The organism is Evansella vedderi (assembly GCF_030813435.1).
GTDB classification, from domain to species: domain Bacteria; phylum Bacillota; class Bacilli; order Bacillales; family Salisediminibacteriaceae; genus Evansella; species Evansella vedderi.
Genome location: NZ_JAUSUG010000009.1, coordinates 1 through 115,343 on the forward strand (window position 1 = coordinate 1; position 115,343 = coordinate 115,343).

Genomic DNA, 115,343 nt, shown 5'->3' on the forward strand with positions numbered 1-115,343 from the left:
TTATTGAAAAATATAAAAGTGTTTAAAATTTCACATAAAAAACAACACTCCTTAGTGTTGTTTAAAAGGTAGAATATATCCTTTATTAATTTCACTTACTCCCATCGTACTAAATCCTTAGAAAGATTATTTAAAGAAACAGGCTGTTTTTGCAGGATGACAGGGCAAAGCTTATTGTATTTTTTTATATTTTTATTAATTGCTTTAACACGGTTTTGGGCTTCTTTTTCTGTAATGAAGTCTTTATTGATATATTCTAGGAGTTGTTCAATTTCGTCCCTTACTTTTTGACGCTGTTTCACCCATTCAGGTAAGTAATTTGCATTTTTTAAAACACTATATAAGGGATCTGCCTTTAATACCTCATCAGGAAGGGGCTTTCCCATCCCCTTTAGTTTTTCAAAACCACCTTTTTTCTCATAGTCTTTATAAATATCACCTATTAAATCCCTACTATTTTCATCCGCCACTGATAGCACGCCCCTCCCCGGAATTTGTTTACCATCATTCTAACATTAATACGAACATAATTTAATTATTTGAGAATTTATTTTCTAATAAATTGTTGCTATTTGATCAACTTAGATTATTGTTCGAATCCGTTACAGGCGGACGCTTTCCACGGGCAACGCATCAACCCCCTTCGTTCGCAAAACCACGCTCACTTGGTGTCTTGCCGTTGCTCTTCCCGTTGGAGTCGCCGCCTTTCACTCCTTCGAATTACCGTAAAACTAGTTTCTATCCGAAAAAAGCCATTTGGAATGATTTGGTCCTTTTCTTTTAGGGATTTTTGCCTTATAATTTCCAGTTGGGGAAAGGAGGAATAATATTGGCTAATCCAAAACAATTTATCTTCTTTGACTTTGAAATGCTATGCTCCAACAAGGGAATGTCTTTTGCTAATATGGAAGCCATTCGACTAGGTGCCGTAAAGTACGACCTGGAAACGGAGACAATTCAACGGTTTGATCGTTTCATTAAACCAAAAAACCGAAAACCATTATCTAATTTCTGTAAGCAGTTAACTGGTATAAATGATACTGACTTAAAGGATGCAGAAGATTTTAAAACTGTATTTGAGGAATTTTTAACATGGGTTGGAGGAATAAAGAAATCCCGTTTCTTTTCATGGTCCACTAGCGATCTAACTCGATTAAAAATTGACGCAGCAAAGCATGGTGTATCCGAAACAACTATTAAGAAGATTGAAAAACGTTATGTTGATTTCCAGGCTATTTTTACAAAGCGTGTTTCAAAAAATAATCCTTCCGTAGAAAATGCACTAGCTTTTTATGACTTAACATTCATAGGGGAAAAACATAATCCTATGTACGATGCACTAAATACGTTGCGAGTCTATTTAAGCTTCTTAAATAAACCTAAACAATCCGATTTAATCATGGTAAAGCAATTTATTCTTGAGGATGTACCAAAGGATAAAGGGAAGTTAAATAAAGAGCTTGTTCAGAAATTAACGGAAGATATTCGAGTATATTCAACCCATTTAGACGAGATGTACCGAATGAAGGACGCATCAAAATTGTTAAAGAAGACAAGACAGTTAGTAGAAAAATACGAAAATATTCTTATCAATCGATCTGGATTATTTTCAAAGGAACTTGTTTCACTGATTTCACAGTTAGTAGAATATTATTACGAACTTATTCTCTGCTATGAAGATCATATAAACCATTCATCGAAAGTAATGATTTTAGATGAATCTATTTTTTATCCAATTAAAGAACTTCAACAGAAGCGAGGATGATCCCATCTTCCTTCGTACATAAAAAGACCATTTGGCAACACATGTCCAAAGGAAAAAGGCCAGTACTTCACTGACCCTAATTCATAACCTATTAATTTAATTCATCCGGATCTGGTCCCATTCTCTGATCCTGGTTAAGACTATCGATCTCCTTCATTTCCTCTTCTGATAGTTCAAAATCGAACACATCTGCATTTAATTCAATTCTTTCCGGTGTTACAGACTTCGGAATAGTTACAACCTCGTTTGTATATACCAACGTAAAATTATTTGAGCAGTGGTTTTTTGTGGTTCTTCGCGATTTTCTCTAATGTAGGATCATTCAAAATGCCTCCCTGCCCTCAATGGTGACCAAGCTTCTAGCTGGATATTATGTTGATGCTTACGTTATAGTTCTACTTCAATCAGGCTCTCCTTAATCCATAGAAAACTCACCAAAAAAATAGTAAAAATTCACAAAAATATTTTTCAAAAAACCAGTTCCCATTTTCATTTTTTTACTGTAATATACGTTAAGTGATTCTTTTTCAAAAAGAAAACTAAATACAACTTAACTTAAATAGTCATTGGCTAATTGTTGATTATTTATGGGAAGGCAAATGGTGCGCCACCAGGTTTCTGGTTCTAGTGGGTTCGATTCCCACCCCGAAATTTTTGTACTACTAAAAAATTTCGAGGGGGATTCGAGTGCGCTACGAATCTGTCCTCATTTCGGAGGGATTGTAATGCTAAAAAAACGTGATCTTCAAGATTGCCTGGCTCTCTATGAATTGATGGTGCACCCTGATGTCTTCCCTTTTGTGCGTTATAAAGCCTATTCATATGAAGAATTTTTATTTTTGACAAAACAAACGATAGAAATGGAAGAACGTGGGGAACTAATTTCACGAACTATTTTAGATGAATGGGGATCCCCTATAGGGACAATTAATTTGTTTGATATACAAGATAACGCTGGTTTTTTGGGAACATGGTTAGGGAAGCCGCATCATGGTAAGGGATACAATACTATTGCAAAAGAAGCTTTTTTCAATGAATTATTTTACGAGCTTTCTATTGAAACCATCTTTATGCGTATTCGAAAGCATAATATAAGATCTAATAAAGCTGCAGAAAAATTACCTTATGTTCTCCTAGCAAACGAAACTCGCCAGCTTTTACTCAATGAAATTAATGAAGGTGAAGACCGATATAACTTGTTTGAAATAAATAAGGATTTGTATTCCCTTCATACGATGAGAACTACTGTTACTGTAAAGGAAGAGCAGTTAAAAGAAGCTTAATAGAAAATAGCTTTTATTAAATAGCTCCCTAAGCTTCCATCGCAATTTCTAAACCAGGAAGGAAACCAGACATTAGTGTCTGGTTTTTTTGATTGCTTAAAAGACAACTTTAATGACTCTTTTTTGCATAAATTTCCTGTAAATCTCCAAACTAATGTTAGATTTTCGAGTGGAGGTCGTTAGCTTGGGACTAATGAAAATGTTGTTTAAGAAGATGCAACAATCTAAACAACAAAAAAAGCAAGTGCAGCAACAAAAAAAGCTACAACAAATCGAACATTCCTCCAATGAGGAAAACATTAGTAAAGAAATTTCTATGGATTTAAATGAAAATATTAAGAATATAAAAGCTAGCTTTAATGACAGCTCTGATATTTTATATCGTAATTTCTTTATTGGAGAACAAAAAGCTTGTATTGTCTATATTTCTGGACTGACTAACGAAGATCGAATATATGAAAATGTACTAAGTCCACTTATGGAGGAAAAGGGAGAATTTACTTCCTTGCAGGATTTAGTGGAAAACAAAATCACTGTTAGTGAAATTAAACAATTAGGTACATTTAAAGAGTTAATCAAAGACTTAGCCACTGGTTTTCAAATCATTCTCGTTGAAAATCAGCAAGATGCCATCTCTACAGGACTTCCTAAATGGGAAAAAAGATCTATTGAAGAACCGCAAGCAGAACATGTGGTTCGTGGTCCACGTGAAGGTTTTACAGAAACGATTGATGACAATATTTCTTTGCTGCGAAGACGCGTTCGTAGCCCAAAACTTACAGTAAAAGGAAGGTCCATTGGAGATATAACTCAAACAGAAGTATCTGTCGTTTACATCAATGGGATTGCCGATAAAACTTTAATTGAAGAAGTTAATAAGAGGTTAGACCGAATCAAAATAGACGGCATACTAGATACTAGCTACATAGTGGAATTAATAGAAGATAATCCTTACTCACCTTTTCCACAAACGCTTAATACAGAACGTCCAGATGTAGTTACCGCATATTTACTGGAAGGTCATGTTGCAGTATTAGTAGATGGATCACCATTCACAATCGTAGCTCCAGCAACGATCTATTCACTTTTACAAGCGTCGGAAGATTACTATGAGAGATACATTATTGGAAGTGCAATCAGGTGGCTGCGATACTTTTTTGTCGTTATTGCCCTCTTGCTGCCATCCATGTATATTGCAATTCTAACCTACCATCAAGAAATGGTTCCCACAACATTAATTATCAGTATTGCTGCATCAAGGGAAATGGTACCGTTTCCTGCGCTAATCGAAGCCTTTTTGATGGAGATAATGTTTGAAATCCTCCGAGAAGCAGGACTCCGCTTACCGAAGCAAGTAGGACCAGCCGTAGGTATCGTCGGTGCGTTAATTATCGGGGAAGCAGCTGTGCAAGCTGGTATTGTTTCGGCACCAATGGTTATTGTTGTAGCCGTAACTGGTATCGCCTCCTTTGCAATCCCCCGCTATAATGCAGGGATATCAATCCGTATGCTACGCTTCCCTATTATGATATTAGCAGGAAGTATCGGCCTTCTCGGAATTATGTTAGGGTGTATTGCCATCGTCATTCATTTATGTTCTTTAAGATCTTTTGGTACTCCATACCTAGCACCGCTTGCACCAATGCAATTTAAAGACATTAAAGATGTACTTATGCGTGCACCAATTTGGAAGATGAATACTAGACCACATTTAACAGGGTATGGAAATCGAAACAGGCAAGGAACAAATCAGCAACCTAGCTCTGATCAAGGGAGTGATTAGTTTGATAGAAAAAGGGCGGATATCTTCATTCCAAATGGCGGTATTCTTATATCCTACCATTATCGCAACAGCTATCTTGATTGTACCTGCAATCACCGCTGCTTCCGCAGGACGAGATATGTGGTTATCTCCCATATGGGAGCTTAGTACTGGTATTGCTACCATTATTATTATAGAAAGGTTAAATACACTCTACCCAAAAGAATCGATTATGGAATTTACCCCACACATAATTGGGAAAATACCAGCGAAACTCATTGGGGGACTTTATATATTTTTTCTATTTCACGTCACCGGTGTGATTATTAGAGAGTACACTGATTTCATTGTTGGGATTTTTATGCTTCAAACACCGCCGATTGTTGTATCAGCAGGAATGGTCTTTGTTTCTGCTTTTGCAGTAAAGGCTGGAATAGAAGTGGTAGCAAGGACCAGTGAATTTTTTGTGCCAATTGTTATTTTTATTATATTTTTTATCTTCGTATTACTTATCCCTGAATTAGACTTCAATAGGGTTCAGCCTGTATTAGAGGATGGATTAATGCCGTCTATCAAAGGAGCTGCCTCCATTCAAGCCTGGTACAGCGAGGTTTTTTTAATCACCTTTTTCCTTCCATTATTAAGTGACCGATCAAAAGCATTAAAATATAGTTTTTTGTCACTCCTGTTAATGGCAATTACTTTACTTTTTACTAATTTATCTACTTTTTTATTGTTTGGCATGATAACAGAAGAGCAGTCGTATCCACTTATCAGTGCTACACGCTACGTAAGTATTGCTGATTTCTTTGAAAATATTGAGTCCGTTGTCATGGCATTATGGGTTGCTGGAGCTTATGTTAAAATAACAGTCTTTTATTATGCATTTGTTTTAGGAACTGCACAATATTTTAAATTATCTAAATTCCAGCCTATTGTCTTCCCACTTGCTATATTATTAATAATTTCTAGCTTGTGGGCTTCTCAAAGCTTTACAGAAGTGAAAGACGCCCTTGGAAAGGCTGTACCCTTTTATTTACCGTTGTTTGGAACAGTTATTCCATTTCTATTACTAATGATGGCAAAAATAAAAAATAAAATAGTGAATTCATTAGAAAATAATCAACAAGCTTAGCTGATTACTTCTATATTTGAGGTGGGATTTGCTTTGAACAACAAAGGGAGAGCAGTAAAAATAGCCTTTATTATCTTCTGTTATTTAAATATTGTCTTATTATTAACAGGCTGTTGGGATCGTAAGGAGGTTAATGATCTTGCTTTAGTCATGGGAACTGGAATCGACTATATAGATGAAAATACAATTGAGCTTTCTGTAGAAATGAAGCTTCCTGGAACAGGAGCCGGAGGGGGCACAGATATGGGAGGCATAGAAGAAACAACCTTTGTTCAATCTGCTACTGGCCGAACGATGGCTGAAGCCATTGCAAATTTACAAATGAGATTCCCACGCAGACTTTTCTGGGGACATAATCGTGTGATTTTATTTAATGAAGAATATGTACGAAAAATTGGGGTGAAAGATGAGCTGGAATTTTTTATACGTTCTCCACAAGCAAGAGTTCGAGATAGAGTTTTTGTTACTAACCTAAAAGCAAAAGACATTTTGGCTACTCATCAGCATTTAGAAGATAGTACTGCAGAAAACTTAAGAGAGCTAGGCGCTACCAATATAGGGTTAGATATTTCTGTACGAGATGTTAAGTTAGGGTTAAAAAATGATGAAAATGAAGTTGCCATCCCGATGATAACCATTTCTCAAGATAAAGAAGGAGCTATAGAGGGGTTTCAAGAGGTTGAATTGTTTGGAACGGCTATTTTTCGAGATGACAAAATGTATGACCTAATAGATATGGAGCTCACTAGGGGCTTACTATGGTTTAGAAATGAAATCGATCTTGCTACTGTAACTATTGAGCCTGAGGAATCTGACGGTTTTATTTCAACGATTATGATTGACGCAAAATCAAAATTAATCCCGGAAATTAATAATGGACAATGGAAAATTACCATTGAAGCAGTTTCGGAAGATGATGTTATTCAAAACACAACCAATTTAGATTTAACAGACTTAGACACACTCCACTCGGTTGAAAAACAGTTGGAACAAATCATAATAGAACGTATGGAGGATACAGTGCAAAAGGTTCAAAAAGAAATAGGAACGGATGTTTTAGGGTTTAATGAAGCATTCCACCGAAAATACCCTGACCAATGGGACCAGCATAAAGATAATTGGAATGAATTTTTTCAAACTATTGAGGTGGAATATGATGTAAAGGTATACATTCGAAGATTAGGTTTATCTACTGGTAAAAAAGATTAGGAGGTAAAAAAATTGGAGCATGCTCAAGTTTTATCCCTCGGGATAGTAATTTTACTCATGGTTTGGTTTGAATTATCACAATTACAGAAGCATGAAAAAAAAGAAAAAGTCGTTTTCCTTGGTATTACTGTCTTTACTTATGGTTTAGCCATCTTTCTAATCTATAATCCGGATATATATGGTCCTACCCAGTTAATCTCGGATATATTCTCACCTTTAGCACCTCTGTTAAAATAAATAACCCGGTAAGGTACTGGCTACTGAAAAAGGTAAAAAAGATGTCCTTTTTCAGTAGCCATAGTTACGTTCCTGGATTTTTTATCACTGACATTATTGCCTTTTCAATTTCCTCGTAACCTGTACATCTGCATATATTTGACTCTAGCCATTCTTTTATCTTTTCATCGTCTGCATTAGGGTGTGCTTGTATTAATGCTTGTGAATTCATAATAAATCCTGGTGTACAGTACCCACATTGAAAGGCAAAGTTTTCCACAAAAGCCTGTTGAATGGGAGTACCTTTTAATCCTTCAATTGTAGTAATCTCTGTACCCTCCCCTTCGACACCTAACATTAGACAGGATTTCATAGTCCTTTGATTAACCATTACTGTACACGCACCACAATCACCATTTAAACATCCTGGTTTTGACCCAGTTAAACCTAATTTTTCTCTAAGAATTTCTAAAAGTGTATCTGCTGGGCGAACGATTACCGTCCGATCTTCTCCGTTAATGTTTAACATAAGGGAAGTAAGCTTCATGTTACATATTCCCCCTCTCTAACTCCGTTAAACAATCTAGCAGTGTGTTTTTTAAAACAAACAATCTATATTCACTAGATCCTTCCGTATCTGATAAAATCGGGTCAGGAATATGTTTAACTGCTAAGTCTATCCTTTCTTTAATAGAATAATTACTATTATTTAAATATGTCTCCATTTGTTCTGAGCGGAACGGAAAAGGACAAAGTCCGCTAATTGCTACATTTATATTTTCATCTATTTTCAATACAGCTACAGTAATTAATGGATAACCAGTGTCCCCCTGTTTACGCTTCTTAACTGTAACGTATGGTACACCTAAATATTTTCTTTCCGTACAAATTTGAATAAGAAACTCTCCCTCTTTCAATTGAAGCTTCTTATCAAAAATACGCATTATTGGTTCGGCCTTGATACCTTCAGGTCCTCCAATAAACACCTGACTATCGGAAATTAGTAAAGGAAGTACTGCTTCCCGATAAAATATGTTAGCACAAATATTACCTCCGAGTGTTATTTTATTTCTTGCGGTATGATCAGCAATTTCCTTTGATGTTGCCGTTAGGAGTGGAAAATAGTTGGCATCTTCTATTTCTGTTAGTGATCTTCCAGCTCCCAAATATAAATAATGCTCATCAAACTCCATCACTTTACAAGCCGGAATGTCTCTAATATCAATGACCGCCTCCGTATAAAGGTGATTTATTCTTCCTAAAGTAATTATTTCTGTTCCCCCCGAGAAAAACACTGGGTGTTTCCCTTCTTCCGTTAATGTTTGAAATAAGTCTACCGATTCTTGGATCGTCTTAGGTTTGTAATACTCAAAATCAAAAGGAATCACTTTGTTATTTCCCCTCCTTCGTTCTCCAGATTAACTCAGGAATTAGGGGTAATTGGTTTAATGATACATTTGCAGCTGTGGACAGTCCGTTTCCTAATGCTGCCGGTATACCTAATAGCCCTTGTTCTCCTACACCTCTTGCGCCAAATGGGGCATCGATATGGGGAGTTTCTACAAATTCTACAATATATTCTGGATGCTCCTTATAATGAATTGGTCGATATGTTCTTAGTTGAGGGTTTAATACTCTTCCTAAATCATCAAATAGAAACGTTTCCCTGCTGGCAAATGCTAGACCCATACTTGCAGCTCCAGTTACCTGGCCCCTTGCCGCCATAAAATTTAATACCTTTCCAACATCCAATACCGTATATAGCTTGACTACACGATACGTATAATCTCGACGGTCAAATTCTACCTCCACTACTTGAGCCCCTACAGACCATTCAGGTCCAGGATTCCCTCTGCCTGTTTCTTGGTCCAGATAGGTCATTCGTTGTAATATATAATTTCCTCTTCCGATAATTTGACCTCCGATGGAGTTACCGTTTGGGTACGTATATCCGTGGGCAATTTCCTTAAAATGCAGTCCAATAGAAGGATCTTCTTTTAGAAAAACCCTTTGATCTCCTATATCCAAGTCATCTACTCTACTACGTAAAACAGTGGCTGTAATCTCCTTAAGTTGACAGATAACATCGTTAGCCGCCTCTAAGAGAGCTCTCCCAGCCATGAAGGTACCTCGACTAGCCACCGTTTTCCAATGCTCCGGTGTTGTCTGCGTATCAACCTTCATCCGAACATGGATTTGATCTATGTCCATTTTTAATCGTTCCGCTAGCATTTGGGCTAGCACCGTTTTCGTTCCTGTGCCAATTTCCACAACACCTGATATCAGATTGATACTTCCATCTTCATTAAAGGTTAAAATTGCTCCTGAAACGGAATCGGGCGGAATTGTTGAGTTTTTCCAAAGGCATGCAGCACCTTTTACCCTGATGATTCGTTCATTTATTTCTTCGATTTTCCCTTCATCCCACTTACTTAATTCCTTTACTCTATCAATACATTCTACTACGTTCCCAACATTACTTCGGTTCAACCGTACTTGTGTTGGAGTTAAATCTCCTGGACCAATGGCATTAATTCTCCTTAAATGGAGCGGATCCATATTTAGCTCTTGAGCTAAAATATCCATCGCCCTTTCAAAGGCAAATAAAACCTCAGAATGGCTGAAGCCCCTATATGGAGAAGCAAATGGATGATTCGTATAGACAGCATAGGAATCGCACCAAATATGTTCAATTTCATATGGTCCTGTACAATCCACTCCTCCTGCCCTGCTCAGATGAACCGCTTTGTCGGAATATGCCCCTCCATCAAATAGATATTGTATTCTAGCAGCCTTTAACTTACCATTTCTCGTAGCACCCAGCTTTATTTGGGCATCTAAACCAACATGGCATGGAGTAGTAATCATATCCTCTTCCCGAGAATGTAGAACCTTAACTGCTCTACCCCCAACTGCTTTCGATGCAATATAGGCTAGAATTTCTTGAAAAACAGAGGCCTTCCCCCCATACCCACCTCCAACTAATGGAGTATCAACAACGATTTTCCCGACCTCTATATCAAAGTACGCAGAAATTAATTTTTTGACCATAAAGGGGGCTTGTGATGATGTTTCTATATGAACGTAACCATCTGCCTTAATTTCACATACAGCACATCTTGTTTCCATTGCCGTATGATCGGAAGGGGAAAAGGAAAAGTTGGACTCGATGGTAACTTCAGATAAACTCCACCCCTGTTCCATATTTCCTTTCCTAATTTTCATTTGATTGGAGATGTTAGATCGGGGAATTGGGTGTATATCTTCATCCCTATCGTATTCCTCCACATTCTCATGAACCAAGGGTGCACCTTCCTGTACTGCTTCTGTTGGTGAATTAACGACTGGAAGTAGATCATATTCCACATTTATATAGCTTACTGCCCTTTTTGCTATAACTGGATCATCTGCGACAACGAGAGCCACAACTTCCCCATGGTAACGAACTTTATCTACAGCAATGGGTGGTCTGTCCCTGATCTCCTCTCCTGTAAGGGGTAAACCCTCACCGGTAATAATTGCTCTAACCCCTCGTACCTTCCATGCTTCTTCTGTATTTACTGATTTTATCCTTGCATGGGCATAAGGACTAGTTAATAATCTGCCATGAAGAACCTTTAAATCTCCAGCATATTTATCATCGGTGTATTTTGCCTTTCCTGTTACTTTATCTTCCGCTTCTTTTCGAATGACACTCTTTCCTATTGTTTTCATTCTATCCCCCCATGTTTCCAGAGTAAAAGGAAGCTATAAAATAACGGATAGAGCGATAATAGTAACGGATAAATAAAATAAAATTTCTAACCAATCTTTCGAGCGACTATTTATTAAATTAAAAAAACGTATACCGCATCTCACACCAACAAATAACCATGCTATGGTAAGGATAATACTTGGCATTAACGATTCCTCCTTTTTAATCAAAAATAAACCTCATTATAAAATCTTTATTTTCACTTTCAAGATAATATGTGTTTTCTTAACGAATATAGGAAGAAAGCGTTTTGTTTTACTTGAATTTTACATAATTAGCTGTGGTTTTCCTAACAATAAGTGAAGTATGAAAAAGTGAGGGAAAAAGATGAAAACCACATCTAATGAACAAAAGGAGAAGCCATTAAAGTGGTGGCAGTTATCTTTGTTAGGGGTTGCCTGTACGATAGGTACAGGTTTCTTTCTTGGGTCAAGTATTGCCATTTCCATGGCAGGTCCATCGGTTCTTTTATCCTTTGCCCTAGCAGCTATTGGGACATATTTTGTTTATGAAGCGCTGGCAAAAATGACGATTGAAGATCCTCAGAAGGGCTCCTTTCGATCCTATGCTAAAAAAGCTTATGGAAGATGGGCAGGGTTCAGTAGTGGATGGGTTTACTGGGCCTCTGAAATGCTAATTATGGGAAGTCAAATGACAGCATTGTCTATTTTCACACGGTTTTGGTTTCCAGATGTACCTTTATGGGTATTTGCCTGCGGCTACGCTACACTAGGGATTATCGTCATTTTTACAGGAACAAAAGGATTTGATCGAATTGAAAACTTACTTGCAGTTTTAAAAATAGCGGCAATTGTTATGTTTATCATCGTTGCTGCACTGGGGCTTTTTGGTGTTTTAGGTGGTACAAATGAGATAGCAACTATTCCCCGGACCTATGGTGGTATTTTTCCAAATGGAATAACGGGATTTTTACCCTCCCTTATTTTTGGTTTTTATGGATTTGCAGGTATAGAAATAATCGGTCTCCTTGCCATTCGTTTGAACAAAATGGAAGAAGCAACAAAATCAGGTAAAGTAATGCTTCTAATTCTTGCCATTATTTATATCACTTCCATTGGATTAGCCATAACAATGGTTCCTTGGGATAACTTTTCCACGGAAAAAAGTCCCTTTGTAACTGCTTTGAATCGTTATGCAATACCTTTTGTTCCTCACATATTCAACGGGGTTTTTATAATTGCCGGCTTCTCAACAATGGTAGCGTCTTTGTTTGCAGTAATTCGTATTTTAGTTACCTTGGCAGAGGATAATGACGCCCCTTCCTTTTTAGCAAAAAGGATAAAAAATAAAATTGCTTTACCTGCGATTGGATTGACAACAATTGGTGTTGCCTTTTCCATCGTTTTGTCATTACTTATGCCAGGGAATATATACGAATATTTTACAACAGCAGCAGGATTAATGCTTTTATATAATTGGTTCTTTATTTTAGGTTCTTATGGAAAGCTCCATGAGCTAACAACAGGTGACAATCTAAAGCGAATTCTTGGGTTTTCCATTGTCCTTTTAGCAATCGTCGGTACAGTATTCCATACTACTAGTCGACCAGGATTTTTTGTAAGTATTTTATTTATTGTCTGCATCGCAATTGTAACCCTAATTATGAGACATTTTTGGAAGAAGGATCCTAAGGAGCCTCAAGATCCAGAGCCAGGTTCTCTTTTTACGAAAATAAAACAGTAGCAGCCTGAATGCCAAAATAAACACCAAATCCAATTAGGGATAGCCCTGAGATAACAGAAATCACTGTCAATAGACGGTTAGTTAGAAATCTTCGCAATGTGCTTGATAAAGCAGCCATTGTCACATCCCAGAGAGTTATCCCTACAAAAATGGCAATTATGTATATGGTTACTTGACCTGTTCCATAGGAGGTCATTGTTTTTGCCAAGATAGACCCAAAAATCCCTAACCAAAATAAAATCGTAATGGGATTAAAGAGAGACATGAAAAAGCCTGCTAAAAAAGATTTAATATAAGACTCTCCATTGGAGCCCATATCATTTAAAGCAATTTGACCAGCACTGTTTAAGCTTTCAATCCCTGTATACACTAACACAAAAAAACCAAATAACCACAAAAAGGATTGTACAAATGGTATTTCAATTAAATGATAAACTCCTAAAAACACAAGGAGCATATAGATTCCATCTGCCACAGTGGCTCCAAGTCCAACAAGCCATGCATGAAAAAAACCGTTTTTTATCCCTCGATCAAGCTGGGCAGCGTTCACTGGCCCGATTGGAGCCGCCAAAGATAACCCTAGAAAAACATAAGTAAGAATCATACTCATACAATCATCCTCCAGTAGTAGAACATACGCTTGTACATTCTATTCAGGCAAGTCCAACAATACCACTGTGAATGATTTATTTTTATAAGAAAATGGAAAAGCCGTCTCAATCGACCCCATTGAGACGGCTTTGTTTTAATTAGCAATCACGGTTGTTACGATTATTTCGGTTATTTAAATCTTGTGCGGCATTTTCTTCAGCGAATTCTGTATTGTAGTTATCAGCATTATAATCTGCAGCATTGTTTGCATTATTATGGTTACGATTATTTCGCTGAGCTTGTGCATAACGATTGTTGTTTCGATTCTTATTGTTTGCCATCCCGAAATACCCCCATGAAATAAATTTGGTGTTGCGGTATTACTTTTATAGTATGTCACCATAACTACTCTTCATAAGAGGTAGTTACTTGTTCTACTTCCTCTTTCCTTCCAAACGACTCATAATTCCCCATACTCCTTAATACAAATCAAATAGGCGGACAAGTATAGCCTGCAAAAACGTCCGCCCTGCATATCCAAGTCAACTATTTTCTCCTATAAACAAGCTTTTAAAAAACAGCCTAAAAAAGGAATATGAGGGAGACAATCGTGAAAAATACAATGAATTCATACATATTAATAACATGCGGTGGGATCATCCAAGGAATGGGGATGGCACTATTCCTTTTTCCAAATAAAATTCCCTCAGGTGGTGCTGGTGGACTAGCAGTACTTTTAAATTTTTGGTTTAACATTCCTTTAAGCTTTGCACTATGGCTAGTGAATTTTTCTATGCTTGTTGTAGCCATTCACTGGCTTGGAAATGCCAGTGCAATCGGTACAATGTACGGAATTACGGTAACATCAATAAGTATCCATTTTTTCGACTATTATATATATATTCCTCCTTCGATTATTTGGGTAGATTTAGTAATCGGTTCCGCTATATTAGGACTAGGGGTTGGTATATTATTAAGGCAAAATGTGTCTAATGGGGGAATGGGGGTATTGGCCTTAATCATCGCTCAATTAAAGGACATTCCCCCGGGAAAACCATTATTACTTATCAATGGTTCCATCTTTGTCCTGACAGCCTCTATAATAGCATGGGAGATCATTTTTTTAGCCATTATATCCCAATGGCTTTCTACACGGATAGTAGATCTGGTTTATAAAGTAAAAATAACAAAGGAAGTAACCCCAGTAATGGCATGGCGTAAAAAATAATTAATTTCTTCGTAGACAACATTACATTATATAGCCCTTTGCATAGTATTTTTATGAATAAATGATAAAGGGGTGATAACTATATGATGAAGAAGAAATTTTTCACGTTACCTTTTCTCCTCTCCATGCTGATGTTAATTTTTGTGTCAGGCTGTTCGTCTGAGGCCTCAACGAATAATTTTCCAAATAAAAGCATCCAGCTTGTAGTTGCTTTTTCACCTGGAGCAGCTACTGATACCCAAGCGAGAATTATTGCTAAGTATGCAAGTGAATACTTAGGACAAGAATTAGTAATTGTTAATAAACCCGGAGGTGGCGGTCAGGTTGGTTGGAATGACTTTGCTACAGTTGAACCTGATGGATATACTTTAGTCGCTTACAACCTCCCACATGTTATTACTCAACCGCTAGTAAATGATACATCTTTTAGTGTTGACACATTTGAACCACTAGTTAACTGGGGCGGTGATCCAACGGTTTTTGCTGTACGTCATGATAGTGACATTCGTAGCCTAGAGGATCTTATCTCTATAGCGGAAGCATCCCCTGGATCCATAACTATTGGAAACGCAGGTCAATTTGTCGGGCAGCATTTAGCCATTTTATTACTTGAACAATCGGCGGGAATTGAAGTGGAAGATGTTCCATTCCAAGGGGCAGCTGATGCTATTGCAGCTCTGTTAGGTGGTCATATTGATGTTGTTTCAGGAAATCTATCTGATATATATCGTTTAGGAGACGAAGTCATCCCATTAGCTATTGCAACAGAGGACAGACATTCCTTCTCTCCAGATATTCCAACATTTATGGAACTAGGCTATCCAGAAGTCATTATGAGTACTGATCGAGGAATTGCGGCACGGGAAGGTACCCCTATAGAAATTATTGAAAAGCTAGAAGAAGCATTTTTGGGTATTCTCCAAGATGAAGAATTTTTAGCTGAAATGGAACGAGCCGGAGCGGATATGCTGATCTTAAATCGTGAAGAGGTAATCGAAGACTTTGAACGACGAACAGAAGCATACACAGAACTATTACGATCTATTGGTAAGATTGAATAGTTATTATTGGAATCCCCCAGTGAAGATTCGATGGGGGATTTATTATATATATGTCTGGAACAAAAATCAGCAGGCGGAACCATGATTCCGCCTACTTAATCAAAATAGCCCCGGTAATGGAACCTTCAATAATATAGTAAAGATCACATACAACATAAGAGTAAAGGAACATCCAATAATGAAAATGTTTTTTAGCTTTATTCCGTTCCAATTCTTATAATAAACCAACAATGGTACTGCTAACATTAAAATGAGAACTTGTGTATAGAACCCAATCACATTGGTTAACAAACTAACAACAGTAACAAATATCATCAAAAGGAACACGGAAAGATTAAAGGTGAATTTTTCGTACTCTTCTTTTACTCCTTTTAGTCCCTTCATTAACTCAATTAATACAAAAATCATAAAAAATAATAAAGTAACTTGTGGGAAAATACGCTGTTGGAATGGCAGATCAAATAACATATAAATAGACACAACATTGACCATACCTATAAACATCCATATAACAGCTTTTTTTGATAGAAAATTCTCCCATTTAAAAGTATTTAAACCCATGTTGGAATCTTTCCGTTTTTCACGTCTCTTTTTCCATACTGTATAGATGGAAATAAGTATGGTTAATGCTGTTAAACTAGATAACAGTATGTTCCAGGTCCCTGAAAAAAAGTAAACAAGTGCTGACCCTTGTGCACCACCTAATTGTAAGCCTTGTAAAAATCCTTCTTCCGCAATAGAGCCTAATATAAACCCAAGGGCAATTGGTGCAGGAGCAAAATTATATTTTTGCAACCAAAACATAAATATTCCTAAAATAACGACCGTGTATATATCAAAAACATTATTCTGTGTGGCATAGGCTCCAATGATGGAAAACGCAATGATTACTGGTGCCATTATATAGATGGGAATATGCGTTAACCTTGTCATATATTTGATGAGCCCTAAGCCGAGAAATAATAACAGTATTTGCGCTGCTACCATACTAAATAAAAACGTATAAGCAACATCCGCATTGTCCACAAACAAGTTTCTGCCTGGCCATATTCCATGTATTAACAATCCACCTAAAAATATTGCAGCTGTAGGGGACCCTGGAATTCCTAATGTTAATAACGGAATTAAAGATCCCCCTACCATGGCATTATTTGCACTTTCGGAAACTATGACTCCGTCCTTTTCCCCTTTTCCAAATTTACTTTTATCTTTGGAAAAGCGTTTTGCTTCATTATAGGCAAGAATACTTGCGATATTTCCACCTGCCCCTGGTATCATACCAATGAATGCACCTAAACCACTTCCAATGGACACTGCTTTAGGACGCTTTAATACATCTCCAAAAGATTCCCGTATAGAAGATTTCTTTGTTTGATGAACGGGAGAACTAACTTTTTCCCTTAATGGGAGTCTTTCCATTAATCGAAATGCTTGTGGCAAAGCAAATAAACCAATCAATACTGCTACAATATGTAGCCCTCCAATTAAGCTGTCCATACCAAAGGTAAATCGGGCTGTCCCCGTGACCGTACTAATACCTATAAAGGATAATAAAATCCCGATACATCCCCCAATTAGGTTTTTAGAAGTAGATCCTTCAGAAATTGCAGCTATAACTGTAATACCAAAAATGGCAATCCAGAAGGTTTGAACCGGGCCGAATTGTAATGAAAAGTTTGAAAAAACAGGGGCAAAAAATAACAAAAGGAAGATACCAAATAAGCCCCCTACAACAGAAGCTATTGTTGCAAGCTCTAATGCTTTTCTTCCTTCCCCTTTTTGAGTCATGGGATAACCATCGAATGTTGTAGCTACCGATGCGGGAGCACCTGGTACATTAAATAAAATCGCAGGAATGGAACCCCCAAAAACGCTTCCGCAGTAAATTCCCCCTAAAATGATTAACCCTTCTGTAGGTCCTAACGAAAAAGTAAAGGGGATCATTAAGGCTACGCCCATTGTCGGTGTTAGTCCAGGAAGAGCTCCCACTAAAATTCCAAGAAACAATCCTAGGGCTAATACAAATAGGTGGTGAAACTCAAAAATGTGCCATAAATATTCCATATCCCAGCCTCCATTGAATGAAATCTAGGATATGATATTCACCTAATTTTGGAATGGTGTTATTCTTTTTCTACCTCAATCTCCACTTTTTTACCCCCTACCGAAAGGTACATTAACACCTCGAGCTCTGGCTTAACCTTCGTCAGGCCCTGTAAATATGGTTTGACTAAATCTTTAAAATCCTCCGTGACTCCATCTTCCTGTAAGTGACCATACACATACATTTTCTTGTCTTCCGTCAAGAATGCCATGTATCCTACAGGCTTGTTATCATCTGTTACAATGTTTAACACTTGAGATTCTGCTGTAAAGAACTCCGGCGAAAAATATATTTGCAACGCTCAACACTCCCATTTCTATTCTATAGTTAATCAGAATTTCTTATAAAAACGAACTTCATTTTCTTTAAATTCTTTCCTATTTTACTTCCGGTTATGTAAGATAGTGTAGTCAAAAGTCATTCCACACACCTTATGTTAATTGCTCCACACCATTTTACTTGGAGTCGCTCCCCGATTGAACAATAATCATTTATTAAGATGCAATGTAATACCAAAAGCATACATAGTAAATTTTACGTAGCACTGGAGGAAAACGGTGTATCTAGAGCGTAAAAAAACTCCCTTTGCCATTTACATGACCCAGAGAGATAGTATATAAATTATCTTTTAAACCAAACAGTAGCGATTTTATCATCAATTACTTCATAAATAGCCATCGCGTAAACCTCTTTGCCATTTGCTCTTCCAGTAACATGTTCGTGATCAACAACAACATTATCTTGAACGATCCTTGCTAATAACTTAGCATGTTGATTTGGGTTTTCATTAAATAACTTAGAATATCTTTCACGCATTTTGTCAATTCCAGTATAAACCACTTCGTTTGAAGGGAAATCCTTTACTTGAACATCATTGCTATAGTTTTCTAAAAAGGCTTCAATATCCCCATTGTTATAGGCATCTAGTTGCTTTTACGCTAGTTCTTCAGCTATATTTCCCATTCTCTTCACTCCTCATTTAGTCTATCGTTGGCAGTAATATTTCAATTGTCGTTCCTTTGTTTTCTTCACTCTTGATATTTAATTGCCCATTATGGGATTCAATAATTTGTTTTGTAACAAGTAATCCTAATCCTGTCCCTTCCTCTTTTGTGGTGAAGAAAGGATTTCCGATTTTTTCTAATACTTTCTCTGGAATTCCAACACCAGTATCTTTAATACTAATAATAAGCTCGTCGTGTGTTATTGGACTAACTTGAATAGAGATAGTACCTCCATTTGAAGGCATTGCTTCAATGGCATTTTTAATAGTATTCACAAAAACCTGCTTTAATTGATTCGGGTCTAAATAGCAGTCTGGAATTTCTCCTTGAAATTCTGTGACACATTGAACGCCCTGCTGCTGGAGTTGGGATTCAAATAATATAGTAACCTCTTTAATAATATTCCTTATATCTATTCTTTGAAAATGGACGGCTTGCGGTTTACCTAGAAACAGCAATTCACTAATGATGAGATCAATACGGTTTAATTCCGATAACATGACCTTAGAATATCTGCTATTTCTTTCATTATCTTTTCCAATAATTTGTATATATCCAGAAATAACAGCTAATGGATTTCGAATCTCATGGGCTAACCCTGCTGCTATCTGACCCAGAGTGGAAAGTTTTTCTGTATTTACTAACTTTTCTTCTGTTATTTTCTTTTCTGTTACATCCCTTAGTATCCCAGTAAGGGCCACTATTTTTCCTTCCATGTCTTTAATTGGAGAAATGGAAACCTCTACATTTTTTATAGATCCGTTTTTACATACATGCTTTGTTTCCAGTGATTGAATAACCTCACCAGATAACACCTGTTTCCACCTTTGATTTGCTTCGCTGACAAATTCTTTAGGAATAATCGGAATTGGTTGTCCCACTACTTCTGCCTTTTTCCAACCATAGAGATTTTCAAAGGCTGGATTTATATCAAGTACCTTTCCATTGAGGTCTCCAACTATAATTGCCTCGGCTGTTTGATTAAAAAATGAATGAAGATGCTCTTGAGTGGAATGTAGCTTATGGTCTGTTGACTTTTGCTTCTCTTCCACCTGTCTCCACAAAGAATTCATAAAACGTATCTGATAAATGAAAAAGATCACCATCAATACAGCAAATAATATAAAATAAGCGATGTCAAAAGAATCCACTTGAAAAAAGATGGTATCAAAGTGATATGTAAAAAAGTAGAGCAATAGGATTAAGGACAAGCTTCCACTCAAGACGATTGCACGATAGCTTTGATATAAACTGCTTAAAATAATACCAAAGAAAATAAAAATATAGTTCACAAGATAAGGATACTGAAAATTTATATAAAACAGATAGACGAAATAACCTACAATAATGGCATACATGGTAATAGATGGTTTTTTGGAAAAATATAATATACTAACGAGACTTAAAGAAACAACTAGTCCAACAGGGGGCCAAATGGTTGAAAAAGCAGGATCTAATCCAAAATAAACGATAGTCATTAATAGATAAAAGACAAATAAAAGGCGAATTAATAGAACATTTCGCCTGTGAATCAAGAAATCTCTGTTACTCATACTGCGGAAGTCCTTTCAACATTGTTGTTATACGTTTGATGTGGGCACATTATGTACTTTATCAAACATTTTGAGAAAAAAATAGTATGCTAGGAAAGTTCCCATTAAAGTTCCGTTCTCAAATCCCACAATTCTGGAAAAAACCTTTGGTCTAATACCTTCTTTAAATAATTTACCCCTGAAGATCCACCCGTTCCCATCTTAAAACCAATAATACGTTCCACCGTTTTTATATGGCGAAAACGCCATTGCTGCAGCCAATCCTCAATATCTACTAACTTTTCTGCAAGTTGATATAAATCCCAATAATCACCAGTGTCCTTGTATACCTTAAGCCAAGCATTACGAACCGTTTCATCAGCCGTATATGGAGTGGAGTAATCCCTTTTTAAGATTTTAGGATTAATTGAAAAACCTGCTGTTGCTAAAGTCTGAATGGAAACATCATAAAGGCTCGGTGCGTAAAAAGCGGATTCTAATTTTTCATGAAGTACTGGATCTTTCTCATAAATCTTTAATACATGATTTGTTTTATACCCTAAGGAAAATTCGATCATTCTGTACTGATAAGATTGAAAACCGGAAGCTTGACCTAATGAATCCCTAAATTCCAAGTATTCCGCAGGAGTTAACGTAGAAAGGACATCCCAGGATGGATAATTTGTGATTGAACCTTTGTTACCCTCGCCAACATTTTAAAAGCTGTTTGAAGATCCCCTTCTTCAATAGAATCAATTGCTGCTCTTATTTCATGAATGATTAGTTTCATCCATAATTCACTTACCTGATGGATGATAATAAATAACATTTCGTCATGATGGTCTGACATCCTTTTTTGACTGTTAAGTATATGATCTAATTGCAAATAGTCCCCATATGTCATGTTATCCTTAAAATCTGTATGGATATTTTTTTCCGATTCATAAGCATAACGATCTTTTTTCCCACCTTGATTATTATCCATAAAAATCATCCCTTCCTCCACTAAGCTTATCCTTAATCTACAATACTATTATAATACTTATCTCTTTATTTCATTAACAAATTTGTGGTAATGGATTACTCAAACAGGAGTAATGTTATAGAAAACAACTAAAATAAAAAGGGTGCTTACAATGGTGAAAAAACCATTCAAGCACCTTCCTTTTTACTTAAACTCCATTTTCCCCATGCTTTCATTCCATATTAACGCAGCATCGAAGGTCTTATCGTTCTTTTGAAACCCCTTAATTACCTTTGTTTTTCCTTCTTCCAACAGTTCTTTAATACTAGACAAAGGGAGACTTTTTCCTAAAAGCTTTTTAGAAATAGTAAAATCACATTTGTTCGCTCTGTAATTAGAGCAGCCGTAAAAGGTTCCCTTATCCACAACTTTCCCATCACATTTTTTACAATTCCCGACGGAAACTGTTCGAGTCTTTTTTCCGAAACCTTTTCCCCTTCTTGGTGCTGCCAATTTAACGCTATCCACATCAATTCCATCAAAGACCCACGTTTTAGATTCTTCCACTGCATCCTTAATAAGTTTGGAAGAAAGCTTTTTCACCTGCTCCATAAACACTGCTGGTGATGCTTCTCCCTCCCCAATCGCACTTAATCGCTGTTCCCATTTAGCTGTCATTTCGGGAGAGGCTAAAATACTTTTGCCAAGAGCTCGAATAAGAAGTTTACCCTTTTCCGTTGCAAAAACACGATTTTTTTGTACAAAAATATATTTTCTATCCTTTAAGACACCGATGATACCAGCCCGCGTCGCTTCGGTTCCTAGACCTTCTGTTCTATTTAAAACCTTCACTAGTTCATCATCTTCAACATGCTTTCCTGCGGTTTTCATAAGAGTAATAAGCTCCCCCTCTGTAAAACGTTTTGGAGCCTGGGTTTTCCCTGCCTTCACATCCACTTTCGGAATTTGGAGTTCATCTCCCTCTTGTAATGAAGGCAATTCTTGATCATCATTAGAAGCAGACTTCTGGTTTTGATTTTCAAATATAACCTTCCTCCACCCCTCCTGTACCGTTTCTTTTCCTTTTGAAATGAAAGTAGCTCTCTTATCTACCAAGCTATGGACCGTTGTATAATCAACAATGGCGTTTTCATAATGGGCAGCAATCAACCGTTTAATAATTAAATCATAGATCTTACTTTCATCACTAGAAAGTTTTTTGGGATCCCTTACTTGCTCTGTTGGAATTATGGCATAGTGGTCCTTTACCTTTTTTTCGTTTACAAACCGCTTATTATTTTCAATGGACTCTACTGGAAGGGGAAAGAATGCTTCATAGGCTTCTACCTCACTTATTTTCTGAATAATATCAGGAAGCATTTTTGCCTCTTCTTTCGTAATAAAACTAGAATCAGATCGTGGATAAGATATGATCCCTTTCAAATAGAGCTTCTGTGCAATATCTAATGTTTCCTGAGGAGAATATTTATAAAGCTTATTAGCTGTAGCTTGTAAAGAAGATAAGTTAAATAAATATGGTGGTTGATAAGACTTCCTTTCCTTTTCTATGGACGATATTTCTCCCATTTTACCTTTACAAAATTCAGCAATCCGACCTGCCATTTCCTTGTCCTTTATGCGGGTTTCTCCGTCCTTATTCCATTTCCCTTGAAAAAGGGAATCATCCTTTTGGAAAGTAGCAACAACCTCCCAGAATGGCTCCGATTTAAAATTATTGATTTCTTCTTCACGCTTAACAATGAGAGCTAAAGTTGGAGTTTGGACACGGCCAGTGGAAAAAACATCTGAGAAACCTTGCTGTTGTAGAAGAAGTGTATAGGCACGGGAGGCATTAATACCAACAAGCCAATCTGCACAGGATCTGCTGATTGCTTCATAATATATATTCCTTGTATCCTTTTCATCTAGTAATTGATTAAAGCCTTGAGTAACTGCGTTTGGAGTAAGGGATGAAATCCACAAGCGTTTCGTAGGCTTATTGTTTTTACATAATCCTAAAATAATCCTTACAATCGCTTCACCCTCACGCCCTGCATCACTTGCTATAATTACCTCATTTACGTTTCTACGGTGCAGTAAGTCCTTAATAATATTATATTGCTTCCATTTAGACTTCATTACTTGGTGCTGGAAGCGGTCAGGTACGATTGGTAAAGTATTCATAGACCATTTTTTCCATTTAGATTCATATTGCTCTGGTGGCACTAGTTCACACAAATGCCCAACGGCCCACGTTAAATAGGCCCCTTCTGGAAATAGATTACAAGGTTTTATTTCTATGTAACCAGTTTTCTTTTGACTGTTAAAAGGAGCTGCTAGTTTAGCCCCTTGATCAGGTTTCTCAGCTATGATTAATTTCATAACCATCCCGCCCTCTATTTTCTATTAACGAACATTCGTTTCCATTATAATGTATTGCAGAACAAAAGCGCAAGCGCCTTGTCCACGAGCGACCAGCAAATGCATCTGCCCGATAAAAAGTGCTTTTTACTTTTAATCGGGCAGATCATTTGACCTCGAGCGAGTAGGCGCTGAAGCTAGACGTTATTAATAATAAATAAACTTTTCCACAAGAGTGAAAAATATAATTTTCTAAACCATAAAAAAATGCATCCAATATATAGATGCATTCTTGAAATTATAATGGCCTTACTACCGCCCGAACAGGACTTCCATCCCCCTCTTTTATTGCTAGGGGAAGAGCAATTAATTCATAGTCGCCGATACTCAAACTATCAAGGACGACATTTTCTAATATACTCAACTTTCGCACATAGAAAAAGTTGATAGTATTAATTGGCTCTAAAGCTAGAAGTCGTTCAAGTATGGTCATTGACAGGAAAATTATGCATGAAAAAACACCCCATCGTTTGGTATAGTTGATTTGACTAGAATCACACATACCATACAGAAGAGGTGTCTCCTATATGATAGCGAATAATGACCAAAATAAGCAACTACCAAATGAACTTAAATCGACTTTTAAAGAATTACATGTTTTAAAACATCTTCGAAAAGCTGGTATTACAAAGTCTTTTGGCTTTTCTTGTTCTTACCTATTTCAATTAATTTTTTGTTTGATCTTTGAAAACAAGAACTGGTTTCGAACTTTAGAAAGTATGAAATCTGCCGATTTACCAGCAAAAGATACCGTTTACCGTTTCTTAAATCAATCTACTTTTTCGTGGAGACGCTTCTTAACATTCCTTAGTGCTCACACAATTGGAAAGGTTACAAAGCTTACGGATCACAATCGCCCTAAAGTATTGGTTTTAGACGATTCTTCCTATGATCGAAATCGTAGTAAGTCAGTTGAATTATTAGCACGTTGTTTTGATCATGCTTCTCAAAAAATGCGCTTTTATAAAGGCTTTCGTATGCTTACTCTCGGATGGACAGATGGTGCAACCTTTATTCCTGTTGATTTTTCTTTATTAAGCTCTACGAAAAGTAAAATTAACGGAATTTCAACTAAAGTCGATAAGCGTAGTTGCGGGTACAAACGACGACTTGAAGCTCTACAAACTGCACCAGAGCAAATACCTGATATGATCCAACGTGCCATGAATGCTGGAATAGATGCTTCCTATGTTTTAATGGACACATGGTTTACCCACCAACCATTAATTAAAGACATAAAAGAACAAGGTCTTGATGTCATTGGTATGGTTAAGAATTTAAAACAACGCTATCTTGTAAATGGCAAACGAGTGAGTCTGAAAGAACTCTATTGTCTAGCTACACCTGTCGAAGGGAAGAAGGGATTACTTCGTTCCATTCATACTACTCAAGCTAATGATGTTCCTGTCAAAGTTATCTTTGTTCGTAATCGCAATAAAAAAAGCGAGTGGTTAGCCATTTTAAGTACAGATTGCACATTGAGTGATCAAGACATCATCCGTATATACGGAATGCGTTGGGACATTGAGGTTTTCTTTAAAACCACTAAGTCCTTATTAAAACTCCAGAAGGAGTTTCAAAGTCGTTCATACGACTCCTTAATTAGTCATACAACCATTGTCTTCGCACGATACATTGTGCTATCTTGGCAAAACCGCTGCAGCACGGACCAAAGAACATTAGGTGGCATGTTTTATGAGCTTTGTGATGAAATCAGTGAGCTCGATTGGGCTATTGCATTACAGCAATTAATCGAGCTTCTTGAAGATACCCTAAAAGCGACTAATAAAAAAATACAAAAGTTAATCAAAAGTCAATTACAACAATGGATCGCAGGCTTACCTAATTATATCAAGGCATACCTGCCTATTTCAGTCTGCGAAAGTTGAGTAATATATAAATTCCGTTTTCATATAAAGCATGGTGTCCTTCTAAATCTTTACTATCTAAAGGGTCTACAGATGGAACGTTAACACCAATTAATTTAATCCCTTGTTCCTTTAAAAACTCAGCACCATCCCTCGTCACATAAGGAATATCCTTTGGAAAGACAGTTGGATTATTTTTAATAGACGTTCTAATTAAAAGGCGTGCAATACCATCCAAATTAAATTGGGAAAGGACTTCCCTATTCATTTCCTTAGCATCTCCAATGTCAATTAGACGACTCGCTCCTATGTATATATTTAAATCTATGTCTAAAACTCTTTGACCATCATTTTTAAAATGAAAGGGAGCATCAATATGGGTGCCAATGTGGGTGCTCGTGGTTATTTGACCGATATTCACAGAACCTGTCTCCTCTTTGGGATAGGCAACCTCATATGAAAATGGTGTATCTCCTGGCCAGTGAGCAATATCCTTAGATAAAGGCTGTGAAATATCGATCCACTGATTTTCTTGTTGATTCTGATTGAACATCCTACGCAATCACTCCCCGTATATTTTCAAATTGCTTATATTGTTCCTCTTCCATAATTCCCTTTAGCTTTTGTACAGTCAACCATACCTCTTCAAATGTGTTATACAAGGCAACAGGGGCAATTCTTATTCCATTTGGGGATCGAAAATCAGGTATGACATTGTTCGCCTTAAGTGCTTTACAAATTCTTGCTGCTTCAGGATGTTCCAAAAAGAGATGTCCACCGCGCTTCTCATCTTCTTTTGGACTTCTAATGACAAAGTTATATGGAGCTAGTTCTTCTTTTATTAGCTCCTGCATATAAGAGGTGAGCATTAAAGACTTCTTACGTATATTATCTATCCCTGCTTCATTAAACATGGATAGGGAACCGATTATCGGGGCTAGGCTTAATATATGGGGTGTACCCATTTGAAAGGCTCCTGCATTTTTTTCTGGGGTTAATTGATGTTCCATATCAAATTGTTTATCTTTCTTAGAACTGAACCAGCCCGCAAGTCCAGGTTTGGTACCGAAATGTTGTTTATTTACATACAGTCCTGCAACGGAACCAGGCCCTCCATTTAAATGCTTATAGTTGCACCAGAAAGCGAAATCCACGCCCCAAGCACTAAGCTCATGGGAAATAGCTCCTATGGAATGGCATAAATCAAACCCAATGATAATATTTCGCTTATGGGCTTCCTTTGTTAATCTCTTCATATCTAAAATTTGACCGCTTCTATATAAAATACTAGGTAGAACAATAAGGGCTATCTCTTCTGTCATTTCTTTAATAATATCTTCTTCCTTTAAAAAGTGACCGTCCGTACTTATAGCCTTTAGTAGATGTGTTCGGTGGTTGTAGCCCTTAATCTCAAGCTGACTTTGTAAAGCGTATATATCGGTAGGAAAAGCCAATTCATCTGCTAAGATTTTTGTTTTATTACCATTAGGCATATAAAAAGAAGCAACTAATTGATGAAGGTTGCTTGTAGTTGATCCTGTAACAACCACCTCTTCTTTACCTGCACCAACCAAAGACGCCATTTTTTCCCCTAAATTTTCCGATAAGTAGAACCAAGGATTATCTCCCTCTGTCCATCCATCTATTCCGTTATCTCTCCAAGACTGGAGAACATTAAGGAGGGATGCTTCTGCACGTTTGGATAATAGACCAAGAGAGTTTCCGTCCAAATAAATTTGTCCTTCTTTTATGTAAAATTCCTTGCGATATTTACTTAGATTATCCTGCTTATCCATCTCCTTAGCATATTCTCGAGTGAACATTCATAAGACCCCCTTGTATTATTGTTGAGGCCACTGAAAAAGGACGTTTTTTCCCTTTTTCAGTGGTCTCGAAGCAATCAGCGAAGCCGTTGCAAGTTTTTAAAGCCTGCTATGAGTGGTTTTTTCATAGCAGGCGCGCAACGCGCGGAGCGATTGCTATTTTCTCAGCGAAAAATATATGACTTTTTCAGTGGCTTCATTATTGTTTCATACTAGTCTCTGTTATTGATTAAGCCAGCGAATTAGACTTCCCCATTGATTTTTTGCATCATTATAGCCTAAGTGATATAAATCTAGTAGTCGTTTTTCGTTCCTTTCTATGGGACTCATTGGGAGGGGAATACTTGGTTGAATGATAAAGAGATTCCCTTTTTCTTCCTCTGTTTTTATATATGCCAATGTATCATTATAAATCATGTGGCGTTTTCTTAAAATAGTAGCTATTTTTGGGTACTTGTTATAAACAACCTTTGCTAAATAGTTTAATTTATTGGGCTTATCTGTAAACCCAGGGCTATTAGTCATAATTATTACATTTTTTTTATGTCCATCCTGTTGTGCTTTTTTTAGTGGAATCGGATCAACTAGTCCGCCATCCAAGAGCTTTTTCCCTTTAAAATCTACAATGGGAGCTATGAAAGGAAGTGAACTAGATGCACGAATTACCTTTAATGTATCGAACCCAATCTCATGTTTATTATAATAAACCGCTTCTCCCGAATGACAATCCGTAGTTCCAATGTAGAATTTTTCTTCCCCTGCCAAAAAAGTCTCAAAATCGAAAGGGATAATTTTATTAGGGATTTCATCAAAGAGAAAATCCATTCCAAATAATTGCCGTTTAAGTAGTATGTTTCTATAGGAAAGATAACGGGGGTCTTTAACGAGCCCTATATTCACCCGTTTGTTTCTCCCCTTTTGTTTAGATAAATAAGATCCTGCCATACATGCACCAGCAGAAACACCAATAACATAAGGGAAAAACAAGTTTTGTTCCAAAAAAAATTCTAATACTCCGGCAGTATATAATCCTTTCATACCACCGCCCTCTAATACAAGTCCACATTTATGCATAATCCAAACCTCAATTTTAATGTTAAGTCTATTATAAACGAACAAAGGATTGTATACTATTAGTTAAACTGAACAGGCTTACTTATATGCTGAAATTTGGAAAGGAGCAGCACTATAATGGATATTCTCCTTTTGTTTCAACAATTTTTCAACCCTTCTGCCTATCGGGATTATGCATTATTCTTATCACAAGCACATCTCTCTGTGTTATTATTCTTCCTTTTGACTCTTGTATGGTTATACGTCTATCGCAATAAACCTTACATGAGTAAAGTTAGGTGGATACTCTTTGGTGTGTTAGTCTTCACAGAAATAGCCTTAATCACATGGACAATTACCAATGGATTTTGGGACATCCGATACAATCTTCCACTTCATTTATGTACAATTAGTCTATTTTTAAGTGCTTATATGTTATTAACGAAAAACTACCGGATCTTTGAGGTTCTCTATTTTTTTGGCTTAGGTGGGGCAATTCAGGCAATGCTTACTCCTGATTTAACTTACACCTTTCCCCACTTTCGTTTTTTTCATTTTTTTATTGCCCATATAGCAATTATACTTGCGGTTCTTTATATGGTTTGGATCTTTAAGTATACTGTCACCATCGGTTCTTTAATCAAGTCATTTATTGTCCTAAATGGACTTGCTTTAATAGCTTTTTCAGTGAACCAATTAACAGGTGCAAACTACATGTTCTTAGCTAGAAAACCACAAGGACCAAGTATGCTAGACTGGTTAGGGCCTTACCCTTGGTATATTCTGTCCCTTCAGTTGATTGTTCTGGTCATCTTTTTCTTACTCTATTTACCATTCCGGCAGAAAAAAACATCCTCCTAGGCGGAATGATGTTTTTTTGTTTCCTGTAATTTTTTATTCCCTTGTCTATCCTTTCGTTTCATATCCATATAACCTGTACCTAGAATAACCCCTGTTACAATAAGAATAAATCCAATTACTTGTGTAAACAGAATTTGTTCACCCAGGAAGAAAAATGCTCCGATTAAAGAAAAGAATGGTACCAAATTATTAAAAATGGCTGTTTGTCCTGCACCAATTTCCTGAATGGCAGCATTATAAAAAATATGCCCTAATCCAGTCGCAAGAACGGCAGATATAACTATAATGCTCCAAACAAAAGCTGTTCCTTCTTGTAATTGACTATACCCTTGAGGTTCAAACAATAGACTTGCACTAAAGAGGAATAAGGATCCAAGCAATAAAATGACAGCGGTCATTTGTTTCGAGGATAAGGTAGCTGTAACTTTTTTTATGACAATAAAGCTTAAGGCTTGTAGTACCATGGAAATAAAAACAAACAAATCACCTCTGGAAATCCCCGCAACACTTCCATTACCTTGAACAACAACAATAGTTACTCCAACAAACCCTAGTGTAATCCCGAGGGAACGGAGCCATGTTAGACGCTCTTTAAAAAAAATCATTGTTAAAATAACAGTGGTAAGTGGAATTAACCCTAAAATTAATGATGCATTAGATGCAGTCGTTTCCATGATTCCTACAGCCAAAAGGGCATGATGGCCTAATTGTCCTAAAAGGGCCGCAAACGTAATATACGCCCACTCTTGTTTTGTTAATTTACGCAAGTCCCTTAAAAAATATAAAACGATGATTGCTGCCATACCAGCGATAAAAATTCTCATGCTTTGCATAGCAATGGGTGGCACATGCTCCACTAGAAATTTAACAGCAACGACATTTAATCCCCACAATATCATTACAATAACTAATAAACTATAGGTAATTGGCCGTGACAGTGTTAACCCTTCTTCCTTTTTTAATTACTCAGCATAATAAGTACCTTACTTTTATTCTGTACTTTATGAAAACATAGAAGGAACTTTTAGTCAACTAAAATAAGGGGCAATCATTTGCATTGAACAAATACTAGTTAGCCCCTTAGAAACTATTATTCTTTTAATCATCACTCTGCTCTTGACTTTCCTTTCTTTCATCTCCTCTCATCTGAACCCGGACTAAAATTTCCTCTAACTCTTCCTTTGAAAAGGAATTAACAACCTCATCCTTTAATATGAGATTTTCCCTTTGCTCCTTTGACGAAAAAATAGCTTTGATACCTGCAACATTTACCTTTTTATCAATAAGAGCCTTAATTTCCGATAGTCGCTCTATATCATTTAACGAAAAAATTCGTTGATTTCCCTTATTCCTAACAGGATGGAGTAGACCTTGTTCTTCGTAATAACGTATTTGCCTTCCAGATAAATTCGTTACTTCCTCTACAAAGCTTATTGGGAATATGGCTAAATGACGAGGAATCTTATTAATCACGACATCCCCTCCTTACGATTGTTCCTTGCCCCGTTTTATAGAAAGTAAACTTTGAAAATACAAATCATGGTTGACGTTTGCTACTAGAGACAAGATTATACCATTTTCATCTTCTTTGGTTCGAATCTTTATTTGTATAGGGCTACCTCAAAGATGCTATGTGAGTGTAGACATCTTTAAGATTCTCATAACCTAGTTTTGTTATAGCTCGAATATTCGCTGCCCATAACTCAGCAGTAGCATGTGCATCGTGTAAAGCATGATGTCGTTGCTTTATTTCAATACCGAAGTGGATACAGCATTCATCAAGGGTAATCAGGTTAATTTCCGGAACCACAATTTGTGTAAGAAATTTCGTATCAACAATCCGTTGCTCAAATCTAGTTTTTAACACAGACCAAGTCACATGCTGCATAAAGTTCCTTTCATGATTCGCATGATGAGCCACAAGGGTGCTCCCTTTAATAAATTGAAAAAATTGGATGAGCACACTTTCAATTAAAGGTGCTTCTTTAAGATCTATCGCCTTTATTCCCGTCAGCTCTTCTATTTCCTTTGATGGCCCTTGATCACTTTGAATAAGGGTATAAAAAGTTTCCCCTTCTAAAACCTTATCTCCTATAACCTTTATCGCTCCTATTGAAAGAACTCGATCTCCCTTGTTGGGGTAAAAACCCGTTGTTTCTATATCAAATACAACCACTTTTAACTGAGAAAGAGGAACTTCAAGAACATTTTCTTTTTTTAATTCCCTTTGGAGCTGTCTAATATAAGCCACCTGCCCCGCATCCCTTTGACTCAAGACGGACGTATACAAGTTGGGGCCAATTTTCCCTGATAGCTGTTTAATAAAGTGAATCATTGGATTCATGATATATCTTAAACCCCTTTATCTATTAGAGCTTTCGTTTCTTCGTAAAGCCGATATCCATTCTTAGCAATTCTCTTTAGTTCGTGTTTTTCCTTCGTTGTTAGATTACTTATTTTAATAAAATGTACTTCATCGTAATTCTTGCAGTCCAATAATAAACATAAACGATTATTTAATAGATTAATAAAATCTTTCTCGTAAATTTTGAGGGTACTAAATTTTTCCGGAAGTTGGTGAAAACGAGAAAGTGTAGAGGACTTCGTCATTTGCTCTTGGATGGCGATAAGTCTTAAAGCATTAACATATGGAAAAAAAATTGTCTCCTTTAAATGAATAGTTCCCGCCTTTTCCCCATATTGTTTTGGTAAAAACTGCCCAAATAAACCAATAGCTTTTTTTACATTTCCAATATTTTGTTTGAAGCGTGTGATTAAATGAGGTGATTTATCAATTTGAGAAAAGCTCAATTCCTTTAGCTTTAACAGAAGTGATTTATCCCCTACTAAAACTCTGGAATCAAAGAATATGGAATAGTTCCGAATGGAATTCCAGGTTGCCTTTTCAAGCCACTGGATAAGTTGCTCTTCCCACTTTTTTAAAGATTTACACCAAAGGGGATTAGATGACATGACATTGCCTTCACACAGCTCATAGCCACATAAGGATAAACCTTCCGTTATTTTCGTTCCTAATTGTAGATAGTAATCTTGATGTTCCTCTAAACCATCATAAATAATCCCATGGTCTTGATCACTCCAAATTGTTTGTTCAAATCTCCCTGCACTGCCCATAAGAAAGAAAGCAAAGTGAGCAGGGGGAGGTCCCCACTCACTTTCTACCTTCTTTAATGCCGTGTGAACAATTCCTTTCATCAACTCATCGTGAAATTCATTTAAAAGCTGATGGCTAGTAGAAACCTTCACTATTTGTTGTTGGCGATATTGTCGTAATTGTTCGAAACTCTTCATTATCATCAGTCTCTTCTTAATTAGAATGGAAGATACGTATTAACTATGCGCTTTGTGAACCATTTGTTTTTGGCATGTTTTCAGGATAACCATAGCTTCCGTGCTCACTTAAGTCAAGCCCAACAAGCTCTTCTTCTTCAGAAACACGAATGCCACCCATAACCTTGACCATAACCTTAAGAATAATAAAGGAAAGAACGAATGCGAAAATACCAGAAGATACAACACCTATCGTTTGAACTCCCAATTGTGTTAATCCACCACCATAGAATAATCCAGCCTGACCTCCATTCATCGCCGCAAGCTCAGGTGTAGCAAAGAAACCAGTTGAGATTGTCCCCCAGATACCTGCAGTACCGTGAACAGACAGAGCAAAGATCGGATCGTCAATTTGTTTTTTCTCAAAGAATCTCATACTTCCATAAACGATAAGCCCAGCGATGATACCAATTAGAACGGAAGCCCAGGGAGCTACGAATGCACATGATGCAGTGATAGCAACTAGACCTGCTAAAGCACCATTTAACATTGTAGGAACGTCTGCTTTTCCTGCTACTGCCCATACAATTAACATTGCTGCGATGGCACCAGCCGCTGCGGCTAATTGCGTGTTAAGTGCTACATATCCGAAGAATGCATCGTCTACTCCTAATGTACTACCAGCGTTAAATCCAAACCAACCAACCCAAAGTAGAAGTACACCTAGTGCTGTATAAACTTGGTTGTGACCTGCTAATTCGTTAGCTGAGCCGTCTTTGTTGTATTTACCAATGCGTGGTTTAAGAATGATTGTTGCAGCTAATGCTGCCGCAGCTCCAGTTAAGTGAACGACTGTGGAACCAGCGAAATCTTGTTTTCCAAGAGCCCCTAACCAACCATCACCCCAGATCCAGTGAGCAACAACTGGGTAAACGATAGCGGAGAACGCAACAGCAAATACTAGATAAGCAGTTAATTTAGCTCGCTCTGCGAAACCACCAAAGGCAATGGTCAATGCGATTGCAGCGAATGCTAATTGGAAGATAAAATCTACGGATCCTGCTAATCCGTCAACTACTGAAGTAAAGTCACCATAGAAGAAATCAGATAAACCTATAAAAGCATTTCCTTCTCCATAAATAAATCCATAACCTACTGCCCAGAAAACTAGGGAAACAATCCCGACTGAAAAGATCGTTTTACCCGCAATATGTCCCGCATTCTTCATTCTTGTGGAACCAGCCTCTAACAGGATAAATCCACCTTGCATAAGTAGAACTAGTGTGAAACAGATGATAATCCATACATTGTTCATTAAATAAATTGGATCCATAATAACCTCTCCCTTTTTGTGTAAGTGTTGTTAACATCTGGTGTTAACTCCTTTGTTAATTGTAATTATACTTTTTAAATTTTCTGACACAACAAAGTTGAGAGGTTATCTGACAAGGTATTTGGAAGAAAACGGTTACAACATTGGAATAGTAGGAAACGTTGATTTTACAAGGTTTTGGTGGAAAGTTAAGTTGGAAGGGTAGAGTTTTGGTTGTTGAATTGCCAGGAGGGGGAGGTCAGCGTAATGAGGCTCTTATGATGACCTTTTGCTTGATGTTACACTCGATTCGAGCTCCATAAAGGGAAAAACATATTTCACAACTCCGCCCCCACAGAAAAACTCATAATCTATTTCACCAATTCCTCCACCATGTTTTTCAAAACATGTATAGTTGCTACACAGTCATTAAGGGACGACCATTCCTTCGGATTATGACTCACCCCATCCTTACTTCTAGTAAACAGCATTGCTGCAGGGACCTTCCTTCCAACAATCATAGCATCATGTCCTGCTCCGCTTGGCAGGTAATACGGCCGATAACCCAGTTTCTCCACTGCTGCCTTCCCTTTCCGCTGCATTTCCTCTGAAACTGGCACCGGCATGATTCGAGTTTTTTCATTCATTTCCACGGAGACTCCTCTTTCAGCTGCAACCTGTTCCCCTAACAGGACAATTTTTTCCACAAGCTCATCTCTCGTCTCTTCATGAATGTCCCGGATATCTACTGTCAAGGTTACCTTTCCTGGAATAACATTGACCCCATTAGGATAAACGTGTAACCTACCTACCGTAGCTACGGCAGATGGACTGACAACAGATGGCAATTCCTCCACTTTACTCACAAAGCGACTAGCCGCGATCAAGGCGTCAGCTCGATCGTCCATCGGTGTATTGCCTGCATGTCCTGCCTCTCCAATAAAGGAGATTTCCATCCAGCATGGCCCAGCAATTCCTGTGACTATCCCAACAGGCAGATCTTCCTTTTCCAGGCGCTTCCCTTGCTCAATATGGACCTCCACAAATGCTGCAACCTCCGAAAGAACCCTCTCCGATGTAAAAAAATGATCCACTGATAAGCCATACTCCGTTAATACCTGCTCAAATGAGTTGCCGTAGACATCCACAAGCTTCAACATATGTTCACGGTCAATTTCTCCAATCATAGCCTCACTTCCTAATAATCCTCCATTAAAACGGGATCCTTCTTCATCCGTAAAGATAACAACTTCATAAGGTTTATTCGGAACAAAACCTGTTTCCCGCCAAGCTTCCACCACTTCTAATGCGGCCAAAACTCCCAATGGACCATCAAAATGACCTCCGTTTGGAACGCTGTCTACATGAGACCCGGATAGGACAGCTGCCTCGCCCTTAACCTTCCCTTCAAGCCTTCCAAACACATTTCCAGCCCCATCTTCCCTTACCGAAAGGCCAGCCTCCTTCATCCAAGATTTCACCAGTTCTTTCGCTTCCCGCTCTTCCTTTGAGAAACCCATTCGGCTGGACCCACCTTCTGGAGTTAAACCAATCCTTGAAAGCTCCGCTAAACGATTGGCCACCCTGTGACCGTCTATTCCAGAATGGCTATACTGTTGGTGATCGTACTCACCCATCAATTTTTTAAAAAATTGGTTGGCAAACTCTTCCGTTTCCATACATTACTCCCTCCTCCATTATTTTACAATAAACTTCTTCGCATGCTCTACTAACTCCTTGCTGGAAATCAAAGCTTCCCCTCCACCTTGAGCAAAGGCAGGGGTTCCTCCCCCTCTCCCATTTATTAATGGAAGAAGTTCTCCAATCAGTTCTTTCATATTTATATCGGCACCATTCCCTCTGCCGCACACCAACTGAAGCTGCTCCCCATTTTCACTCACTAGGACAACAACCCCTTGTCCATCCTTTTCGACTACTAGCTTTGCAAACTTTTGGAGCTCCTTCATGGATCGATCCTTAAACTCCTCAAAAACCAGTTTTTGCCCATTCCATTCTATACTTTTTCTTAACAGGGCATCTCCTTCAACATCCATTAAGATTCTCTGATTATTTTGAAGCTCCTTCTCCAACTCTTTATTTGTGGCTAACAACCGATGAACGGCTTCACCAGCCTTTTCAGGTGGGGTGCTTAATAATTGGCTAATTTCCATTAACACTTTATTTTTTTCATGGAGGTGCTGGAGAACGCGGCTTCCACAAACGAAATGAATTCGGACCTTCTTATTTTGTCTTTCCCATTGAAAAATTTTTAAAGCAACTACCTCTCCTGTTGATGTAGGATGAGTGCCTCCGCATGCGTTGTAATCATAGTCAGGTATAATAACAAGGCGAATATTATCCCTTACAGTAGGTGCTTTTCTAAGGGGATATTCATTCACTTCACTTTCCCTTATCCATTTTGTCTCGATGGACCGATTCTCTAAAATAATTTCATTCGCCCTTTCTTCTGCTTTACGCAATTCATCTTCTGTAACCTCAGAAGTATCAATATCAATGGTTGACGTTTCTGTTCCTAGGTGAAAAGATAAAGTCTGGAACTGAAAAAGCTCCACGAATGCTGCCGAAAGTATATGCTGGCCCGTATGCTGCTGCATATGGTCAAAGCGACGTTCCCAGTTGATCTTGCCGGTAACATCTTCCCCTTCCACAATAGTTTCATTTATGTAATGACGTACCTCTCCATCCACATCTTCTACATTCGTTACTACATAACCGTTCAATGACCCCGTATCATTTGGTTGTCCACCCCCAGTGGGATAAAAGGCAGTCTCTTGTAAAACCACATACGTCCCATTACTATCCTCTTCACACCTTAGTACCTTTGTTTGAAACTCCTTTATGTATGGATCTAAGTAATATAATTTGTTTTCCAAAATCCTTTTCCTCCTTCATCATAAACCTATCCTCTCTCCCAAACACGATGTAGTGTATTTACAAATAAAGTGTCTAATTTTATATCACTATTTACTTTTCGCCCTGAGGGAATGGATTTTACAACTCCATCCAATCTGTTAAGCTCTTCTTCTACAAAGAGCTGGAATTCCTCCACAATTCCCCTATCTAATGCTGTATCCTCTGTAAGTGCTTTTACCAAATGATGACTACCATTATACATTTTTTTTGGTAAAACTTCTTCTGCAAGCTTTTGAAAGCTTATGGGTGCAATGGAGACATGTTGTTCCACCCATTTACAAATCAATATTGGTCTTAATACCCTAAATAGTTTTTTCATAGAGCTGGCACTACCCTTAAGATAATCCTTATAATTTCCCCTAGCCATACTCACATAATGGTGCATATACGCCAAGGGTGAGAATAATTCCGAAGCAGTGTTCTTTATATGTTCCATTACTAGTAATTCCTCATAATAAACAATACCGCTAGTTAACCATTCTAGTAAAGAAGGATTGGATTTTCGTAGAAGTCTAAGGGTTTTTCTTAAATCCCATCCATGAAGATCTAACGCCGAGCTAAAAGGGACTTCTATAACATCTCTTTTTTCATCAATAGATAAATACCATTCTAGGGGATGAATATAGATAAACCGCACATCATAATCACTCTTTTCAGTTGAAAGACCATATGCCCTGCTTCCTGCTTCACAGGCATAAAGAATTTTAACATGATGTTTTGTTTCAACCTTTTTTAGACTATCGTTGATTAACTGTTCCATCCCTTTTTCTCTCCCTGTTAAAAACTTTGGCTCTTTTGTATAGATTGCTCCTGCGCCACTTCGTTTGCTCGTCGCAGGGAAATTAGTGCTCCTGCGCCACTTCGTTTGCTCGTCGCAGGGAAATTAGTGCTCCTGCGCCACTTCGTTTGCTCGTCGCATAAGACCATGTTGTTTTTAAATATATATTTTGGGTTTGGATACACTACAGGCGGTTCAATTACACCTAAGGGCAGCCCACGTCCTGCGTCTGCGATTACTCGACGCAAACTACTCGAGGAAGCGTCTCAGGTCCCGCTTGTGGGCAACGGCGTAATGTCGCCATCTTGGCTCCCGCGGGCAACGCTTCAGCCTCCTCAGGCCGTGTCTCTTCCTCTGCGAGTATCGCTTTGGAGCTGCATCCAAGAGTCATCGTAAACGATGACGCTCCGAGACAACTCGAAGCGTATTCGTGAAGTAACGCTCGTCCCTGCGGTGTCTTCAGCCATTGCTTTTCCCGCTGGAGTCGCACCCTTTCGCTCCTCCAAGCCTTTAAAAAAAGCAACAAAGTTTGCAAAAAAATAGTCAAATATTATTATGTTATTTTTACCTAGTAAAAAAACTCCATTAATCTAAAATGGAGTTTTTTCTTTACTCTAATTACCCTGTTTCGTTACCTTTTCTTTTACTTTAATAGTCCAACCGTAAGGATCTGCAAGTTTTCCAGTCTGTATACCAGTAATGTTGTTATATAATTTCTTTGCTAGATCACCTGTTTCTCTATTATTAATGATAATTGTCTTTTCCTTCCATTGTAACTCGCCTACTGGAGAAATAACTGCAGCGGTTCCTGTTCCAAAAACCTCCTCCAGTTCACCTTTATCGTAAGCAGCAAAAACCTCGTCAATGGAGATTTTTCTTTCCACTACAGTATGACCCCAATCTTTTAACATTTCGATAATGGACATCCTAGTAATTCCCTCTAAAATACTTCCGCTTAATGCTGGAGTAATTACTTCCCCATTGATTTTAAAGAAAACATTCATACTGCCAACCTCTTCAATATATTTCTTTTCAAGCGCATCAAGCCATAATACTTGAGATTGACCGTTTCCACTTGCCTTTTCTTGAGCATTATACGATGCGGAATAGTTTCCACCTGTTTTTGCTGTACCAGTTCCTCCCCTTACCGCTCTTGTAAACTCATCCTCCACATAAATCCCCACAGGATGAATTCCCTCAGGATAATAGGAGCCAACAGGAGATAGAATTATCAAAAATTTATAGGAATGGGCAGGTGCGACCCGTAAATTCCGCTCTGTAGCAATAATAAATGGCCTAATATAAAGGGAAGTTCCCTCTGAATTTGGAACCCAATCCCTTTCTAAATCAATGAGTTCAATTAAATAATCCAGTACTTGTTCTTCATCAATTGCAGGAATACTTAATCGATCATTGGAGCGGTTCATCCTCTCCATATTCTTGTCAGGTCTAAATAATAAAATTTCATCATCTTCTGTCCTGTATGCCTTTAACCCTTCAAAAACTGATTGACCATAATGAAAAATCATGGAAGCAGGATCTAATGTGATAGGTTGATAGGGCGTAATTCGTGGATTATACCACCCTTTATCAACTTCATAATCCATGACAAACATATGATCAGTAAAATATTTTCCAAACCCTAACTTATCAGGTTCAGGCTTCTGTTTTAAATTATTAGCTCTCACCGTTTGCAGCTTCTTTTCCACAAATACCTCTCCTCACTACAGTTGCATTATTTTAAAGCGTTAAAATTTTCTTATTTTTCCTATTGTAAAAACTTATGCGGAATATTACAAGAGGAAAAAATAAAAATTACACGAAAGCCTATTTAACACCACCCGACATCTTTTTACTAACAATTGAGTCTTTTCTACAGAATATATAAATTAACATGGCTCTTTTCGTATAGATTGCTCCTGCGATTACTCGTCGCTGTAGTCGCGCCTTTTGCTTCTCCAAGCTTTTTTTAAAAGCAACAAAGCTTGCCAAAACAGCCATTGACATATACTATATAAATATCAGATAATTAGTAAAAATAAAGCGAAGCAATGAAAGGGATTAGTAAACTGAATGTTGATCGTCAGAGAGTGGAATTCACCGGCTGAAAGATTCCATCGTTCCAACCCAGTTGAACCTGCCCTCGAGCTGTTAGAAAACTAACCGTCCAACCAGCGTTAATGGTTTTTAAGTGGGTATATTTAATATACCAACAAAGGTGGTACCGCGGATAACATGTAACTCCGTCCTTTTTTGGACGGAGTTTTTTAATTATATTTGGACTTGAAAATGAGGGGTTTGAGATGAGCAAAAAACGTATTGTAGTAAAGATCGGCAGTAGTTCTTTAACAAATGAAAATGGTGGATTAAGCCACGAAAAATTAATTGAACATACGAACGCCATTGCAGAGCTAAAGAAAAATGGCCATGAAGTTATTCTCATATCTTCTGGAGCTGTTGCAGCAGGATTTAAGTTATTAGGATACCCAAGTCGTCCAGTAAAAATTGCCGGGAAGCAAGCAGCTGCTGCTGTAGGACAAGGATTACTTATTCAAGGTTATACAGATGCCTTTCGAGAACATAATTTAGTTGCAGCACAGTTGCTTCTTACCCGTAATGACTTTAAAAGCCAAGAGCAATATCAAAATGCCTATTCTACCCTTTCTGAGTTGTTAAAAAGAAACATTATACCAATTATTAATGAAAATGATTCCACGTCCATTGCTGAATTAACTTTTGGAGATAATGATATGCTTTCAGCTTTAGTAAGTGGTCTCGTGCACGCTAATTATCTCATTATCTTAACGGATATAAACGGGCTTTATGATGAAGATCCAAGGGCAAATACTAATGCCAAAAAATATCACTATATACCGGAAATAACAGATAATCTATTAAAAAATGCAAAAGATACTGGATCTAAGCTGGGTACTGGCGGTATGCGTTCCAAGGTAGAAGCAGCAAAGACTGCCAATTCCCTAGGTGTAAATCATATTTTTATAGGAACTGGAATTGGTAAAAGAAAGCTGATTGACATCATTGATGGTAAAGGTGATGGAACATATATAGGTAAACCGGATCAAAAAATTGTAAAAAATAAAAAACAATGGATTGCCTTTCACTCCGCAATAAAAGGGAAAATCTTTATTGACCCTGGTGCTAAAAATGCTGTCCTCCTTCAAGGAAAAAGCTTGTTACCTGTTGGAATTAAAGAGATTCATGGCACATTTCAAGCAGGAGATGTGGTTGAAGTTCTGAGTATGGATGGAAAGCTTCTGGGAAAGGGCCAGGTAAACTATTCCTCTAATCAGCTTGAGTCTATTAAAGGGAAAGGCAGTAAAGAGGCAAAACGAACCACAAACAGTGATTTCGTAGAGGCAATTCATAGGGATCATCTAATAACTTACTAAGGAGGAGAAATAAATGGAAGAGTTAATTCAAAAAGCAAGTTTGTTAAAAAATTTAACTAGTGAGCTAGGTGCTTTATCTACTACTGATAAGAACGAAGCACTCCTGCTAATCGCTGATGAATTGGAAAATGAAATTGAATTTGTATTAGAAGAAAACAAAAGTGACGTACTTAAAGGAGAAGAAAAGGGTTTATCCCCATCGTTAATTGACCGTTTAACTCTAACGGAATCACGAATAAAAGATATGGCTCAAGCCCTACGGCTTTTAGTAGAGCTGAAGGATCCAATTAAAGAAGTCATCTCTGAAACTACACGACCTAACGGATTAATTCTTAAAAAAATTCGGGTACCATTAGGGGTTATTGGGATGATTTATGAAGCCCGTCCAAACGTAACAATAGATGCAGCAAGTCTTTGTTTAAAAACTGGGAATGCTGTTTTACTAAGGGGAAGCTCTTCTGCTCTGCACTCCAACAAAGCACTTGTTTCTGTTATTCACAAGGCGTTAGGGAAAAGTAACATTCCAAAAGATGCCGTTCAATTATTGGAGGATACTAGCCGGGACACAGCAGAAAAAATGTTCACATTAAATGACTATTTGGATGTGTTAATTCCACGTGGAGGGGCTTCTCTCATTCAAACAGTTGTAGAGAAGTCATCCGTTCCTGTATTAGAAACGGGTGTTGGAAATTGTCATATTTATATAGATGATAGCGCTGATAAACAAATGGCCATTGATATTACTGTCAATGCAAAAACACAGAGGCCATCCGTTTGTAATGCTGCTGAAACTGTGTTAATTCATGAAAAATGGGCAGTGGAGCACTTTAAAGAGCTTGTTGAGAAGTTAGCTGAAAAGGGCGTTGAGCTTCGCGGAGATCAAAGGGCATTACAGTTGGATAATCGACTAGTAGCTGCATCAGAAGAAGATTGGGATACAGAACATTTGGATCTTATTTTATCTATAAAGGTAGTGTCATCAATAGAAGAGGCAATGGAGCATATTCAAATCTACGGAACCAAACACTCAGAAGCCATCATTTCTGAAACGAAAGATAATGTGGAGAAATTCTTTACCTATGTAGATGCTGCAGCATTATATCATAACGCCTCTACCCGTTTTACAGATGGATTTGAATTCGGATTTGGTGCAGAAATTGGTATTAGTACACAAAAACTTCATGCACGGGGTCCAATGGGACTAGAAGCCATGACATCCACAAAATATATAATTTTGGGAACAGGCCAAATCCGATCTTAACCTTTCGTACACAATGTTAAAAAATGAATCCAAAAATCCGCACCCTTCTACTATAAGGATGCGGATTTTAACTTAATATACTCTTTCCACGATGGAACAATCAATATCTTTTACGGACGTTTTTCCTGTTAAGGCTAAACTTGTGTCCAAATCGGCAACCAAGTTTTGTAGTACTTCACGAACCCCGTTTTCCCCATCCACTAATCCATAAACAAATGGACGGCCAATGAGGACCGCGTCTGCGCCTAATGCCAGTGCTTTAATGATATCCGTTCCTCGTCTAACTCCACTGTCAAACAAAACTGAAATCCTACCATTAATCACCTCGACAATAGAAGGCAATGCTGCAAGGGTACTTCTAACACCGTCTAACTGACGACCACCATGATTGGAAACGATTATTCCGTCTATTCCGTGTTCTATGGCCAATTGAGCATCGTCTTTATGCAAAATACCCTTCAATATAATAGGTAATCTTGTTTGCTGCTTAAGCCAACCAAGTTTTTCCCAAGTTATGCTTTGGTTTAATAAGATTTTTCTAATGGCATTGATTAATTCATTCGTATCTAGCAATCCGTCTCTGTTATATTTCTCTTGAAAGACAGGGTCATTAACAAAATTTGCAATTCCTGCTCCAGTTTGCATTGGAAAATATTGATTTTGCAAATCCCTTTCTCTCCATCCTAGGACCGTTGTATCCACTGTTACCACAATTGCATCATAGCCAGCTGCTTCAGCTCGTTTTACAAAGCTTGTAGCTACCTCGTCATCATTAGGCCAATATAACTGGAAATACCGTGGTGAACCAACGGAAGCTTCACCAATTTCCTCTAGGGAAAAGGAGGATACAGTGCTTGCTATATAAGGAACAGACAAAGAGGAAGCAGCTCTTGCAGAAGCTAATTCCCCTTCCGGGTGAACTACCGTTTGAAAGCCTACTGGTGCAAGGAAAAATGGGACAGCAAGCTTCTTCTCAAATAGGGAAGTTGTTAAATCCCTTGTTTCCACATTCGTAAGTACCCTAGGAATAATATCCCATTCCTTGAAGGCTTGTACATTTTTTTGTAATGTTTCCTCACCACCAGAACCACTTTGAACGTAATCAAAGGCACCTTTACCTAACTTATTCTTTGCTGTTTCTTCCCATTTTTCAAAAATAATCGTCTTGGAGTCATTAACGGGTAAAGCTGTACTCAAGTCCAACTCCCCCTAATCCTTTTTCATTTTCGCAGCGAGCCTGTTTCCGATAGATTGAATCCCTTGTATAATGATAATTAATATAACAATAGTGACATACATCACTTCCGGTTCAAAACGCAAATGACCGAATCGGTAAGCGACGTCACCTAAACCACCTGCACCAACTAAACCGGCCATTGCTGTTGCCCCAATTAAACCAATGATAGCAATCGTTATTCCAAGTATAATAGATGGCCTTGCTTCTCGGACCATAACATGCCAGATAATATGTCTTGTTTTAATTCCCATCGCCTCATAGGCTTCCAAAATCCCTTTATTAACTTCTAACAATGCTGATTCCATTAATCTAGCAATGTATGGTGCTGTGTAAACAACTAAAGGAACAATTACCCCTTTAACTCCCATGGATGTCCCAACAAGAAAGCGGGTGAATGGTAGTAAAAAGAAAAGCAAAATAATAAATGGAATAGAACGAGTAATATTTATGAAAACATTCAATGTTTGATAAACATATTTGTTTTCCAAGCTTTTGTTAGGACGCGTTAATACAAGTAAAACACCTAATGGGAGACCAATAATCACGGAGATAGCTAAAGAGATAGACACCATTTGGAAGGTCTCAAGAGTGGCCTTCCAAATCATACCGCCCCAGCGATCATAAAATTCTACAATACTATAGTTCATCAATATTCACCTCATCTACTCGGACGCCTTCTTCTCTTAAGTATTCCATTACTTTATCTGTTTCAGCTTTTTCACCTTGGATATGGGCTACCAACCTTCCATATGGTTGTGTTTTTAATTGAATGATGTTACCAGATAAAATGTTAGTGTGTACATCAAACTTCTTGGAAACCATGGAAAGTGACGGCCTCCCAGCAGATTCTCCAACAAAAGTAAGGGTTACAATCGGGCCTTGTTGTTTCATAACATTTAGTCCCGCTTCAGGTATATCGTGTGGGAATAAACTATTTACAAATTTCTTTGTCGTTTCCTTCTTAGGATCAGAATAAAGTTCCATAACTGTACCCTGTTCAATAATCTCACCATTTTCCATCACCGCAACATGATCACAAACCTTTTGGATAACATGCATTTCATGGGTGATTAGTAGAATGGTTATTCCAAATTCCTTATTGATTTTTAATAAGAGGGCAAGAATAGATTCCGTTGTTTCAGGGTCTAAAGCACTCGTTGCTTCATCACTTAATAGTACCTCCGGTTCGTGAGAAAGGGCTCTCGCAATGGCCACCCGCTGCTTTTGTCCCCCTGAAAGCTGACTAGGATAGGATTCTTTCTTATCTTGAAGTCCAACAACCTCCAAATACTTATCCACTCTTTTTGCAATTTCATCTTTTGAAACACCTGTTAATTTTAAAGGAATTGCAATATTTTCGTATACCGTTGCCGTTTGTAATAAGTTAAAGCCTTGGAAAATCATCCCGATTTTCTTCCTAGCTTCCCTTAGTTTTGCAGGAGACAATGAATTCATCTTTTGACCATTAACATATACGTCACCAGAACTAGGCTTCTCTAAAAGATTTACACAACGAATAAGTGTACTTTTACCAGCACCACTATATCCAATAACTCCATAGATTTCTCCTTTTTTTACTTCGAGGGAAACATCCTTTAATGCTTCTACTTCTTTATTCTTTGAATAAAACGTTTTTGATATATTTTTTAACTGAATCATTTTTAGTACCCCTTATGAGAGTTTGTCGTCAATAAACTTGATAATAGAAAATGAATGCCCCAAAAATTTGAGGCATTCCCTATTCTATTACTATTCTTTACCAAGAAGGAACAACGGAACCTTCAAAAGTTTCCTCAATAAATTGTTTTACTTCTTCTGATTGATAAATTTCGATTAGCTTTTGAACAACTGCATCGTCCTTGTTTTCTGTACGTACAGCTATTACATTTACCCAAGGAGAATCACTTGGTTCAATAAAAATGGAATCTTCTGTCGGTACATAGCCATGTTCAATAGCAAAGTTTGTATTAATTGTAGCAGCAGCTAACTCGTCCAATTGACGAGGAAGTTGAGACGCTTCTAATTCGATAAATTCTAGGTTTAAAGGATTTTCAACAATATCTAAAACAGTTGCTGCAACTCCTGCATCTGGGTCTAATGTGATTAATCCTGCTGCTTCAAATAGAATGAGTGCACGTGCACCGTTTGTTGGATCATTAGGAAGACCTACTCTATCACCTTCTTGGAGCTCAGATACATCAGATAAGCTTGCAGAGTAAATTCCCATTGGGAAGTTAACTGTTGTAGCAACTTCAATTAAGTCTAAGTTACGGTCTTCTTTGAAGTTATCTAAGTAAGGAACGTGTTGGAAGCTGTTTACATCAAGTTCCCCTTCAGCTAAAGCAATATTAGGCATTACATATTCAGTAAACACTTCAACATCAATAGTTAACCCTTGTTCAGCCGCTAACTCTGCTACCTTTTCCATAATTTGCTCGTGAGGGCCAGCTGTTACACCAACGGAGATTCTTTCTTCAGAAAGTGCTCCTGATTCATTTCCACCGCCACAAGCGGCTAGGACAACCAATAATAATGAAACTACTAAAAGTGATAATACTTTTTTCATGTTTATTTCTCTCCCTTTTTTATCATGTATTTTTGACGTTAACAATAAAGGTATTCATTTTAATAAAATAATAAAAGACCTCATCAAATAAGAAGAGGTCTAGTTAATAGTTTCACTATTCTCTCCTTATCTTTCAAGCTAACACGCTTGCTGGAGTTGGCACAATAACTTTTAAAGTCTGTTGCCGAGGTTTCACAGGGCCAGTCCCTCCACCTCTCTTGATAAGAATCAAAAATTATTTATTTGATTATCGTTAACATGGTTATTAATTTACACGGTTAAAGTATAAAAGTCAATCATTTTTTATCAAAAAAAGGCTATTGGAAAAATTATATATTATGATAACGTTTCCAATCCGCATTTTTATTAAAAGGACCTAATTTCCCCTAATTAATGGAGTCTTTTACTTAATCTTGTTAAAATAAGGAGAAGATATATTGTCATCAGAGGAGGCATCATCAATTTGAATAAATTAAAGGTACTTATTGCAGATGACGATGCAAATGTATGTGAAATACTTTCATTGTACTTAAAAGAAAATCACTATGATGTTGTGGAGGCAAACAATGGACAAGATGCCATTAATCTATTTAAAACCACTAATCCAGACATTATTTTATTAGATATTATGATGCCTGATATTGATGGATATGAGGTATGTAAAGAAATTAGGAAAACAGCAACAGTGCCAATCATCATGCTTACCGCCAAGGATGAAGAGTTTGACAAGATCCTTGGTTTAGAAATTGGCGCTGATGATTATGTAACAAAACCCTTCAGTCCACGGGAGGTTATTGCAAGAATAAAGGCCATTTTTAGAAGAATGCCCGCTCCACCAGAAGTACTTGAATTGAATAATGATAAGTATGAATTTGAGAATTTTACTGTTTATGTGAAACAGAGAGAAGTACAAGTGGGTGGAAAAAAACTCTTTTTCCGGCCGAAGGAATTTGATCTTCTTTTATATTTAATAAGAAACCCAAATATAGTGCATACAAGGGATCAATTATTAGAAAAAGTTTGGGGTTATGATTTTGTTGGGGATATCCGTACGGTAGACGTTCACGTTAAGAGAATTCGTGATGAGTTTGCAGCACATAATATTGATGCCATCCACACTGTTTGGGGAGTGGGCTACCAATTTCAGCCTAATGGTAAGGGGTGATCTTCCACCTATGAGATGGATAAATCAAAGCTTGTTTCGCCGGTTATTAATCAGCTATCTATTTATTTTTATTATTGGATTTGGGCTCATTGGAGTAATGATCGCCACTTCTTCACAGGATTATATTACAGAAGCAAAAAGACAAGAAATGCTCCAGCAAGCAACTAGCATTAACGCCGCTATAATGGATTTTAACAAAGTAACTCCAGAAGTGGAAAATGTTCTTCAACAAATCGGCCAGTTCACTGGCTTAAATATTTGGCTTTTTAATGATGAAGGGGAAATTGTTGCAACTGCATCTAGACAGGACGTGTTTGTGGGGGAGCCCATTAGTGACGATATTATTAATGAAGTATTACAAGGAAAAAATCGGATCGAAGTTATGCGTATTGAAGAAGAGGAACGCCCCATGTTATCCGTTATTGTCCCATGGGGAACAAACGAAAAAATACACGGGGGTATCGTACTTCATTCCCCTATTTCAGGTATTAACACTACGGTAGCAAACATTCGAGAAATTGTATTGTGGGGAATCATAAGTGGGTTAGTAATTGTAAGTATCCTCGTTTCTTATTTATCCTGGACCATTTCTAAGCCGTTGAAGAAGTTAGATGAAGCAGCAAATGAAATTGCCTTGGGAAATTATAGTAAACGGGTAAATCTACATGAATCTTTTCCTGACGAAATATCCGCCCTTGTAAGTTCCTTTAATCGAATGGCTGAAAAAATAGATAAAATTGAAAATGAGCGGGATCTATTAGAACAAAGAAGACAGGATTTTATTGCAAATATATCCCACGAACTTCGAACACCGTTAACAGCGATGAAAGGTTTTTTAGAAGCGCTACAAGACGGGTTAGTAAAGGATCCAGAATCACAAAAAAAATATTTTGAAATTATGCATCGAGAAACGGAGTATTTAAATCATCTTGTAAATGACTTAATGGATTTAATTAAACTGGAAAAGCAGGAAATTTCCCTTGATCTTTATTATGTACATTTAGATGAGGTACTAAAAAAGGTATCCTTAAATCTAGAACCTACAATGAAAGAAAGAGGAAATAAATTTGTCTTGGAGATACCTGATGACTCTCCAGCTATTATTGGAGACTCCATAAGGTTAGAAGAAATTTTTAAAAACATTATACACAATGCTAATAAGTTTACGGAAAATGGCACCATTACAACAAAAATGAAATATGAGTCCGAGTCTGTTACTGTACAAATAAAAGACACTGGAATAGGTATCCCTTCGTATGATTTAAAACGGATATGGGAGAGGTTTTTTAAAGTAGATCGAGTTCGTTCAAAAAAAGGGCGTGGAACTGGTCTAGGCCTTGCCATTGTTAAGGAATTAGTAAAGCTCCACCACGGAGACATCAATGTGGAAAGCGAGCTGGGAAAGGGAACAACCTTTACAATACGATTCCCAACCCATATGCAACAATTAAAGGATTCATAAAAAAGACCATTGCGCTGCAATGGTTTTTTAATTTGATTTAATAATTTTTTAATAAAATGCTTAAAGATTTATTACATCTTTTGTTTACAATAAAATTGATCATATTATGAATAATGGCTTATTCTATCTTCCGTCATGATTTGTTTATAAGTCTTTGAAGCTTGTAGATTATTAAATTAATATAAATTGGTGGGAATAACCATGAAAAACACAATGATAAAAGAAATTTTTATAATGAGATCTATAGCCTGTTTATGCATTGTTTTCATCCACGCTATTGGTGTGGGATTGACGACTACTTCACAAGAAACGGGAGCCTTCTCTGCTGTTATCTTTGATTCTATAAATATAATATTATATTTTGGAACGCCAATGTTTATTTTTATTTCGGAGCTTTTAATCGCCTATTCCTATAAAAATAGAAAAATTCCAGATCACTTTTTAAGTAAAAGGTTTAAATTGATTTTCTTACCCTTTTTGTTTATGGCTGTTTTTTACTCCATACCACATGCAACATCCTTAGGTGATTGGGGAACTAAAGTCTTTTTAAATGCCGTTATTGGAGACTTTCACGGATATTTCGTATTAATCATCTTTCAATTTTATTTATTACATTTGATCTTACACAAGCATTTAAAAAACTGGAACCCGAAAGTTGTATTAACTGTCACCCTATTAATAAATGTTACTTACTTGGCAGTCTTTAATTTTACAAATCCAGCTAACATCCCCTTCGGCGCATACATCTGGGAACGTTTTTATTGGGTTCCATTCTTAGGTTGGATTTTCTATTTCGCATTAGGGTTCTATTGTGGCCACTATTATGAAAGGTTTGTTTCATTAATCAAGGAACATAGGAAATGGGTATTAATGGCTCCCGTAGTTACTACTGCGCTTATGCTGTTCCTTTATCACTCTGAGTGGTTAACAGTTCATAGTTCGAAACGAATTGATTTGCTGTTACACACAACGGCTGTCAGCTTCTTTATCTTCTATGTTGCGACACAGCTAAAACAGTTGCCTAATTGGTTAATTAGTATTAGTCAATATTCCTTTGGAATATATTTACTACACTTTTTCTATATTTTATTCATCGATCTTATTTACAACCAATTATCAATCCAATTAGGTATATTCTATATCTTTATTCTATTTGCAGCGAGCACCATCAGTTCAATCGGAACCATTTATTACTTGAATAAATGGAAATATGGACAATATATCGTTGGAAAAATAGGTATAGGCTATAAGAATGCAGAAAAAGAACAAAACTACAAATCCAATGAACACTTTTCCAATAAAAAAGGCCTAAGATATTCCTCATAAAATAAGACATCCACCATGTTTTTACGGTGGATGTCTTTTATTTCGTTGAAAAGATACATTATAAACTGTTTAACTCCGCTTCTGGAAGATCAAGTTTTGCATCTAATATTAACTGCAATAAATGTAATCGTTGGTTCTGATTTACACTCCGTTGAAATAGACCTAATGTTCTTCTGTTTGAATCTACCCGGTGAACAAATACAATATCCTTTTCAGGCACAATATCAATAGATTGACCGTATCTCCCAATAGCTGAGAATAAACCCAACTCACTTAACGGGCCTTTTGTTGCAACCCACCACATATATCCATAATCATATACACTGTTTCCAGGAACTTCTGCTTGTGGAGATGTGCTTCGTTCTACCCATGAGTTAGGGATAATTTGTTCATTGCCCCATTTGCCATTTTGTAAAAACAATAGCCCAAATCTAGCCATATCACGTGCTGAAACCCGAAATAAATAGGAAGGGTGAATAGACCTTCTTAATTCATCGCTGTATTCTGTTTGATACAGGGTAAAGTCCTCCATACCAATTTTTTCAGCTATTTCTACGTTAAACTTTTCAAATAAATCAGCCTCAGTTTCAGCATTATAGATGGTTCCTAACACATTAAAATCCCAGTTATTATAATAAAAATGGGTTCCAGGTTCGTGACTACCTCTAGTTGGCCGATTCCTACGCATCGTCCACGACTCTTCCCCAGCTTGATGAAAGACCCCAGACTGAGAAGTTAGGAGGTTTTCAATGGTTGCTTGCTTTTCTCTCTCATTTAAAGGAGGTTCATCATCTATATTTAATTCTGCAAGGGTTTTATTTAGATTAATATTGCCCTGCTCCTCTTCTATGCCGTATAACGAGCTTAAAAAACTCTTTCTTACGGAGTGAGCATTCGTATTATGAGATACATTTCCCCAAGATAACAATACTTTTCCATCATAAATTACCATTGCCGCCGTTGAATTTAATGAATCGTAATAATCCCTGGCAACCTGAAGCTGCTCCGACGACCAGCCTGCTTCTTCAGGAGACTCATGCCATTCCCAAGTAGTATTTACTTCATGGCTGGCAGAATGGTTAACATTTAAAGATACAACTATAAAAGTAAAAAGTAAAATAAAAAATGTTACTATAATCATTTTATTACGCACAAAACCATCCTTTTAGAAATTGTCTATTTTGTCCATTCCCCTTTTTATTGTAACTAAAACTTTATAAATCAGTTTAGCTTTGAATAGGGTTCATTCTCCTAGACATACTATACAATTTTCCTATAACTATTGTAACATGTATAAAATGGTTCTTAAACTTAAGCAACAAAAAAGCCATCTTAGAAGGGCGCTAACAAGCAACCTTCCTAGATGGCTTCCTTTTGTTAAATTATTTTTGTACGTTTGAAGCTTGAGGTCCACGTTGTCCTTGCTCGATTTCGAAACGAACAGCTTGACCTTCTTCTAGAGTTTTGAAACCTTCACCTTGAATAGCTGAGAAGTGAACGAATACATCGTCTTGACCTTCAACTTCGATAAATCCAAAACCTTTTTCTGCGTTAAACCATTTAACTGTACCTTCTACCATGTTTGTTGCCTCCTAGTGGGACTTTCCCACATTAAAATTACTCATGTTGCTCAAGAATTTCATTCAAGATAAAATCACTTTTCAGCATTTTTTTCTTTCAAAAATATTCCGAACAATACTAAGCCTTTAAATAATAACATACATTACCCATAAAATCTATAGGCAAACAAATTTTTCAGCCAAAACGCAGTATTAAAGTCAATCATTTTTTATCTTTACTCAAAAAGACCTTTAGTTTTTTTACCTCTTCATCACTCATTTCTTTTTCTGAGTATCTCGCCTTAATGTACGCCTCCCCTAATTGATCTAAATCGGATTCTTCAGCGTTTATATCATACTTCTCTTTTATTTTATCTATATTTTCCAACGGTGTACGGGAGCTCCTCATCTCAAACCCCTCTTTTACCCTCTGAAACATAAAATGCCGATATAGAAAGCGTATTTTATCTCTGTTATTGTTTAATTCTTCCCACCGAGGCCCCCCTTTGAATGAAGATAACCAATTTCTTACCCTCTCCCCACTGTTTTTACGCCATTCTTCCCAGTTTATTACACTCTCTTTTTCGTCCACGTAATGACTTTTTTCCTGGATATTATTCAATCCACCTACCATTCCATTTAAAAATTTAATTATCCAATTACTAATATGCATAAAAACAAACCATAGTTTTTTCATTAAAAAATAAAGAAAAATAAACCCAAAAACAATTACTGCAATATAACCTATTACCATAAAAATCTGCCCTATTATTTCTCCTAAGACGGATGTTTCAGACTCCTCACCCATTTCCATAGAAAAGTCCGGTGTAACACTACCATTAACGGGAGGATCTTCAGAGTTAAATAAGTTGAAAAACCAACTAACCCAATAGAGGATTGTTCCAACAATATTGTAAAAGGCCCCTTGAATTAGATTGAAATTCACAATAAAAAAAACAACAACAATAGTTATTATTAAGAAAAACCTATTTTGCCATTTCAATGTACGATTAACGTGCGGATTATCTTCACCTGATAATGTAGCATCTGCTAAATGTCTGCTATTTGTAACGAAAAGAGTAATAACAATTGACAATACACCTGCCCATGTAATCACCGATAAGTAAGGGGACAATGCTTCATTATTAAGATAGAAGAAATAAGAAAAAAAGTAGATCAATAAACCTGCCCAAAAAAATGTAACTGGAAATACATTAGCCCACGTATTTTCAACAAATAAGAGTCCTCTGTATAGGAAAAGGTATCCAACCACCAAAGAAACGATAATTGCTCCTATAGTGCTATCTATTATTTCAAATGCATAGAAAAAGCTTAAAAATACAAAAAGTATAGTATGAATCCATTTTCTTTTCCCTCGTAAAATCACCCCAAAAACGATACCCACGATAAAGAATAATGGTAGTGAGAGAAACCAAACAAAATGCAATGATGAAGGAATAAAATATATAGCTAAGGCTAAAATGACAGGAAGAAATACAATAATTTCTACTATTCCCTGACATAGTCTCTTAAGAAAAAGCTTGCCATTATAAAACACTGACATCACCTTCTTCCTCACGATCCCCTTGCCTTTTCCCCTCTTTCTCCAGCCAAAGGATTTCTACTGAATTACCTAATCTCTTTAGTTCTTCAATACGTTCTTGGACTTGCTCACTTACATATGCAGTGATGAGAAGAATATCTTTATTCCTTATTTCTCTGTCTATATCTTCCTTCAAAAAATGGTTAAAGTTTCTACTACGATCCATTTTTAATTTGGCTAACGTATTGAGAAAAAAATACAAATGCTGTTTTCCACTTCTCGCTTCAATGCGAACGGACTCTTTTACGGATCGTACTTTTTCATCGGGCTCCCTTATATAAGAGTTACACCCAAACCCAGTGTTGATTCCTTGTGAAATGGTTGATTGAGCAATGGAAGCTGCATAGGAAATTCCCTTTTCAATTAAGTCTTCATCCTCTATTGACTTCCAAACGTCATCTGTCAGATCGAAATTTAAATAAATGAGTAATTGATGATCAGCTGTGTAATCCTTTTTACTTACCTGAAGACTCCCCACACGGGCAGTAGCATTCCAATTTACCCTTTTCATAGGATCACCATACGTATATTCCCTAATTCCAGCATTAATAAAGGGATCGTCCAATATCCACCGTCGCACGACCACATCACCATTCCAGCTTGTATATGGTAAAGGAATTTCCTTTAAGGGAATCAGCTTCGGATACACTAAAATTTGAGTGGTAACATTTAATTTTTTTTTATAAATACTTATCCCCAATAGATCCCCAATAGTAAGAGACACAGTCTTTTGATGATAAAAACCACGCTTTTTACATGTAATTCTATGTCTTCTTCTTATTTTTTGGTAAGGCATTAAGCTAAACATACTTCTATGAAATATCTCATCCACGATATCTAAATTCGATTGGTGTTGAAATTGGAGATTAGTGTGAAATCTTGATTCCAGTCGTAACCACGGAATTGGTAGGAGCTTTTTGTTTATGATCTCTTCCACCATCTCCATTTCTTCCCCTTCAAATACTGCCTCCTCACTAAAATAACGGGTATAGTAAATATTTTTGAGGCCCCATTTACTGACCAAACCGACTTGGATAAAAATGATTAGGACAGTTATAACGATTACCCAATGGATTCCCATCGTTATTCCTTTCCTTTCTTTATTACTTCTGATGGGACATCTATCTCTTCTAGTATTTCTTTTAATACTGTTTCTCCTTGATTTTCTTTTAGCCTCATTGTACTTCCAACAATTAATCGATGGGCCAATACCGGTTTAACCATTGCCTTTACATCATCAGGTATTACGTAATCCCTTCCCTGTAAAATCGCATATACTTGTACTGCTTTTAATAAAGCTTGACTTCCCCGTGGACTGACACCTAAATCAATACTAGGATGATTTCTAGTTCGTTCAATAATTTCAACCATATAGGAGAACATGTCGTCACTTACATGGACATTGGAATAAATCTGTTGAGCTTTGATAATTTCCTCGTTATTAGCAACAGAATTCACTATTTCTATAGGATTGGATTGTTTAAAGCGCTTTAAAATTTTAATACCTTCCTCTTTGGAGGGATAACCTACATTGATTTTTAATAAAAACCGATCTAGTTGTGCTTCAGGTAATGGAAATGTCCCTTGGCTCTCCACTGGATTTTGAGTTGCGATTACTAAAAATGGTTTTTCTAAGGGATAGGTTGTCCCATCGATAGTTACTTGTCTTTCCTCCATACATTCTAGCAATACAGATTGTGTTCTCGGAGTAGCACGATTTATTTCATCGGCTAAAATGATATTGGAAAAAATCGGTCCAGGGTGAAATTCAAACTCTCCATTTTTTTGATTATAGAAATTAATTCCACTAATATCCGTTGGTAGTAAGTCCGGTGTAAATTGAATACGTTTAAAAGAGGAATCTAATGACTTTGCCATCGATTTTGCCAATAATGTTTTCCCAGTTCCAGGTACATCTTCTAATAGGACATGGCCTGAGGAAATAAGGGCAACAAATAGATGGTCAATTGTCTCTTCTTTTCCAATAATTACTTTATTAATGTTTTGTTTTACTCTATCAGCTAAGCCTTTCACTCTCGAAATATCCATTTACTATCTCCTCTTCCTTCATAACTCATTTTATGACATATTATATCCCCTTAACTATCTTCTAGATATTTGTAAAATCCCCTGTTATTATTTGAAAAAATAGGCATTTTTCGAACTTTGTTGCTTTTTTGAAAAAGCTTGGGGGAGCGAAAAAATATAATAGGCTTAGCGACTAAAAGAAGCGCTAAGCCTTTGTTTACTACTATGCAAGATTTTCAAAAAGTATTTGTGATTTAACGATTATCTAAAAGTGTTTGTACTGTTACGAAAGTATAACCCTTGCTCCGTAAATCATCAATAATCATTGGGAGTGCCTCAACAGAACCAGCCAATAGTTCAGGGTTTATTTCTATATTGTGCTGTAATATAATCCCGCCTGGTGTAATGTCCCTGTGGACTATTTCAAGAATATTTTCAGCAGGCAGTCCTGTCCAATCCAGTGTATCCACAGTCCACATTATTGTTCTAAATCCTAGCTCTGCTATTACCCTTTCATCAGACCAAGTAACAGCTCCAAATGGAGGCCTAAATAAATCTGGTCTTCTTCCTACTGTTCTTTCAATTTCTTGTTCTGTGGTCCTAATTTCCTTTATTACTTCGGAAGTACTTATGGTAGGTAACGACGGATGTGTGTACGTATGATTTGCTAATCCGTGACCTTCCTCCACTATTCTCCTCATCATGTCAGGAAATTTCTTTACTTGTTTCCCCATAACAAAGAATGTAGCTGGAACACCTTTTTCCTTTAAAATATCAAGTATTTGCGGCGTGTAATGAGCCTCTGGTCCATCATCAAAGGTAAGAGCAACTAGTTTTTTTGACGGATTACCACTATATATACGTGTAGACGTACGTTCCTTTTGAGTATAGACAAAGGTTCGGTTTAAAGTTTGATTGTACTCTACTTTCATACCTAGCTTTTTCACAACATCGATTAATGGAACAAAAACTTCTTGGCTTACTTCTATTGTAGGAGTAGATAAGAAATCCCTTTTCCATTCATTTGTATCACTAAAATAGCTGTCAGCAAATCTTGTTCCAATCGGGATAGCAAAATAGTCATCATCAAGGGTAAATACAACAGAATTGTATTTTTCATTCCAATCTACTTTTGCACTTGTATGTTTGAGAAATAGTGCCGGAACCATTAAGTTACCGTCTTTTAACAAATATTTCGTATTGTGCGCTTGACCATCAATAAAGATAGGGGCTTCAGGAAACATCGATTCTTCCCCATGTGTTGTTATGCTGGTATTGAAAAAAGCGATAACAATAAGACAAACAAACAGCACTCCCTTCAAAAGGGTATTAATCATCTTGTTTGCAAAAATATCCATGTAATAAAACTCCTTCTGTTTCATTTTTACTATTTTATAATTTATCCAACTAAGGCATTTTTAATTGAAATATTTTTGTAATTAATTTGTAATAACCCCCTCTCATCTATTGACACTTATAATCTCCCGAAAAATTCCCAACGTTTTCCTAATGATAGAGGTTTAGAAACCTGATAGCCTTGTATACGTGCAAGAGAAAACTAAAAGATTACTAGGAGGTTTGCTTTATGCGAAAATTATTAATTACATGTACGTTAGCATTTTCTTTATTTTTTGTAGGAGATAAAATAGCAGAGGCTTCATCCGTGCACACTGTTCAAAGTGGAGATACATTCTGGATTCTTGCAAATCAATACGGCGTTCCTGTAAATGAGATTAAAAGAGCTAATAATAGAACAGGAGATATGATTTATGTTGGCGAGAAATTAAACATTCCAACATCATCTATTTCTTCTGAAGAAAAACGATTAATGGCTCAGCTTGTAACTGCAGAGGCAAAAGGAGAACCTTATGCTGGTCAAGTTGCTGTAGCAACAGTTATTCTTAACCGAGTAGATAGTGATTTATTCCCGAATACTGTTCGTGAGGTTATTTATGAACAAAGACAATTTACTCCAGTAAGTACTGGAACCATTTACCAAAAACCAACTGACTCTGCCGTAAGAGCAGTTAACGAAGCAATTGCCTTTAGGGGCCAAGGAAGTGGTTCTTTATTCTTCTATAACCCAGCAATTGCTACTAACTTTTGGAATGCAACAAGACAGCATACCATAACAATTGGAAACCATGTTTTCGCTAAGTAATTAAAAATAGGCCTGGTTGGAGAATCGTATGATTCTCGCCAGTGCCTGTCTCCTCCTTTTCTAGCATCCCTTTGTAAATGCTTGCGTCGAGACAACTCGCAGCGATTGCTATTTTCTGAGCGGAAAATATATAACTTTTTCAGTGCCCTTCTTTGCTCATCGCTGGAGTCGTCGCCTTTTACTTCTTCGAGTCATCAAAAAACAATCTATCTTATGAATTTATTTATGCCTTTAAAATAGGATCTTTTCCTTCAAGGAATGGGGGATATATTTCAGGATGTAGAATGTGGGCGATCTTTTTTAACCCTATAAGCAGTCTTGGAGATGGCCGGCAGAAATAAGGTTCATCTAATACATACAGCTGTTTTGTTTTTATAGCATCCATTTCCATCCAACCTGGTCGTTTCAAAAGAACTGAAGGATTCACTTTAACCTTTTCCACCCCTACCCAAACAAGGCTTATCACATCTGGGTTCCGTTTTCGAACATCCTCCCAATCGGTTTGAACATTTGCATCCTCATAGTCTTTGAAAATATTTATTCCACCTGCTAACTCACTAATCTCTGTCAGCCAGTTCGCTGCTCCTGGAGTAAATACAGGCTTTGGCCACCACTCCCAATATAATGTTTTGACATTTCCTACCTGTGAGCTTTTTGCTTTGTAATCTTCTATTATTGCATGGAATTTATTGTAGATTACTATTGCCCTCTCGTATGTATTTGTTTCTTTTCCAATAAACAGCAATTGCTCCCCGACACTAGATAGTGTTTTTGGATTCGGTACAATTACGTAAGGAATATTCCTTTTTTCTAGTTCCTCTATGTTTTTTTCCATGCCAGGAACTGTCAAGGAAGCTAGGACTAAATCAGGCTTTAGCTTTTCTACCTTATCCATATCAATAGACAAATCAGGCCCTAGTTTCGGCAAATGCTGTATCTCTTCGGGCCAATCGGAATAATCGTCCACACCAATCAGGGATGGTATAAGATCTAAGTACGCCAATAGTTCAGTATTACTGGGACATAGGGAAATAAGTTTCAAAGTTACCACTCCTTTCATATAAAAAACACGCCAAGCTTATTTAAAGTTAATTATACATTATCGTTTATTGTCAATCCTGACTACCTTTTTTTACTTTAATCGGAAACTAGCTCCATCTATTATTTCCAAACTAGTGTTTCCCTTTAGTTCCTTCATTAATTGGAATAATGCGCGATCCTTTTGTTTTGCTTCGATCATACAATCGATCTGTGGAACGCTCCCATTGATTTCATTTAAAAACTTCAGAAACATCTGAACATCAATGTAATCGGCATGGCTTCTAAATTCCTTGTCACTCTTCGGGCTAGATATATGCATCTTTATAGGAAGTTGGGAGGTGGACCAAGTATTCACTACTCGATCCCAATCCTGTACCCAATTCTTCTCTTCAAAATTTGCTATATGATGATGATAATCAAATACTAAAGGGATCCCTAACTTTTCACATAAATATAACGTATCCCTTAGATGAAAGGATTTATCATCATTTTCAAGCATAATCATTGTTTGAATAAATGACGGAACATGCCCCCAATTACTAATAAATCTCTCTAAAGCGCCCATCTTATCTTTATAACTTCCTCCAACATGCATGACGCAACGCTGCCCTAAATCAATTCCCATACCTCTTAATAAGTCAGCATGAAGCTTAAGGGTTTTTAAGGATGCTATTAATATTTCTTTTTTCGGTGAATTTAGAACGACAAAATGATCTGGATGAAAATCCACTCTCAAATTATGCTTTTGAATATAGTTACCTAAATTCTTTAATTCCTCTTTCAATGGGGATAAGAAATCCCAACCTTGAAGTGCTTCATGATTAGCAAGGGGGATTAATTTAGAACTGAAGCGAAAAAAGGAAATACCATTTGCCACATTATGCTTAAGAAGCCTGTGACAATTTCCTAAATTAGAAAGGGCTATCCGCTCTAGTTTTCTTATGGCCCCCTCTCGGTCCGTTATCTTTTCAAATTGGGAAAAAGTCATTGTTTGGGAAGGGGAACTGTTTTTTAGTTCCATACTCATTGCAACAAAACCTAACCTTACGATAGTCAAGGTTCATTCTCCTCTACAGTATGATCATTCTTCCTATTTTCCTAACTTTATAAAGAATTATGTGTTTTCTATACCTTGACGAGTTCCTTTTTACCCCTATCTTCATAACGTATTATGGGGGTAAAAAAATGTCTATATTACTGTTTTTTCAAGAAATTGTAGTCTTATATATTATTGCTGTAATCGGCTGGATTGCATCCATTCGAGGTGTTTTAAATCAACAAAGCGATAAGATAATGATACAGCTTGTCCTATATGTGACACTTCCTTCTTTAATTATTTATTCTATGAACTTTACCATGGACTGGTCTGTTTTATATGACTTCCTATGGCTAATTGGATTGTCCATTTTTGCTATGCTTACGGCAATTACTTTAAGCCTTTTATTAAACAAAAAATTCACCCTCCCCTCCTCTCAAGAAGGTATCTTTCAATCGTTAATTATTTTTGGAAACCAAGGGTTTATTGGTTACGCTGTTTGCTATATGTTATTTGGGGAAAAGGGAATTATGTACGGGGCCATTTATAATATCACTTTTTTGTTATTTATTTGGACTTATGGTGTCTTTATTGTTGCCAGACATAAAGAAAAGTTATCTTTGAAACAAGTATTGACTAGTCCTGGCCTCGTTGCAACAATTTTTGGAGTAGCTATCTTACTATTGCCAATGAAAATCCCTACAGCTATAAGCCGCCCCCTGGAATACATTGGTACTATGACCATCCCATTATCCATGCTCATTATCGGAAGCATTATCGCAAAATTGAACCTTCGACAATTAAATTTATTATTAAAAAATAAATATTTGTGGATTGCATCCATTTCAAAACTAGTAATTATACCTTTATTCTTATTTCCATTTATGATTTTTTCCATTTCCTATATTACTTTAGCTGTAGCAATTTTGATAGCCGGTATGCCATCTGGACCCACCACTTCTTTGTTTGCAGTAAAGTATAATGCTGATACGGAATTTGCCGCGTTAGGAGTTTCTCTGTCTACCGTATTGTCTTTATTTACGATACCCCTTATTTATACTTTATTATCTTTTTTTATTTGGTAAGTGTAAACGGTTAACAAATGGACGTAAAAGAAAACTAAGTAATCCTAAAGGGTTATGGGAATTTTTTGTAAATATTTTCTTTGTTATTTCGTGGTTTAATTGGTTCACAAGGAAATCGACTGACCCATTACTTAATGCTTCTAACCCCTGTCTTAATACTAAGGAGTTTTGGTAGCTTTTCCGTAAGTGCTGCGTTAGCTCTTCATAAACACCATTACCTAAAATATCGTTTGCTGCATATACTCCTGTCAAAATGGAAGCAAATTGTCCAAACCCTAGAAATGGCATAATGGAGCCAAAACAATTACCTGTAAAAAAGGTATTACCGATTCTTGGAAGTTTACTTCTGCCTATTTGATAACCAGTGATTTGAAATTGGTCTGTCACTTTAACTGTTTGATTAAAATGATTACATACCTTATTCATAAAGTTGTCCCATAACCTACTGAGTTCTTCTTGGGAAATTTCCCCATACTCTGGAAAGGCTATAGCCATATTTCCCTCATTATGTGAAAATGGAAGAAAATAACCATATCCTTTCGGAGCCACTTCGTAATCTAACCAAACTGGTACAGAGTATGGACTAAAATCCCCCACAATAGTTGCCCCTTTAATGGTGACAGTTAAATCATTCTGAAAGTTTCCCATTTCATCAGCATACGCAGCATCTCCAGTTGCTATAATGACATGGCTATATTCTTGAGACAATTCTTCATAAGATTTATTGGAGTGAAATATAATTTCTGACTTCATTTGTTCTGCTAATTGATTTTCATATGACTGCTCATGTCGCCCCCTAATATTTATAAAGCCTAGATGTTCCTTAACTGAAGCAGATGAATTTGGAGAATGGATCATTAGTTCATTTATGTGACTTGTGGGCTTTAAATAAATATGAAATCGCTCCCCTAAATAACGAATTGGATCTTGTACAGGTCTTGTCAAAATGGAGAGCATTGCTTCTCCATTAATAAAACGGTCTCCTACACCCCTCCTTTTTTCATAAATGGTTGGTTGAATTCCATTTTGCTCGAGGGTAAGAGCGCAGGCTAATCCTGATAAACCAGCTCCCATGATTGCCACTTTCATTAAATATCCACTCAATTCGTTTTAATTTATGCTCTAAAGACAACAAACCATGTGAAATAGAGCTTTAAATAAATTATTTCTTTAAATCATAAATAATATGTAGCTCTAAACTGTCAATATTGTAATAAACATGATATTTTATTTACGGAGCTAGTTTTTAATACCTTCATAATTATTCAAAATGATAACAAACTATAAAAAAGTAGCTTTTTTACATAAATAAACAATAGACAGACATTAGCTTATGATAAAATTGAATGCATTGGAGTGTAAACACATGTCAAAACAACAAATTGGTGTTCTTGGTGTAGGTGTAATGGGCAAAAGCTTAGCCTTAAATTTTGAAAGCAGAGCCTATTCCGTATCCATTCATGACATTTCCAAGGAGAAATTGGAGGAAATTGCTCGAGAAAATAACGATAAAAATATCGTTTGTACATACAGTGTGGAAGAGTTTGTTAATTCCCTAGAAGTACCAAGGAAAATCGTTTTAATGGTACAAGCCGGCGAAATTACTGATAAAGCTATTGAATCCCTGCTCCCTTATCTAACGGAAAAGGACATTTTGATTGATGGAGGAAATACATACTATGAAGACACGATTCGACGTAATAAATATCTTGCGGAAAAGGGAATCCACTTTATAGGTACTGGAGTTTCAGGGGGGGAAGAAGGGGCTTTAAAAGGACCATCGATTATGCCTGGTGGACAACGGGAAGCCTATGAGCTTGTTGAACCCATGTTAAAAGATATCTCCTCTAAAGTAAATGGCGATCCATGCTGTATATATATTGGTCCTGACGGAGCAGGTCATTATGTAAAAATGGTTCACAATGGGATTGAATACGGCGATATGCAGCTCATTTGTGAGGCTTATTTTATAATGAAGCATGTCTTGGAATTAAGGGCTGATGAACTTCACCGTATCTTCTCTGATTGGAACAACGGGGAGCTTGACAGCTATTTAATAGAAATAACTGCAAACATCTTCACAAAGGTGGATGAAGAAACAGGTAAGCCTTTAGTTGATGTCATTTTAGATACAGCAGGTCATAAGGGAACTGGAAAATGGACAAGCAAAAGTTCTTTGGATTTAGGTGTTCCTTCACCTATTATTACTGAATCAGTGTTTACCCGATTCCTTTCGGCTATGAAAGAAGAACGGGTGAAAGCAAGTACTGTTTTGTCTGGACCAAATGTTGAACCATTCAAAGAAAATAAAGAAGCTTTTATTGAATTAATTAGACAAGCATTATATATGAGTAAAATTTGTTCCTATGCACAGGGGTTTGCTCAGTTAAAAGCAGCATCTGAAGAATATAATTGGAATTTGCAATACGGAGACATTGCCACGATCTTTAGAGGAGGATGTATCATCCGTGCCGCTTTCCTACAAAACATTAAGGAAGCATATGATCGGGATGCTAATTTACCAAATCTATTATTAGACCCTTATTTCAAAGAAATTACGGATAATTATCAGACTGCCCTAAGAGAAGTAGTGGCTGTTGCTGTTAAAAGGGGAGTACCTGTACCTGGATTCACAGCTGCCATTGCATACTTTGACAGCTACCGTACAGAGCAGCTTCCTACCAATCTACTTCAAGCACAACGTGATTACTTTGGTGCTCATACGTATCAACGTATTGATAAAGAAGGATCATTCCATACAAATTGGCTAGAAAAATAAGGTGTATATAAAAAATGGGAACCCAAAAATCGGTTCCCATTTTTATTTTTTGGCTTTGATAAAGGATATTGTTGATTTTTAAACAACGTTGATTGAAGGGGAAGATGCGAGACTGTCTCTTCCTCTGCAAGCTTAGCTTTGTAGCGTATCCATCGAGACAAATCGACGTTATTTCGAAGAAGCAATGCTCTTTCCTAGCGGGAAAAGCAACGGCTGAAGACCCCACAGGGACGAGGAGGCTGAAGCATTGCCCGCGGACAGCGAGTATCTGAAGAGAAAATCAACATCAAAGTTTTACAGAGCTTATTTTTTAAAATTAATTTTTAATTGGACGAATTATTTCTAGGCACTTGCTTATTTTTTTACAAATAATAGCAATCATTTTGTCGGAATTTATCAAATCGCTTGAAATCGATACGATATAAGAGCAATAAAAAAGATTTGTACCCCTTATCTACTTGTCAGTACATTAATCAATGCTTAGAGCTAATAATCCTATTTAAACAGGTTTGATAAAATCTCAAGAAATTAATACCATTAATATTGTTAATGTAACTTTCTTTACGAAACCTTACGAGGAGGGGATTTTTTATCAATAACGGAAAATCACTTTTTAACAGAGGTGAAAAATCTTAATGGCAAATAAAACACAAGCAGTCCTGGATACCTTTTCTATGAGTAAACCAACTACCAGTGATGGAACTCCCATGTGGGAATTGGTTAAAGCTTCTACATTAGACCTCAATTCTCCATATAAATATATTATGATGTGTGAGTTTTTCTCAGAAACATGTATTGTGGCTAAAGAAAAAGACAAATTAGTTGGATTTGTCACCGCATTTATCCCTCCTGAAAAACCTGATGTACTTTTCATTTGGCAAGTTGGTGTTGATGCATCACAGCGTGGCAAAGGAGTCGCATCAAAGATGTTAAACGAACTCCTAAGAAGAAATGCGTGTAAGAATGTTAGATTTGTAGAAGCGACGGTTACTTCAACTAACGCAGCTTCTCAATCATTATTCTTTAAGTTAGCACGGGAACATGGTACTGATTGTGATGTTAGTGAATGTTTCCCGGAGGAGCTATTCCCAAATGGTAACCATGAGGCGGAATTTACGTACCGCATTGGACCTTTATCCGAGTAAACCAATAAAGTTACTGAGCTTTATACAAAAAACAATGGAGGTATTTCTAAAACAATGAATAAAAACGATTTGAGCATCTTCGAAGAAATTGAGTCAAGTGTACGGAGTTATGTACGAGGCTTCCCAACTGTTTTTACAAAAGCAAAAGGATATCAGATGTGGGATGAAGCTGGAAAGGAATATATCGATTTCTTCTCTGGTGCAGGTGCTCTAAATTATGGTCATAATGACCCTAAAATGAAACAGAAATTAATCGAATACCTAATGAGTGATGGTGTTACACATTCACTAGATATGGCAACTTCTGCAAAAAGAGACTTCTTAAAGAAATTTAATGATGTTATTTTAAAACCAAGAAACTTAAACTATAAGGTAATGTTCCCTGGTCCAACAGGTACAAACACGGTGGAAAGTGCATTAAAGTTAGCGCGTAAAGTAACTGGAAGAACGGATGTCATCAGCTTCACAAATGGATTCCACGGTATGACAATTGGATCTTTGTCAGTAACAGGAAATGCTTCTAAACGGGCAGGTGCCGGAATTCCACTAAACCACACTGTTACAATGCCTTATGATAACTTCGTAAATGACGAAATGGATACATTAGATTATCTTGAACGTTTCCTTGAGGATAATGGAAGTGGTGTTGATACACCTGCTGCTATGATCTTAGAAACAGTTCAAGGTGAAGGCGGCATTAATGCTGCAAGATTTGACTGGATCAAACGAGTAGATGAAATTTGTAAGAAATATAGTATTCTCCTTATCATCGATGATGTTCAAGCGGGTGTAGGAAGAACAGGTCCTTTCTTCTCCTTTGAACCTGCAGGTATTGAGCCAGATATTATTTGCCTATCAAAATCTATTGGTGGATATGGAATGCCATTGGCCTTAACATTATTTAAGCCAGAGCTTGATATTTGGAATCCTGGGGAGCATAACGGAACATTCCGTGGAAACAACCCTGCCTTTATAACAGCAACAGAATCTTTATCTTATTGGGAAGATAAGTCCTTTGAAGAAAGCATTAATGCTAAATCTGAAAAAATCACGAAATTCCTTCAAAGTATTGTAGATAAATATCCAGAATTAGAAGGTAATGTTCGTGGCCGCGGGTTCATGCAAGGGATTGAGTGTGGAGTCGACGGTCTGGCTTCTAAGGTTGCAGAAGAATCCTTTAATCGAGGATTAATTATGGAGACCTCTGGTGTAAATGATCAAGTATTTAAACTATTCCCACCATTGATTATTGACGATGCTGGACTTGAAAAAGGATTTAAGATTATTGAAGAAAGTGTAAAAAGCTTAATCTCAGCAGAAGAATTAGTAGCAAATTAATTAGGAAATTTAGGAGGAAACAACATGAAAGTAGTTAAACTAGAAGATATTATTGGTACAGATCAGGAAGTAGATGGAGGTAACTGGGTAAGTCGCCGCCTTCTATTAGCAAAGGATGGCATGGGTTACTCTGTACATGACACAATTATCAAAGCAGGAACTGAAACTCACATTTGGTACCAAAACCACCTAGAAGCAGTATATTGTATCGAAGGTGAAGGAGAAGTTGTAACACTAAAGGATAACAAGGTACACAAAATCACTGCAGGAACTCTTTATTCATTAGATGAGCATGATGAACATCTATTACGTGGGAAAACAGATATGCGAATGGTTTGTGTATTCAACCCACCTATCACAGGTAAAGAAGTACATGATGAAAATGGTGTATATCCAGTAATTAAGGAGTAACTTCCTTAAACATAAATCTACCTCGCTTTTAAAGGATGCCCTATTATAGACTATAGGGCATCTCTTTTTATGTATACTGTTGGAAGATAAAAACTGTACTTGTTCGAGACAAGGGGGTGTGGAAAGCAAAAAAAGCTGATTTTAAATCAGGAATCGTCTTCCTTCATTAAACCAGCTTTAATTATATCAACTATTATTTTTCATCAATCAATAACACACGGGCTGGGGAAGCATCTGTCCCCACAAGCTTCAACGGTGCTGCAACCATTAAATACTGCCCCTCTGTCACGTCTTTTAAGCGTAAACCTTCTATTATTATAATATTGTTACCAAAAAGTGTTTTATGGGTTGGATGCCCCTCCTGGCTCCTTTCAATACCCAGGGAATCTATACCCACTCCCCTAATACCCTTTTCCGCTAAAAGTCGAGCTCCATCTTCTGCTACAAAAATAAAACCAAAATTAAATTCCTCGTCAAATGAATTTTTTGTTTTAAGCAAAATAAAATCATTTTCTTGAATGTCTAAACCCTCTAGATCTGCGGCTGTAATTCTGTCTTCCACATTCGTTAAATCAAAGACTTTACATTGCCCAACTAGTTTTTCCAGTTCTATTGTTTCGAAGGTTGCACCACCTTCCACCATATGTAGTGGTGAGTCAATATGAGTTCCAGAATGAACATCAAGATCTAATCTAGATTCAGTTACATAACCATTCGTTACCGTATTAAATTTAGGCTGTTTCTCTGGTTTGTTTTTATATACGGGCATCCCTTCGTATATGGATGAACTAATATCAATTACTTTCACTCGTGTTTCCCCCTTTAATAAATTACACTTCATATTTCTCATCACTATCAAAAAGTGACCACCAATGGAATCCATCTTTCTTCAAAAGTTCTTCAGAAGCCTTTGGACCCATTGTTCCAGCCTTGTAGTTTGGAAAGTCCCCAGGATGATTTTTTTCCCAATAGTTGGAAATAACATCAATAAAGTTCCAAGACAGATTCAACTCATCCCAGTGTGCAAAGTTTGTTGTGTCTCCGAGCATGCAGTCGTACAATAACCTCTCATAGGCTTCAGGAGTATTAATACTATCCACGCTATTATTACTATAATCTAATTGCACTGGCGTAGTTTCTCCAGTAGGTCCTACCTTCTTTCCATTAAGTAAGAGAGTAATACCTTCATCTGGCTGGATATGAATAATTAATAAATTTGGATGGGTGGATTGTTGCTGATCAAAATACAAGTTCATTGGTAACTCTTTGAACTGGATAACAATTTTAGTGGACTTTAGGCTCATCCGTTTTCCTGTCCGAATATAAAATGGAACCCCGGCCCATCTATGATTATCAATAAGTAATTTACCTGCTACAAAGGTTTCTGTTCCAGAATTAGGATCCACCTTTTCTTCTTCGCGATATCCAATGACAGATTTACCATTCATCTCTCCGGGGCCATACTGACCTCTTATGAAGTAGTTATCCAACTCTATAGGTTCCATTGGTCGTAGAGCTCGAAGAACTTTAATTTTTTCACTTCTGATTTCGTCAGGTGTTAAACGTATTGGGGGATCCATCGCAATTAAGGATACCATTTGTAGCATATGGTTTTGTACCATGTCCCGCAGTGCACCTGAGGTTTCGTAATAACCTCCACGGTCTTCTACCCCTAAAGTTTCACAGGAAGTGATTTGTATATTGGAAATATAGCGGTTATTCCATAATGGCTCAAAAATAGCATTTGCAAAGCGGATTACTTCGATATTCTGTACCATTTCCTTACCTAAATAATGATCAATTCGATAAATTTGATCCTCATCAAAGGCTTCTCTGATTTCTTCATTTAATTGATTAGCAGATGGATAATCATGACCAAATGGCTTTTCGATAACAAGTCTTGACCAACCCTTTGTATTCGTTAAACCTTCTGACTTTAAATTGGAAGCTATAGTACCGAAAAATTCAGGAGCCATTGCCATATAGAAAATACGGTTTCCAGGTATATCGAAATCATTATCTAACTTGTTAAGGATTGTATTTAAACTATCATAGGAACTCTTACTAGTTACATCAAAGGGTAAATAAAAGAAATGCTTACAAAAGTCTTTTAAATCTCCTACATTAGGGTCTATTTCCCCTTTGATGGATTGATAAACCGTATCCCTTAAGGTTTCGTCTGTCCATTCCCGGCGTGCTACTCCTACTACAGCAAAATTCTCTGATAATCTCCCTTTATTATACAAATGGTAAATCGATGGGAATAACTTTCGTTTTGCTAAGTCCCCTGTTGCTCCAAAAATAACAATGAGTGTTTTTGGTTTTGTTCGTGCAGTCATATAATTAAGCCTCACTTTGTATATACTTAGTTAAAAATTTTTTTTATTATGTATCCAATAATTCTTTTTAGAAGTTTTCCCTGCTAAAAATATAATTATCACAACTAAAATAACAATAGCCCTTTAGCAAAAAGGGACACGTATTAATATAACTTATTTTCTTATCCTATTCCATAATTTAAAACTATTTTGACTAAATTTCTTTCATTAGTTATTCCATAAGCTTTTATCATATAAAAGGATACTGCGGAGCCTTTATCTAAAAAAGACTCCGCAGCATCCTTTCCAATAATTCTTACTCCTTTGTATCTAGGGGCTTTAATTTTGCTTCAATGGATTCGCGCTGATCTTCAAAATATGGCGGCAGTGCTAAATTTTCACCTAAATGCTCAAAATCCTCATCTGTTTCAAATCCAGGACCATCTGTTGCAAGCTCAAATAAGATTCCATTCGGCTCACGGAAATAGAGGGAACGGAAATAATAACGCTCCACAAATCCTGAGTTTGGTATGTTTAGCTCACTAGTTACTTTAACCCACTTTTTTAGTTCCTTTTCGTTCTCCACTCGAAAGGCAACATGGTGAACACTACCTCTTCCTTGCCTTTCACTGGGAAGATCCTTACATTCAACAACATGTACTTCAGCGCCTGTTCCACCCTCTCCCGTTTCAAAAACAAAAACGTCTTTTTCTGATCCATCTATTTTTGTTCTATACCTTCCCTTTTCACGGAAGCCTAATACATTAATTAAAGATTTAGTAGTTCGCTCTAACCTTGAAACAGTAAGTACTACGGGACCAAGTCCTAAAATTCCATGTTCTTTTGGTACCGTACTCTTCTCCCAAGGAGTCCCCCCTGCAACCCCTTCGTTCTTTTCATCAGACACTAAAATAAGTCTTTGCCCCTCGAAATCACGAAAGGCAAGAGTTGCTCGTCCACTGTCCTTCATTATCTCATCATGGTCGACCTCATATTCTTCCAACCTCATTTTCCAATAATTCAATGATTCATCATTAGGTACCCTTAATGAAGTTGCTGAAATTGTATTTGTTCCATATTGAGTTCTTCCTGCAAAAGGAATTTCGAAAAACGTCAAATCTGTTCCCGGATTCCCCCTTTCATCTGCATAAAAGAGGTGATACATGGATGTATCATCCTGGTTGACTGTTTTTTTTACTAAGCGAAGTCCCAATGTTTTCGTATAAAAGTCATAGTTTTCCTTGGCATTTGCTGTTATAGCAGAAACGTGGTGTATTCCTAACAATGGCTTTAAGTCCAAAATTCTTCACCCTTCCTAGGATCAAATTACATAAAAGTATGTTACTTACTAAAGTATAGTGAAGTTAAATATATGTGTAAATAATTATTTCTATAAACGAAATAGACAAACTTGAAATATGTTACAATGGTTTTGAGAAAAGAGGAGATAAAAATGAAAAATATCCTTTCAAAGCGTATTCCAGAAACTCTTATGGTTGGTGTTATTGGAGGATACTTATTTTACTTAGGACACTTGCCTTTACCTTGGGTATTGGGAGCTATGGCTGCTGTTATGCTTTGGCAATCCATTACTAAGCGTGAAATGGTTTGGCCATCCCCTTTCAAAAATGGCGGTATACTTTTTCTTGGGATTTATTTTGGATTATACTTTACAAAGGATACCTTCTTATCCGTCAGTCCATACCTGCTCCCCTATATTCTTGTTACAGTTGCCCTTATCTTAATAAGTATCATAAATAGCACTTTAATAACGAGATGGATTCCCGTTGATAGAATTACAAGTGTTTTTGGTTCTATCCCTGGTGGGCTTACAGAGATGGTAATTGCTAGTGAAGCTTTAAAAGCAAAATCTTCTTTGGTGGCTATATTTCAAACAGTAAGACTGCTGACGGTTCTCTTCATCGTCCCTTTTTTGATTGTTCATGCCTTTACGTCAGATGTTACTATTCTTGATACTCCCATAACATCACAAAACATGGAAGGGTCTACTTCGAATTATTTCTGGTTCTTATTCCCTATTATTCTTGGAATTTTACTTCGTAACTCTTTACCTGCTGGAATCGTTATAGTCCCACTTATAATAACAGCACTCTTAAATGTAAGTGTTATAGAATTGCCTGCCTTACCGCCGTTGCTTCTTATTGCAGCACAGGTCACTGTAGGAATTGGTATGGGAAAAACCATTACCTTATCTGATCTCAAGCTTGGTGGAAAGTATTGCTTTGTTTACTTCGGTTTAGCGTTGACGTTAATTGTCGTATCCTTTCTATTTGGTGCGATTCTTGCACAATTCACATCGCTTACGTTAGCTACAGCCTTGCTTAGTGTTGCACCAGGTGGATTAATAGAAATGGTACTCACTGCTTCCGCTGTGGGAGCGGATCCCGCAATTGTAAGTGCACTTCAGCTTATAAGAATTTTTATTATCATCGTTTTTGTACCACCAGTTTTGAAATGGTACTTTAGGAAAAAAGAATTACATGAAGCAGCTTAAAAAAATAAGGGCGACTCAAAGGGGATGTTATTAACCCTTGAGTCACCCTCTCTATATGTTAGAACTTAATGCTCCTTCTTGTTCAAGGCCGTAAGTGTCTTAAAATGACCAGGAATATTAATTTGTGTAAACTTCTCCCACTTTTGCATTATCCAGTATTTATAAAATGGTACATGCTTCATCTTCTCCGGACGTGTAAATGGATCGGATATACCATTTGCAATAAGCGTTATTTTTAATCTAGAACCTGGTTCGTTAATTAAATAGCTTCCCAGTTTAAAAATTTCAGCTTTATGAAATAAGTCATTTAAACGTAAATTTATTTGACGGAAAGCCTCCATATCGACATCCTGCGAATACCCAATATTAATTATAATTTGATTCCCCTCTGCAAAATCGGTAGGTAAGTAAGGGGCTGAAATCAAGTATTTTAACGGCTCGTCAAAGGATTCCCCTTCAAAGGTTCGAATAAATAAGGAACCTTTTTTATTTGTTATAAAGGTCTTTAAGTCATGGACATCAATATTAATATCGCCCGTTTGGTGCAGCATTTCTCGGATAGCTTGAATAGGTGCTTGCTCAAACTTCTCAAACTGTTGGTTAGCTTGTCTAATGGATGTATTCTCTTCAAGCATGTCCATCATACCATCACTATAAAAGTAAATCATCCCATCACAAATATCCTTCAATTGAAAGTATTGCTTTATTGCCGTTTCCATTCTGCTTTTCCCTTCAAAACGAAACGGAAAACGAAAAATAATAAATAAAAGGATATCGCTTTCTTTCAAACGATACAAATTCTTTAATAATTCCTCCGTTTCACTAGGGTTTCCCCCCACAAATCGAAAGAAGCAAATATTTTCCCGTTCCATTTTAAGAAGGTATTCTAGGTCCTCTTCATTTAACTCCTGTTTTATTTCGTAGATTGTTATCGAATTATCCATTATTATCACTAACCCCCTCTTCTCTACCATTATAGAGGGAAACGAAAAAGAAGAATGTCAAACACCGTCGTTGTAACCGTACTAAATTTGTCTATTTTTCTATGTTTTTGGTGGAAATAATGATTTAAACTTTTTATTTGGCCAAAATCACTTTCTTTTCACTAACATACGAGACCCTAACAACATTGCCCAAGCATTTTCATCCTTGAAATAAAATTGCACTGGAATTCTTGTTTTTTCAATTATCAACACATTTTTTCGACCACTTTTCAGTGGTAAAGTTTCATTGTTTACGATAATTTTCGGTTCATTATCTTCTAACAAAACTTCAGCAGCGCCTCCTTCAGCACAGTCATATTTTCCGATATATCTTTCAAGTTCCTCTGGGCTAATATCTTCCATTTGTAATTCAAGTCGTTTTTTCTCTATCGGTAAATTCAAAGCTGTATTCACTGCCCCAAGCCATACATCTTGAGCTGCAACATTAGATACATTACATAGTACGGATACTACAAGGTTTTCTTCAGGAATGAAACCAAAATTGGAGGAAACTCCAGGTTGGCCCCCACCATGTTCCACTAAAGTCATATTCCCGTCATAATGGGATGTCACTTTAAAGGCGTACCCGTAATAAGAGTTTTCTAGAATAGGAAATGATTTTTCCCACATTTTCTTTAAGGAATCATAAGAAAGTAGTCTGCCTCCTTTAGAAAATCCTTTATTTATATATAATTCTCCATACTTTAATAAATCCAAGGTAGTGGACCTTATACCTCCACCCACTTCATAGTTCCCTAGCTTAGGCCAGGGTTTTTCTTCTAATACTTTTTCATTATTTAAATCATATGGGACTGTAATGTTATCATATTTTGCCACTTCTTCCAAACTCATGGTTGAACGATACATTTTTAAAGGATTTAAAATGTTTTCTGTTATATACCTACGGAATAACTTCCCTGTAATACGTTCAATAATGGCCCCAAGCAAAATAAAGGTATCATTACAATAGCTGAAATATTCTCCTGGTTTCCCCAGCAACTCATGTTTTTTGGAAGAAAAATAACCAAGGTGTTCCTTTAATTTATATAGCTCTTCCTTCCGTTCCATAGGTGCTAAACCAGTGGTATGAGATAGAAGGTGATATATTTTTATTTCTTCCATATTATCAATTCCTGGAACATTAAATTCCGGTAAATACTTTGTTACTGGTTCCTCTACTGAAAGATGACCCTTCTCCTCCAACATCATAATTCCTAGTGCTGTAAATGATTTTGTTATAGAAGCAATCCCAAAGATCGTTTCTGGAGTGATAGATTCTTTTGTATTTACATTCCCATAGCCAAAACCCTTCTTGTAGATGATTTCTCCGTTATGAGATACGGCCACAGCCACTCCTGCGATGTTTTGTTGATCCATTTTATTCTTTACAAAAGTGTCAAATGCTTCCCATTTTTTCTTATTCATCTAATCCCCCGATTTTTTTCCTATGTAAATCTTACATGCTTTTTAGCAAGTTTGTCTATTACAGACCTTTCTAACTCCAAAAGGGGATTATGTTCTAGCTTAACTGTTCCCTAAATATTAATAGAAATAGCTAAAACTAATTTTGAAAAGGAGTGTGGCCCTTTGTACAACCGTTCTGTTAGACCTTTTTTAACAACAAGAAGCCTTGCTCCTGAAAACCAAGAATCTCCCATCCACTTTCTTACAAAGCCCATCATCTCATATGAATATTTTTACTTAAGAAACCACTTTAATTATCCTACATTAAAAGAAGAAAATTTCTTTTTTTCAATTGGTGGAGAAGTAACCCAGCCTCAAACATTTCATTTGTATGACCTTCTTCAAATGCCGAAAAGAAAAGTGTTAATGCTGTTAGAGTGTGCTGGAAATAAACGTTCAAAATTTGAACCAAAAGTATATGGAGAGCAGTGGGAGGAAGGGGCTATTAGCCAAGGTGTTTGGGAGGGGGTCTCATTAAAAGATTTATTTCAGTATACTGGATTAAAAGCACAAGCAAAAGAAATTGTCTTTGAAGGTTATGACTTTGGAGAAGATAAATCAAAAGGAAAATACTTATCTTATAAACGTAGTCTTCCATTATCGAAAGCACTACATGAAGATACGATTATCGCATACAAGTACAATGATCAACCTATTTCCCTTAAACATGGTGCACCCTTCCGCCTAATTGTTCCCCATTGGTATGGAATGGCCTCTGTGAAATGGGTCAAATCAATGGATGTTGTTTCTTATTCCTTTCAAGGTCCATACCAAACCGAGGATTATGTTTATTATCCTTATGAAGATAGTGATATAGATGCCTATCCAGTAACGACAATAAATGTCAATTCGATTATTAAAGCTCCTTTGAATTTTTCCATCTTAAAAAAGGGGGAGCACACAATTAAAGGGATTGCATGGACAGGAATGGGAAATGTTCGTAAGGTTGAGTTAAGTCTTGATCATGGGCAGACTTGGATGGAAGCAAAGATAGAACAGGAAATCAAGAGTCATTATTCCTGGGTTTCATGGACATTTTTATGGGAATTCCATAAACCTGGGGAATACACACTCCTTTGTAGAGCAATAGACTCCCACAACCGCGCCCAACCAATGGAAGCATTTTGGAATAGAAAAGGGTACGGATATAACAGAATTAGTGAAATAAAGGTGAAGATTGAAGGATAATCTTCACCTTTTTCTATAATATTGGCGATAATAGACGAGAAATGGATTCCTTAAACCTAATCCACCTAGAACGCTGGTTATATAATTCGGTTGTTAATTCTGTGGAGTCTTCCATATCCTTTTCAAAAGATACTGCCAGCTTTTCGGAGTTTCTCTGATCATAAATAAAAGCATTCACTTCAAAATTTAATTTAAAGCTTCTAATATCAATATTTGCTGTACCCACACAATTTAATTCCCGATCTATAACAATCGTTTTCGCATGGAGGAATCCTTTGTCATAAATATACACTTTGGCACCCGTTTTTAGTAATTCGCCTACATAGGAAAATGTTGCCCAATAGACAAACGGATGATCTGGAAACTTAGGAATCATCACTCTGACATCTTTTCCAGAAAGAGCTGCAATGCGTAAAGCATCCAAAAGACTTTGATCCGGAATAAAATACGGTGTTTGAATATAAATAGAATCTTTTGCTGATAAGATCATTTTTATATAACCATTTTTAATTTGTTCCCATTCTGAATCGGGTCCACTAGAAACAACTTGAATAGCAGCATCTCCACTAATCACTTTTTTAGGAAAGTATCTATCATCATAATGAATACTATATTGTTTAGAAGCCTGATTCCAATCTAATATGAATCTAGTTTGTAATGTGTCAACGACCTTACCTTTAAGTCGCAAATGAGTATCACGCCAGTAGCCAAACTTCTCCTTTAGGCCTAAATATTCGTCCCCTACATTAAAGCCACCAATAAACCCAATCTCCCCATCAACAATTACCAATTTTCGGTGATTCCGGTAATTTAATCTTATATTAATTAGGGCAAGCTTAGATGGAAAAAATACACCTACCTCGCCACCAGCATCTACTAATCCCCTAAAATCCTTCCGTCGTAGTTGTCGAGAGCCTAATTCATCATACAGAACCCTTACAAGGACTCCTTCTTTCGCTTTTTTTGTTAGGGCCTCAATAATTTCTTTTCCAATACCATCTTTTCGAAAAATATAGTATTGAATATGTATATGATCTTTAGCTTGATGGATATCCTCCAGAAGCCTATCAAATTTCTCTCTTCCATCGGTAAGAATTTCTATTTCATTCCCTAGGGTCAGCACTGCATCGTTATTAACTAAGTGCATATATATAAGGTCATGATATTTTTCTACAATTTCGTTATTAAAACGAAAATTTGAGTCTTTAAGTTGACTTATCTGTTTCGTTATTAAATCCTCAATCCCTACCTTTTTTACTCCCTCCCAATGAAATAAACGTCTTCTTGTGAGATTTTGTCCGAGAAATAAATAGATGATAAACCCAATAAATGGTATGAAAAATAATATCAATATCCATGCCCACGTTGTACTAGCATCTTTTCTTTCTATAAAAATAATGACGCTTGCAAGGAACATATTAACAATAAAAAGGATTGCTAGTAAAAAGGAAAAAATATCCATAAAAAACCCCACCTATTTCAAATTACATCTTAAGGTTATCACAAATAAACAAGTAACATATAGCCCCATTTATTTTCCCTACCTTTCACTAGTTAATCATCTACCCATAACCAATACAAGATAGAGGGTGTGTCTCTGACACACCCTCTTTACGTTCTTATTACCTTGCTTTTATAAACAACTGTACCCATGCTCCGTGATAGAAGCCTACTCCAATTGTATCAAATTGACCATTCAATATGTTTTGCCTATGTCCAGATGAATTCATCCATGAATTCATAACTTGCTCTGGGGTTGTTTGACCTTTCGCTATGTTTTCTGCTGCGGCTTGATAACTTATTCCATATGTTCGCATCATATCAAAGGGAGAGCCATAGTTAGGGCTATTGTGTGAAAAATAATTTGAATTGATCATGTCTTCCGCTTTTCGATGTGCTACATTTTTTAAGTCTGCACGATGCTGTAATGGCTGTAACCCTCTATTTCTTCTTTCTTGGTTTACTAACTGTACTACTTGATCCTCAAATTGACTATGGTGTTCCGCTGACTCCTTTAAACGAATTACCTCACCAACATGCATATTATAAGGGTCAATCTCTGGATTTAGTTCCATCAGTTTACGATAATCCACATTATACCTTTGCCCAATAAACCAAAATGAATCTCCAGGAGATACCTTATAGTGCTCAAATGGCGGCTCATCAAACATTCTCACTTGCTGTGCTTCTACTTGGGACATCATCGGAAATATTAACATAAAAGTGATGGTTACTAAAAAAACTTTCTTAATCATGATTTACCTCCACAGTAATTATTTTATAGAATTCTCCCTCCTAGTTTGTATAATTCTGCGGAAACCATGTATGATAATTAATATTTTTCTACTTAACAAATTGATTTACAAAATGTTCAGGGTTTAATTTTTCACCTGTTACCTTTTCAATCTTGTCATTCCAATGGTAACTTGCCCCATGGAAAAAGTACTCCTTATTTAAGAACGCTCCAATCTCAGGAGTATAGGTTTCTTCTGAAACGTGTTTTTTCATATATTGATCCAACTGGGACGCAGTCAATTCTCCTAACAAGTAGTTTTGATAATAGACTGGTGCAATGCAAAAATGTATTTTTGCTGCCCAATGTGGGTAATTTTGATTTTCCGGTGGATGAACAAACTGAACGTCCTCAACGATTTTCCACCAAAGCTTATTTAAATCCTGATCTGGATTTTCATATAATTCTCTTTCAAAGAAAACAAATGTCATAATCCAACGACCTGCAATTAACATTTGCCGTTGTAACGCTTTCTCCAATTTTGGAGTTAGCTCCTGAACGGTAGATTCATCTAATCCCAGAAATTTTGTCAGCCATACTGGATTTTTTCCCATCCGGCCGTAATACATAGCAATTGCTTCTGTACTAAGGATATGGGCATATTTTCTTAAACTAAATGGCAGCTCAGGATCCACACTATCATCATAAATGGCATGTCCAAATTCATGAAGCATTGTTTCCATCCAATAGCTTGATTCATTAATATTACAAAGGACCCTTATGTCGCCAGAACGATCTAAATTACTCATAAAAGCATGTTGATTCTTTTTATCCCTTGGATAAAGGTCACTATTTTCCACTAGATGCTTAATATCAAGCCCCATTGCTTTAAATGTATCGATAGTGATTTGTTCAATATCTTTTCCTTTATAATAGGTATCTAAATCAAGTCCCTTTACTTTAGGTGCTTCTTGGAAAAAAGGATCTGAATAATGCCATGGTCGTAGTTCGGAAGTCTCTAACCCAAATTCCCCCCCTAATTCTTCATCTAACTCTTGTTTAATTGCCCGAAATGGTTCCTCTGAAAGTTCTTTCAATTGCTTAAATGTATCAAAAATAAAGTCTCGGTCTAGTTCCTGTAATTCAAAGGCCATTTGATGGTGGTTTTCATAACCAAGTGTTTGAGCAGCCTCATTTCTCTTATTTACAAGGGTGATGAGTTTATCAACCACCTCTTGCCCAATTTGCTTACTAGCATGCCATGCAGCTTCCCTTTCTTGTAAATCAGTGCTTCCTACTAATATTTGTCTAATATCATTTTCTGAAATCTGTTTTCCATTTAAAGTGGCCCGGAAAGTATTGAATATACTGTTTAACTCTGTAGAAAGTGTAACCATTTCACTTAAAAGTTCCTCAGGTAATTGGTTCTCTACCATTGTGGAATAAAGGAGCTCCAGCTGTCGTTTTTGCAGTGTCGTTCCTTTATCCTCGTCTATGTAATCTTTCACTTTTTGGAAGAGTTTGGAATTACTAAAGTATTTTTTATAAGCGATTCCTGCCTCTGCTGTTTTTTTGGTCCATTCCGCTTCCCCTGTTGTGGCAGCTTTCCATGATGCATTGGAATAGGTTGTATGAAGCTCTTCCAATTTTCTGTTTTGCTCCTGCAAAAATTGTTCTAGGCTCATTATCAAAACTTCCTTCCTACACTTTTTTAATTGCATTCAAAATATATTTAACAAACCAGTGATACGGTTTGACACCGTCTTTTTTGCTGAAGTTGCTTGTGTATACGGTAATTAACTCATAGTCTGGAACGATAAAAATATATTGTCCCCCACTTCCTGCAGCATAATAAAAGGAAGGGTGGTTATTGCTAAAAGGCTCACTTACCCACCAATGGCAGGCATACTTCTGGTTACCAATTTTAGTGGAGATGAAGGGGGCGGTGGATTTTTCTACCCACTCCTTAGAGACTACCTGTCGCTCATTATAGCTACCTTCATTTAAACAGAGTTCTCCTAATTTCAATAGATCATAAGAGGTTAAACTAATCCCAAAACCTCCAATTGGATTGCCTTTAGGATCTGTTTTCCACTGGTAATCTGTGATATTGAGAGGGTTAAATAAATATTTTTCTGCAAATTGGTCAAGGCTGCTTCCTGTAGCTTCTTTTAAAATGATACCGAGAAGATGGGAATTCCCACAGTTATAATGAATACTCCCTCCAGGCTTATTTCTTAAAGGACGGTTTATTATGTATTTGACCCAATCATCAGACTTCAGCATTTCCTCATTCCCTGGCCAGTCAATCCCTGAAGTCATCGTTAATAAGTGGTGAATAGTGATTTCACTCTTGCCATTCTTATCATATTGTAAGAATGGCAAGAAAGTAGAAATTGGTTCATGAATGTTGGAAATCTTTCCTTTATCCATCGCTATTCCTATTAGTAATGACACAATACTTTTCGTAATGGAGTAAATATGATGTTTCGTTTTTCTAAAGCTGTTTTCTTTATAATATTCGAATTCAACAGCTCCTGACCTATATATAATACATGAATCGACTGCTTCTTTGCTTATTTTATCTTCCAGTTCTCCCAGTTTAGATAGTTCAATATTTATGTCTTGATAATTCCATAGATTATCCAATTGCATTTAAAACCACCACTTGTTTCTTTTCAATATATTTTTTTGCTCATAAAAATATCAGGTTTTCCAGGACCATTGGCATCAGGTAGCACCCCTGATAAGGAAAACCCTAATTTTAGATAAAATTCATAGGGATGCCCTTTAATATTTTGGATATTTTGAAGGTTTTCTAAGAGGTTAGGATATAGATCCTTACCTGAGATTGTTGTCATGAAATTTTCATCGTCCGTACCTAACCAAATAGTTAGTCCCCCACGTACCTTTGCTTGTCTTTCTAAATCTAATACTAAGGCTTTTCCAATACCAGTTTTTTGCTTGTCTTTTCTCACAACTAATGGGTGAAGTTCCCAAACCTTCCCCCTTCTTTCACTTATTGCCCCAATCCATCCTAGAACATGATCGGTTTCAGGGTCTAAAGCAATTCGACTTATTTTATCATTACTAATGGAGTCCTGCACTTCCTCTAAGGCTGACTCCAGTGTAGGCCATGCCTCAGGCCAATTTTCTTTGAAACCATCCACTAGTATTTCCGCGGTTTGGTAAATATACTGTTCGTCACTTGTTGTCAAATCAATAATTTTCATTTAGTTCCCCTCCACACAACCTGCTTTTTTAAACACGTAACATATTTCTTCGAATGTAAAGGGGATTCCTCTAGTAAATATATTTTTTGTACCTGTGGTGTTGATGACTTTTGAATCAGCTTTATGAAGAACAGTGTTTTCCTATTGGGGTAAAGAATGGGGTATTTTTGTTAGGTGAGGGGTGTTCGAAGACAGTTAGATCATCTACCTTCGACTTGCCGCGAATCTTCCTTTTTCGCGACAAGTCAAAGCCAACATGGTTATACTAATTATCTTTATAACAGTGATTCTGCTCCGTCAATATAGATTTCTGTCCCTGTTATATGGCTGGACGCGTCTGATGCAAGAAAACTTACTAATTGTGCTACCTGTTCAGGAGTTCCAGGTCCATGTTCCAACGGTTGATTACCTTCTGGATACTTCACTGGTATTTTTACTTCGTCTAAATTATCCTTCGGCGATGTATTTTGTCCAATATTTGTTTTGATTGCACCGGGACATATAGCATTCACACGAATTTTATATCTTGCCAATTCTAAAGCAGCCATTTTCATAAAAGCAACTTGCCCAGCCTTTGAAGTACTATAGGCGGACATTCCGATATTAGAAAAGGTTCGATTACCATTAATAGAGCTTGTAATAATAATACTCCCTCCTTTAGATTTCATATGGGGAATACTTTGCTTTATAAATAAAAATGTACTCTTCAAATTCGTGTCTATCGTTTGGTCCCAATCTTTTATTTCGAGCTCCTCAATCGCGGAGAGGGTACCATTAATTCCAGCATTAATAAATACTGTATCAACGGAACCAAACTTTTCTATTGCTTGTTGAAAACCATTTCTTACTCTTTCTTCATCTTTCACATCTATATCTAATACAATTGCCTCGCCACCTGAATTGACAATCTTCTCTTTTACATGCTCTGCACGGTTTTCCTTCAAATCCATAATACAAATTTTATACCCTGACTTCGCTAGTTCCAGGGCTGCTCCTTTTCCAATACCTGAACCACCACCAGAGATAACAGCAACCTTTGATTGTACCATTTTACATCCCTCCTGGTGATATTTTTGCTTAATAATGTTTCTGTTTATTCACCAGACATAAAAAACCCACCTTATAACAATAAAGGCAGGTTTTCAGTAAACTATTTTACGGGTTTTTTGTTAACTTGTATCTCAGTTGCTTCAGTTGAAAATATAAAAAACAACCAACACAAAAGCCCATAATAGCAACAGTTGCAGCTACTGTTACCATTCCTACTAATACCCAAGCAATCCAATGACCGTTTATTAATAGAATTAAGAGGGCAATTGTTAGAAGCGAAGCAGCAATGGATTGGTTAAATCGAGTTAATTGTGACGATTCGGTAGGGTCTTTTGATAAATCTTTCTTTGACAAAGCCTTTGTGATACGGAAAGCAATATTTGCCTTTGGCCCAAAAAGTAAAGAAGCAGCAATAATTCCTAGGGTAATAGCAACTAGTAAAACACTTTGAAAAGAAATAGATAAAAGGGTTAACACAACCATCATCGTTTGGTTTGCTTTTACTAAGGTCATAGGTATCTCTTTCAAGCTTGTCACTCCTTTACATGAAAATATATTTAATTCGCACCTATTTAGTATGAATTATGCCAAACCCATTGGAAAAGTGCAACAAATATGTTTTACAAAGGAATAATTTTATGAGGGATTTGAAAAAAATCGGGAATTCCTGTAAAATGTTTTAATTGTGTGGGTATATTATGTTCGGAACACTACTTTTGCACGTTTCATAGTTTATATAGAAGATAATCGAATAGAAAGGGGATTTATATGATTTACTCTCCAATAGACTCCTTTGATGATAAACAAAAAAAAGATAAAGACGAAATCATTGAAGAGCTAGAGGATCTAGAACTACAAGTTTTTCGCATGAAGGAAAATATGAAGGAAATTGCAAAACGCAGTCAGATACTGGGTATCGATCAAACCAAGGAAGATAAATGGGTTATTGTATACGCTATTGATGACGGTAATGTTTGCAAAGTGATGCTTCATGATTGTGAGACTCCTTACCGTGGTAAATGGGATTTTTCTATCCAAGCCCAATATGCAGATGATTACGTCATACACATTCAGGATATACGAGGTGAAGAAAATAGAGGATTCGGATCCGTCTGTATGAAATTTTTAAAAGAGCATGCAATGGACCAGAATGTACAATGTATTACTGGTGACCTAGTGGAACGGGATTGGGATCACATCGACCGGTTAACTCATTTTTATAAAAAGCACAATTTTAAAGTGGAAGTGGAAGAAGAGCAAAAATACGGCGAAATTTACTGGTCACCAGCAGTCTAATTAACTAACGAGCCGTTGCTTTTAAAACTGGGAGCTCAGAGGCTAATTAGGCCTATTGAGCTCCCCTTTTATTTTCCTTTTAAAAATAAGGCTTTTTCTAGTCTTATAATTATCTAGCGTCAAGGTTATGATTGGAATGGTAAGCAATGCAGTAATAACCATGGTAATACCGTAGCCAGCAAAGAGTATACTTATCCAGCCACCCATCATTATACTTAGCGGTACTAAGGCTATTCCTAGTATTAAGATTAACCAGGATAAGAAGTATTTCATCCAATTTTTCTTGATACTCAGTTGATTAATAAATACCGCTGAACAAATTTGGAGTAATATCAGAACACCCCCTACAATGAACAGAGAGGTCAAAAGCATTCACTCCTTCTCACCTTATTCATTTTATATTTGTTCCTCTATGCTTCTCACATCTACACCTAAGTCTGCCATCTGTTTCCTTAACAACTGGTAATAATTATCCGATACTCTACCTTTGGCACCACGCAGAATCTCTAAAGCGTAATGGTCGGGCGGGGCTATATCCTCTTCCTTATTAATGACAGTAAAGGAAAGGACATCCTCTAAAGTTTGGTTGTTCCATTCGATATCCACAAATACAGGCCGATAAATTTGAGCATGAACGCCTTCCCGGTCGAATAGATAATGGAGTGCCTCCAAAGGTAATAAATAAAGAATTCCTTCTACATACCCTGTACCTTCCTTAATATCAGCTCTTCCCCCGTCGTGAGAATGTCTAGAGTAGCAAAGGGTATAATTTTGCAATTCCCCTACTCCCATTACACGTTCAAAAAGGTGTCTAACACCTTGCTCATGGAACCGTTCAGTATCCATACAAGAGCCATAGGCAAAGTACATGAAGGTTAGTGGGTTTTCATTTAGAAATTTGTATAGCTTCCAATCACCATTGTCAATTTTTTCTTTCAACAGGTCCCTATTGGATGGAGCAATAGTATATACATATGCTTGAATGGAACTTTCATCCGTGAAGACTTGCACTATTTTACGATCATATAAATTATTCGTTCGCCCTTCCTCGTAACCTTCTAATACATCAAGTGAGTAAAGTACATCATTTGTGACCTCATACACTTCACCGTAGGTTATGTCTTCACCATTAAAATCTAAGGCCGGATAACCTAAACCCGTATCATAAAGGGAGCCTTTCACATAAGCTTGTTCATAGACGAGTTTACTCATCTTCAGAAGATCCGAGTTACTATCGTGCCGTCTTAAGGTTCCGTAAACAAAAACAATATGTCTTTCCATCTTATTCACCTTCCAAAGGCAAGAGCCTTACTCTAACCAGTTTATGTTCCAAATCATATTTAGGAACTGAAAATTTATATACTGCAAATTTTAAAGAATATCAATCTAAAAATCTACAAAAATTGTGCGGGACCGGGTCCCGCACAATTTTGTGACAACTATATTGATTTAGGAGGATACACGTATTGTTCTTTGGTTCATGCCTTTTAGAGCTTTCCTTTTCTGGTTCATTATAAGATTATAAGCATCGTCTACTTCTTCCGCTGTTGGGGCTTGGACGTACTTCAAAGTATTTACTAGACCTAACTGCTCCCACTTGTATTCACCCATTTTGTGATACGGAAGCACCTCTACTTTTTCCACATTGGAGAGTTGTGCTATAAAGTTTCCCAGCTTTGTTAACTGTAATTTATCATTCGTAATACCTGGGACTAATACATGGCGTATCCATACAGGTATTTCCTTTTCCATTAACAACTTTGCAATCTTTAATGTGTTCTTGTTAGATAGACCTGTCAATTCTTTATGCTTTTCCTCATCAATATGCTTTAAATCTAAAAGAACTAAATCCGTAACCTCTAGAATGTCATCTATTATTTTTGGTATGACGGATCCTCCAGTATCAAGGGTGGTGTGTATTCCTAGCTCTTTACATTTCGTAAATAAATCTAAAACGAACTCTGGCTGAAGCAAAGCTTCTCCACCACTAACTGTTATTCCTCCGTTAGAAAACTGCATATAAGGTAAATAATCTATTATATCTTTAATGATATCCTCCGTGTCCATTAAATCGCCAACACATTTTTTCCAGGTATCTGGATTATGGCAATATAAACATTGCAATGGACATCCTTGTAAAAATAGGACGTACCTTATGCCAGGACCATCTACTGTTCCGCACGTTTCTATTGAGTGAACATAACCTTTCATTTGGCATCACAAACTTTCGTGGAATGTTCTATTGACTACATCTTCCTGCTGTTCTTTTGTTAATTTATTAAAGTTTACTGCGTAACCGGACACTCGAATGGTTAATTGTGGGTATTCCTCTGGATGATTCATTGCATCCAACAACTTTTCCCTATCAAACACATTCACATTTAAATGATGACCACCTTTTACAACATAACCATCTAAAATAGAAGATAGATTTTTAATTCTTGATGAATCGTTTTTTCCTAATGCCTTAGGGATAATCGAGAAAGTACAAGAAATTCCATCTTGGCAGTCTTCATAAGGGATTTTCGATACGGAATTTAATGATGCTAAGGCACCCTTCTTATCCCTACCGTGCATTGGATTAGCACCTGGTGCAAATGGTTCTCCTGCTTTACGGCCATCAGGTGTATTTCCAGTCTTTTTACCATAAACTACATTGGAGGTAATGGTTAAGACGGACAGTGTTGGAATAGATTGACGATACGTTTTCTGCTCCCTTAGTTTACTCATAAAATTCTTTACTACCGAAGAGGCAATTTCATCTACTCGTTGATCGTTGTTTCCGTAATACGGGAATTCCCCTTCCACTTCGAAATCCTTTGCTAAACCAGTTTCATCCCGGATTACTCTAACCTTAGCAAACTTAATGGCACTTAGTGCATCTGCTACAACAGATAATCCTGCAACACCTGTTGCCATCGTTCTAATAATGTCACGATCATGCAGGGCCATCTCGATTCTCTCATAGCAATATTTATCATGGTTGTAATGAATTACATTTAAAGTTTTAATATAGAGTTCAGCCAACCAGTTCTGAATTTCTTCAAAGTTTTTCATTACATCATCAAAATCTAATACATCAGTTGTGATAGGTTCCATTTTCGGTCCAACTTGTATACCTAGTTTCTCGTCTATCCCACCATTAATAGCATATAGTAACGCTTTAGCTAAATTTGCACGGGCTCCGAAGAACTGCATTTGCTTCCCTATTCTCATGGCTGAGACGCAGCATGCGATTCCATAATCATCGCCGTATTCTTCTCTCATTAAGTCATCATTTTCAAACTGAAGGGAACTAGTTTCAATAGAAACCTTGGAAGCAAATTCTTTAAATTTCTCTGGCAATGAATTTGACCAAAGTACTGTTAAATTAGGTTCCGGAGCTGGTCCAAGGTTTAAGAGTGTATGAATAAAACGGAATGAGTTTTTCGTTACTAATGGAACCCCATTCAATCCCATACCACCGATAGATTCTGTTACCCATGTTGGGTCCCCGCTAAATAAATCGTTATATTCAGGTGTTCTTAAAAACCTGACCATACGGAGTTTCATGACAAATTGGTCAACTAGCTCTTGCGCTTCTTCTTCTGAAAGAATTCCGTTTTGGATATCCCTTTCTATATATATATCAAGGAAGGAGGACACTCGTCCAAGGCTCATGGCTGCTCCATTTTGTTCTTTAATAGCCCCTAAATAAGCGAAGTATAACCATTGAAAAGCTTCCTTAGCCGTTTCAGCCGGGTTAGATATATCGAAACCATAGCTCTTTGCCATTTCCTTCAATTCACTAAGTGCTCTAATTTGCTCCGCCATTTCTTCTCGGTCACGAATGACAGCATCAGTCATATCCTCTAATTCCAGTTCTCTTTTTTCTTTTATTTTCTCTTTAATGAGCCGATCCACACCATAAAGGGCAACACGACGGTAGTCACCAATAATTCTTCCCCTTCCGTATGCATCAGGAAGACCAGTGATAATTCCTGCTTTACGGGCTTTTTTCATTTCATCTGTATACACATCAAATACTCCTTGATTATGTGTTTTTCGGTATTGGGAAAAAATTGTGCTAATACTTTCATCCAGTTTGTAGCCGTATGCTTCACATGCTTGTTCCATCATTCGATTGCCGCCAAAAGGTTGAATAGACCTTTTTAAAGGGGCATCTGTCTGTAGTCCAACGACAACTTCTTTATCTCGATCAATATAACCTGGGCCATGTGATGTAATTGTTGAAATAGTTGCTGTGTCAATATCAAGAACACCGTTTTTTAATTCTTTGGCCATTAAGTTTTTAACAGTTTCCCAAAGTTCCATCGTTTTAGCTGTTGGTTCCGTCAAAAACTCCTCCCCTCCATAATAAGAGGTTATATTTCTTAAAATAAAATCCCTAACATGTATCTCTTCCATCCATTGTCCTGATTGAAATCCATTCCATGCTTTCATTCTTCTCATCTCCCCAAACTTTAACTATTTTATCATCCCAGCACTCCATTACACCATAGTGTTCCACCCTTCTAGAACAACTGTTATATATATTGTGATAAATTTCACATAAGGTAACGGAAGTATATGGGAGGAATAACTTATTTGTAATTCTCGTTGAATTAAAACCCCTTTGCCCTTTACAAATTCATTATACCCCTAATAAACCATCAGATGTTTGACATATTTGTGAAGTATATCACAACCGATCTGATAACGGTTACAATTTGAATAAATTGTGACAGGCTTTATTTTTTTATAGAAAAAGAAAACCTCCAATCAATGTGTTGTACAATGTTTAGAGGTTCTGTTATACAATTCTTATCTTAGCTGTATTACTCTCCTAAAATTCTATCAAGGATAGTAGTATCAACAAATCCATCTAGATTGGGGTCGTGCTCCATAAACTTTAATTCGTAAGATGCATTTGCCCAAGCCTGAAGGGCATCAGCATGAGTTTCAGTCGTTACTACCATACGCTCCCACGCTTTCTCTAACACATGATCTGGCAGGCGAGTTTGTGCTAGTTGGAAAATAAGTTCATTTACTGTTTGCAACGTGTCTTCTGTATTCTCGTGCGTATAATCTACTGCACGCTTATGAGCACGTAATGCTTGCTCAACAGCTTCTGGATTGTTTTCTAAAAATTCATTTGTAGTAACAATAACAACACTAGCTAACTCTTGACCTAAGAAAACGTCATTCCACTCTGCCACAACGTTAGCATTATACTCTTCCACAAGTAATGTTCCCCAAGGCTCTGGTGCTGCTGCTGCGTCAATTTGGCCTTGCTCGAACATGGCAACCATATTAGATGGAGCAATTCGAGATTGGTGTTCTACAGTCCCACCAAGACGATTTGATTTTAAACCAATTTCCTGAAGCATGATTTCTAATTGGACATTGTGTGTACATCCATTTCCTGGTGTACAGAAAGATTTTCCATCAAAATCCTCTAAGGAATAAATTCCAGAATCTTCTCTCGAAACGATTAGTGTAGCTCCATTTGCGGCGGCACCTATCACTACCACATCTCCACCTGCTAAGAAGTAGTTAATAGCAGGGCCAGGTCCTACATATCCTAACTGAATATTTCCAACGTCTAGTGCGTCAATAAAGTCATTTCCATTTGGGAAATGAGTGAACTCCACATTATAGTTCGCCATTTCTTCTTCAAAGTAACCTTTTTCCTTACCAATAATTCCAGCTGCATGATCTAAGTTGGGAAAGTAACCGATCGTTACACTTGGGCTCTCTCCATCAGCGGATGCTCCAGATCCTGCATCTGTATTTTCGTCTCCTTGTCCGCATGCTGCAATTACAAACAAAGTAGTAAAAGCAAATAATAAACTTCTTAACTTCTTCATCTTGTTCCTCCTCATTTTATATAAATAGTTAACTTTTATAAGATAAGATTGTTGCTTTTTAAAAAGTGATCCCTCGAATCCGTTACAGCTCGCCTTTCACTCCTTCGAGTTATGATTGCAAAAATTCCTGCGATAAATTAAGCTTTCGATAATCCCCATTTTGCTAAAACGCGTTTCTCTATTTTTCTAAAGACGAGGTACTCCATTATTAACCCAATAACAGAAATAATGATCATAATTGCAATAACTAATTCCATATTAAAGAAGTCCCTTGCATCCATTAACGTTCTTCCTAGTCCGCCGCGTCCAATTAGCTCTGCAGCCATTAAGGCGCGCCACGCAAAAGCCCATGCTAATCTAGCACCAGTGATAGCAGACGGAATAGATGCAGGTATCATTACCTTCCAAACTAGCTCAGACCGATTATATCCCATCGTTCTTGCTGCCCTTAGTAATATCGGTTGTACGTTTTTCATTCCCATTCTCATATTCATGGTCATTGGCCAAGTACCTCCAAGAACCACTACAAACAGGATAGATGCAGCTCCTCCACCTAACATAACCATTGCTAATGGAAGCCACACGATACTTGGTACTGATTGTAAAGCAATGACTAATGTACCTAAAGTCTCATCCGCAATTTTGGAAACACCAATTAATATCCCTAGTATAGACCCAATGATAATTGCTAAGGCAAAACCAATAAAAATACGTTGAATACTTTCTGTTAAAGCGACCATTAGTATACCAGTTTCAAAAAATCCTCTATAAAGCTGTACAACCGATAAAAGAGGCGATGGAAAATTGGTTGGTGCAAAGAAATGTAAATCTAAATTTATCCTATATATTGTCTCCCAGATCACGATTAGTGCCGTAAAGAAGAGAAGCCTTCTTACTATTGAAATCATCACCCATTTCCTCCCTCATCACTTTCTCAATTTCCCCGCCAAGGATAGACATAATATCCTCTTCTAACTGCAAAAACTCCGGAGAAGTTGGAACTCGCGGGCGAGGTAAATCAACTGGGTAAATTTTGCGAATTCCCCCAGGCCGGGTGCCCATTAAAACGATACGATCTGATAACAAAATCGCTTCCCGAATGTTGTGGGTAACGAAAATAATTGTCTTTTTTGTTTCTTCCCAAATATATTGAACTTCTCGATGAAGCATCGTCCTCGTTTGCTCATCTAAAGCTCCGAATGGCTCATCCATTAACAATATTTTAGGGTCCATTGCCAACGCCCTTGCAATGGCAACACGCTGCTTCATCCCCCCCGATAATTCATGTGGGTAGGAGTTAATAAATTTACTTAAGTGAACAAGCTTTAAGTATTTAATGGCCTGCTCCTTTGCCTTGTTTTTATTTTTACACTTCTTTTTTAAGGCAAAAATTACATTCTCCAAAGCTGTAAGCCAAGGCATTAAAGCGGCTTCTTGAAAAACAACACCACGATCTGAACCTGGTTTCGTAACTTTTTTATCTCCCACAAGCACCTCGCCAGCGGTAGCCTCATCAAGGCCTGCAATAATATTCAGTAATGTAGATTTCCCACAGCCAGATGGTCCTAACAAGGATACAAATTCTCCTGGTTCTATCGTTAAGGATATGTCATTAAAAACAGTAAAGGACTCTTGTCTATCTTTATTATTAAAGGTCTTTTCAACCTTCTGGATATGAACCTTTTCCACGTTCATCCCCCCTAACAAGCATATAATCTATAATTCTTATAATTTTTATCGGAATTAATATGTTTAGTATATGTTCAGACTCAACTTTAGTCAATAAAGATTATCATTGTTTAAAAAAAATCCTTATCTAGTATTTGTATTTTCTCTAAACACATTCATAATTTTGTATGGATTCACATATTACCCCCTAAATAGAGAAAACTACATGTTGTCTCTCCCTATTTTTAAATAATTTGTCATACTTTCTTAATTTAAGTTATTTACCTTTTGATTAAGGTAAGTTAATGTAGATTGTTGTACTAATAAAAAGGAGAAGAGGTTACATATGGACATCATTGAACAAATTACACATCTACAATTATTAAATCAATTTTGGATAATTTTATTTTTCCTTATTCCTATGGTTTTAATCTCACGAACCGTTGTTGCAGGGACTAGGTATTCCCCGATACTCATTATCGTTATTTTTGGATTAGCAATGGGTTACATATTAGTATTAAGTGATGTTGCTACTCCAGGTCTACCAGAATTTCCATTCGTAAGTTTAATGGCTAACACCACCATTATTGCCCTTACGGTTTCTTTCTTTGTTGGCGGACAAGAACTGAGGAAGATACTCGGGAATAAAGACCTGGAAGTTGACGATTTTGTTGTTCCTTCCGATGAAGAAACGATGCTAGGTACAACTAGAACCCAATTTATTTTTATCATCCGCGCCTTTTTCTTACTGTTAGGTATTGAAGGCTTAGCAAGAGTAATCCTTAATACTAGTACGAATACTATATTAAGCGACTTCTATCCGTTAATTGCCTATATCGGATTAATTGGCTCCATTATTTTTATTGATAACAAAGCAAAAATTAAAAACAAACGTCTTTATTTGAGAAAAGGTATCTTTGAACTATTATTTATTGTCCTAGTCCTAATTCTATCTTTCCATATTGCTTCATTTATTCAACCAATTATCGCATTGCCTCAAATCTTCTATGCCATGATGATTGCAGCTGCTTTAGGGGCAATATGTTATAAATGGGCGTTTGGTCCAACGATACGTGCACTGTTGTTTGCTGGTATTCCAATTGTTTTAGCAGGTAACTTTATGGTCGGAGGTTCCCGTATTGGAGAAGCATTTTCAATAGAAGGAATGAATTCCGTTATTGCCTATGGATTTTTTGGACAACTTTTATGGATGTTCGGTGGGATTGCTCTCCTCATGTTCTTTGCCAAAACAGCAAACGCAAGAAACCTTGCACCGGGAATGGCTGGAGCCCTTTCCCACTCAGGGTTAACGGGGGCTTGTACAGCTGGTGATTTCGGATCAATTGCAGCGAAGCGAGCTCCGATCATGATTAACATACCGTTCTTCGGACATATTTTCGTCTTCTCTATCCTTGCCATTAGTGCGGATATGGGGAAATTATGGTTATTCCCAAGTGTTATTCTCGTGGCCATCGGCATAGGTCTTACCATTTATTCATTGCGTAATATGAGAAAAGCTGACGGCAATGACCGTAAAGAAGTGAACGCTCTCATGCAATTCTCCTTCGGCTGGCAAATATGCGCCGTCTTTGGAGGCCTAACTTTACTAAGCTTAAGTGCCATGCAGTTTGATTACGCTGCAATGGCTCAGTCAAGCGCTATTTCACACTTTGGCTTGTTCGCCGCCATTCAAGGGGAAATGTTCGGTACGGAGGCTGCTTTGTTAATACCATTCATTTTCTCTATGCCATTCCTCGTCCATCCAATCGTATTTTTTATGTTTGGGCGTGCAATGGAAAACAATGGTGAGATGCCGATTAAACCAGTTTATGTTTTAGCTATTATTGGTGTAGTTGGTGTGGCTGTATCTTTATTCTTTGCTTAATTAGTTTTGATTGTAACGAGGGTGTACCAAAAGTGGAACTATCCCCCTTTTGGTACACCCTCTTTTTTAAAATCTATTAATTTCAGAAATATCATATTTTTCTTTTAAAAAATATAGTATAATAATATTAATTTCGAATACCGAAATAATTAATCAATAATTTAATAATGAATTAAGGAGATGATTAAATGCCTTCAGGATTAACTAAAAGAAGTGAAGTTTCTATTGAAGAAACATGGAAATTAGAAGACTTATTCCCTTCACTTGACACTTGGAGACAAGAGTTAGAAGAAGTAGAAGCTTCCGTGGATCAAGTAACTAAATTTAAAGGAACATTTAAAGAGTCTGCCAAAAACGTACTTCAATGTTTTCAAGCACAGGAAAAATTAATAGAGAGATTAATTCCCCTTGGAACGTATGCCAACCTAAAAATGGCGGAAGATGGTACCAACCCAGAATCCCAAGGGAACTATGCTGTTATGAGTGCTGCTATGACTAGAATCAATACAGCCTTAGCTTTTATTGAGTCAGAGTTACTTTCTTTTCCAGAGGAACAAATTCAACGATACCTGCAAGAAGAAAAAGAGTTGGAATTATACCGAATTCCTATTAAAGATATTTTAGACAAGAAACCATACGCCCTTTCATCTGAAACAGAAGAGGTTCTTACTTCCTTAGGTGAAGTAACAGGTGCTCCTTACAGAATCTATTCTACAAGCAAGTCTTCAGATATGAGCTTTGATTCTTTTATTGATGCAAATGGTGAAAAAAAGGCCCTTTCATTTGCCTTATTCGAAGATCAATACGAACTTTCACCTAACACGGAGGAAAGACGCAACGCCTATGATTCATTCGTAAAAGGGTTAAAGCGATACGAAAATACATACGCTACTGTTTACGCGACAGAAGTGAAAAAGCAAGTGGCGTTATCAAAGATTCGTAATTATTCATCTGTAACAGAAATGCTTTTACACCCACAAAAAGTGAGTGAAGCGTTATATGAAAATCAGTTAAACATTATTTATAACGAATTAGCTCCACATATGCAACGTTTTGCAAAACTGAAAAAGCGCGTACTCGGTTTAGATGAAATGCGGTTTAGTGACTTAAAGGCTCCGTTAGATCCTGATTTCCAACCGGAAACTACTTACGAAAAAGTATCTGAGCTTATCCTAGAATCCTTAGAAGTTATGGGACCAGAATACCTCGATATCATGAAAAAAGGTTTAACAGAGCGTTGGGTAGATCGTGCAGATAATATAGGTAAAGCGACCGGGGCGTTCTGTGCAAGTCCATACGGATCTCACCCTTATATCCTGATGACATGGAAGGATACAATGAGAGGGGCATTTATCCTTACACATGAGCTAGGTCATGCAGGACACTTCTATTTAGCTAACAAAAATCAACGTGTAGCAGATGTTCGACCATCTATGTACTTTGTGGAAGCTCCTTCCACTATGAATGAACTTCTGTTAGGTAATCATCTATTGAACAAAACGAATGACCCGAGAATGAAGCGTTGGGTAATCCTGCAGTTCCTAGGAACGTACTATCACAACTTTGTTACTCATTTACTTGAAGGGGAATTCCAACGTCGTGTTTATAAGCATGCGGAAGAAGGAAAACCTCATACCGCTTCCACATTAACAGGATTAAAACGAGAAGTTCTTGAGGGATTCTGGGGAGATGCAGTTGAATTAGATGAGAACGCAGGTCTTACTTGGATGAGACAGCCGCACTACTATATGGGGCTTTACCCTTATACTTATTCCGCTGGATTAACAGCATCCACAGCAGTTGCAAAGAAAATCCTAGAAGAAGGTCAACCAGTTGTGGACCGCTGGTTAGAAGTTTTAAAAGCTGGCGGAACTATGAGCCCTGAGGAATTAATGCTCCAAGCTGGGGTAGATATGTCTAACCCAGAATCCATTCGATTAGCTGTAGAATATGTTGGCTCTTTAGTAGATGAGCTAGAAAATAGCTATCAATAGTTTTTGAAGAATAACTTGAGGCTGGGACATAACTAAAGTGTTTAACGGAAATACGAACCATACACTACCTTTGGGAAGTATATTTCCGAAGCGGGGAGATTGCACCTACAACAAGTTGTTCGGATTTTTTTATTAGTAAAAATACTTTTGTCCCAGCCTTTATTTCGTTTTTGGAAACCTTGTAATGTTACCCAATTCATTCACATTTATCATTTTCGGGAACTATTCAGTAGCAAATGGATTACTAAGGGAAAATATAAAAAATTCTGCCCCTAAATGGACCTTCCGCCCCCATTTGGAACAACAATCAAATATACCATTTATCATTAAACCTAAAACTACTTTTCATTTGTCTTCCCATCAAAAAGTACAAAAACCAAACTGCATGGTTCTGTTCGTCGGCAGCTGCCCTTCTAAAGACCCTTCGAATTTGTGGGTATATCGGAAAATCAGACATTTCCAAATAAAAATCAGTAGTATTCTGTTCATCAATAAATGCTTCATTTAATGCTTTTACATAACTTTCTGGATACTTTTTATCTATTTTGGGTGTATATTCCTTTCCCGTTAAGGAAGTAAAAATATATGAAAATTGCTTATAATGATTGATCTCGTCCTTTCGTATTTCCAATATTCGATTTTGTTCCCTACTATTGGGAGCGTAATCAGCCATATTTTCATAAGAATGAATGGCATGGTATTTACCATCCATAGCCTTTTTCAATTGCTCTAAAAACTGATGAGTCTCACTTCCACCACCCGTGGTTGGTCCTGTGTTATACAAAGCCACCCCTCCCATCGCCTATTTTTATTAGTGTATGTGTAAAAAAAATGCCTGTGAATTTACCAATTCCCGCCTCCTCCTCGTCTTTAAGGCTAATCCATGTTATAATTTTCTAGACTTTAATATATAGAGGATGAGATTACGATGATTACAGTAACTAATGTGAGCTTGCGATTCGGTGATCGGAAGCTATTTGAAGATGTAAATATCAAGTTTACCCCAGGGAACTGCTATGGGTTAATTGGTGCAAATGGTGCGGGTAAATCAACATTTATTAAAATATTATCCGGTGAAATAGAAGCACAAACTGGGGACGTTCACCTTCAACCAGGTCAACGTATGGCTGTGTTAAAACAAAATCATTTTGAATACGAGGAGCATGTTGTCCTTGAAGTAGTTATGATGGGTCACAAACGCCTGTATGAAGTAATGAAAGAAAAGGATGCCATTTACATGAAGCCTGACTTCAGTGACGAAGACGGGATGAAAGCTGCAGAGCTTGAAGGTGAATTTGCTGAAATGAATGGCTATGAAGCGGAATCAGATGCTGCTATCCTATTGAAGGGCCTTGGAATTAATGAAGACCTTCACCAGAAAAAAATGGCTGACCTTACAGGTAACGAGAAAGTAAAGGTACTCTTAGCTCAGGCCCTATTTGGCAATCCTGATGTCTTACTTTTGGACGAGCCTACAAACCACTTAGACATTGAAGCAATCCAATGGCTAGAAGAGTTCCTCATTAACTTTGAAAATACAGTAATCGTTGTTTCCCACGACCGTCACTTCTTAAACAAAGTTTGTACGCATATTGCAGACTTAGACTTTGGAAAAATCCAAATCTATGTAGGGAACTATGATTTCTGGTATGAATCAAGTCAATTAGCCCTAAAAATGGCTCAGGAGCAAAACAAGAAGAAAGAAGAAAAAATTAAAGAATTACAAGCTTTCGTTGCGAGATTCAGTGCAAACGCATCTAAATCCAAACAAGCAACCTCCCGTAAAAAGCTATTAGACAAAATTGAATTAGATGACATTAAACCATCATCTAGAAAATATCCATATGTTCACTTCAAACCAAATCGTGAAATTGGAAATGACCTTTTACAAGTAGAAGGTCTTACTAAAATAATCGATGGGGTAAAAGTGTTGGATAATGTGAGCTTTACCTTAAATAAGGACGATAAAGTGGCCCTTGTTGGTAACAAAGAAATTGCTAAAACAACTTTATTAAAAATCCTTGCTGGGGAAATGGAACCGGACAGTGGTACGTATAAATGGGGAATTACAACATCCCAAGCGTATTTTCCTAAGGATAATGCAAAGTACTTTGAAGGTGTAGATTTAAACTTAGTAGACTGGTTGCGCCAATATTCTCCAGAAGACCAAACAGAAACTTTCTTGCGTGGTTTTCTTGGACGTATGCTCTTCTCAGGAGAAGAAGCGAAGAAAAAGGCAAGTGTGTTATCAGGAGGAGAAAAGGTTCGTTGCATGCTTTCTAAAATGATGCTAAGCGGTGCAAACGTGTTAATGCTTGATGATCCTACGAACCACTTAGACCTAGAGTCTATTACAGCATTAAACAACGGATTAATTAATTTTAAAGGGTCGATCATTTTCACATCACACGACCACCAATTTAACCAATCCATCGCTAACCGAATCATTGAAATTCAAGATACTGGGGTCTTTGACAAAGAAATCTCGTACGATGAATATATTGATATGAAGACAAAGGTTAAATAAGAACAAAAGCGCAAACGCCTTGTCGACGAGCGACCAGCGAATGCATCTGCCCAATAAAAAGTGCTTTTTACTTTTTAATCGGGCAGATCATTTGACCTCGAGTGAGTAGGCGCTGAAGCTAGACGTGATTAATAATAAATAAACTTTTCCACAAGAGTGAAAAATATAATTCCCTAAACCATGAAAAAACACGGCTGTGAAAATCAGCCGTGTACTTTTTCGTCGTTAGAACCTAATATATGCGTTCCTTACTCTCGAAAAAGACAAATTCCCCATTGTCATTTTTCTTCAACTCTCTAACATTTTTTACTGCGTCTAAATTTAGATGGCCGTAAATATGAGGAAACATTTGACCTGTTTCATTTAAGTCCTCATTTACTACTAAACTCTCTAAATCATTGGAACAAATCTCTAACAAAATAATCTCTGATTCTTCTTGAAACCAGTTATTCCCATTCTTAATAATCTGCTGTTTCGTAGAACAATGGATAAAACCGTCTTTATCCAAGGAAGCTGGCCAATACATATCTTCTTTAATAGCTTTCTCCCATTCCCCTTTACGCAACAAATGATAAATCACTCGTATTCCCCCCAAAAAACATCATTTCCACATTGATTATAAAGTTTTTTTTATGAAAAGTGTATGACAATTGGTCCAATTAGAAAATTCCATTGTGAAAGTGTTACAATTTTGTGAACATTGGAGGATGTTGGTAGACAACTACACTAATTCGTAAATTGCTCCTCCTCTGTTGATCCCATTAGAGCTGTAGTTGATGATTTCCCCCCTGAAATAATAGTAGAAACAAGATCAAAATATCCTGTGCCTACTTCGCGTTGATGCTTTGTAGCTGTATATCCATCCTTTTCACTTATAAATTCTGCTTCTTGAAGTCGAGAATAGGCAGTCATCCCACTCTCCTTATAGCCTTTTGCTAACTGAAACATACTATGGTTTAATGAATGGAAGCCTGCTAACGTAACAAATTGGAACTTATACCCCATCTTTCCTAGCTCCTTTTGGAAACGTGCAATGGTAACATCATCTAGTTTCTTTTTCCAGTTAAATGAAGGGGAACAATTATAAGCCAGCATTTTCCAAGGATATCTCTCATGGATAGCCTCCGCAAAAGTCCGAGCCTCTTCTAAATTTGGTTCGGAGGTCTCACACCAGATTAAATCAGCATATGGGGCATACGCTAACCCCCTATGAATAGCTTGCTCTAAACCAGCCTTTGTTCGATAGAAGCCTTCCGTTGTCCTCTCTCCGGTGATAAAAGGATGATCGTATTCATCGATATCACTTGTAATTAAGCTTGCTGCATTAGCATCGGTTCTTGCTATAATTACAGTTGGTACTCCCATGACGTCCGCTGCCAATCTAGCTGAGATGAGATTACCCACTGCCTGCTGTGTTGGTAATAATACCTTGCCCCCAAGGTGACCACATTTTTTCTCAGAAGATAATTGATCCTCGAAATGAACAGCTGCAGCCCCCGCTTCTATCATCCCCTTCATTAATTCAAATACATTTAACGTTCCACCAAAACCAGCTTCCGCATCTGCAACAATAGGAACAAACCAATCCCGTTTCGCACCACCTTCACTGTGTTCAATTTGATCTGCACGTTGAAGTGCCTGGTTAATCCTTTTTACAACATGAGGAACGCTGTTTGCTGGATATAGACTCTGATCAGGATACATATGACCGGATAGATTGGCATCGGCAGCAACTTGCCAACCGCTTAAATAGATTGCCTTTAAGCCAGCTTTCACCTGCTGAACAGCTTGATTCCCAGTCAAGGCACCTAAAGCATTAATATAATGCCCCTTATCACCCTCTTTGAGCATATTCCAGAACTTTTCTGCTCCCCTTTTAGCAAGGGTATGTTCGATCGTGATGGACCCCCTAAGTTTCAGAACTTCCTCCGGTGAATAAGGACGTTCCACCCCATACCACCTTAAGCTTTTCCATTCCTTTTTTAACTGCTCCACTTTGGTTTCGTTTGTCATTATCCTTCGCCCCTTTATTTAATCTTTAAAACTATTAAAAGCCTAATTCCAAAAAAATTAATCTAAGGTTCCATTTCCAAAACAATAGCTGCAGTGCACAAAACCTGTGTCATAACAGTTTTCACAAACTTCAATTGTTCCAACATCCTTTCTAAAGTCTGCAATCAAGCTTTGACACTTGTAACATGTAATTTCCCCGTTACCACTACATTTCTCACAGTCCACAATATTCACCACCTTCATTATATTGTTATAATACAGTTTATTTTATAATTTGTATTGTATAACAGTAAGTCATGGCTGGCAACCAAGATTTTCTAACTTTTTTATAATAATTCTAAAGACCTATTTTAATTCTAACTATTAACCTACACAGTCGAACATATAAAAAAATGGCCCAGTTCCTACAGAACTAGACCATCAATGTTTATTTAAAGGTTTTCACACTATGCCACTAATGTATCTTACCCTTCGATTGGCTAATAGTTAGATAATCCTGACTCACTTTTATTTGTAAATTCAAAGAAAAAGGGTGTTAGTAACATTGCGATTAAAAATAACCCTATGCCTATATATACGTAAGAAATAAAGGCAATCTCTAAATAATATCTAATAAAATATCCAGGCAAAAACAATATTAATAGAGTCGGAATCATCGTCCTTAAATTGCTTTTAGAGCTTAGAGTTTGTCTTTTACCACATTTGGGACATTCCTTTGACCAAAAGAACTTTAATGCTTCACTGTATTTATAAGTATGGTTACACGACCAACAATTAGGTAACTTCAAGATAATCTCTCCTTTCAACCATAAATAACCACTCAAGAAAAAGTTGCTGGGACAAAAGTGTTTTTATATATGAGAAATCCAAACGAAATAGAGATTATAGTCGGTGCATATAATAATCGCTTCGGAAATATACTTCGCTATGGTAGTGCATTGTTCGTATTTCCAGTTAAACACTTTAGTTATGTCCCAGCCTCTATAAAAGATTTTACATACTTTCCAGCCTAACGGAACTTCCTTTTCCACCATCCTCAGCTCGTGATACGATAAGCTTTCTTGGCAGACGTTCCCTTAACTCTGGTACGTGACTTATTACACCAACGGATAGGTTGTCCGTGTGCAGTTTTTCCAAAGCATTAATAACAATTTCCAATAGCTCCTGATCCAATGTTCCGAATCCTTCATCTAAGAAGAAGAACTCTAGAGGGTGCTCCCCTTTCAACTGAATGGAAGCAGATAGGGACAGGGCCAACGCTAATGAAGTTAAGAAGGTTTCCCCACCAGATAAAGTAGAGACTGGGCGGCGAACCCCACCATTGGCGTCATCCCTGATAATGAATCCACCGCTCGAATCAACCTCAATGGCATAACGACCGCGAGTTAAAGAATGGAGTCGTTCGGAAGCCAACCTGCTAACTTGAACCAATTGTTCCTCCGCAATGTATTCCACAAATGCTTTTCCGCGGAAGACGTGATCTAGTTTGGCAAGTCTATCATTTTCAACTTTAAGCTGTTTCCGCTCCTCTTCTAGTTTCTCATACCGTTGCACCCGCTGCTCCAATTCCTTTAGGGTTGCTAAGGCACCACCACGCTCAGAGCCTAACTCCTCTAACTTTCCTTTTGACTCATTAAAGACTGTAACTGTTTGCTCAAACTGCTCTTCAGAAATAGATTTATCCCCTAATTCTTTTTCACAGTTATCACGCTTTATTCTTAACTGCTCTTTCTCCCTATTAAACTGAGTAATAGCATCTTCCATTTGTTTCATCTGAGCATCAGTCAAGCTAGCGTGCTTCACTTCTTCTATTGAGTCAAAAGAGGTTCGCTTCAGCTGCTCACTCCAATTAACTTCAGCCCGGTCCAATCTTTCCCTCGCATGTTTCAACGATTCTTGAGAAACAGTATATCTTTGCTCTATTTCCTTAAAAGCATCGCTCGTTTGTTTCCAGACAGCCTCTCCGTGTTTAAACCTAGCTGTGAGCTGTTCCAAATCCCTGTTTACCTTATCCATTTGGGATTGAACGTCGGTATCCCCAACCACTTCATGAATTTGTGTCTTTTTATCGGTTGCTGCTTTCTGTCTTTGCGTTAGCTCAGAGTTTAGGGAAGATTGACTTACTAATAGTTCTTGAAGTTTTTCTTGTAATCTTGCAATTTCCTTTTGCTTTCCTTCGATAAATGGCTGACTCTTTTCAATTCTTTGTCGGCAGATAGTAGCTTCTTCTTCTTTTTTCTGGAGAGTAGCTACCATGCCTTCCATCTCTTCCAGGGAAAAATGAGGGTAAGACTCCTGCCACTGTTTCTTTAGGCTTTCATACTGTTCTTGCTGTTCCTGAATTCGTTTCTCCATCTCTACTACACGCTCATGGTAACTCTTTTGGTTTGTAAATATCCCTTTTACAACATCCTGAGCTACTTGATACTGTTTATATAGATCATCCACCTTAGTAAGTAGTGACTCAATGGTTACCTTTTCTTTCCTTAATTTATTACTATAATTAACCCATTGAGCTTCAAATACTTCCCTAGATTGATTTAATAATCCAACAGACTTCACTTCCACAGCCGACAACTTTCCAACTTCATCCGCCGTAAAAACATCATTTAATTTCCTTGTTTCCTCAGCGAGCCTCCATTTTAAATGTTCGAGGTTTCGCTCCTCTGACCTTATTTGCTCCATGGTAGCTTCTATCCACAAATAATCCTCATCCCCGTGGGAGTCCGCCACTGCAGCAACTTCGGATAACGGATGATGTAAGGAACCACAAACAGGACAAGGTTTATCTTCCTGTAAATCTTGTCGTAGCTGGTTAGCTAGGAGGTGACGTTTCTCTTTTTCCAGTTCTTCCTTCTGCTCCTTTAGGCGTTTATAGAAAGTTCCTATCTCACGTTCTTCCTCAGAAGCCCTCTCATACCACTGATAAAGCTGTTTGAAAATATTTGTTAATTGCGCCTTCAGACTAGCAACAGCTTCTTCCCCTATAGTCATTTCTTTATCTAGATCGCTCTTCTTCTCCAATAAAGAAGCTTTTTCCCCTTGAAGTTCACTCCATTTCGAAGTGATTTGTAACAGGCTTCGCTTCTCTTCCATGGCCACCTGTATTTGTTTTTTCTCCTCTAAAGGGACCTCTAAACCTTGTAATTTTGCCTTCAGATCTCTTTGTGCTTCTTCATATCTCCTGAGATCATCTTCTCCTTTAGCTTTCTTCCCTTTAATTTCTTCTATTTCGGCATGCAGCTTTTCTAAGCTTGTCCCTAACTCTACCAAAGCCGATTCTTCCTTTTTAATAGAAGTAAGTTCTTCAAGTATTCGAGAGTACTCGTCTAGCTTTAAACGTAATGGTGTTTCCTGCTGTTCCTTTGCTAGCTTTGCTTGCTCGTATTCCTTTTCCGCCTTCTCTAGTCCTTCCTTTAACTGGTTCCACTTCAAAGTAATATCCGTTACTTCTTTCTCTAATGTAATAACAGATTGCTTACTATCTTCCATTTCGTTTACATAAGGAAGTAACACAGCCGCTTCTAAGGCCATTTTCAACTTTCGCTCAAGCTCCTCTACCCCTTTCTCTTGTTGGAGCAATTCGGATAGGGCCTTTTCTACCCTTGCCTTTTCCTCTATCCACTTACGAATCGTCTTTTCTTCTTCCAGTTGCTTACCTAATAGCTCATGGGACTTTCTCGTGTCCTCTAATTCCTTTGTTAACTGAGCAACCTTTCCCTTAGCTTCTTCTACAGCTTCTTTGGAGGCGTTCCCGAGCCCAGCCTGTTCACTTTCAATCTTTTCTATCTCTTGCTTCGTAAACGATAATCGGGACTTAAGTTTTGCAATTAACTCATCGCCGTATTTTTCTAGATGAAACAAACGCTGAAGCATTTGCCGTCTGTCGCTTCCCTTTAAAGACAAAAATTCCGAGAACTTCCCTTGTGGCAAAACAACGGCACGGGTAAAGTCGTCAATGGACAGTCCCAATAAATCTTCTACTGCTTTCGTTACATCCCCTGCCTTATCAGCAATTACTTCCGGAGTCACAGTGATATCAATAAAACGACAGGTGGCGGACCGGATATTGGCTTCTCCTGAGCGCTTAAAGGTTCTCTCCACTTCATAACGCTTCGCCCGACCTCCATGTCCTAATTGAAACGTAAAGGAAACGGCTAACGTATCCTCAGCGTGATTTAAAATACCTTGTGTATTGTTAGGTGCCCGTTCAACTTTTCCATATAAGGCTAACGTCATGGCATCCAATAACGAGGACTTTCCGCTTCCTGTGGGACCAAAAATACCAAATACCCCGCCTTCACAGAGGGCTTCAAAATCGACCGTTTGTTTTTCTCTGAAACTATGCAAACCCTTTACAGATAATTTAATCGGCTTCATCTACTCACTCACCTCCTCGTTAATCAATTCTAAAAACAAGGATACTAGCTCGTCCTCAGCAACAGCTCCCCCTGTTTGCCTAGAGTAAAACCGTTGAAACAGTTCATCAATCGGAACATGCTTCGAAGGCTCTGATGTAGCGGCGATCTGTTCCTCTGGAAAAACAGGACGTATAGTGAGTAAACCTGGATATGCCTTTTTCATCTGATGAATTTCCTCCATAGATGGAGTTTCCTCCATATGGACCTCGAGCTCAATCCAAGCATTGGCATCTCGTTTTTCATCCATCCATTGAAATACTTGAGGAATCCCTTTAGTTGCCCTCCAACGGACAAGGGGGGTGCCAGAACGCAAATGAACTTCTTCCCACGTAGCTTCTCCCCATGGTTCCACATCCACAATCGTTACGGACTTGGCGTAACCTGCCTCAGAAAAACTAAAGGCTAAAGGAGAACCGGAATAACGGGCTGGCTTTGGCGCCCGTTTCACATCCTGTGGACGATGAAGATGCCCGAGGGCTGTGTATTGAACCGTATCTGGTAAATTCGTAGCCCGTATTGTGTACGCTCCACCCACTTCAATGGGACGCTCTGACTCCGTGCTGTTTCCTCCCGCAACAAAAATATGACTCATGGCCACATTTATATCTTTTGGGCTAAAGTCCTTTGTTAACTCTTGGAAAATCCAGTTTACCTTTTCATCATAAGCTTCACGGAGGGCAAGTTCGTCCCCTTCCTCCACGAAACTTTCCTTTAAACGGGATTCTGATGGATAAGGGAGAGCTGCAACGTTGAGCAGCATATCCCTATTCGGTATGTGAATTTTCACCTTTTCCATCGTCGGGTAGCCTAGAATGGTGATCCCTTGCTTCTTTATTAACGTTCTCGCAGCTGCTAAACGATCTGGGTGGTCATGGTTCCCTGCGATGATAATAATGGGGCGGTTCCCGTTATCACTTAGCCTTGCCACCGTTTCATAAAAGAGCTCCTCAGCCTTTGCAGGTGGGTTCACCGAATCAAACACATCTCCGGCCATTAACACAGCATCTACCTTTTGATCCTCCACAATTTCTAGAAGCTCGTCAAAAAATTGCTCATGCTCAGGGAGCCGGTCCCTCCCTTCGAGGGTCCTTCCTAAATGCCAGTCTGCCGTATGGAGTAACCTCATGCTTTATCCCCTTCCTTCATTGTGATCACATGGGCCCCGTCGAAAAAGAAGACATGGGCTTCATCAATGGACGTATTCCAGCTTTCCTCTAACGCCTCTTTATAGAGGGCTATCTGTATATTATAACGTTCCTTTAAAATTGGCCGCGCTTCCTCAAATCCCCCAGGAAACCTGCCTTCGATCGTATCTGTCTTGTAATCTAGTAAAACATTTTTTCCATTGGCGTCTTTAAACACACAGTCCACTACCCCTTGCATGAGTACCGTTTCCTCTGCATTGCCACTCCAAGTAGAAAAGGCTTTCGATGCAGAAATCCCTATGCTGAACGGAATTTCACGCTCCACCCATTGAGCAGAAAGGAGTCGCTTTCCAATACCCGTGTGGAAAAATGCCTCTACCTTCTCCACATCGATCGCTTCCCCTTGCTCCTTCGTTAATAGCTCATCCTGGATCATCATGAAAATCTTTTTCTCAATGGAGTCCTTTGTAGGCAGTTCAGACAGGGAAATATGCTGCATCATGGCGTGCATCACTGTCCCCTTTTCTGCAGGAGTTAAGGCCTTTTTCTGTAAAAACTTCGGTCGATCCGCAAACTCCGAGCGGAACCCTTCTGCAAAAGGTTTATCGCTATATTCATCCATTAATTCTTTTTTCATTTCACTAACCGTTTGCTTCGAACGATGAGTAGCAGCGTCTCCATAAGCATACGCCCATTCTAACCGTTCAACCACTTGCTGCTTTTGTTCGGATTGGACCGGAATCGGTAAAAGGTTGAAAATTCTCTCTTCCATTTCCTCTCCCTTCTTCCCTTCCTTTTCCTCTACAGCTTGAAGTTGTTCCTGCTCCACCACGGTAACGGCCCATTTGGATCGGTCTGTTCTTACTTCCTCAAAGGTATCCATTTCCCCTTCGAACAATTGCTCCTGTGCAGATCGATGGCGCAGAACAGCAGGGCCTACCCAATCTAAATAGGAGGTACCCTTCTCCCGATCCACTGCAGGTAAAAGCCAAGTCTCTTCGGATAAAAACTCTTTCCACTTCTCTAACGATTTTTCCGCTTCATTTACCGTCCCTACTAAAAATAATTTTTCTTTTGCCCTCGTTAATGCTACATATAAAACCCGCATTTCTTCGGCAATGGCTTCTAAGTGCATCCGTTTCTTAATCGCTAGCTGTGGTAACGATGGATAGGCAACTCTTAGCTTTGGATCAATGAATTTGGATCCAAATCCTAAATCCTTATGAAGTAAATACATGCCATATAAGTCTTGCATATTAAACTTCTTATTACAGCCAGCAACAAACACCACAGGGAACTCAAGACCTTTACTTTTATGAATGGTCATGATTCTTACTACATCTTCTTGCTCCCCTAGAGCCCTCGCTGTTCCTAAATCGTCTCCCCTCTCCTGCATCCGTTCAATAAAGCGCAGGAATCGGAACAAGCCTCGGAAGGAAGTGGCTTCGTAGGCACGGGCACGATCATATAATGCCCTTAAGTTCGCTTGTCGCTGCTTTCCACCTGGAAGACCTCCAACATAATCAAAATAACCCGTTTCCCGGTAAAGCTCCCAAATTAATTCCGATAAGGCACCGGATCTGGCCTTTGAACGCCAGCGATCTAATTTCCCTAGGAAGTCTGCTGCTTTCATGCGGATTTCTTCATCTGGAGATTCTACCGCTGTTTTCCTTAAGGCATCATAATAGGAACCATGGCGATCCATTATTCTCACATGGGCTAGCTGCTGCTCCGATAAACGATAGATGGGTGAACGTAATACAGAGGCAACAGGAATGTCCTGATACGGGTTATCAATTACCTTTAATAAGGACATCATTACTTGTACCTCCACCGCTTCAAAATAGCCTGTGGAAAGGTCGGCATAAATAGGTATTCCTTCTTTTTTACATTCGTCCATCATCGTCGCAGCCCAGGGCATGGAACGCATTAAAATGACAATATCCCGGTACGTAATGTGACGAGTGGCCTTCATGTTTTTGTCGTAAACAGGGCGCTTTGATTGAATGAGCTTTTTGATTTGCTGAATAATATAGCGTGTTTCCATTTGGGAGGTTTCCAAATCCTCCTCTAAGGACACCTGCTCATCCCCAGGTTCTTGAACTGCTAATGGGGTGCCTTTATTGATAACAGCCAGTTCCGCTTCAAGAGCCTCCTGTTCAGGATAGTCAAGGTTACCAAGCTTCAGTTCCGCTGCATCGTCATAGGCAATTTCCCCAACGGTTTCATCCATGATTTGACGGAACAGAAAGTTCGTAGCATCAAGAATTTCACTGCGGCTTCGGAAGTTTTTCGCAAGATCAATTCTCCAGCCCTCGCATTCCCCTTCCTTTTGATAGAGCTTATATTTGTTTAAAAACAAAGTCGGCTCTGCCAGACGGAAACGATAAATACTTTGTTTCACATCCCCTACCATAAAGCGATTGTTCCCCTTTGATAGTAGGGTAAGGATCGTTTCTTGAACGAGGTTCGTATCCTGATATTCGTCCGTTAAAACCTCTTCAAAATGTTCTTGGAATTCCAGCGCAGCAACGGTTGGATTCCAACAATCTGCCTTCACATCCCTCTCTCCTAAAATGGCAAGGCAGTAGTGTTCTAAGTCGTTAAAATCAACGATAGCCTTCTCCCGCTTTACTTCCTCGTATCTTTGGGCAAACTCTTTAACTAATCGAACAATGGTAGCTACAGATGGGGCCATTTCCTTTAATTCTTCTACAAACTGGGATGGCTCTTTTTTAAATAAATCCTTACTCATCGCTTCCACTTGTTTTTTAGCTCGCTCCCGAAGGCCTTTGACTTGATCCTTTAGGGCTTCATCTACCAGCTCTTTTTTGGAGATGGATTTTAAACGGCCAAATTTAACCTGCTGAAAAGCTGTGTAAAGATCTTCCCAAGTAGCAGCTCGTAACAGTTTTTCTACCATAACCGTGTCTTCTTCTAAATTTTCACTATATTTGGCGGGACCAGCAGGATCCTTTGTGAGTTCCATTCCTTTCTGGAGCCAAGACATTACACCTGTGAGCAGGTGCTTTACATCTTGAAGTAATTCTGCCGTCCATGGTAGCTCATTGATCGTTTCCACATTTTCCAATGCATAGGTCTCCACCATTTGATCTAACCATGCATTAGGATCTGGATGGGATCTGGAAAAATCATAAAGCTTACGGATTAAATTCCTTAAGGCATCGTCACTCCTGTCACCACTGTAACGGTCTACTACATCAAAGAAGGCTTGATTATCTTCCTTCCCGTATTCCTCTTCGAAAAGATCATCAATGATTTCTTCCCGGATTAACTCCCCTTCCGTATCGTCTAAAATTCGGAAGTTTGGATCCACTTGAACATCGAAATAGTATTGACGAACTACCTTCATACAGAAGGAATGGAGGGTAGAAATGTTCGCTCTATTTAATAGGGTTAACTGTCTCCGCAAGTGGAGGGAGGCTGGACTTTTCGTTAACTGTTTTTCTATGGCTTCTCCAATTCGGTTACGCATTTCCGCTGCCGCCGCATTGGTGAAGGTTACAATGAGAAGACGGTCCACATCAATTTGATGCTCCACAATTTTTCTAATAATCCTTTCTACAAGGACTGCTGTTTTTCCACTTCCTGCTGCTGCAGCAACTAATATATTATTTCCTGATGCGTCAATAGCTTTCCACTGATCATCGGTCCAGGTGGCGCCTTCTGGCTTTGGACTAATCTTCATCCTCTTCCCCTCCTTCTTCACGGATTCTATCCATTACTTCTTCCTTCTTCAATTTCCCTACCCTTCGGTAATCGTTGGTTTCCAATGTTGGATCAAATTGGCAGACCGGTTTAAAGGAACAGTAGGTACAGGCCACATGCTGTTTATTTTTCACCGGGGTAATATCGATTTTCCCACCAGTGATGGAAGAGCCAATCTCTTCTACCTTTTTTCGTAAAAATCGTTTTAAAGCAGCATAATCCTCGTCCGAAATAATCGAAGAATCGGAGTAAAATTCTCCATTTTTCTTTAACCCTGCTGGAATGATCTTGGATCTTCCATCATCTACGTTATGGTCCATTAAGCGGGCCACATCTGGATCAGCACTAATGAGTCCCTTCATCTTAAACTCTTTGAAGAGTTCCTCTTCAATTTGCTCTAATGTCAATTTTTCATTACGTTGTAGCAATGGATTATGAACATGGAAATAAAGAACACCGGCAGGAGAGGCTTTTGCTCCTAGCCATTTTTCTGAAAAGCTAATCACCACATCTAAATATATAAGCATTTGTAGAGACAATCCGTAATAAACATCTGTTAATTCGACGTCCTTTTTACTAGATTTATAGTCTATCACTCGAAGCAACAAGCCATTTGGACCTTGAGAGCGATCTACTCTATCAATACGGCCCACCAGCTGCAGCTTTGAGCCGTTTTCTAATTGAAATTGTAATGGTGGCAGCTCTTGATTTGGTCCAAAGGCGACTTCCAATCCTACTGGTGAAAACCCTGATGACTTGGATTGCTCTGCCAATACGGAAGAAGCTCTCGCAACCACCTCTTCCAGTTTTTGCTTGATATAGTTATATCGGTTAGAACTTAACAGGATTTCCCTTTGAATCTTCGGTGCTAATTCATCCACTATTTGTTTCGCAAGGGCTACGCATTCGCCCTTCGTTAGCTGTGAGAAGTCCTTCCCAATCTTCCGTAGATGTTCAGCCATTTCCTTAAGTGCTGCGTGGAAGAGCGTCCCAATGTCTGGTGCCTCTAGCTTGTAAGTTTCCCTGTCCTTTAAGGATAGGCCATAGTTAGCGTATTGAGCAAACGGACAGGATTGGAATTGTTCCATCCGCGATACACTCGTTTGTAAGTCTGAACCATATAAGGTTTCGCTTATCTCCCTTGACAGGGACTTTGCCTTGTTTTCATAAAATAAACTGTGAAGAACTTGCTTCGCTTGAAAATGCCATGATTGTTTCTCTGCATACCAATTGTACACATCCCACCAAAATTCTGGGATGTGATAGCCCTTTTTCCAAGCTTGCAGCTCGTACGTTAAATAGGATAATGTTTTTCTTGGGTTAGTCACAAAACTTAATTGCTCATTGTCTGGCATGTCTGTTGGCTCATGGAACCAGAGTTTTTCCTCGAGATTTGGAAACATATCCTTGACTCGCTTTAATATGATTGACGGCTGCAAACTCCGGCCTTCGTCATCAGCCAGAGGATACGTTAAATACAACCGGTCCGAAGGGGTGCACTGAGCCATATAAATAAGAAAAGATTCGTTTAACAACTGACGGGTACTGCTAGGAGCTAAGGAAAGACCTTCCTTCTGCAAGCTCTCACGCTCTTCCTCCGAAACGATTCCACCTTCCTCAGGCTTTGCCGGCAGAACCCCTTCATTAATTCCTAGTATAAAGGCACAACGAACATTGGAAAGCCTTGAGTGCTCCATATCCGCTACAATGACCTGGTCGATAGCCGGTGGAATAATGGAAAACTTCATGCTTTCTAAACCTGTATCGAGCATGGTGCGGAACAGGTCAAAAGACATCTTTTCATCCCCGGTCATTTCCACCATTTGATCCATTAAATCAATAACAGCAGCCCAAATTTGATCATGTTCCCTTGATTGCTGTTGATTTCCTTCCTCCATCGCTCGATTACGCATGATCTCGATTTTTTTTGGAACATGACAAGTCTCTAAATACGTATATAAAACTTCACAACGCTCTTTGACTGTTTTCGCTTTTTTCATTCCCTTTTCTAAGGAGATTAGCGGTGCCGTTAATAAACCCCTTAACTCATTGATTTCCCGTTCAAACCGTTCTTCTTCTGCTGTTCGTTGTCTTTCCCCCTCCGCTGAGGTTCGAACTCGCCGATAGGTCCACGGTTCCTTTTGGTACCAGCGGGATCCTTGAATACCATAAGATAAAACATAGTTTTCTAACTGATCCACCCTTTCCCGCATAGCAGTTACATCCTGAGATAACGGGAACAGCATATCCGTTTTAAATGTACGGAACACTGCTTCGTAACGCCAATGCCCTTGAATGACTTCTAGAGAGGAACGGATAAATTCAATGACTGGATGATTAAGTACCGAACGCTTTTGGTCCATAAATAAAGGGATTTGATAATCGGTAAAAACAGTGTCCAGTAAATCCACATAGTCCCCAATATTTCTCAGAAGGATAGCCATGTCCCGAAAACGATAATTTTTGTCTCGTACTAAATGGAGGATTTCCCGAGCCACACCCTCCACCTCACTACGGCGATGTACGGCTCCTATCATCTCAATTCCTTCGTGAGTTTGACTCACAATTGAAGGACGAATATCATAGTTTTTCTCCAAATGGGCTAAGGCTTGTGATTGGAATCTCGGGCGATCTGTTAATAGAATAGGCTCCTCTACCTTTATACTCGTTCGATTGCAAAGCTCCAGTAATTCCTGGTATGACCTTGCCGTTTCAAAAAATAAGTCAAGCTCATTTAATCTTTCTTCTATTTCATAAGGTCTATCGATGGTCAATACCAATTTCACAGTGGAACAGTGAATAAATAACTGTTCTAAAACAAGGAGCTCTAGCGGTGTAAAGCTATGGAACCCATCTATATAAAGAATCGCATCCTTTAAATAATCAGATTTCGTTATTTTCTGTGATAGGAGCTGTAAATAGTCCTCAGAACCTATATATTTATTCGCTAACTCCAACTCTAGTTTTTGAAATACGAGATGAATATCATGAAGCTTTTCCTGTAACACCTGTTCTTGGGGTCGCTTTTTTGGTTTTGATTTTAACGTTTCATATTGCTCCTGAAGGGATTCAGTAGATATATTGTATCGTTTAAACTCTGATACCATTTGCTCCAATTGATCGATAAAACCATTTGTATCTGTTGTTTTTCCAAATAGGGTAAAGTTACTTTTCTCCTTTTCTACTATTTTACGTAATAGCATATTAATCCCTGTCCGTTGGAGATGATATCTCGAAATCCCCCCAGTTTCCTGAAGAACACGTAAAGCGAGGCGTGAAAAGCTCAACACTTGAACCCTTGTCATACCCCGCTGTTTCGAATTAATTAACTGCATTTCCGATTGGAATGTCATTTGGTCTGGTACAAGATAGATGATTGGTTTACCTTGTGGTTCGTTAGATGCTTTATCAATAATCTCCTGGAGAATTGTTGTTGTCTTCCCCGTTCCTGTTCGTCCAAGTAAAAATTGAATGGACAAGTTATTCACCTCTTTGGCTTGCATATATATTTCCATTGTGGGATGGTTAGAATCCACTACTAATCTATTAGCACTATGTTAGATTCATCCTTAATTATTCTATATTTCTACTGAAATTTTGAATCATGTGTTGTAGTGAGCTACAGTCCACTCGCTTTCCGCGGGCGAACGGCAAGCCTCCTCGGGCTAACTCCCTGTGGGGTCTTGCCCTGCTCACTGTTCCCGCAGGAACGAGCGTTTACTTCTCGAATAAGCTACGAGTTGTCTCGACGGATACACTACGAAGCATACGCTTGTAGAGGAAGAGACAGTTAACCTCCTAGACCTTCGCTCATTCCAATGCAGACTAATATTTTCATACTCCAAGGTGCAAATATCACTTGCATGGAGGTCTACCGTGAAAATACAAATCTTATGTTGCCATTTGCCACTCTCGAAGAAGTGAAAGGCGGTGACTCCAGCGTTGCCCGCGGAAAGCGTCCGCCTGTAACGGAGTCGAGAGACATGATTAATTTTCATACTCCATGGTGCAACATTTTATATGCATTGGGCTATTCTTTAAGTGTATCGAAATTTGTCAGATTAATAAACAGTAATGGATTGGGAACAAATGTTACCTGAGATAATAATTTCATTTACTTACTTCGCATTACGAATTAATATATAATTATTGAACTAAATTCTTTTATATATGGAGCTCTAATGGATTGACAAGAACAGCCTGGCGTAACTTAAAAGCTTTGAGAATTAAACTTATGTGGTAAAATAGATGAGCAAGACGAATTTTCGTAAAAGATCGTAGTGGAATTGAAATTTAAACGTTTGTTTAAAAAGCTACAAATTTATCATTGGAAAAGGTTGATTAGGTCCCTAATTGGCTTTTTCTTCTTTTTAATTTAGGGGGAGACCTATTATGTCGGACAATACAACAAATTCTTTAAAATGGGGCATCCTCTCTGGTGTAGGTGCCTATATTCTATGGGGGGCTCTTCCAATCTATTGGAAAATGCTAGATCACGTGCCTTCAGTAGAGGTCTTAGCACATAGAGTTATCTGGTCGTGCATCTTTATGATCATCCTACTTTCCTTCCTGAGGAAAAGCAGAGATTTTATGAGGGATATACAGAAAATGTTCCAGCAACCTAAAATACTAATTGGAATGATTTGTGCAGCACTCCTTATCAGCCTCAACTGGGGTACCTATATATGGGCTGTTACTAATGACTTTGTTTTAGAAACTAGTTTTGGTTATTATATTAATCCTTTAGTTAGTGTAGTATTAGGGGTAATTTTCTTAAAAGAAAGGTTATCACGTATGCAATGGTTCTCCGTTGGTTTAGCTGCCTTAGCAGTGACAATCTTAACTGTATCCCTCGGGAGTTTTCCCCTTGTTGCTTTGACTCTCGCCCTTAGCTTTGCTTTATATGGATTAGCGAAAAAGCTGGTGGATGTGGGGGCAATGAGTAGTGTAGCTATAGAGGCTATGCTCGTGATACCATTAGCCGTAGGTTTCTTGATATTTCAGCATGGGTTGTCATCGTCGATGTTTTATGTAGATTATTCCTTTACCTTTTGGCTATTAGTTGGTGCTGGGGCTGCGACAGCATTACCCCTTATGTTATTTACTGCAGGGGCGAAGCGGATTCCTTTATCTTTAATTGGATTTTTACAATATATTGCCCCAACAATGATGCTGTTTTTAGGGGTTTTCTTATATGGGGAAGCATTTACGTCCGTTCACTTAGTGGCTTTTTCTATGATTTGGGCAGCATTAGTTATCTTTACCGTTAGCCGCTTCCGTTTAGCAAGAAAAATGAAAGCCCATGCTGTAGAAGTAGCGGAATTGCCAAAGACATTGAGGGAAAACAAGGCAAAAGCTTCCGTGTAATTATAATATTGGAAAGGGGTGTACGGTGTTAATGATTAAAGATCTAATTGTTATGCTCATATTACTACTAGCTGGACTATTCTATTTGTTTTATTCAGCTTCTGTCGTACATCAATTCCCTTATTTTATGGTAGCTACCTTCGTGTTATTTCTGAGTATCGGATTATTCTTTATATTTTTGAGACAACTAACAAGAGAAGGCTTTGTAAGGTTAGTTGTGGTTAACAGTGTAGTTGTAATATTAATCCCCATTGTGGAAGGGATGGATTGGTTAGGGTTTACTATTCTTTATTTAGTCATCATTGCTTTTATTTTTATTGGGTATTCGGTATTTAAAGGAAAAAAGAAGGAATAGTAATTATGCAGGTGTTTGCTTGTTACCGAAACTATAGAGTTATCTAGGGTTTCGGTAACAAGAGGTGACCCACTTGTTAAAAGTACTGATTATAAGTTGATCTCGTTTGAGATCAAATATCTTATACTATTTTTATTACTAATGCTTCCAGGTATATAAGTACTCCATCTGTTCATTTGGCGACTTTATCTTTGGGTCTTCTATATACCAATTTCCTTCAATGTTTAATTCTTTACAAGCTAAATCAAAATGACACATGGCAATTCCCATGTCTAGTAGCTGCATTTTATAGCCAAAGGAGCTGCTGTAGTTCGGTGTATGCTCTATGTAAAAGTGGCATTGTTTTCGATCCTCCAATAATACAAGTCTCCATGGCTGTTTATTGGAAGCAGAGGGTCCTAGCCTCACCATTTCAATTGGGGTTTCTAATTCAAGAGCTTTCTCCTTTGATAACACCTTTTCAAATGTCCCTTCATAAAAAAGCTTATCCCAGCTTTTTTTGTTGTCGGCCTTCACCACGTAGCGCAATGCTTTATCAAACATTCGTTGCCTGCCTTTTGAGTAGCCTATCGGTGTGACACCAGGAATGAACTCCGTTCCCCCTATATTAATCTCTTTTTCGAAGGACTTACGGTTAAATGTCCCACCCATCCAGCAGGTGCCTATCCCAAATTCCGTTAAATACAATACTAATTTTTGAAAGATATAACCAAATTCCACAAGGGAGTACGTATTATTCTCACTTATCCCCACTAAATACGCCTGAGGGTTCTTGATAAAACCATAGGTTCCTAGTTTAATCCCCTTATCGGTAACATTATTAGTAACCGGCACTAACTGGATCCTGCTTTTTCTTCCAAAGATCCCAATGAGATTATCTTCTTTATTAATATATTCGTTTATCAGCTTATAATGAGATTCTGATAACCTCTCTGTTTCATATGTTCTTACGGACTGTCTCCCCTTCATAATTTCAACGACTGATTTATTAAATATCATATTATCCTTCTCCAAACTTAAGCTTCTGATGTGATTGGATGCTTTACGTTCAATGGAAACTTAGTAACTCCATATGCTTTTCACAAATAAGACCCCTTCTCTCTCCATTGCTCCTCCTTTGATTTTTCCCCATTCATTGTCTGGTGTATAATGAAAAACTACCATTTCCGTTCCTTTATCTGCGATCTTCCTTATAATATCCATGATTCTAATGTTTTTTTGGCTAATCACATCAAAGATGTCTAATCTATTATTGGATTTCTATAAATAACAATAGCCTCTTCTTCCTGAAAATAATAAATATCCTCTGGAAAAACATTTAGACAATAGAACATAAGAATCCCTTGGCTGTTGGCAGTGGCAAATTTTTTTGATACTTGTATTCTTTTACTAGCAAATCTTGAAAGGTAGATTATATCCACCACTTTAGCCATATTTAGTTTACGAATTCCACTATTACTTATAGTATCCATTACTTCCGTTAACTCCATAAAAAATTGATATTCATTCACCTTATGAAAACCAAATTTAGGATAGAAACTCAACACACTCCTATTTGCAAAGAGATACATGATATCGTAAGTAAAGTGATAAAAGGGTTCCCCGTTCCCGATAGGATATTTCTTAATCTCAAGAAAACTATCTCCTACTTTAATTATAAAGCTTATTTCATCATTAGTTACTAGAGAAAACCCTAATTTTTTTACATAAATTCTTTCATTTGTTCTAAGACTTGGCTGTATAAAGTTACTTTATTGATTAACATCTAATTTTCTCCCTACATTCCCCCTCTGCCTTTCCTCCCATTCACTTAAGTAAATAACATCTGCTTTTTCAGCAGGCGG

The 115,343-nt window shown here is 37.5% G+C and carries 99 protein-coding genes, 4 pseudogenes, 1 riboswitch and 1 other annotated feature (1 of these 105 running past the window's edge); of the genes and pseudogenes, 31 read left to right on the top strand and 72 right to left on the bottom strand.

All coding sequences use genetic code 11. The features are described from left to right. Positions 1-95: 95 nt before the first annotated feature. Positions 96-470 (bottom strand): DnaJ family domain-containing protein, encoded by a 375-nt coding sequence (locus tag J2S74_RS11960; protein WP_307325920.1) that lies wholly within the window; start codon positions 468-470, stop codon positions 96-98. A 359-nt stretch (positions 471-829) separates the two neighbouring features. Between J2S74_RS11960 and J2S74_RS11965 the strand changes: the two genes are divergently transcribed. Beyond that, complete coding sequence (locus J2S74_RS11965) at positions 830-1,765, top strand: 3'-5' exonuclease (protein WP_307325923.1); 936 nt, start codon at positions 830-832, stop codon at positions 1,763-1,765. A gap of 91 nt (positions 1,766-1,856) precedes the next feature. Here J2S74_RS11965 and J2S74_RS27425 read toward each other — a convergent pair. After that, positions 1,857-2,134: pseudogene (locus J2S74_RS27425) on the bottom strand (aldo/keto reductase); the annotation flags it as partial. A gap of 356 nt (positions 2,135-2,490) precedes the next feature. On the opposite strand from J2S74_RS27425, the gene J2S74_RS11975 reads away from it, so the two are divergent. From J2S74_RS11975 to J2S74_RS11995, 5 genes are all read left to right on the top strand, one after another. Continuing rightward, positions 2,491-3,048 carry a GNAT family N-acetyltransferase gene (locus tag J2S74_RS11975; protein ID WP_307325928.1) on the top strand — a complete coding sequence of 186 codons (558 nt, stop codon included), beginning with the start codon at positions 2,491-2,493 and terminating at the stop codon, positions 3,046-3,048. Between the two features lie 193 nt (positions 3,049-3,241). Then, positions 3,242-4,831, top strand: coding sequence for a spore germination protein (locus J2S74_RS11980; RefSeq protein WP_307326198.1), 1,590 nt, complete (start codon positions 3,242-3,244; stop codon positions 4,829-4,831). Further along, positions 4,824-5,945 carry a GerAB/ArcD/ProY family transporter gene (locus J2S74_RS11985; RefSeq protein WP_307325931.1) on the top strand — a complete coding sequence of 374 codons (1,122 nt, stop codon included), beginning with the start codon at positions 4,824-4,826 and terminating at the stop codon, positions 5,943-5,945. Before J2S74_RS11980 ends, J2S74_RS11985 begins: the two co-directional genes overlap by 8 nt. Positions 5,946-5,978: 33 nt before the next feature. Then, the gene (locus J2S74_RS11990) at positions 5,979-7,154 is read left to right on the top strand and encodes a Ger(x)C family spore germination protein (protein WP_307325933.1); all 1,176 of its coding nucleotides are present in this window, start codon (positions 5,979-5,981) and stop codon (positions 7,152-7,154) included. A 12-nt stretch (positions 7,155-7,166) separates the two neighbouring features. Continuing rightward, positions 7,167-7,391, top strand: a complete 225-nt coding sequence (locus J2S74_RS11995) for a hypothetical protein (RefSeq protein WP_307325937.1) — start codon at positions 7,167-7,169, stop codon at positions 7,389-7,391. A gap of 64 nt (positions 7,392-7,455) precedes the next feature. Here J2S74_RS11995 and J2S74_RS12000 read toward each other — a convergent pair whose 3' ends face one another. The 4 genes from J2S74_RS12000 to J2S74_RS12015 are packed head-to-tail and all read right to left on the bottom strand — an operon-like array spanning position 7,456 to position 11,270. Continuing rightward, positions 7,456-7,917, bottom strand: coding sequence for a (2Fe-2S)-binding protein (locus J2S74_RS12000; RefSeq protein WP_307325938.1), 462 nt, complete (start codon positions 7,915-7,917; stop codon positions 7,456-7,458). Between the two features lies 1 nt (position 7,918). Continuing rightward, the gene (locus tag J2S74_RS12005) at positions 7,919-8,758 is read right to left on the bottom strand and encodes an FAD binding domain-containing protein (RefSeq protein ID WP_307325941.1); all 840 of its coding nucleotides are present in this window, start codon (positions 8,756-8,758) and stop codon (positions 7,919-7,921) included. 4 nt (positions 8,759-8,762) lie between these two features. Continuing rightward, positions 8,763-11,084 carry a xanthine dehydrogenase family protein molybdopterin-binding subunit gene (locus tag J2S74_RS12010; RefSeq protein ID WP_307325942.1) on the bottom strand — a complete coding sequence of 774 codons (2,322 nt, stop codon included), beginning with the start codon at positions 11,082-11,084 and terminating at the stop codon, positions 8,763-8,765. A gap of 33 nt (positions 11,085-11,117) precedes the next feature. Continuing rightward, positions 11,118-11,270, bottom strand: a complete 153-nt coding sequence (locus tag J2S74_RS12015; RefSeq protein ID WP_307325943.1) for a hypothetical protein — start codon at positions 11,268-11,270, stop codon at positions 11,118-11,120. A gap of 181 nt (positions 11,271-11,451) precedes the next feature. On the opposite strand from J2S74_RS12015, the gene J2S74_RS12020 reads away from it, so the two are divergent. Beyond that, complete coding sequence (locus tag J2S74_RS12020) at positions 11,452-12,828, top strand: amino acid permease (protein ID WP_307325945.1); 1,377 nt, start codon at positions 11,452-11,454, stop codon at positions 12,826-12,828. Here J2S74_RS12020 and J2S74_RS12025 read toward each other — a convergent pair. Both J2S74_RS12025 and J2S74_RS12030 read right to left on the bottom strand, forming a co-directional pair. Further along, on the bottom strand, positions 12,809-13,438 hold the full coding sequence (locus J2S74_RS12025; RefSeq protein WP_307325949.1) for a LysE family transporter: 630 nt from the start codon (positions 13,436-13,438) through the stop codon (positions 12,809-12,811). The two genes, J2S74_RS12020 and J2S74_RS12025, sit on opposite strands and share 20 nt — an antisense overlap. A gap of 139 nt (positions 13,439-13,577) precedes the next feature. Further along, positions 13,578-13,760, bottom strand: a complete 183-nt coding sequence (locus tag J2S74_RS12030; protein WP_307325950.1) for a hypothetical protein — start codon at positions 13,758-13,760, stop codon at positions 13,578-13,580. A 281-nt stretch (positions 13,761-14,041) separates the two neighbouring features. Here J2S74_RS12030 and J2S74_RS12035 point away from each other — a divergent pair, with 281 nt between their 5' ends. Together J2S74_RS12035 and J2S74_RS12040 are read left to right on the top strand one after the other, a co-directional pair. Further along, complete coding sequence (locus J2S74_RS12035) at positions 14,042-14,647, top strand: YitT family protein (protein WP_307325952.1); 606 nt, start codon at positions 14,042-14,044, stop codon at positions 14,645-14,647. Positions 14,648-14,730: 83 nt separating this feature from the next. Next, positions 14,731-15,708, top strand: coding sequence for a tripartite tricarboxylate transporter substrate binding protein (locus J2S74_RS12040; RefSeq protein WP_307325954.1), 978 nt, complete (start codon positions 14,731-14,733; stop codon positions 15,706-15,708). A gap of 99 nt (positions 15,709-15,807) precedes the next feature. Here the strand turns inward: J2S74_RS12040 and J2S74_RS12045 are convergent, their stop codons facing one another. From J2S74_RS12045 to J2S74_RS12075, 7 genes and pseudogenes are all read right to left on the bottom strand, one after another. Beyond that, complete coding sequence (locus tag J2S74_RS12045; RefSeq protein WP_307325957.1) at positions 15,808-17,772, bottom strand: tripartite tricarboxylate transporter permease; 1,965 nt, start codon at positions 17,770-17,772, stop codon at positions 15,808-15,810. A 59-nt stretch (positions 17,773-17,831) separates the two neighbouring features. After that, a complete protein-coding gene (locus tag J2S74_RS12050; protein ID WP_307325960.1) occupies positions 17,832-18,110 on the bottom strand; it encodes a hypothetical protein in 279 nt (92 codons plus the stop codon). Between the two features lie 323 nt (positions 18,111-18,433). After that, positions 18,434-18,727, bottom strand: a pseudogene (locus tag J2S74_RS12055) (nuclear transport factor 2 family protein); the annotation flags it as partial. Positions 18,728-18,791: 64 nt separating this feature from the next. Continuing rightward, on the bottom strand, positions 18,792-20,369 hold the full coding sequence (locus tag J2S74_RS12060) for an ATP-binding protein (RefSeq protein WP_307325963.1): 1,578 nt from the start codon (positions 20,367-20,369) through the stop codon (positions 18,792-18,794). Between the two features lie 104 nt (positions 20,370-20,473). After that, a pseudogene (gene kynA / locus J2S74_RS12065) lies at positions 20,474-21,333 on the bottom strand (tryptophan 2,3-dioxygenase). A 183-nt stretch (positions 21,334-21,516) separates the two neighbouring features. Then, a complete protein-coding gene (locus J2S74_RS12070; RefSeq protein WP_307325965.1) occupies positions 21,517-23,694 on the bottom strand; it encodes a DNA topoisomerase III in 2,178 nt (725 codons plus the stop codon). A 277-nt stretch (positions 23,695-23,971) separates the two neighbouring features. Continuing rightward, positions 23,972-24,097, bottom strand: a pseudogene (locus J2S74_RS12075) (arylformamidase); the annotation flags it as partial. Positions 24,098-24,260: 163 nt separating this feature from the next. Here J2S74_RS12075 and J2S74_RS12080 point away from each other — a divergent pair. Next, positions 24,261-25,622: an IS4 family transposase gene (locus J2S74_RS12080; RefSeq protein WP_307325970.1), complete on the top strand. Its 1,362-nt coding sequence runs from the start codon at positions 24,261-24,263 to the stop codon at positions 25,620-25,622. Here J2S74_RS12080 and kynB read toward each other — a convergent pair. The 3 genes from kynB to J2S74_RS12095 form a co-directional block, all read right to left on the bottom strand. Next, the gene (gene kynB, locus J2S74_RS12085) at positions 25,600-26,154 is read right to left on the bottom strand and encodes an arylformamidase (protein WP_307325972.1); all 555 of its coding nucleotides are present in this window, start codon (positions 26,152-26,154) and stop codon (positions 25,600-25,602) included. The two genes, J2S74_RS12080 and kynB, sit on opposite strands and share 23 nt — an antisense overlap. 1 nt (position 26,155) lies before the next feature. Then, positions 26,156-27,424 carry a kynureninase gene (kynU, locus tag J2S74_RS12090; protein ID WP_307325974.1) on the bottom strand — a complete coding sequence of 423 codons (1,269 nt, stop codon included), beginning with the start codon at positions 27,422-27,424 and terminating at the stop codon, positions 26,156-26,158. A gap of 222 nt (positions 27,425-27,646) precedes the next feature. Beyond that, positions 27,647-28,498 (bottom strand): patatin-like phospholipase family protein, encoded by an 852-nt coding sequence (locus J2S74_RS12095; RefSeq protein WP_307325976.1) that lies wholly within the window; start codon positions 28,496-28,498, stop codon positions 27,647-27,649. A 117-nt stretch (positions 28,499-28,615) separates the two neighbouring features. Between J2S74_RS12095 and J2S74_RS12100 the strand changes: the two genes are divergently transcribed. Next, entirely contained in the window at positions 28,616-29,338 is a 723-nt protein-coding gene (locus tag J2S74_RS12100) for a YwaF family protein (RefSeq protein ID WP_307325979.1), read from the top strand. Here J2S74_RS12100 and J2S74_RS12105 read toward each other — a convergent pair. From J2S74_RS12105 to J2S74_RS12150, 10 genes are all read right to left on the bottom strand, one after another. Next, complete coding sequence (locus tag J2S74_RS12105; RefSeq protein ID WP_307326199.1) at positions 29,335-30,276, bottom strand: DMT family transporter; 942 nt, start codon at positions 30,274-30,276, stop codon at positions 29,335-29,337. The genes J2S74_RS12100 and J2S74_RS12105 overlap by 4 nt on opposite strands. A 160-nt stretch (positions 30,277-30,436) precedes the next feature. Next, on the bottom strand, positions 30,437-30,811 hold the full coding sequence (locus J2S74_RS12110; protein WP_307325982.1) for a MerR family transcriptional regulator: 375 nt from the start codon (positions 30,809-30,811) through the stop codon (positions 30,437-30,439). Positions 30,812-30,953: 142 nt separating this feature from the next. Beyond that, positions 30,954-31,682 carry an exonuclease domain-containing protein gene (locus J2S74_RS12115; RefSeq protein ID WP_307325985.1) on the bottom strand — a complete coding sequence of 243 codons (729 nt, stop codon included), beginning with the start codon at positions 31,680-31,682 and terminating at the stop codon, positions 30,954-30,956. Between the two features lie 8 nt (positions 31,683-31,690). After that, the gene (locus J2S74_RS12120; protein WP_307325988.1) at positions 31,691-32,650 is read right to left on the bottom strand and encodes a DUF294 nucleotidyltransferase-like domain-containing protein; all 960 of its coding nucleotides are present in this window, start codon (positions 32,648-32,650) and stop codon (positions 31,691-31,693) included. 43 nt (positions 32,651-32,693) lie between these two features. Next, positions 32,694-33,962 carry an ammonium transporter gene (locus tag J2S74_RS12125; RefSeq protein WP_307325991.1) on the bottom strand — a complete coding sequence of 423 codons (1,269 nt, stop codon included), beginning with the start codon at positions 33,960-33,962 and terminating at the stop codon, positions 32,694-32,696. 350 nt (positions 33,963-34,312) lie between these two features. Further along, a complete protein-coding gene (locus tag J2S74_RS12130) occupies positions 34,313-35,620 on the bottom strand; it encodes a Zn-dependent hydrolase (protein ID WP_307325994.1) in 1,308 nt (435 codons plus the stop codon). Positions 35,621-35,638: 18 nt separating this feature from the next. Further along, positions 35,639-36,835 carry an alanyl-tRNA editing protein gene (locus J2S74_RS12135; RefSeq protein ID WP_307325996.1) on the bottom strand — a complete coding sequence of 399 codons (1,197 nt, stop codon included), beginning with the start codon at positions 36,833-36,835 and terminating at the stop codon, positions 35,639-35,641. A gap of 26 nt (positions 36,836-36,861) precedes the next feature. Further along, positions 36,862-37,635, bottom strand: a complete 774-nt coding sequence (locus J2S74_RS12140) for a nucleotidyltransferase domain-containing protein (RefSeq protein ID WP_307325998.1) — start codon at positions 37,633-37,635, stop codon at positions 36,862-36,864. 17 nt (positions 37,636-37,652) lie between these two features. After that, positions 37,653-37,901 carry a hypothetical protein gene (locus J2S74_RS12145; protein WP_307326001.1) on the bottom strand — a complete coding sequence of 83 codons (249 nt, stop codon included), beginning with the start codon at positions 37,899-37,901 and terminating at the stop codon, positions 37,653-37,655. Between the two features lie 366 nt (positions 37,902-38,267). Beyond that, the gene (locus J2S74_RS12150; protein WP_307326003.1) at positions 38,268-39,362 is read right to left on the bottom strand and encodes a branched-chain amino acid aminotransferase; all 1,095 of its coding nucleotides are present in this window, start codon (positions 39,360-39,362) and stop codon (positions 38,268-38,270) included. 333 nt (positions 39,363-39,695) lie between these two features. Continuing rightward, positions 39,696-39,907: a binding site (T-box leader), on the top strand. Positions 39,908-39,956: 49 nt separating this feature from the next. On the opposite strand from J2S74_RS12150, the gene proB reads away from it, so the two are divergent. Beyond that, on the top strand, positions 39,957-41,063 hold the full coding sequence (proB, locus tag J2S74_RS12155; RefSeq protein WP_307326006.1) for a glutamate 5-kinase: 1,107 nt from the start codon (positions 39,957-39,959) through the stop codon (positions 41,061-41,063). A 13-nt stretch (positions 41,064-41,076) separates the two neighbouring features. After that, positions 41,077-42,324, top strand: a complete 1,248-nt coding sequence (locus J2S74_RS12160) for a glutamate-5-semialdehyde dehydrogenase (protein ID WP_307326009.1) — start codon at positions 41,077-41,079, stop codon at positions 42,322-42,324. Between the two features lie 72 nt (positions 42,325-42,396). Here the strand turns inward: J2S74_RS12160 and J2S74_RS12165 are convergent, their stop codons facing one another. The 4 genes from J2S74_RS12165 to J2S74_RS12180 form a co-directional block, all read right to left on the bottom strand. Then, entirely contained in the window at positions 42,397-43,521 is a 1,125-nt protein-coding gene (locus tag J2S74_RS12165) for an alpha-hydroxy-acid oxidizing protein (RefSeq protein WP_307326012.1), read from the bottom strand. A 12-nt stretch (positions 43,522-43,533) separates the two neighbouring features. Then, on the bottom strand, positions 43,534-44,208 hold the full coding sequence (locus J2S74_RS12170) for a methionine ABC transporter permease (RefSeq protein ID WP_307326015.1): 675 nt from the start codon (positions 44,206-44,208) through the stop codon (positions 43,534-43,536). Next, positions 44,198-45,220, bottom strand: a complete 1,023-nt coding sequence (locus J2S74_RS12175; protein ID WP_307326018.1) for a methionine ABC transporter ATP-binding protein — start codon at positions 45,218-45,220, stop codon at positions 44,198-44,200. Before J2S74_RS12175 ends, J2S74_RS12170 begins: the two co-directional genes overlap by 11 nt. Positions 45,221-45,317: 97 nt before the next feature. Next, positions 45,318-46,127, bottom strand: coding sequence for a MetQ/NlpA family ABC transporter substrate-binding protein (locus J2S74_RS12180; protein ID WP_307326020.1), 810 nt, complete (start codon positions 46,125-46,127; stop codon positions 45,318-45,320). 123 nt (positions 46,128-46,250) lie between these two features. Continuing rightward, positions 46,251-46,355: riboswitch (SAM riboswitch) on the bottom strand. A 235-nt stretch (positions 46,356-46,590) separates the two neighbouring features. Between J2S74_RS12180 and J2S74_RS12185 the strand changes: the two genes are divergently transcribed. The 3 genes from J2S74_RS12185 to J2S74_RS12195 all read left to right on the top strand — a co-directional run bounded on the left by J2S74_RS12185 (position 46,591) and on the right by J2S74_RS12195 (position 50,080). Continuing rightward, complete coding sequence (locus tag J2S74_RS12185; RefSeq protein ID WP_307326023.1) at positions 46,591-47,292, top strand: response regulator transcription factor; 702 nt, start codon at positions 46,591-46,593, stop codon at positions 47,290-47,292. 10 nt (positions 47,293-47,302) lie between these two features. Further along, positions 47,303-48,754, top strand: a complete 1,452-nt coding sequence (locus tag J2S74_RS12190; protein WP_307326026.1) for a sensor histidine kinase — start codon at positions 47,303-47,305, stop codon at positions 48,752-48,754. 201 nt (positions 48,755-48,955) lie between these two features. Continuing rightward, complete coding sequence (locus J2S74_RS12195) at positions 48,956-50,080, top strand: acyltransferase family protein (protein WP_307326029.1); 1,125 nt, start codon at positions 48,956-48,958, stop codon at positions 50,078-50,080. A gap of 58 nt (positions 50,081-50,138) precedes the next feature. On the opposite strand, the gene J2S74_RS12200 is transcribed toward J2S74_RS12195, so the two are convergent. The 6 genes from J2S74_RS12200 to J2S74_RS12225 all read right to left on the bottom strand — a co-directional run bounded on the left by J2S74_RS12200 (position 50,139) and on the right by J2S74_RS12225 (position 56,628). After that, the gene (locus tag J2S74_RS12200; protein ID WP_307326031.1) at positions 50,139-51,221 is read right to left on the bottom strand and encodes a serine hydrolase domain-containing protein; all 1,083 of its coding nucleotides are present in this window, start codon (positions 51,219-51,221) and stop codon (positions 50,139-50,141) included. Positions 51,222-51,462: 241 nt separating this feature from the next. Next, a complete protein-coding gene (locus tag J2S74_RS12205) occupies positions 51,463-51,660 on the bottom strand; it encodes a cold-shock protein (RefSeq protein WP_307326033.1) in 198 nt (65 codons plus the stop codon). A 202-nt stretch (positions 51,661-51,862) separates the two neighbouring features. Beyond that, on the bottom strand, positions 51,863-53,203 hold the full coding sequence (locus tag J2S74_RS12210) for a hypothetical protein (RefSeq protein ID WP_307326034.1): 1,341 nt from the start codon (positions 53,201-53,203) through the stop codon (positions 51,863-51,865). Further along, on the bottom strand, positions 53,187-54,323 hold the full coding sequence (locus J2S74_RS12215) for a DUF58 domain-containing protein (RefSeq protein ID WP_307326036.1): 1,137 nt from the start codon (positions 54,321-54,323) through the stop codon (positions 53,187-53,189). The genes J2S74_RS12210 and J2S74_RS12215 overlap by 17 nt, the downstream gene beginning before the upstream one ends. A gap of 2 nt (positions 54,324-54,325) precedes the next feature. Continuing rightward, positions 54,326-55,291, bottom strand: a complete 966-nt coding sequence (locus J2S74_RS12220) for an AAA family ATPase (RefSeq protein ID WP_307326039.1) — start codon at positions 55,289-55,291, stop codon at positions 54,326-54,328. Between the two features lie 233 nt (positions 55,292-55,524). Next, positions 55,525-56,628 (bottom strand): polysaccharide deacetylase family protein, encoded by a 1,104-nt coding sequence (locus J2S74_RS12225; RefSeq protein WP_307326043.1) that lies wholly within the window; start codon positions 56,626-56,628, stop codon positions 55,525-55,527. A 227-nt stretch (positions 56,629-56,855) separates the two neighbouring features. Here J2S74_RS12225 and J2S74_RS12230 point away from each other — a divergent pair, with 227 nt between their 5' ends. Then, positions 56,856-57,431, top strand: coding sequence for a cell wall hydrolase (locus J2S74_RS12230; protein WP_307326046.1), 576 nt, complete (start codon positions 56,856-56,858; stop codon positions 57,429-57,431). Between the two features lie 223 nt (positions 57,432-57,654). Here J2S74_RS12230 and J2S74_RS12235 read toward each other — a convergent pair whose 3' ends face one another. Further along, on the bottom strand, positions 57,655-58,473 hold the full coding sequence (locus tag J2S74_RS12235) for a cobalamin-binding protein (RefSeq protein WP_307326050.1): 819 nt from the start codon (positions 58,471-58,473) through the stop codon (positions 57,655-57,657). A gap of 90 nt (positions 58,474-58,563) precedes the next feature. After that, on the bottom strand, positions 58,564-59,529 hold the full coding sequence (gene uvsE / locus J2S74_RS12240) for a UV DNA damage repair endonuclease UvsE (RefSeq protein ID WP_307326052.1): 966 nt from the start codon (positions 59,527-59,529) through the stop codon (positions 58,564-58,566). A gap of 128 nt (positions 59,530-59,657) precedes the next feature. Between uvsE and J2S74_RS12245 the strand changes: the two genes are divergently transcribed. After that, the gene (locus J2S74_RS12245; protein WP_307326055.1) at positions 59,658-60,593 is read left to right on the top strand and encodes an AEC family transporter; all 936 of its coding nucleotides are present in this window, start codon (positions 59,658-59,660) and stop codon (positions 60,591-60,593) included. Here the strand turns inward: J2S74_RS12245 and J2S74_RS12250 are convergent. Continuing rightward, complete coding sequence (locus J2S74_RS12250; protein ID WP_307326059.1) at positions 60,573-61,682, bottom strand: NAD(P)/FAD-dependent oxidoreductase; 1,110 nt, start codon at positions 61,680-61,682, stop codon at positions 60,573-60,575. The genes J2S74_RS12245 and J2S74_RS12250 overlap by 21 nt on opposite strands. A 277-nt stretch (positions 61,683-61,959) precedes the next feature. On the opposite strand from J2S74_RS12250, the gene gnd reads away from it, so the two are divergent. The 4 genes from gnd to J2S74_RS12270 all read left to right on the top strand — a co-directional run bounded on the left by gnd (position 61,960) and on the right by J2S74_RS12270 (position 66,266). Beyond that, on the top strand, positions 61,960-63,372 hold the full coding sequence (gene gnd / locus J2S74_RS12255) for an NADP-dependent phosphogluconate dehydrogenase (protein WP_307326061.1): 1,413 nt from the start codon (positions 61,960-61,962) through the stop codon (positions 63,370-63,372). 635 nt (positions 63,373-64,007) lie between these two features. Further along, positions 64,008-64,517, top strand: a complete 510-nt coding sequence (gene ectA, locus J2S74_RS12260; RefSeq protein ID WP_307326062.1) for a diaminobutyrate acetyltransferase — start codon at positions 64,008-64,010, stop codon at positions 64,515-64,517. 54 nt (positions 64,518-64,571) lie between these two features. Next, on the top strand, positions 64,572-65,855 hold the full coding sequence (gene ectB, locus J2S74_RS12265; protein WP_307326064.1) for a diaminobutyrate--2-oxoglutarate transaminase: 1,284 nt from the start codon (positions 64,572-64,574) through the stop codon (positions 65,853-65,855). 24 nt (positions 65,856-65,879) lie between these two features. After that, a complete protein-coding gene (locus tag J2S74_RS12270; RefSeq protein ID WP_307326066.1) occupies positions 65,880-66,266 on the top strand; it encodes an ectoine synthase in 387 nt (128 codons plus the stop codon). A 193-nt stretch (positions 66,267-66,459) separates the two neighbouring features. Here J2S74_RS12270 and J2S74_RS12275 read toward each other — a convergent pair whose 3' ends face one another. The 3 genes from J2S74_RS12275 to J2S74_RS12285 all read right to left on the bottom strand — a co-directional run bounded on the left by J2S74_RS12275 (position 66,460) and on the right by J2S74_RS12285 (position 69,884). Further along, complete coding sequence (locus J2S74_RS12275) at positions 66,460-67,074, bottom strand: cyclase family protein (protein ID WP_307326067.1); 615 nt, start codon at positions 67,072-67,074, stop codon at positions 66,460-66,462. 22 nt (positions 67,075-67,096) lie between these two features. Beyond that, complete coding sequence (gene zwf / locus J2S74_RS12280; RefSeq protein ID WP_307326068.1) at positions 67,097-68,605, bottom strand: glucose-6-phosphate dehydrogenase; 1,509 nt, start codon at positions 68,603-68,605, stop codon at positions 67,097-67,099. Between the two features lie 295 nt (positions 68,606-68,900). Next, positions 68,901-69,884: a ring-cleaving dioxygenase gene (locus J2S74_RS12285; protein ID WP_307326070.1), complete on the bottom strand. Its 984-nt coding sequence runs from the start codon at positions 69,882-69,884 to the stop codon at positions 68,901-68,903. Between the two features lie 153 nt (positions 69,885-70,037). Here J2S74_RS12285 and J2S74_RS12290 point away from each other — a divergent pair, with 153 nt between their 5' ends. Next, the gene (locus J2S74_RS12290; protein WP_307326072.1) at positions 70,038-71,099 is read left to right on the top strand and encodes an AbrB family transcriptional regulator; all 1,062 of its coding nucleotides are present in this window, start codon (positions 70,038-70,040) and stop codon (positions 71,097-71,099) included. Positions 71,100-71,164: 65 nt separating this feature from the next. On the opposite strand, the gene J2S74_RS12295 is transcribed toward J2S74_RS12290, so the two are convergent. After that, positions 71,165-72,043, bottom strand: coding sequence for an FtsZ/tubulin family protein (locus J2S74_RS12295; RefSeq protein WP_307326074.1), 879 nt, complete (start codon positions 72,041-72,043; stop codon positions 71,165-71,167). A 147-nt stretch (positions 72,044-72,190) separates the two neighbouring features. Then, positions 72,191-73,507 (bottom strand): serine hydrolase domain-containing protein, encoded by a 1,317-nt coding sequence (locus J2S74_RS12300; RefSeq protein WP_307326077.1) that lies wholly within the window; start codon positions 73,505-73,507, stop codon positions 72,191-72,193. A gap of 162 nt (positions 73,508-73,669) precedes the next feature. Here J2S74_RS12300 and J2S74_RS12305 point away from each other — a divergent pair, with 162 nt between their 5' ends. Continuing rightward, positions 73,670-74,734 carry a sulfite oxidase gene (locus J2S74_RS12305; protein ID WP_307326079.1) on the top strand — a complete coding sequence of 355 codons (1,065 nt, stop codon included), beginning with the start codon at positions 73,670-73,672 and terminating at the stop codon, positions 74,732-74,734. 13 nt (positions 74,735-74,747) lie between these two features. Here J2S74_RS12305 and cls read toward each other — a convergent pair whose 3' ends face one another. The 7 genes from cls to J2S74_RS12340 form a co-directional block, all read right to left on the bottom strand. Next, the gene (gene cls / locus J2S74_RS12310) at positions 74,748-76,196 is read right to left on the bottom strand and encodes a cardiolipin synthase (protein WP_307326081.1); all 1,449 of its coding nucleotides are present in this window, start codon (positions 76,194-76,196) and stop codon (positions 74,748-74,750) included. 160 nt (positions 76,197-76,356) lie between these two features. Next, a complete protein-coding gene (locus J2S74_RS12315; protein WP_307326083.1) occupies positions 76,357-76,989 on the bottom strand; it encodes a CAP domain-containing protein in 633 nt (210 codons plus the stop codon). A gap of 88 nt (positions 76,990-77,077) precedes the next feature. Then, positions 77,078-78,652, bottom strand: a complete 1,575-nt coding sequence (locus J2S74_RS12320) for a M2 family metallopeptidase (RefSeq protein ID WP_307326085.1) — start codon at positions 78,650-78,652, stop codon at positions 77,078-77,080. A gap of 16 nt (positions 78,653-78,668) precedes the next feature. Then, positions 78,669-79,622 (bottom strand): serine hydrolase domain-containing protein, encoded by a 954-nt coding sequence (locus J2S74_RS12325; protein ID WP_307326087.1) that lies wholly within the window; start codon positions 79,620-79,622, stop codon positions 78,669-78,671. A 23-nt stretch (positions 79,623-79,645) separates the two neighbouring features. Further along, a complete protein-coding gene (locus tag J2S74_RS12330) occupies positions 79,646-80,200 on the bottom strand; it encodes a GNAT family N-acetyltransferase (protein ID WP_307326088.1) in 555 nt (184 codons plus the stop codon). Between the two features lie 275 nt (positions 80,201-80,475). Beyond that, positions 80,476-81,249, bottom strand: coding sequence for an SDR family oxidoreductase (locus tag J2S74_RS12335; protein WP_307326089.1), 774 nt, complete (start codon positions 81,247-81,249; stop codon positions 80,476-80,478). 106 nt (positions 81,250-81,355) lie between these two features. Further along, positions 81,356-81,778 (bottom strand): DUF4395 domain-containing protein, encoded by a 423-nt coding sequence (locus J2S74_RS12340; protein WP_307326091.1) that lies wholly within the window; start codon positions 81,776-81,778, stop codon positions 81,356-81,358. Between the two features lie 240 nt (positions 81,779-82,018). On the opposite strand from J2S74_RS12340, the gene J2S74_RS12345 reads away from it, so the two are divergent. Then, positions 82,019-82,546, top strand: a complete 528-nt coding sequence (locus J2S74_RS12345; protein WP_307326093.1) for a hypothetical protein — start codon at positions 82,019-82,021, stop codon at positions 82,544-82,546. A gap of 42 nt (positions 82,547-82,588) precedes the next feature. Here J2S74_RS12345 and J2S74_RS12350 read toward each other — a convergent pair whose 3' ends face one another. The 7 genes from J2S74_RS12350 to J2S74_RS12380 all read right to left on the bottom strand — a co-directional run bounded on the left by J2S74_RS12350 (position 82,589) and on the right by J2S74_RS12380 (position 90,084). Further along, positions 82,589-82,819: a hypothetical protein gene (locus tag J2S74_RS12350; protein ID WP_307326095.1), complete on the bottom strand. Its 231-nt coding sequence runs from the start codon at positions 82,817-82,819 to the stop codon at positions 82,589-82,591. Positions 82,820-82,942: 123 nt separating this feature from the next. Next, complete coding sequence (locus J2S74_RS12355; RefSeq protein WP_307326096.1) at positions 82,943-83,827, bottom strand: gamma-glutamylcyclotransferase family protein; 885 nt, start codon at positions 83,825-83,827, stop codon at positions 82,943-82,945. A 168-nt stretch (positions 83,828-83,995) separates the two neighbouring features. Continuing rightward, positions 83,996-84,757, bottom strand: a complete 762-nt coding sequence (gene pflA, locus J2S74_RS12360) for a pyruvate formate-lyase-activating protein (RefSeq protein ID WP_307326097.1) — start codon at positions 84,755-84,757, stop codon at positions 83,996-83,998. A 6-nt stretch (positions 84,758-84,763) separates the two neighbouring features. Continuing rightward, positions 84,764-86,989, bottom strand: coding sequence for a formate C-acetyltransferase (gene pflB / locus J2S74_RS12365; protein WP_307326098.1), 2,226 nt, complete (start codon positions 86,987-86,989; stop codon positions 84,764-84,766). A gap of 374 nt (positions 86,990-87,363) precedes the next feature. Continuing rightward, positions 87,364-88,395, bottom strand: a complete 1,032-nt coding sequence (locus tag J2S74_RS12370; protein WP_307326100.1) for an aliphatic sulfonate ABC transporter substrate-binding protein — start codon at positions 88,393-88,395, stop codon at positions 87,364-87,366. Between the two features lie 137 nt (positions 88,396-88,532). Continuing rightward, positions 88,533-89,303, bottom strand: coding sequence for an ABC transporter permease (locus tag J2S74_RS12375; RefSeq protein ID WP_307326101.1), 771 nt, complete (start codon positions 89,301-89,303; stop codon positions 88,533-88,535). Then, positions 89,236-90,084 carry an ABC transporter ATP-binding protein gene (locus J2S74_RS12380; protein ID WP_307326102.1) on the bottom strand — a complete coding sequence of 283 codons (849 nt, stop codon included), beginning with the start codon at positions 90,082-90,084 and terminating at the stop codon, positions 89,236-89,238. Before J2S74_RS12380 ends, J2S74_RS12375 begins: the two co-directional genes overlap by 68 nt. 325 nt (positions 90,085-90,409) lie before the next feature. Between J2S74_RS12380 and J2S74_RS12385 the strand changes: the two genes are divergently transcribed. Together J2S74_RS12385 and pepF are read left to right on the top strand one after the other, a co-directional pair. Then, the gene (locus J2S74_RS12385) at positions 90,410-91,948 is read left to right on the top strand and encodes a hypothetical protein (RefSeq protein ID WP_307326103.1); all 1,539 of its coding nucleotides are present in this window, start codon (positions 90,410-90,412) and stop codon (positions 91,946-91,948) included. A gap of 188 nt (positions 91,949-92,136) precedes the next feature. Then, complete coding sequence (gene pepF / locus J2S74_RS12390) at positions 92,137-93,942, top strand: oligoendopeptidase F (RefSeq protein WP_307326104.1); 1,806 nt, start codon at positions 92,137-92,139, stop codon at positions 93,940-93,942. A gap of 307 nt (positions 93,943-94,249) precedes the next feature. Here the strand turns inward: pepF and J2S74_RS12395 are convergent, their stop codons facing one another. Then, positions 94,250-94,726, bottom strand: coding sequence for a ferritin-like domain-containing protein (locus J2S74_RS12395; RefSeq protein WP_307326105.1), 477 nt, complete (start codon positions 94,724-94,726; stop codon positions 94,250-94,252). Positions 94,727-94,870: 144 nt separating this feature from the next. On the opposite strand from J2S74_RS12395, the gene J2S74_RS12400 reads away from it, so the two are divergent. Beyond that, the gene (locus tag J2S74_RS12400; RefSeq protein ID WP_307326106.1) at positions 94,871-96,469 is read left to right on the top strand and encodes an ABC-F family ATP-binding cassette domain-containing protein; all 1,599 of its coding nucleotides are present in this window, start codon (positions 94,871-94,873) and stop codon (positions 96,467-96,469) included. A gap of 232 nt (positions 96,470-96,701) precedes the next feature. Here J2S74_RS12400 and J2S74_RS12405 read toward each other — a convergent pair whose 3' ends face one another. The 7 genes from J2S74_RS12405 to addB all read right to left on the bottom strand — a co-directional run bounded on the left by J2S74_RS12405 (position 96,702) and on the right by addB (position 111,313). Then, positions 96,702-97,049, bottom strand: a complete 348-nt coding sequence (locus J2S74_RS12405; RefSeq protein ID WP_307326107.1) for a DUF952 domain-containing protein — start codon at positions 97,047-97,049, stop codon at positions 96,702-96,704. A gap of 146 nt (positions 97,050-97,195) precedes the next feature. Further along, positions 97,196-98,482 (bottom strand): isocitrate lyase, encoded by a 1,287-nt coding sequence (aceA, locus tag J2S74_RS12410; protein WP_307326108.1) that lies wholly within the window; start codon positions 98,480-98,482, stop codon positions 97,196-97,198. A gap of 479 nt (positions 98,483-98,961) precedes the next feature. Then, a complete protein-coding gene (locus J2S74_RS12415) occupies positions 98,962-99,270 on the bottom strand; it encodes a TIGR04104 family putative zinc finger protein (RefSeq protein ID WP_307326109.1) in 309 nt (102 codons plus the stop codon). Between the two features lie 205 nt (positions 99,271-99,475). Further along, entirely contained in the window at positions 99,476-102,862 is a 3,387-nt protein-coding gene (locus tag J2S74_RS12420) for an AAA family ATPase (protein WP_307326110.1), read from the bottom strand. Then, positions 102,863-104,029, bottom strand: coding sequence for an exonuclease SbcCD subunit D (locus J2S74_RS12425; RefSeq protein WP_307326111.1), 1,167 nt, complete (start codon positions 104,027-104,029; stop codon positions 102,863-102,865). Further along, positions 104,026-107,757, bottom strand: a complete 3,732-nt coding sequence (addA, locus tag J2S74_RS12430) for a helicase-exonuclease AddAB subunit AddA (protein ID WP_307326112.1) — start codon at positions 107,755-107,757, stop codon at positions 104,026-104,028. Before addA ends, J2S74_RS12425 begins: the two co-directional genes overlap by 4 nt. Next, entirely contained in the window at positions 107,747-111,313 is a 3,567-nt protein-coding gene (gene addB / locus J2S74_RS12435) for a helicase-exonuclease AddAB subunit AddB (RefSeq protein WP_307326113.1), read from the bottom strand. Before addB ends, addA begins: the two co-directional genes overlap by 11 nt. 282 nt (positions 111,314-111,595) lie before the next feature. Between addB and J2S74_RS12440 the strand changes: the two genes are divergently transcribed. The 3 genes from J2S74_RS12440 (at position 111,596) to J2S74_RS12450 (ending at position 113,499) form a co-directional block, all read left to right on the top strand. Then, a complete protein-coding gene (locus J2S74_RS12440; RefSeq protein ID WP_307326114.1) occupies positions 111,596-111,877 on the top strand; it encodes a hypothetical protein in 282 nt (93 codons plus the stop codon). Positions 111,878-112,169: 292 nt separating this feature from the next. Beyond that, complete coding sequence (rarD, locus tag J2S74_RS12445; protein ID WP_307326115.1) at positions 112,170-113,144, top strand: EamA family transporter RarD; 975 nt, start codon at positions 112,170-112,172, stop codon at positions 113,142-113,144. 31 nt (positions 113,145-113,175) lie between these two features. After that, positions 113,176-113,499: a hypothetical protein gene (locus J2S74_RS12450; RefSeq protein WP_307326116.1), complete on the top strand. Its 324-nt coding sequence runs from the start codon at positions 113,176-113,178 to the stop codon at positions 113,497-113,499. Positions 113,500-113,637: 138 nt separating this feature from the next. On the opposite strand, the gene J2S74_RS12455 is transcribed toward J2S74_RS12450, so the two are convergent. The 4 genes from J2S74_RS12455 to J2S74_RS12470 all read right to left on the bottom strand — a co-directional run. After that, a complete protein-coding gene (locus J2S74_RS12455; RefSeq protein ID WP_307326117.1) occupies positions 113,638-114,498 on the bottom strand; it encodes a nitroreductase family protein in 861 nt (286 codons plus the stop codon). Between the two features lie 60 nt (positions 114,499-114,558). Continuing rightward, complete coding sequence (locus tag J2S74_RS12460; protein WP_307326118.1) at positions 114,559-114,702, bottom strand: hypothetical protein; 144 nt, start codon at positions 114,700-114,702, stop codon at positions 114,559-114,561. 38 nt (positions 114,703-114,740) lie between these two features. Further along, on the bottom strand, positions 114,741-115,070 hold the full coding sequence (locus tag J2S74_RS12465; RefSeq protein ID WP_307326119.1) for a hypothetical protein: 330 nt from the start codon (positions 115,068-115,070) through the stop codon (positions 114,741-114,743). A gap of 180 nt (positions 115,071-115,250) precedes the next feature. Next, a protein-coding gene (locus J2S74_RS12470; RefSeq protein ID WP_307326120.1) for a VOC family protein crosses the window boundary here: on the bottom strand, positions 115,251-115,343 show its final stretch. 381 nt of this gene lie beyond the right edge of the window; the window shows 93 of its 474 coding nt (coding positions 382-474); its start codon lies off the right edge, out of view — the gene reads right to left on this strand; the stop codon is at positions 115,251-115,253.

Coding starts and splice junctions, on each gene's coding strand:
- J2S74_RS12315 (WP_307326083.1), bottom strand. CDS start 76,989: ATGATTAAGAAAGTTTTTTTAGTAACCATCACTTTTATGTTAATATTT.
- J2S74_RS12330 (WP_307326088.1), bottom strand. CDS start 80,200: ATGAAAATTATTGATTTGACAACAAGTGACGAACAGTATATTTACCAA.
- J2S74_RS12030 (WP_307325950.1), bottom strand. CDS start 13,760: ATGGCAAACAATAAGAATCGAAACAACAATCGTTATGCACAAGCTCAG.
- J2S74_RS12140 (WP_307325998.1), bottom strand. CDS start 37,635: ATGGAACAGTTAATCAACGATAGTCTAAAAAAGGTTGAAACAAAACAT.
- proB (WP_307326006.1), top strand. CDS start 39,957: ATGAGCAAAAAACGTATTGTAGTAAAGATCGGCAGTAGTTCTTTAACA.
- J2S74_RS12060 (WP_307325963.1), bottom strand. CDS start 20,369: ATGAGTAACAGAGATTTCTTGATTCACAGGCGAAATGTTCTATTAATT.
- J2S74_RS12300 (WP_307326077.1), bottom strand. CDS start 73,507: ATGAATAAGAAAAAATGGGAAGCATTTGACACTTTTGTAAAGAATAAA.
- J2S74_RS12020 (WP_307325945.1), top strand. CDS start 11,452: ATGAAAACCACATCTAATGAACAAAAGGAGAAGCCATTAAAGTGGTGG.
- cls (WP_307326081.1), bottom strand. CDS start 76,196: ATGGATATTTTTTCCTTTTTACTAGCAATCCTTTTTATTGTTAATATG.
- ectB (WP_307326064.1), top strand. CDS start 64,572: ATGAATAAAAACGATTTGAGCATCTTCGAAGAAATTGAGTCAAGTGTA.
- J2S74_RS12045 (WP_307325957.1), bottom strand. CDS start 17,772: ATGGAATATTTATGGCACATTTTTGAGTTTCACCACCTATTTGTATTA.
- zwf (WP_307326068.1), bottom strand. CDS start 68,605: ATGACTGCACGAACAAAACCAAAAACACTCATTGTTATTTTTGGAGCA.
- gnd (WP_307326061.1), top strand. CDS start 61,960: ATGTCAAAACAACAAATTGGTGTTCTTGGTGTAGGTGTAATGGGCAAA.
- J2S74_RS12355 (WP_307326096.1), bottom strand. CDS start 83,827: ATGGAAAGACATATTGTTTTTGTTTACGGAACCTTAAGACGGCACGAT.
- J2S74_RS12450 (WP_307326116.1), top strand. CDS start 113,176: ATGATTAAAGATCTAATTGTTATGCTCATATTACTACTAGCTGGACTA.
- J2S74_RS12070 (WP_307325965.1), bottom strand. CDS start 23,694: ATGAAATTAATCATAGCTGAGAAACCTGATCAAGGGGCTAAACTAGCA.
- J2S74_RS12270 (WP_307326066.1), top strand. CDS start 65,880: ATGAAAGTAGTTAAACTAGAAGATATTATTGGTACAGATCAGGAAGTA.
- J2S74_RS12010 (WP_307325942.1), bottom strand. CDS start 11,084: ATGAAAACAATAGGAAAGAGTGTCATTCGAAAAGAAGCGGAAGATAAA.
- J2S74_RS12100 (WP_307325979.1), top strand. CDS start 28,616: ATGGATATTCTCCTTTTGTTTCAACAATTTTTCAACCCTTCTGCCTAT.
- J2S74_RS12325 (WP_307326087.1), bottom strand. CDS start 79,622: ATGCAATTGGATAATCTATGGAATTATCAAGACATAAATATTGAACTA.
- J2S74_RS12170 (WP_307326015.1), bottom strand. CDS start 44,208: ATGAACTATAGTATTGTAGAATTTTATGATCGCTGGGGCGGTATGATT.
- J2S74_RS12190 (WP_307326026.1), top strand. CDS start 47,303: ATGAGATGGATAAATCAAAGCTTGTTTCGCCGGTTATTAATCAGCTAT.
- J2S74_RS12025 (WP_307325949.1), bottom strand. CDS start 13,438: ATGAGTATGATTCTTACTTATGTTTTTCTAGGGTTATCTTTGGCGGCT.
- J2S74_RS12230 (WP_307326046.1), top strand. CDS start 56,856: ATGCGAAAATTATTAATTACATGTACGTTAGCATTTTCTTTATTTTTT.
- J2S74_RS12420 (WP_307326110.1), bottom strand. CDS start 102,862: ATGAAGCCGATTAAATTATCTGTAAAGGGTTTGCATAGTTTCAGAGAA.
- J2S74_RS12175 (WP_307326018.1), bottom strand. CDS start 45,220: ATGATTCAGTTAAAAAATATATCAAAAACGTTTTATTCAAAGAATAAA.
- pflB (WP_307326098.1), bottom strand. CDS start 86,989: ATGAAAGCATGGAATGGATTTCAATCAGGACAATGGATGGAAGAGATA.
- ectA (WP_307326062.1), top strand. CDS start 64,008: ATGGCAAATAAAACACAAGCAGTCCTGGATACCTTTTCTATGAGTAAA.
- J2S74_RS12455 (WP_307326117.1), bottom strand. CDS start 114,498: ATGATATTTAATAAATCAGTCGTTGAAATTATGAAGGGGAGACAGTCC.
- addA (WP_307326112.1), bottom strand. CDS start 107,757: ATGAAGATTAGTCCAAAGCCAGAAGGCGCCACCTGGACCGATGATCAG.
- J2S74_RS12040 (WP_307325954.1), top strand. CDS start 14,731: ATGATGAAGAAGAAATTTTTCACGTTACCTTTTCTCCTCTCCATGCTG.
- J2S74_RS12375 (WP_307326101.1), bottom strand. CDS start 89,303: ATGATTTCAATAGTAAGAAGGCTTCTCTTCTTTACGGCACTAATCGTG.
- J2S74_RS12460 (WP_307326118.1), bottom strand. CDS start 114,702: ATGGATATTATAAGGAAGATCGCAGATAAAGGAACGGAAATGGTAGTT.
- J2S74_RS12465 (WP_307326119.1), bottom strand. CDS start 115,070: ATGTATCTCTTTGCAAATAGGAGTGTGTTGAGTTTCTATCCTAAATTT.
- aceA (WP_307326108.1), bottom strand. CDS start 98,482: ATGACAAACGAAACCAAAGTGGAGCAGTTAAAAAAGGAATGGAAAAGC.
- J2S74_RS12115 (WP_307325985.1), bottom strand. CDS start 31,682: ATGAATCCAATGATTCACTTTATTAAACAGCTATCAGGGAAAATTGGC.
- J2S74_RS12000 (WP_307325938.1), bottom strand. CDS start 7,917: ATGAAGCTTACTTCCCTTATGTTAAACATTAACGGAGAAGATCGGACG.
- J2S74_RS12180 (WP_307326020.1), bottom strand. CDS start 46,127: ATGAAAAAAGTATTATCACTTTTAGTAGTTTCATTATTATTGGTTGTC.
- J2S74_RS11975 (WP_307325928.1), top strand. CDS start 2,491: ATGCTAAAAAAACGTGATCTTCAAGATTGCCTGGCTCTCTATGAATTG.
- J2S74_RS12205 (WP_307326033.1), bottom strand. CDS start 51,660: ATGGTAGAAGGTACAGTTAAATGGTTTAACGCAGAAAAAGGTTTTGGA.
- J2S74_RS12400 (WP_307326106.1), top strand. CDS start 94,871: ATGATTACAGTAACTAATGTGAGCTTGCGATTCGGTGATCGGAAGCTA.
- J2S74_RS12345 (WP_307326093.1), top strand. CDS start 82,019: ATGATTTACTCTCCAATAGACTCCTTTGATGATAAACAAAAAAAAGAT.
- kynB (WP_307325972.1), bottom strand. CDS start 26,154: ATGTTCAATCAGAATCAACAAGAAAATCAGTGGATCGATATTTCACAG.
- pflA (WP_307326097.1), bottom strand. CDS start 84,757: ATGAAAGGTTATGTTCACTCAATAGAAACGTGCGGAACAGTAGATGGT.
- rarD (WP_307326115.1), top strand. CDS start 112,170: ATGTCGGACAATACAACAAATTCTTTAAAATGGGGCATCCTCTCTGGT.
- J2S74_RS12320 (WP_307326085.1), bottom strand. CDS start 78,652: ATGAGCCTAGAACAATTTTTGCAGGAGCAAAACAGAAAATTGGAAGAG.
- J2S74_RS12160 (WP_307326009.1), top strand. CDS start 41,077: ATGGAAGAGTTAATTCAAAAAGCAAGTTTGTTAAAAAATTTAACTAGT.
- J2S74_RS12250 (WP_307326059.1), bottom strand. CDS start 61,682: ATGAAAGTGGCAATCATGGGAGCTGGTTTATCAGGATTAGCCTGCGCT.
- J2S74_RS12120 (WP_307325988.1), bottom strand. CDS start 32,650: ATGAAGAGTTTCGAACAATTACGACAATATCGCCAACAACAAATAGTG.
- J2S74_RS12035 (WP_307325952.1), top strand. CDS start 14,042: ATGAATTCATACATATTAATAACATGCGGTGGGATCATCCAAGGAATG.
- J2S74_RS12125 (WP_307325991.1), bottom strand. CDS start 33,962: ATGGATCCAATTTATTTAATGAACAATGTATGGATTATCATCTGTTTC.
- J2S74_RS12095 (WP_307325976.1), bottom strand. CDS start 28,498: ATGCATAAATGTGGACTTGTATTAGAGGGCGGTGGTATGAAAGGATTA.
- J2S74_RS11980 (WP_307326198.1), top strand. CDS start 3,242: ATGAAAATGTTGTTTAAGAAGATGCAACAATCTAAACAACAAAAAAAG.
- J2S74_RS12350 (WP_307326095.1), bottom strand. CDS start 82,819: ATGAAATACTTCTTATCCTGGTTAATCTTAATACTAGGAATAGCCTTA.
- J2S74_RS12015 (WP_307325943.1), bottom strand. CDS start 11,270: ATGCCAAGTATTATCCTTACCATAGCATGGTTATTTGTTGGTGTGAGA.
- J2S74_RS12130 (WP_307325994.1), bottom strand. CDS start 35,620: ATGGAAACGGAAGAGTTTGCCAACCAATTTTTTAAAAAATTGATGGGT.
- J2S74_RS12245 (WP_307326055.1), top strand. CDS start 59,658: ATGTCTATATTACTGTTTTTTCAAGAAATTGTAGTCTTATATATTATT.
- J2S74_RS12225 (WP_307326043.1), bottom strand. CDS start 56,628: ATGGATATTTTTGCAAACAAGATGATTAATACCCTTTTGAAGGGAGTG.
- J2S74_RS12195 (WP_307326029.1), top strand. CDS start 48,956: ATGAAAAACACAATGATAAAAGAAATTTTTATAATGAGATCTATAGCC.
- J2S74_RS12290 (WP_307326072.1), top strand. CDS start 70,038: ATGAAAAATATCCTTTCAAAGCGTATTCCAGAAACTCTTATGGTTGGT.
- J2S74_RS12335 (WP_307326089.1), bottom strand. CDS start 81,249: ATGGTACAATCAAAGGTTGCTGTTATCTCTGGTGGTGGTTCAGGTATT.
- J2S74_RS12385 (WP_307326103.1), top strand. CDS start 90,410: ATGGACATCATTGAACAAATTACACATCTACAATTATTAAATCAATTT.
- J2S74_RS12440 (WP_307326114.1), top strand. CDS start 111,596: ATGCAGACTAATATTTTCATACTCCAAGGTGCAAATATCACTTGCATG.
- J2S74_RS12220 (WP_307326039.1), bottom strand. CDS start 55,291: ATGGATATTTCGAGAGTGAAAGGCTTAGCTGATAGAGTAAAACAAAAC.
- J2S74_RS12215 (WP_307326036.1), bottom strand. CDS start 54,323: ATGGGAATCCATTGGGTAATCGTTATAACTGTCCTAATCATTTTTATC.
- J2S74_RS12295 (WP_307326074.1), bottom strand. CDS start 72,043: ATGGATAATTCGATAACAATCTACGAAATAAAACAGGAGTTAAATGAA.
- J2S74_RS12080 (WP_307325970.1), top strand. CDS start 24,261: ATGATAGCGAATAATGACCAAAATAAGCAACTACCAAATGAACTTAAA.
- J2S74_RS12425 (WP_307326111.1), bottom strand. CDS start 104,029: ATGAGGTTACTCCATACGGCAGACTGGCATTTAGGAAGGACCCTCGAA.
- kynU (WP_307325974.1), bottom strand. CDS start 27,424: ATGTTCACTCGAGAATATGCTAAGGAGATGGATAAGCAGGATAATCTA.
- J2S74_RS12370 (WP_307326100.1), bottom strand. CDS start 88,395: ATGAAGAAGTTAAGAAGTTTATTATTTGCTTTTACTACTTTGTTTGTA.
- J2S74_RS12200 (WP_307326031.1), bottom strand. CDS start 51,221: ATGATTATAGTAACATTTTTTATTTTACTTTTTACTTTTATAGTTGTA.
- pepF (WP_307326104.1), top strand. CDS start 92,137: ATGCCTTCAGGATTAACTAAAAGAAGTGAAGTTTCTATTGAAGAAACA.
- J2S74_RS12210 (WP_307326034.1), bottom strand. CDS start 53,203: ATGTCAGTGTTTTATAATGGCAAGCTTTTTCTTAAGAGACTATGTCAG.